This window comes from Pseudomonas sp. NPDC089401 (assembly GCF_044749485.1).
Taxonomy (GTDB): Bacteria; Pseudomonadota; Gammaproteobacteria; order Pseudomonadales; family Pseudomonadaceae; genus Aquipseudomonas.
Genome location: NZ_JBIVIA010000001.1, coordinates 775612 through 887059 on the forward strand (window position 1 = coordinate 775612; position 111448 = coordinate 887059).

Sequence of the window (111448 nt, forward strand, 5' to 3'; positions counted from 1 at the left end):
CTCGCCGTTGAGCCAGTGGCGAGCCAGCAGCATGTAGCCGATGCCCAGCACCAGCACCACCAGGCCGAACGGGGTGAAGCTGAAGAAGCTGAAGCCGGCACTGCCGTGACGAACCAGCTCGCTGTGCACCACCACGTTGGGCGGCGTGGCCACCAGGCTGAGCATGCCGCTGATCAGGCCGGCGAAGCTCAGCGGCATCATCAGGCGGCTGGGTGACAGCTTCAGGCGTGCGGCGATGCTCAGCACCACCGGGATGAAGATCGCCACCACGCCGGTGGAACTCATCACCGAGCCCAGCCCAGCCACCGACACCATCAGCAACACCAGCAGGCGGGCCTCGCTGTTGCCGGCCTTGTCGCTCATCCACTCGCCGATGCGGTAGGCGATGCCGGTGCGCACCAGGCCTTCGCCGATCACGAACAGTGCGGCGATCAGCACCACATTGGGGTCGCTGAAACCGGCCAGGGCCTGCTCCACGGTGAGAATGCCCGACAGCGGCAGGGCGAGGATCACCAGCAGCGCGACCACGTCCATGCGTGGGCGGTTGATGACGAAGAGGACGACGACGACAGCCAGCAGGCCGAGGACCCAGAGCAGTTCCTGGTTCATGGGGGAGGGGTGTTCCTTCACTCGAGGGGCACGAAAGACAGTAGCAGTCAGTCTGGCAGCTGGCGATGAAGGGGGTGTTGATGTGTTGCAGGGTTTGTGCGGATGGCGTACATGAAAAGGGCCGCGCAGGCGGCCCTTCGATCACTCAGTGGCGACGATGGTGGCGGTGCTTCTTGCTGCTGCGATCGTTGTCACCCAGGTGGTTGCCGAGGGCACCGCCGGCGGCGCCGCCCAGGCCTGCGCCAACGGTCGAGCCGGTCTTGCCGCCGACGGCACCGCCGAGCAGCGAACCACCGGCTGAGCCCAGGCCACCGCCGATGGCGGCTTCGGTGCGGTTGCCCTTGCGCGCACCTACGGCGCTACCGGCTGCGCCGCCGACGCCGGCACCAATGGCCGCGCCGGTGCGGCCGCCCAGTTGCTGGCCGACAACGTTGCCCAGCACACCACCCAGGCCACCGCCAATGGCGGCAGTGCCGTCACCGGCGAAAGCGCCTTGGCACAGCAGCAGGCCAAGGGCGAGGGAAGGTAGAGTCAGACGCATGATTTGAGCCTCAGAAGAATCGTCAGGTTAGGGTGCCGCACAGTTGGGCGGCGGGTCAGGGTTGCAAAGACGCTTCAGCGATCGTACCGGTCACCGCGCCATTGGCGGTCGTCGTCGCGATCATGCCGGTGGTGGTGTCGATGGCCACGGTCATCATCACGCCAGCCACGGTCGTCATCGCGGTAATGATGGTGATAGCAGCCCGAGAGCAGCAGCACGGTGGCGATAAGCGAAAGGCTTGCAAAGCGCGTCATCACGATATAGGTCCTTGATCCGCATAGGTTTACGGGACACTTCCTGAGACTGGGATCGATCCATTTGGTTTCCTCGACGGGCAAAAATTGTTTGACCAGCGATGAATGGCATGGCGCCTGGGCACGGTTGCTTGCCGGCCATTCACGGGTGATGCCTGCCAGTGCTAGAGTCGCCTTCTTTTTTTGCCCCGAGGATGGAACATGCGAGCAATTCTGCCGATGGCTGCGGCGCTGGTGTTGGTTGGTTGCGCGAGCGCAGCCATGGAGACGGCGCGTGGCGGCAAGCCGACGGCCCAGCTCGATTCGCGCAAGGCGCCGGAGCGGGTGGCGCAGTGCATCCAGTTCAGCTGGCAGAAGGAGGATGTGTTCGGCGACGACGCCAGTGGTTACCTGGAGCCGCGCAAGCAGGGTGGGCTGACGGTGTATACCCGCGAGGCGGAGTCGTTCGTCGATGTGTACCCCCAGGCGGGCGGTACGCGGGTGGATTACTACGCGCAGAAGAATGACGGCGTGGCCCTGCAGCGGCGGGCGGCGGCGGCGACCTGCCTGTAGCGGGCGCTCCCGCAGGCACACCATGCCAGGTAGGAGCGAGCGTTGCTCGCGATGGGGGCGCGCAGCGGCCCCAGGTTCTCAGCTTCGCAGCCAAGATTGCCGGGGCTGCGTTGCAGCCCATCGCGAGCAACGCTCGCTCCTACGGGGCAAACCCGAAGGCGGTGCAGGCCTTGTGGGAGCGGGATCTTCGAGGCGTCGAGCCCTCAGGCCCTGATCAAGACAGGAAACCGCCATCGACATTGAGCGCGGTGCCAGTGGTATAGCTGGACGCGTCGCTGGCCAGGTACAGCACCGCACCCGCCATTTCCTTCGGATCAGCCACGCGCTTGAGCGGGATCTGCTGCAGCGCGGTGTTGAGAATGGCGTCGTTCTTCACCAGCGCCGAGGCGAACTTGGTGTCGGTCAGGCCTGGCAGCAGGGCATTGCAGCGGATGCCGAACTGCGCGCATTCCTTGGCGAACACCTTGGTCATGTTGATCACCGCCGCCTTGGTCACCGAGTAGATGCCCTGGAAGTGCCCGGGCGAGACGCCGTTGATCGACGCCACGTTGATGATGCTGCCGCCACCGTGCTCGCGCATCAGCTTGCCGGCTTCCACCGACATGAAGAAATAGCCGCGAATGTTGACATCGACGGTCTTCTGGAACGCGTTCGGGTCGGTGTCCAGCACATTGCAGAACTGCGGGTTGGTGGCGGCGTTGTTGACCAGCACGTCGAGGCGCCCGAACTGCTCGCGGATGCCGGCGAACACCTGCTGGATCTGCTCCATTTCACCGATGTGGCAGGCCACCGCAGTGGCCTTGCCGCCGGCGGCGATGATCGCCTCGGCCACCTGCTGGCAGCCCTCGAGCTTGCGGCTGGAGACGATCACGTGGGCCCCCTGCTGGGCCAGCAGGTGGGCGATGGCTTCGCCGATGCCGCGGCTGGCGCCGGAGACGAAAGCGATCTTGCCATCGAGGTCGAACAGGTGGGTCTTGGACATGCTGTTTTCCTTGTTGTCTGGCATCAGAGCGGGGACTTGCCGATGACCTGCAGGCTCATCTGCTCCAGCAGCCGGTTCATGTGAATGAACTGGGCGAAGCGTTTGTCCTGGGTCTGGCCGTGGTAGAAGCGGTAGTAGATCTGCTGGACGATGCCGGCCAGGCGGAACAGGCCGTAGCAGTAGTAGTAGTCGAAGTTGTCCAGGCGGATGCCGGCGCGCTCGGCGTAGTAGTCGACGAACTGGCGGCGGGTGAGCATTCCCGGAGCATTGCTGGGCTGGCGGCGCATCAGTTGCACAGGCGCCGGGTCGCTGGCTTCGATCCAGTAGGCCAGGCTGTTGCCCAGGTCCATCAGCGGGTCGCCGATGGTGGCCATCTCCCAGTCCAGCACGCCGATGATGCGCATGGGGTTGTCGGCGTCGAGGATCACGTTGTCGAAGCGGTAGTCGTTGTGGATGATGCCCGGGCGTGGATGGTCGGCGGGCATCTTCTCGCGCAGCCAGGCAATGACCTTTTCCCAGCGCGGGGCGTCGGGGGTCAAGGCTTTTTCATAACGGCTGGTCCAGCCTTCGATCTGGCGCTGCACGTAGCCTTCCGGCTTGCCCAGGTCGGCCAGGCCGCAGGCGTCGTAGTCGACCTGGTGCAGCTCCACCAGGCGGTCGATGAAACTCTTGCACAGGGCTTCGCTGCGCCCGGCATCCAGGCCCAGCTCGGCCGGGATGTCCGAGCGCAGGATGATGCCCTCGACCCGCTCCATCACGTAGAACTCACCACCGATCAGCGCCGCGTCGGTGCAGTGCGCGTAGGCCTTGGGGCAGTACGGGAAACCCTTGTTGAGCTGGTTGAGGATGCGGAACTCGCGGCCCATGTCATGGGCCGACTTGGCCTTCTGGCCGAACGGCGGGCGGCGCAGCACGAAGTCGCGGCCCGGGTAGCTGACCAGGTAGGTGAGGTTCGACGCACCACCGGGAAACTGGCTGATCCGTGGCGTGCCGTCGAGGCCGGCGATGTTGGCCTTGAGGTAAGGATCGATGACGGCCGCGTCGAGTTCTTCGCCGGGGCGTACCTGGGTGGACTGGTCGGTGAGCGTCATGCGTTTTCCTTATGTTCTGGCGCAAGGACTATTGGCTAATCTAATGGCCTGCCGACGCTGGAACAAGCGTGCCAGGGGCCATATAGGCAAGGGTGTTGCCGGGCGATCACCGCTCCGAATGCCGGGCAAAAAAAAACCGAAGCCGTCAGGCTTCGGTTCTTTCGTCATGCGTGGTGCCCGCCACTCAGGAGGGGAACAGCTCGCTGAGTTTCATCGACAGCATCATGTCGCCTTCGACGCGCAGCTTGCCGCCCATGAACGCCTGCATGCCGTCGGTCTCACCGCTGACGATACCCTTGAGGGTTTCGCTGTCCATCACCAGGGTGCAGTTGGCATCCGGGTTTTCGCCTTCCTGCAGGTCGCAGGTGCCGTCCTTGACGATCAGGGCGTATTGCTTGCCTTCGTCGGTGATGTTGAAACCGAACACCAGGTCCAGGCCAGCGGCAGCGGACGGGTTGAACTTCTCTTGCATCTTTTTCACGGCATCAGCTACGGAGGTCATGGTGCATTCCTTATAGAGTGGTATTCACGTCCCCGCAGGGACACAACGGGCCGGGCTCAACGGTAGGTGATGAGCTCCGGCGCCCTCAACAGCTGCACATGGGCTTGGCTGTTGAAGGAAGCCAGTGCCACGTCGCGGCCGCGGAACTTCAGTTGGCTGAGCGACGTGTTGATGATCTGCCAGTTCAGCGCAAAGGCCTGGCTGGGGGTGATACGGGTGACCAGGTGGAGCAGGGCGGCAATGGTGCCGCCGGAGGTGAACACGGCGATGTTGCCGCCGCTGCCGGCGCTGTCGAGCAAGCGCTGCAGGCCGGCCTCGACCCGCGCGGTGAACGCCTGCCAGGTCTCCAGGCCGTCATCGGCATGCTCGCCGGCGTGCCAACGCTGCACCATCAGGGCGAACAGGCGCTGGAATTCGCTGCGGTTCTGCGCGCCGTTGCGCAGGATGTCGCGGGCGTGCGGCTCCTGTTCCAGCAGGGCCGGCAGCAGGGCGCGGATCACGCCGTCGGCATCGAACTCATTGAATGCGGCGTCGGTCTCAAGGGCCGGCACCGCGCAACCACCGCGTTGCATGGCATCGAGCGCTAGGCGCGCGGTGTCCTGCTGGCGGCGCAGGTCGCCGGCCACGCAGCGGTCCAGATGCAGGCCGAGCTGGCCCAGGTGTTCGCCCAGTGCCTGGCTCTGGCGAATGCCCACGGGCGAGAGGACGTCATAGTCGTCGGCGCCGAAGGAGGCTTGGCCATGTCGGATCAGGTAGAGGTTGCCCACGAGGGTGTCCGGCTTGAAGGTTGTTGCGAGGTTAGGATGCGGCACACGGGCTGTCAACGAAAAAACATACAAGCGTTTGAAAAGGTCGTTTGAACTGTGTTGCCAGCGTTTACCTCGGCTGGCGAGGGCGCGGGCGCACCGGTATGCTTGCAACAGTTACGCGCCGATCGGGCGCAGGTTATCAAGGAGTCAACGTGGAGTTTCTTGCAGAATACGCAAGCTTTCTCGCTAAAACCGCCACCCTGGTGATTGCCATCCTGGTGGTGTTGTCGGCCATCGCCGGTTTGCGCGGCAAGGGCCGACGCAAGGCCGGCGGCCAGTTGCAGGTCACCCGCCTCAATACCTTCTATAAGGAGTTGCGCGAGCGTCTGGAAAGCGGCCTGTTCGACAAGGCCGAGCTCAAGGCCCTGCGCAAGCAGCAGGCCAAGGCGGAAAAACAGCTGAAGAAGGGCAAGGTCGAAGAGAAGGGCCGGGTGTTCGTGCTCGACTTCGATGGCGACATCAAGGCCTCGGCCACCGAGAGCCTGCGCAACGAAATCACCGCGCTGCTGACCCTCGCCACCCCGCGTGACGAAGTGGTGCTGCGCCTCGAAAGCGGTGGCGGCCTGGTGCACAGCTATGGCCTGGCCGCCTCGCAGCTGGCGCGCATCCGCCAGGCCGGCATCCCGCTCACCGTGTGCATCGACAAGGTCGCGGCCAGCGGCGGCTACATGATGGCCTGCATCGGCGAGAAGATCATCAGCGCGCCGTTTGCCGTGCTCGGTTCGATCGGCGTGGTGGCGCAGTTGCCCAACGTCAACCGCCTGCTGAAGAAGCACGACATCGATTTCGAAGTGCTGACCGCCGGCGAGTACAAGCGCACCCTGACCGTGTTCGGCGAGAACACCGAGAAGGGCCGGGAGAAGTTCCAGGAAGACCTGGACATCACCCACCAGCTGTTCAAGGATTTCGTCACCCGCTACCGCCCGCAACTGCACATCGACGAAGTGGCCACCGGCGAAGTCTGGCTCGGCGTCGCGGCGCTGAACCGCAAACTGGTGGATGCGCTGCAGACCAGCGACGAGTACCTCAGCGACCGCGCCCGCCACGCCAACCTGTTCCACCTGCACTATGCCGAGCGCAAGAGCCTGCAGGAGCGAATCGGCATGGCCGCCAGCGGCACGGTGGAGAACACCTTGGTGGGTTTGTGGAGTAAACTCGGGCGCTTGCGCTAACACCTTGAACCCGTTGAAATTTTTTTTCGTTCAGGGGGTTGCAAGGTGAAAGGAATGCGGACATAATGGCGCCCATCGAAACGCAGCAAACTTTGAAAAAGGTTCAGCGTTTCAAGGGGATAGCAAGGCGAAAGCCGCTAGCTCCGAACTTTGAGGCCGAGTAGCAAAGTGGTTATGCTCCGGATTGCAAATCCGTCTACGCCGGTTCGATTCCGACCTCGGCCTCCACTATTCGAAAGCCCCGCAGATTAACGTCTGCGGGGTTTTTCTTTGTGGGTCGAAAAAGCCAAGAGTTCCGAAACAAATGGCATGGAGTTCCGAAACTTCAGCCTTTCGAGGGCTTGGCGAAGGCGCCGACGCGGCGGTAAACGCGCTCGGTGATTCCCTCTTTCGAGTGGCCCAGCAGCACGCTTGCATCGCTCAGATCGTTGATCTCCGACCGGATGTCGCGAGCTGGATCTGAGCGATTCGGCCTTAACTCAGGTATCTTGGCGGGCATCTGCCCACCGGTTGCGCAGCATCGGCCAACTGATGCGATTGCCTTGCTCATTGATGATGAAAAGCGGCGACAGGTGCTTGTTGGTTCTGCACATGATTCGCTCCAACAATTGACCGCTTGGGCTATCTCTAGGCTCAAGGGGCGCGGCGCAAGGTGCCGAGATTCGTGTCGTTAGATATCCCGCTCGACGCGCCTCCTTTACGGCGGGAGGCGGCAGTGTATGCGGTGGTTGCTGCCGGCTAAGCAGCCAAGAAGAGTATCGAAGCACTCGAAGAAGATGTGATCATTCTGCTGGCCAGCTGTTACGACATAAACATCTGGTGTGTGGATTCCAAAACGAAGTCCACCCGCTTTTGCTGGGGACTGGATATCAACGAAAAGCTCGATGGCATAAGAGGGAGTATTGGAGTCGAGCCAAGAGTCTCCTCAAGAACTAGCTGGTGGCGAACAGGGCGTCTCATGGTGCACAAGTCTAATCACATATAGCGAGAATTTGTTCGCATACCTGGCACCGAGCTGGTTTTTTATGATCGACTTTCTTCATCTGGGCCTGAATACAGAGCATCTAGTGGCACAATCTGTCTCGTCTTCGGAGCAATCATCTGTGCGGCCGCACCTTCGGTTGATGACCCGCTAGGAAGTGGGGGCCATGCTGAAGGTTGTTGCGGCGGATAGTGATGTGATCGGCAGTACGAAGGCCGTCGATGTAATTATTGATAAGGCCTGGCTGTGCGGTAAGAATCTCATTCTGCGTTTGAGATTCGCGACGCCACGGGCGGGTTGCTGTTTCGATCCGTAGGTTTCATCATTTGGCTGACCACTCAATCGAACTAGCCGCTCGCTGGCGTTTTTTGGTCGAAGCTGAACTATACACTGAGAGTGCGTGCTGACTCCGGCGCCGCTGCTGCTAGCCAGCGGTTGCGCGACGAAAGCGCCGAGTTCGCCGCTACCATCAGTTACTCCGGCACAGATACCGCTCTTATGTCCGAGGCCAAACAGCTGCCAGCGCCGCCCTGATGTTTGACGCTACGAATTGAGACTAGGCGCAAGCTTATATTGAGCAAAGATAGCTGGGAATATGTATGGATCTACATATAAAGCGTTGCATGATTGTCAGTCATTAGGCTATAAAATGCATGATTTTTATGGGAGCTTGGGGTCTAGGTGTTTCAGAAATACCACGTAGGCGTCAAACATTTCTCTGTATTGCTCCTGGTTTATTTCAAATTTTTGACCGAGTTTCCCGAGAGTTGTCTTTCTAATGAAGGTTTCATCAACGATACCGTAGTTGTGTATGCAGATATGACGAACTTGGAAGGCAAAATCAATTTTCTTTAAGTCTTCCTCTATTTCTGAGAAGTCATGGCCAGATTCTTTCAAGGTCGCTATCACTTCGTTGAATCGTTGATAGAAACCTCTCCCTTCGCCTTTTTTATAATTGAATTTTTCAAAGGTTTGCTTGAGAAACAACTCTATATCTGAGCAAAGTGAGATCACGCAGAGTTGAAATAAGCGCTCGTACACATTTCCGAACATCATTCGGTAGTCATACCATGTCTTTATTTTGCTACCCCAACCTAGTATTTCGCCTGGGAAATTAGTCTTCTGGTCGTTGCTAGCGGCAGTTATAGCATGCATAAATACTAAGTTGTTCGTTCTCTCTAGTGCGGTTTGGTAGTGCTCGCGCACGTGATTGCTTTTTAGGTCTTTAGGCTGCATTTTTCGTCCCAGTGTGATTTGCGCGTGCCATGCGCCGAAGATTGCGGTGCCGCCTTCGGCAACTACTGGCATGCGGAAGACCGATAGCCTGAAGGTGAAGGCACGCGCGTTACTAGTCGAGCGCAGGCAGCAGATCGGCTATGAGAATTAATTGTCTGCGGCAGATGCCGCCTGTCGTTAGCCGGCAGGTTCTTCGGAGGTATGGAGCGCTATGATGGCCTCTGCTTGAGCATTGGCGATGATACGCAGCGCTTCAGCTGGCTTCTCCTTAGCGAACAGGGTAAGCCAGTTTTCAAGTTCAGCCTGCTCGAACTTCATTTCCACCAGGAATGATCCAGACAGGGAGGCCTTTTCAATCTTGGCATGGGCGGAGAGAGCCTCATGCCAGAATATCGGGCCGGGGGAGAGGGCTTTGTAGCCCTTCTCATCGCTGGACACGGGCCTTAGGGAATGGTGATGCTGGGTAACCTCTCGCCCCCAGCCCCTCAGTATTAGCTTCATCTTTCCATCCATGCTTTGGTGATGGCGACATGCTACTGGTAAATCGCAAGTTTGGGCAAGTATTGGGGCGTGCGGGAATTTAGCGTACAGAAGTGCTCACCCAATAAGGGGGATTTGCTCGTTGAGAAAGCGCCATGCTGCAGAGGTGAAACACGACATGCCGAGAATAAAGCACAGCAGACCCAGTAGGCCGGCTCCCCATATTCCATAGTCCCATTTCTTAGAAAGCTCTGGCTCGTCTGGGTCCGGTCTGCCTTTTTTCCATTCTTCTAGCTGCCGCCTGACAATCTCGCCGAATAGATAATCGCGGCCAAGAAGAAGCGTGAGGGATGTTCCAAAGAGAATGATAGCAGCAGTTAGGAACGCCCATGCAAGTTGGACTGGCGCCACCGTAGAAGGTGGCAGCTCAACCTTAGCGGAAAAGAAATTTGCACATACAGCAAGCGCGCCACCGCTGAGCAGCAAAAGCGTCTTTAGAAGATCTTGGCCCCGGGCGACAACGGCAGCCTGTAAAACGTTGAATTGCTGAATTTGATTGTTGAGTTCTGCTGGGTCTTTCAGGCTCATCGCGATGAACTCCATTGGAAACCGATCGCATTTTAGCAGGTAAATCGAGGTCAAAATCGGTTCCAAAGCTAAAATAGCGACTCTTGTAGAGTAGGGCTGCAGCGAGGAAAATTTTACTTCGTTTTGGAGCTGATTCTCTAGTTGAAGGCGCATGAGTTGCAGATTCTTGGATCGGATTGCAAATCCATCTACGCCGGTTCGATTCCGACCTCGGCCTCCACCATTCGAAAGCCCCGCAGGTTAACATCTGCGGGGTTTTTCTTTGTGGGTCGAAAAATCTGCCAATACGGTCTTCAGCGGACGCTTGGGCATTGGCGCCGAGGCCTTCGGCGATGGTTGGCAATTCCTTGACTCAGAATTGCTCGAGCAGCCCGGGCAAGTAGCCCGGGCCGCTGATAGCGGTCGATGCGTGGGGGAGGGCTTTCCGGCTTGCTCAGGCGGGCTGATGAAAGGGCCGGAAATTCTGGCTGCGGCCTATGACCCAATGCGCAGGGCGCAAATGAACAATACCGATGTGGCTGCCGAGGGCCCGCAGCCTTACGCTCTGCCTGATTGCGCAGCCGCCTTTGGATGCCTGCGGCGTATTTTTTGCCAACCGACACGCAAGGCGTGTCGAGAGCGAGCAGCCCAGTAGACTGCCACGGGATACGCGAGGGTCGGCTTCGCATGCGGCCCTATTCGGCATTCGCGGACATCCTGCCTCATGAGCTTCTGGAAGTCCTGGGGCAGGCGAATGCCAAGTTTCACGCATTGCCGGACGGTAACGGAGATGTTTTTCTCTATGTACCGAAGCGCTGTTTCCCGGCCATGTGCAAAGCTCGGGATGTGTCGCTTCAGGCGCTCGAGCGAGGCCCTGTGAGCCCGGTACGCCCCCATGACATAGGCTTCATCCTGCACGCTTCGGGTCAGCGACCCGGGTCGGGCGCGCAAGAAATAAAGATCGTCCGTCGTTACAAAGGTATCCCTGCTGTTGAGGTATATCTCCATACTGAATTCGTGATCTTCATGGGCACGCCCTTCGAAGCTGACGTGGAAGCGGTCGCACACCTCACGCTTGAAAATGTAGTGCCAGGTGCCGCCGTGGTACTGGTCGCTGAGGATCAGGTCCTCGAAAAGCTCCAGGCCTCGCTTGAACTCACCTGTGCGCGGTGGTGCGGGCTTGCGCTTCTTCAATTGCATTTCACCCGGCCCGCCGACGAAATTGCGAATCGAGAAATAGAACAGCTCCAAGGCAGGATTGACCTGGAGGCGGGTGACGAAGTTGGACGTCATTTGAGGGCTGACTACATCGTCGGGATCGCAGAAGAGCACATAGTCGCCGGTGGCCAGCGAGAGGCCTTTCTTCCTGGCGGCCCCCACGCCCTGATTGGGCTGGTTCACGATCACCAATGGCGCGCGGTGGGCGTAGCGCTCGACGACAGACATCGTGCCATCGGTGGACCCGTCATTGACGATGATGATCTGCGCAAAGGGGATGGACTGGGCGAGCAGTGAATCGAGCGTATCTGCGATATAGGGTTCAACGTTGTAAGTGGGAATTACAACGGAGATCTGGGGGTACGATGCACCCGATGAAAATGGCGGATCGCGAGGTTCGTTATTCTGAAGAGCCATGAACGTTTCTACTTTCTTCCAGACAACAAAAACCGTGCTGATACGCAAGGTCTTCTGGACTGATTGGTGTGTTAGGCATAATGCTACCATCGAGGGAAGGATCTTGCTAAAGCTTCGATTCACACCTTGGTTCCACGCCTCGAAGCCCCCGCAGATGACAATCTGCGGGGGCTTCATGACCGGCCAACAATCAGCCGTGGCTCAGTGACAGTGCACTGATGATGCACACCGACCCCTCATCGGCCGGCGTCGCATCGGTGTAGTCGACCTGGTTGTACACCCCGCCATGAAACTCCAGCAGGCGGGTGTCCCAGCTGTCATCGAGCTGCAGGTCATCCGACGACCTGGAAACGCCGTTGCTGCGGGCCGTCACCTTGACTACGCCCTGGGACGTGGCATGGATGATCACCTCGAACGGGGTGCCCAACGGCACGCCCGTGAGCAGGGTGGTGTTCACCGGGTTTGTCTGGTTGTATGACTGGCGAAAGCCAAAGGTGATGTTGCCCTTGTTCCAGAACACCTTCACTGGTGGGCTGTCGTCGCCCCTGACGTGTATCTGGCTGATGACCACCTTCTGCGCCGCGTTGACCTTGGTCAGGGTCATCGTCTGGCGGTTCCAGTGGTCCGGGGCGCTGCCCAGGGTCCAGTTTCGTGACTCCGACCACTCGCAACGGGTTCTGTGGGTGCTTTTGCTCGATGCCCCTTTGGTCGGGGCAGAGAACTGGATCGAGCCATCGTCGAGTACCTTCACCACGCTGGGGAAGCGGGCGATGGCCTCGGCGCCGTTGAGCTCCAGCGCAACCGGGTTCGTTGAAGAGACTGCCACCGGGGTAGCGATCGTTAGATTGCTGATGTTTACGGTCATAAAGACTCCTGACGATAAAATCATTGGCCTGGCACGATTGCCTTCCAACCGTGATGCGGTTCCTCCGCATCCGGCTGTGCACTCATGAATGCACAGGCGGATGCTTTGGTTTCAGTCAGATAGCTGTATGGATATACAGTAAATGAGTGTGGGGATTTATCAACCCTGAAGGTCATGAAAGTTCGATGACCGGCCAGTGAATGGCCTGGCTTGCAGGCCTGCCGGTGTGAAGCCCGGCCCGGCAGATGTGCAGCCGCCAGCCAGCGGCGCGCGCAAAAAAAAGCCCGCCATGAAGGCGGGCAAGAGCGTTTTGAAGGGAGAGACTTGAGCCTGAGGTCGGTCGGTTAAGTCAGCATTAACCGCCAGCCATTGACCTCGATCGCCGATCCGCCTATACAGGCGCACCCAGATTCCAGGAGCCACCATGCGCGACGAAGACGACCTGCATGAACCCGAGCACGATCACCTGCTCGATCACGAATTCCTCTATGACGACTTCGAGGCCGAGGCCGATGCCCAGGGCGCCGAGGACGAGGTCGAGGAGGACGAGGAACTGCTGGACGACCTCGACGACGAAGAGCGCGACCACCCCGCCTGGCACGACGACCTGGACGACTGACTCAGGACTCAGCGCCCGTCGAGGGAGAACCGGCCGGGGCCGCTGACGGCCAGTGCGAGCAGGCCGCCGACGATGCTCAGGTTCTTGAAGAACTGGGTCATGTTGGCGGCGCGGGCAGGCTCGACCATGCTCCAGAACGGATGGCCCAGCAGTGCGGTACCGAGCACGAACAAGGCGAAAAGCAAAGCCAGCGGGCGGGTATAGAAGCCCAGGATCAAGACGATGGCGACGAAGAATTCCATGATCACGGCGACCGCTGCCGCGGCCATGGGCACGGGTGCGCCCAGCGAACTCATGTAGCCGACCGTGCCTTCGAAGCCGGTGAGCTTGGCCCAGCCGGAGAGCACGAACAGGATCATCAGCAACACGCGGGCGATCAGGAGGGTGAGGTCGCGTTGACCATCGAGCAGGGAATAGCGCATGGAGGCAGTACCTGATGAGCGGTGACAAGCTCCACTCTAGCAGGTGCTCCGGGGATTGCCGGGGGCAGCAAAAAGGCGCCGCATGGGCGCCTTTTCCAGGGAATTATGGTGCGAGTGGCGGGACTCGAACCCGCAAGGCTCACGCCGACAGATTTTAAGTCTGCTGTGTATACCAATTCCACCACACTCGCACGCTTGAAAGGGTCGTGTCGACCGGCGCACTTCTTGGCAGAAGGGCCTCGCAATCAAGCGCGCTTTATAACCCATTGTTATATTTGAGTCAACCGCAGCACCTATGATGAAAGGAGCGAAGGGGCATCGAATGGGCAATTGACACCTTGCTGTCATTACGCCACTGTTGCCCTTTCATTGGATCCAATGAGTGTCGAGCCATGGCCCATGCCGCTCCTCCCGCCGAGTCCGGACGCATCGTCCGCCCGCGGCTGATCTGGCGCCTGCTGTTGTGGAAGGTGTTGCTGCTGGGTGTGTTCCTGTACCTGAGCCTGCTGAGCCTGGGTGGTTACCTGCTGATGCTGGGTTTCGATGCCGGGCACCCGCAACCCCAGCGGCTGATGGCGCTGGCAGGGGGCGCAGGCATCGTGCTGGTGAGCCTCTGGCTGCTGAAAGTGGCCATGCCGCGACGGCTTGGCCCGACGCTGGTCGAGCCCGAACGCTGATCTTCCGTCATCACGCGCCTACGCGCTGTACGCGCCGTTGACTAGGCTCATTGGCATCTCTCCCGCTGTACCTGTGGAGTCTGCATGGTTTCAGCCAATTGCATCGCTCATCCTGTCATGCCCGCCAGCCGCTACGAGCAGCTGGTGCAATCGGTGGTGGACTACGCCATCTACATGCTCGACCCGAGCGGCCGGGTCGTGTCCTGGAACGCTGGCGCCGAGCGGATCAAGGGCTACCGTGCCGAGGAAGTGATCGGCCATCATTTTTCGCTGTTCTTCACCCCCGAGGATTGCGCTGACGGGCGTCCCGGGCGCTTGCTTCATCAGGCCCTGGAGCAGGGCGTGGCGCAGGATGAGGGGTGGCGCGTGCGCAAGGACGGTACCCGGTTCTGGGCCTTGGCCGCCCTCGATGTGATCCGTGACGAGCAGGGCGAGATCATCGGCCTGGCCAAGGTCACCCGTGACATCACCGACCGGCGCGAATCGGCGTTGCAGCTCGACGCCGTGCGTGCCCAGCTGTTCCAGGCGCAGAAGCTCGAAGCCCTGGGCCAGCTCACCGGCGGGCTGGCGCATGATTTCAACAACCTGCTGACCATCATCATCAGCTCGGCGCGGATGGCCCTGGGCAGCCCCGACCCGGCCCGGGTCCAGCGTATGCTCCAGCACATCCTCGATGCCGGCCAGCGGGGCACCGAGCTGACCCAGCAACTGCTGAGTTTTGCCCGGCATCGGCAGCTCGATGTGTCGCTCATTGCACCTTCCAGCCTGCTCACGGCCACCCGCGGGTTGCTCGAGCATGCGCTGCCGCGCGACATCACCTTGCTCGAGCGCATGCAGCCCGGCCTGCCGCTGATCGAGGTGGATGCCGGGCAGTTGCAGATGGTGCTGCTCAACCTGCTGTTCAATGCCCGCGATGCCATCGCTGAGTGTGGCACGATCCGCCTGGCGGTCGATGCGGTGGAGCTGGCGGGCGAAGTGGAAGGGTTGCACGGTACCTACGTGTGTTTCGAAGTGCAGGACAGCGGCGAGGGCATCGACCCGCAGGTGCTGCCACGCATCTTCGAGCCGTTTTTCACCACCAAGGCCTTTGGCCAGGGCACGGGGCTGGGGCTCAGCCAGGTGTACGGTTTCGCCAAGCAGAGCAACGGCGCGATCAGCGTGGACAGTACGCTGGGCCAGGGCACCTGCATGCGCTTGTACCTACCGGCGTATCAGCCCGAGGCAGGCATTCCATTCGACGGGTAAGCACCATGGTTCAGGCACTCAAACGGTTGGTCACGGGGATCGAAGGGCTCGATGTACTGCTCAAGGGCGGGCTGGTGGCGGGTGCGTCCTACATCATCCAGGGGCCGCCGGGTGCCGGCAAGACCATCCTCGCCAACCAGCTGGCCTGCGGCCATGTGCGCGACGGCGGCCGGGTGCTGGTGGCGACCCTGCTCAGCGAATCCCATGAGCGCCTGTTCCAGTACCTGGCGACCCTCGAGTTCTTCGACCCGGCGCTGGTCGGCGACCCGATCCAGTTCGTCAGCGCCTTCGACACGCTCGAGCAGGAAGGGCTCGAGGCGGTGGTCAAGCTGCTGCGCCAGGAAATCGCCCGGCAGCAAGCCAGCCTGCTGATCGTCGATGGCGTGCTCAATGCCCGGGTGCGGGCAGAAACGGCGCTGGACACCAAGAAGTTCGTTTCCGAGCTGCAGGGCCATGCGGCCTTCGCCGGCTGCACCGTGCTGTTGCTGACCAGTGCCCGGCTGGACGAAGGCAGCCCCGAGCACACCATGGTCGATGGCGTGATCGAGCTCGGCGAGCAGTTGCTGGGCAGCCGTGCGGTGCGCCATGTCCATTTGCGCAAGACACGGGGTAGCGGGGCTTTGTCGGGGCGCCACGAATGCCTGATCGATGAGGCGGGGATGCATGTCTATCCGCGCCTGGAGTCGCTGTACAGCCATCCCAGCCAGCCCGGTGCCGATCACTTCAGCCGCGTGAGCACGGGGGTGGCGACCCTGGATGGAATGCTCGACGGTGGCCTGGCCAGTGGCTCGGTCACGCTGCTGATGGGCCCCTCCGGCATTGGCAAGACCTCCCTGGGCCTGGCCTTCCTTGGCGCTGCCAGCGCCGAGGCGCCGGCCTTGCATTTCGGCTTTTACGAGACCCCTGCCAGGCTGCGCCAGAAGGCCGCTTCGCTGGGCTATGACTTTGCCGCGCTGGAGCGTGAGGGTGTGCTGCAGTTGTGCTGGCAGCCCACCACCGAGGGCCTGCTCGACCAGGTGGGCGCGCGCCTGCTGGCACAGGTCGAGGAGCAGGGCAGCAAACGCGTGCTGATCGACAGCCTCGGGGCGTTCAGCCGGCTGGCCATCGACCCGGCGCGGCTCAATGCGTTTTTCCGCGCCCTGACCGGTGAGCTGCGCGCACGGGATATCAGCGTCATGCTCACCTGGGAGATGCGCGATATCTTCGGCTCGGAAATCAGTGCGCCAGCCCCGGACCTGTCGAGCATCGTCGACAACCTCATGCTGATGCGCTTTGTCGAGCTGGATTCGCAATTGCGGCGCATGCTGTCGATCCTCAAGGTGCGCGACAGCCACCATGACCCGGCACTCCACGAACTGCAGATCGGGCCCCACGGCATCAGCCTGTGCAAGGCGTTCGAGGGCGCCTGCGGTGTGCTGTCGGGCACGCCGGTGCCGCAAGGAGGTGGGTGACGGGGCCGGGCGATGAACACTATCCTGATCGTCGATGACGAATACCTGATCGCCGACATCCTGGGCTTTGCCCTGGAAGACGAGGGCTTTCTGGTGGAAAAGGCGAGCAATGGGCGCAAGGCCCTGGAAGCGCTCAGGGAAAAACGTGTGGAGTTGGTGATTACCGACTACATGATGCCGGTGCTCAATGGTGAGGAACTGGTGCGGGCGATACGTGAGGAACTGGAACTACCCGACCTGCCGGTCATCCTCATGAGTGGAGCCCAGGCCAGCCAGGCGCGCCCGGAGCTGTTCGCCGCGGTGTTCGACAAGCCGTTCGACATGGACAGGATGATCGCCAAGGTGCGCGAGCTGCTCGGCACCTGAGGCTCAGGTTGCGGCGTGCGTCGGCCATTGGATCAAGCGCGTCCCTGCGGCTTGAAGCATGGAACTCAGTGTTGATCGTCGTGCTTTTCCGGCGCCGGGCTGCCGGCCTGGATACGCTTGAAGATCTCTTCACGGTGCACCTGGACATCCTTCGGTGCATCGATGCCAATCCTCACCTGCATCCCTTTTACGCCCAGAATGGTGACTTTGATGTCATCGTTGATGACGATGCTTTCGCCAACCTTACGGGTGAGTATCAGCATGTAGTTCTCCTTGGTGATAGGTAAATCCGCCAGGCCAGTTGCCGCAGCGTTGGGAGCTCGTCCCTCTTCCTTCTCATTAAAGACGCTTTCAGGGGATAGTAATTCCCTGGAAGATAAATTCTGCTTTATGTCTTTAGTTGCAGGTGCCGGGTGAAGCCTAGTCAGCGTGTCGGCGAAGGTGCTCGATGGCAAGGATAGGGGGCTTCGGCCCTTATGGGAAATTTCTGTGCGTGATGAGGTAAATAGCGCTGCTCAATTGTCGTTTGTTTGTTCCAGGGCCTGGAGAAACAGCAGCAGGGCGACTTCCTCCGGGTCCAGGCCCTTGCGCACCCGCCGCCCCGGCAAGTCGGCGAGCCGCCCTAGGGCATAGTGTTCGAAGACGGCAGGGTGGATGTAGCAGCGTCGGCACACCGCAGGGGTATTGCCGAGCCGGCCGGCAACTTGCTTGACAATGGCCGCGACCTGGCGCCGGGCCTCGCTTTCCGGCTCCCAGGCCAGCGGCCTGAGCAGGCTCAGCGCCAGGCTGCTGCCCGCCCAGGTGCGGTAGTCCTTGGCGGTGAAGTCGGCGCCGGTCAGTTGCTGGAGAAACGCGTTGACCTCGCTGGAACCCACGCTGTGCCGCTGGCCGTCTTCGTCCAGGTACTGGAACAGCGCCTGCCCGGGCAGTTCCATGCAGCGCTTGAGCAGGTTGGCCAGGCGCCGGTCATGCAGGGTGACATTGTGCTCCACGCCGCGCTTGCCTCGGAACTGGAAGCGAATGGTGCTGCCTTGAACCTTGACGTGGCGATTGCGCAGGGTGGTCAGGCCATAAGACTTGTTGTCGCGCAGGTAGCGTTGGTTGCCGATGCGGATCAGCGTGTGATCGAGCAGGCTGACGACCAGCGCCATGACCTTTTCCCGATCCAGGCCGGGGCGCGCCAGGTGCGCTTCCAACTGCGCGCGCAGTTTTGGCAGCGCCTGGGCGAAGGCCAGCATGCGCCCGTACTTGTGCTGGTCGCGCAGTTCTCGCCATTGGGCGTGATAGCGGTACTGCTTGCGGCCACGGGCATCGCGGCCGGTGGCTTGCAGGTGGCCCTGCGGGTCGGCGCAGATCCACACATCGGTGTAGGCCGGCGGGATCACCAGCGCGGCGATGCGCGCCAGGGTTTGCTCATCGCGCACGCGCTGGCCCTGGGCATCGAGGTAGATGAAGCGGTCGCGCCAGCGCCGCCGGCTCAGCCCCGGCTGGTTGTCGTCGACATAATGCAGGTTGGCGGGCAGGGGGCAGTCGAGCATCGGCGGCGGGCCTCGGTCAGGTCTCTGATCAATGGACCACAGCCGTTTGCAGGTTGCTCAGCCGAGCAGGGCCACCGACTTGATTTGCGCGATCAGTGCCTGGCCCGGGTGCAGGCCGAGCTGGTCGGCGGAGAACCGGGTGATACGTGCCAGCAGCGCATTGCCGCCAGCGTCCAGGCTGACCAGCACATGTGCCGGGTTGTCCGCCGGGCGTGTTTCGCGCACGCGCACCGGCAGGCGGTTGAGAATGCTCGAGCTGCTGTCGGCGTCCAGCGCCAGGCTGACATCGCGGGCCTGCACCTTGACGCGCAGGGTGCTGCCCATGCTGTGGGCCGGATGGGCGATGCGCAGCAGTGGTGCGTCGCTGCCGGGCAGGCGCAGGTCGAGCAGGTCGTAATGCGGGTCGTGGCCGACCACCAGGCCTTCGAACACCACGCCGGCATCCTCGCCCTGGGCCAGCGGCAGGTCCAGGCGCGCCAGGGTGGCGCCGATCGGCCCGCTGGCCATGGCCCTGCCTTGCTCCAGCAGCACCAGGTGATCGGCCAGCCGCGCCACTTCGTCCTGGGCATGGCTGACGTACACCAGGGGGATGTCCAGTTCGTCGTGCAAGCGCTCGAGGTAAGGCAGGATCTCGCGTTTGCGCGGCCCGTCGAGGGCAGCCAGCGGCTCGTCCATGAGCAGTAGCCGCGGGCTGCTGAGCAGCGCACGGGCGATGCCGACCCGCTGCGCCTCACCGCCCGACAACGTCGCCGGTTTGCGCGCGAGCAGGTGGCCGATGCCCAGCAGCTCGCTGGCCTGGTCGAGGCTGACCTTGCGCGCATCGGCTGCGATGCGCTTCCAGCCGAACTCCAGGTTGCCGCGCACCGACAGGTGGGGGAACAGGCTGGCCTCCTGGAACACATAACCTACCGGGCGCAGGTGCGGTGCCTGGAAGTAGCCGCGTGCGCTGTCTTCCCAGACCTCGCCATTGACCTCGATGTAGGCACTGGCGGCCCGCTCCAGCCCGGCCAGGCAACGCAGGCATGAGGTCTTGCCCGAGCCCGAGTGGCCGAACAGCGCGCTGATACCGCGCCCGGGCAATTGCAGGTCGACATCCAGGGTGAAGTCATCGCGCGCCAGCTTCAGGCGCGCCACGATCGAACCGCTCATTTTCAGCTCCAGCCAGCTTTGCTACGGCGCCCGGCATAGAGCAGGAGCAGCACCAGGAACGAGAACACCAGCATGGCACCGGCCAGCCAGTGGGCTTGGGAATACTCCATGGCCTCGACGTGATCGAAGATCTGCACCGAGACCACGCGGGTCTTGTCGGGGATGTTGCCACCGATCATCAGCACCACGCCGAATTCGCCCACGGTGTGGGCGAAACCGAGGATGCTGGCGGTGACGAAGCCGGGCCGGGCCAGTGGCAGCACCACATGGACGAAGGTGTCCCAGGGGCTGGCGCGCAGGGTCGCGGCGACTTCCAGCGGCCGCTGGCCGATGGCGCCGAAGGCGTTCTGCAGCGGCTGCACCACGAACGGCAGGGAATACACGGTCGAGCCGATCACCAGCCCGGTGAAGCTGAACACCACGGTGCCCAGGCCCAGCGCCTGGGTAGCCTGGCCGAGCCAGCCGTGCGGGCCGAGGGCGATCAGCAGGTAGAAGCCGATCACCGTCGGCGGCAGCACCAAGGGCAGCGCCACCAGCGCGCCGACCGGCCCGCGCAGCCACGAACGCGTGCGCGCCAGCCACAAGGCGATCGGCGTGCCGATGACCAGCAGGATCAGGGTGGTCAGGCTGGCCAGTTTGAGGGTCAGCCAGATTGCCCCCAGGTCACTGGCGTCCAGTGGCATCAGATTTCATAACCGTAGGACTTGATCACCGCAGCGGCTTTCGGGCCTTTCAGGTAGTCCACCAGGGCCTTGGCTGCTGGGTTGTCCTTGCCTTTGTTGAGGATGACCGCGTCCTGCAGGATCGGCTCGTGCAGGTTGGCCGGGACGATCCAGGCCGAACCGCTTTCGACCTTGCCATCCTTGTAGATCTGCGACAGGGCGACGAAGCCCAGTTCGGCGTTGCCGGTGGAGACGAACTGGAAGGCCTGGGTGATGTTCTGGCCTTCGACGATCTTGGCCTTGGTGGCTTCGGTCAGCTTCAGTTTGTCCAGTACCTGGGTGGCGGCCAGGCCGTAAGGCGCGGCTTTAGGGTTGGCGATGGACAGGTGCTGGAACTGGTTCTTCTTCAGGACTTCACCCTTGTCGTCCACGTAGCCTGGCTTGGCCGACCACAGGGCCAGGGTGCCGGTGGCGTAGGTGAAGCGCGAACCCGGGACGATTTCCTTTTCTTCTTCAAGCTTTTTCGGGGTGCTGTCGTCGGCGGCAAGGAACACTTCGAACGGCGCGCCGTTCTTGATCTGCGCGTAGAACTGCCCGGTGGCGCCGTAGGCGGCGACCAGCTTGTGGCCGGTGTCTTTCTCGAAATCCTTGGCGATGGCCTGGATCGGCGCGGTGAAGTTCGCGGCGACGGCGACCTGTACCTCGTCGGCCCAGGCGCTGTTGAGGGAGATCAGGCTGGCCAGGGTGGCGGCGGCGAGGTGGGACAGGCGAATACGCATGAAGACAGCTCCTGAGGGTGGTTATCGTTATGGTGGGAACTATATAGCGATAGGCCAGTTGTCGGGAAGGGGCTGCAAGCAAGGGGCCGCCGTACCTGCGGGAGCGGGTTTATCGAGGCGTCGAAACGCCGCGAAGAAGCCGACACCCATGGAAGCCTTAGCGGATAATCTGCGCCAACGCCTTCCCGGCCATCTCCCGGGTCAATTGCTCGGCCCCCACATGCCTGCCCAGGCGCAACGCCTGGCCCGCCCACAGGTTGCTGAAGTCGCTGTTCCCCTGCGGATCGGTGATCGCCCGCAGCGGCATCAGCGCGCCCCCCGCCAGCGGGAAGCGCGGAGCCAGTTCGCTCATCGGCCCCAGTTCACGCATGATGCGATTGTTGATACCCCGTGCCGGGCGCCCGGTGAACAGGTTGGTCAGCGCGGTGTCGCTGGCCGCTGCGCTGTCCAGCGCGCGACGATGGGCCGCTGACACCTTGGTTTCGGGGCAGAACAGGTAGGCCGTGCCGACCTGCACCGCGCTGGCGTCCAGGGCCAGCGCGGCCACCAGGCCGCGGTGGTCGGCGATGCCGCCGGCGGCGATCACCGGCAGGCGCACGGCATCGGCAATCTGCGGCACCAGGGCGAAGGTGCCGATCTGGCTGGTGATGTCGTCGCTGAGGAACATGCCGCGATGGCCGCCGGCCTCGTAGCCCATGGCGATGATCGCGTCGCAGCCGTGCTCCTCAAGCCACAGGGCTTCCTCGACCGTGGTCGCACTGGACAGCACCTTGGCCCCCGTTGCCTTGACCCGCTGCAGCAGCGCAGCTTCAGGCAGGCCGAAATGGAAACTGACCACCTCGGGGCGCATCTGCTCGACCAACTGGCAGCCCTGTTCATCGAACGGGGCACGATTGGAGACAGGCGTGGGCGCGTCGAAGTCGGCACCGAGCTCGTCGTAATACGGTTTGAGGGTCTGCTTCCAGCGGGCGTCGCGCTCGGCGTCGGGCGCAGGTGGGGTGTGGCAGAAGAAGTTGAGGTTCAGGCTGCGGTCCGGGCAGGCCGCGCGGAAGGCGGTGATCTCGTCGCGCACCTGCTCGCCGGTGAGCATGGCGCAGGGCAGGGCAGCGAGCCCGCCGGCCTTGGCCACGGCGATGGCCAGGGCCGAGCCGCTGGCACCGGCCATGGGTGCCTGGAGAATGGGCAACTCGATGCCCAGCAGATCGAGAAGACGACGGTCGGGCCAGTTGCTCATTCCTCACTCCTAGTCAGGGGCCGCCTTACAGCGCTTTGCTTACCTGGATGTCGCTGATCTTCTCGGCGTCGTCGCCGTGGATCTTGCGCAGGGCTTCCAGCGCCTGCTCCTGGGAGGCATCGGCCATCACGGCGAAGTCCCAGCGGCGTTCGCCGTCGAGTTTGTACTTGATGACGTATTTGATGTTCTGGGTCATGGCGGTCTTTATCTGAGTTTCGACGATGAACGGCGGATGATCTTGATCTTGTGGCTCAAGGTTGGCTTGCGCGTTACCGAAATCGGCCGTGTGGTTACGGTATCGATGGTGATGTTCCAGAAGCCGGTGCTGGGCACGGTGATCTTGGCCGGGAAGTCAACGAACTGGCCGCCGTGGTAGGTGTGCCGGCCGCCATTCTTGAAGCTGCGGAAGTTGGCGTCGTTCATCAGGCGGATGTTACAGCGCTGGGAGCATTCGATGACGACGATGTCGTCCTCGTTCAGGTGCTCGCGCTGGTGTACGAATTTCATGGGTTGCTCCGCAAGGATTGGTTCTGCAAAGCCGAACGATATCACGATGTGGCCATGCCCTGCCGCGCCAGTCGGGAGAGGGGCGGATAAATCTGCCAGATCACGGAGCAAAAACGCCTCGCCGTTGTCGTAAACATTCCTGAAAGCAGAGGTGCTGCAAATGAAGTGCATGGTGGTGGCGATGGCCCTGGTGTTGGGAGGGTGTGTGAGCGTCTCGGAACTCGAGCAGTCGCACGAAACCCTCGATGTGATTTCAGGCAAGACGCCACGCGAGTACGCCGATTGCGTCAAGGCACAACTGGCCGACAGCCGCGACCCGCTGACCGAGGAAGCACGCGGCGACGGCCTGCGCCTGATCGTGCCGCAGAAGCTCACCGCTGGCGCCGGCCCGGCAGCCCTGGTCGACATTGCCAAGCGTGGCAGTGGCAGCAGCATCAAACTGCACGAACGCCTGAACAACTTCCCGATGCGCCTGGGCGATGTGCGCACGGCCGCGACGAAATGCATTTCCGGCGATTGACCCTGTGCCGAGCGCGTCTAGGGCTGCTTGCGGACCAGCCTGAAGCGCTGCATGCCGGCCACCCGTGGAGGGCCGGATGACACGGATTTCACGAACTTTTCGGAACTATCTACACTGAGATATCTCTATGATGGCAGCGGTCGCCTCGGGCAGGCATTGTAAGCTGAATGCCGCCTGATTAGACTGCGCCGAATTCCACAGGCCTCGCCTATGTTTAAGGATGTTTATGATCAAGAAATGCTTGTTCCCGGCAGCCGGTTACGGCACTCGCTTCCTGCCTGCTACCAAAGCCATGCCCAAGGAAATGCTGCCGGTGGTCAACAAGCCACTGATCCAGTATGGCGTTGAAGAAGCATTGGATGCTGGTCTGAACGAGATTTCCATCGTCACCGGCCGCGGCAAGCGCGCGCTGGAAGACCACTTCGACATCAGCTACGAGCTGGAAAACCAGATCAAGGGCACCGACAAGGAAAAGTACCTGGTCGGCATCCGTCGCCTGCTTGACGAGTGCTCGTTCTCCTACACCCGCCAGACCGAAATGAAAGGCCTGGGCCACGCCATCCTGACCGGCCGCCCGCTGATCGGTGACGAGCCGTTCGCCGTGGTGCTGGCCGACGACCTGTGCGTCAACCTCGAAGGCGAAGGCGTGCTCGCGCAGATGGTCGCGCTGTACAAGAAGTACCGCTGCTCGATCGTTGCCATCCAGGAAGTCGATCCGCAGGAAACCAACAAGTACGGCGTCATCGCCGGTGAAGAGATCAAGGATGGCATCTTCCGTGTCGACGCCATGGTCGAGAAGCCCAAGCCGGAAGACGCACCTTCCAACCTGGCGATCATCGGTCGCTACATCCTGACCCCGGACATCTTCGAGAAGATCGAACAGACCGAGCCAGGCAAGGGTGGCGAGATCCAGATCACCGACGCACTGATGAAGCAGGCTGCCGAAGGCAACGTGATCGCCTACAAGTTCAAGGGCCAGCGTTTCGACTGCGGTGGCGCCGAGGGCTACATCGAGGCGACCAACTTCTGCTTCGAGCACTTCTACAAGGCCGGCAAGGCGTACTGATACGCCGATGCGGGTTCAAGGAGCCACCCTTCGGGGTGGCTTTTTTGTTTGCGGCGGCCAACGGCGTTATGCTGGGCGCCAGCCAAGGAGACTGAATACATGGCCTACGATTTTGATCTGTTCGTGATTGGCGCCGGTTCCGGCGGTGTGCGTGCGGCGCGCTTCGCTGCGGGCTTCGGCGCAAAAGTGGCAGTGGCCGAGAGTCGCTACCTGGGCGGCACCTGCGTCAACGTCGGCTGCGTGCCGAAAAAACTGCTGGTGTACGGTGCCCACGTCGCCGATGAACTCGAGCAGGCCGCCGGCTTCGGCTGGACCCTGGAAGAGGGCCACTTCGACTGGGGCACCCTGATCGCCAACAAAAACCGTGAGATCGAGCGCCTCAACGGCATCTATCGCAACCTGCTGGTCAACAGTGGCGTGACCTTGCTGCAGGGCCACGCGCGCATCACCGGCGCCAACGAGGTGGAAGTGGACGGCCAGCGCTACAGCGCGGAGCACATCCTCATCGCCACCGGCGGCTGGCCGCAGGTGCCGGACATCCCGGGCAAGGAGCTGGCGATCACCTCCAACGAGGCGTTCTACCTCAAAGACCTGCCGCGTCGGGTGCTGGTGGTGGGTGGCGGTTACATCGCGGTGGAGTTCGCCGGCATCTTCCAGGGCCTGGGCGCCGACACCACCTTGCTCTACCGTGGCGACCTGTTCCTGCGCGGTTTCGACGGCTCGGTGCGCACCCACCTGAAGGAAGAGCTGGAAAAGCGCGGCCTGGACCTGCAGTTCAACGCCGATATCCAGCGCATCGACAAGCTCGAGGATGGCAGCCTCAAGGCCACCCTCAAGGACGGACGCGAGCTGGTTGCCGACTGCGTGTTCTACGCCACCGGCCGCCGCCCGATGCTCGACAACCTGGGCCTGGAAAACACCGGTGTGGAGCTGGACCCACGTGGCTATATCCGCGTCGACGAACAGTACCAGACCACTGCGCCGTCGATCCTCGCCATTGGTGACGTGATCGGCCGCGTGCAGCTGACCCCGGTCGCCCTGGCCGAAGGCATGGCCGTGGCACGGCGCCTGTTCAAGCCCGAACAGTACCGCCCGGTGGATTACCAGAACATTCCCACCGCCGTGTTCAGCCAACCACCGATCGGCACCGTCGGCCTGACCGAGGAGCAGGCGCTGGAGGCCGGGCACAAGGTGCAGATCTTCGAGAGCCGCTTCCGCGCCATGAAGCTGACCCTCACCGACATCCAGGAAAAGACCCTGATGAAGCTGGTGGTCGATGCCGAGACCGACAAGGTCCTGGGCTGCCACATGGTCGGGCCGGACGCCGGCGAGATCATCCAGGGCCTGGGCGTCGCGCTGAAGGCCGGTGCGACCAAGCAGCAGTTCGACGAGACCATCGGCGTGCATCCGACGGCCGCCGAAGAGTTCGTTACCCTGCGCACGGTCACCCGCTGATGCCAGGGCCCCATCGCCGCTTGCCGGCGATGGGGCCTCTCAGCCCATTCCCTTCTATTAATCATCCCCGGTTATAGCCAAAACCAATCAGCAGCATGAGCTTTGCCAATGAGCCTTCCTGGCGACCAGCGGTTAGGATTCTCTCCATCAACTGATTCCAACCCCATGAAGGAGCGTCTCTCATGCCAATCATCAACAGCCAGGTCAAACCGTTCAACGCCACCGCCTACCACAAGGGCGAGTTCGTTCAGGTCAGCGAAGCCGACCTGAAAGGCAAGTGGTCCGTCGTGTTCTTCTACCCGGCCGACTTCACCTTCGTCTGCCCGACCGAACTGGGCGACCTCGCCGACAACTACGCCGAGTTCCAGAAGCTGGGCGTGGAAATCTACGGCGTGTCGACCGACACCCACTTCACCCACAAAGCCTGGCACGACACCTCGGACACCATCGGCAAGATCCAGTACCCGCTGATCGGTGACCCGACCCACGTCATCTCGCGCAACTTCGACGTGCTGATCGAAGAAGCCGGCCTGGCCGATCGCGGTACCTTCGTGATCAACCCGGAAGGCCAGATCAAGATCGTCGAACTGAACGACGGTGGTGTAGGCCGCGATGCTGCCGAGCTGCTGCGCAAGGTCAAGGCCGCCCAGTACGTTGCCGCTCACCCAGGCGAAGTCTGCCCGGCCAAGTGGAAAGAAGGCGAAGCCACCCTGGCGCCATCCCTGGACCTGGTCGGCAAGATCTAAGCCGATGTCCACCCTGCGGGCGGTAGACAGCCGCCAAAGCTGAAGTAACTACCGCCCCGTAAAAGCGCCCGGGCGACCTCGCCTGGGCGTTTTTGTATCCGAGTTTTGAAAAAGGAATCGCCCGTATGTTGGACGCCACGCTTAAATCGCAACTGAAAACCTACCTGGAGCGGGTCACCCAGCCGATCGAGATCGTTGCCTCCCTCGACGACGGCGCGAAGTCCCGCGAATTGCACGACCTGCTGGTGGAAATCGCCGGCCTGTCGAACCTCATTACCTTCAGCGCGGACGGCAGCGACGCCCGTCGCCCTTCGTTCTCGCTGAACCGCCCGGGAGCCGACATCAGCCTGCGCTTCGCCGGTATCCCCATGGGCCACGAATTCACCTCCCTGGTGCTGGCGTTGCTGCAAGTCGGCGGCCATCCCTCGAAGGCCAGTGCCGAAGTGATCGAGCAGATCCAGGCGCTGGAAGGCGAATTCACCTTCGAAACCTATTTCTCGCTGTCGTGCCAGAACTGCCCGGACGTGGTCCAGGCGCTGAACCTGATGGCGGTGCTCAACCCCAACGTGCGCCACGTGGCCATCGACGGCGCGCTGTTCCAGGATGAAGTGGAAGCGCGCAAGGTCATGGCGGTGCCGAGCATCTACCTGAACGGCGAAGTGTTCGGCCAGGGCCGCATGGGCCTGGAAGAGATCCTCGGCAAGATCGACACCGGTGCCGGCGCCCGCCAGGCCGAGAAGATCAACGCCAAGGACGCCTTCGACGTGCTGGTGGTCGGCGGTGGCCCAGCCGGCGCGGCAGCGGCCATCTATGCTGCGCGCAAAGGCATCCGCACCGGTGTTGCCGCCGAGCGCTTCGGTGGCCAGGTCCTCGACACCCTGGCCATCGAGAACTTCATCTCGGTGCAGGAGACCGAAGGGCCGAAGCTGGCCACGGCGCTGGAAGAGCACGTCAAGCAGTACGACGTCGACATCATGAACCTGCAGCGCGGCGAAGCGCTGATCCCGGCCACCGACGGCGGCCTGCACGAAGTGCGCCTGGCCGGCGGCGCCTCGCTCAAGGCCAAGACCGTGATCCTCGCCACCGGCGCCCGCTGGCGCGAAATGAACGTGCCGGGCGAGCAGCAATACCGCGCCCGCGGCGTGGCCTACTGCCCGCACTGCGACGGCCCGCTGTTCAAGGGCAAGCGTGTGGCGGTGATCGGGGGTGGCAACTCTGGCGTGGAGGCGGCCATCGACCTGGCCGGTATCGTCGCCCAGGTGACGCTGATCGAGTTCGACAGCCAGCTGCGTGCCGATGCGGTGCTGCAGCGCAAGCTGCACAGCCTGGCGAACGTCAAGGTGATCACCAGCGCGTTGACCACCGAGGTGGTGGGCAATGGCGAGAAGGTCACCGGCCTGCGCTACAAGGATCGCACCACCGATGAGGTGCACGACCTGGCGCTGGAAGGCATCTTCGTGCAGATCGGCCTGCTGCCGAACACCGATTGGCTCAAAGGCACTGTCGAGCTGTCGCCGCGTGGCGAGATCATCGTCGACGCCAAGGGCCAGACCAGCGTGCCGGGCGTGTTTGCCGCGGGTGACGTGACCACGGTGCCGTACAAGCAGATCGTGATTGCAGTGGGCGAGGGGGCCAAGGCTTCGCTGGCGGCCTTCGATCACCTGATCCGTACCTCGGCACCGGCGTAAGCCTGTACCGGCCCTTTCGCGGCTGAAGCCGCTCCTCACAGTCGAGGCCTGCGCTGAACCTGTGGGAGCGGCTTTAGCCGCGAAAGGGCCAGTACCAGCAGAGCAAAACCCGAGGGTGTCTATGCTTACTGCAGACACCTTCAGGAGCTTCACCATGACGCTGATCAGCCGCGAACCCTGGTGGCTAGTCCCCCCAAAGCCCGGGCAGACCGAACAGGACCTGCACTGGGGCTACCTCGAGATCTACGAAGGCGGCCGCACCGTGTTCGTCGACCAGCGCCCCAGCGACCGTGAACTGGCCGAGCGCAAGAGCTGCCGCCACTTCCCCGAAGCCGAGCCTTAGCCGGCTCAGCCTTCCAGTTCGGCCAGGCGCGCTTCCAGCGCCGCGATCCGTGCTTCCAGGGCTTCGATCCGTTCTTCCGAAACGCTGGCGCTGCTGCTGCGTGCGCCGCCTTCCTGCTGGCGCGCCGCCAGGATCGCCTCGATTTCCGCCGGGTCGCCCAGGGCATGGGTGTAGCGGTCTTCGCGCTGCCCGGCCTGGCGCGGCAGGTGCAGGGCCAGGTCGCGGGAGATCAGACGCTCCAGCTGATGCTGGATCTGCTCGGTGTCGTCGAAGTCGTGCAGGCGGTTGCTGCGGGTCAGCAGCTCGCTGAGGGTCTGCGGGCCACGCAGGAACAGCAGGCCCATCAACACCAGTTGCGCCGGTACCAACTCCAGGGCCTTGTCCACCCGCTGTTCCCAGCGGTCGGCGCGGCTGCCCATCTGCAGGCGGGTCATGCCCTGGCTTTCAAGGTTGCGCAAGGCCTGGCCGACCTGGCCCTGGGTGAGGTTCATCACCGGTTCCCGGCTGGTTTTCTGGTTGCAGGCCAGCAGCAGGGCATTGAGGGTCAGCGGGTAGCTCTCCGGGCTGGTGGCCTGCTTTTCGATCAGCGAGCCGAGAATGCGGATCTCGATGCTGGTGAGGCGGCCTTCGCCTGCGCTTTGGTGTTCTGACATGGCCCTGTCTCATGGCTGGGGGAAGGCCACTAGCGTAGGTAATGCCGCGGTGTAAGGCAATGTGGGAGCGGGTTCACCCGCTTCCACAGGCGGCCACGACGAGCTTAAACGCTACGTCGCGCCTCGGCCTCGCATGCCGCCGCGGTGAACAGCACGTCGGTCGAAGAGTTCAGCGCGGTCTCCGCCGAATCCTGCAGCACGCCAATGATGAAGCCCACCGCCACCACCTGCATGGCAATCTCGCTGGGAATGCCGAACAGGCTGCACGCCAGCGGAATCAGCAGCAGCGAGCCACCCGCCACCCCCGACGCGCCGCAGGCGCAGACCGCTGCGACCACGCTCAGCAGCACCGCGGTCGGCAGGTCCACCGGGATGCCCAGGGTATGCACCGCCGCCAGGGTCAGCACGGTGATGGTGATCGCCGCGCCTGCCATGTTGATGGTCGCACCCAGCGGGATCGACACCGAATAGGTGTCCTCATGCAGCCCCAGGCGCTCGGACAGCGCCAGGTTGACCGGGATATTGGCCGCCGAGCTGCGGGTGAAGAACGCCGTGATGCCGCTTTCGCGCAGGCACAAGAGGGTCAGCGGGAACGGGTTGCGGCGGATCTTCCAGAACACGATCAGCGGGTTCATCACCAGCGCCACGAACAGCATGCAGCCGATCAGCACGGCCAGCAGGTGCAGGTAGCCGAGCAAGGCGTCCAGGCCCGCCTGCGCCAGGGTCGAGCCGACCAGGCCGAAGATGCCCAGCGGGGCGAAGCGGATCACCACGCGCACCAGCAGGGTCACGCCGTTGGAGAGGTCGTCGACCACCGTGCGGGTGGTCTCGCTGGCATGGCGCAAGGCCACGCCCAGGCCGATGGCCCAGGTCAGTACGCCGATGAAGTTGGCATTGACCAGGGCGCTGACCGGATTGTCGACCGCGCTCAGCAGCAGGTTCTGCATCACCTCGGTGATGCCGCCCGGGGCGCTCAGGGAGGCTTCGCTCGTGCTCAGCGCCAGAGGCGAGGGGAACAGCATGCTGGCGCCCACCGCCACCACGGCGGCGCCGAAGGTGCTCAGCAGGTACAGCCAGAGGATCGGGCGGATGTGGGTCTGCTGGCCCTGGCGGTGGTTGGCGATCGACGCCATCACCAGGACGAACACCAGCACCGGTGCCACGGCTTTCAGGGCGCTGACGAACACCTTGCCGAGGAAGCCCAGGTCACCGGCGATGGCCGGCGCGAGCAGGGCCAGGGCGATGCCGGCGACCAGGCCGATGATGATCTGGGTCACCAGGCTGGTGCGGTTGAGGAGGCGGAAAACGGGTGTCATGTGCAGCGGGGTCTCGGAATCGTGAAAGGGCGCGACTCTAGCACATTCAGGCCCGGCCCCCGTGGCAGCGGGTTCACCCGCGAAACAGCACCGCGCTCACCAATGGAACAACTCCCGCCGCGCGCCCTCGGTAATGGCCACGATCCCCGGATGCTTGACCTTGCGCTCCACCGAGATGGCATAGAACGATTCCTGCACCGCGTCGGTCTGCCCGATCAGTTCCACCCCATACTGGCGGCACACTTCCTCGGCAATCACGCTCGGCGCCACGAAGATACCGCTGCCCGACTGCCCGAATGCCTGCATCAAGGCGCTGTCATCGAACTCACCGACGATCTGCGGCTGCACCTGTTGCTCGCCCAGCCAGCGCAACAGGCGGCTGCGTACCACGGTTTCCGCGCCGGGGATCAGCAGCGGCGCATCCTGCAGGCAGGCGGGGAACGGCCCGGCATGGCGCCGCGCCAGGGCAGGAGTGGCGAAGAAACTCAGGCCGCATTCGCCAAGCTTCTGGCTGTAGCCCTTGATGTCCAGGTGGCTGGGCATCGGGCTGTCGGATATAACCAGGTCCAGGCGCTGGATCGCCAGGTCCGCCAGCAGGCGTTCGAGCTTGTCTTCGCGGCAATTGATGCGCAGCACCTCGTCCAGCGCCATGGTCGGTGCCAGCAAGCGGTAGACGATCGACTTGGGCACCACGTCGGCCACCCCCACGCGGAACAGGATCTGCTCCTGGGGGCCGGCGCGCAGCATGGCCTCCAGCTCGCCGCCGAGCTGGAACATCTGCTCGGCGTAGACCAGTGCCTGGCGGCCGGTCTCGGTCAGTTCCAGCTGCCGGCCCACTCGTTGGAACAGCTCCAGGCCGTAGGTCTGCTCGAACAGGCTGATCTGCCCGCTGATGGTCTGCGGCGTGAGGTTCAACTGCTCGCTGGCGCGGGCGATACTGCCGGTCTTGGCCACGGCCCAGAAGTAGTGCAATTGCCGGTAGTTGAGCACGAGGATCGTTCCGATTCGAAAAAACCGAAGTATACCCGTTGGAAATACGAATTTTCCGGATGTTTCGGCGTCTTTAGAATGCGACCCCATCAGGCGCATCGCGCGCCGCCGGGATTCTTCAAGCGAGGACACCATGCTGCAACTCAAATCCATCGGCACGCCATTGGTGCTGACCCTGGCCCTGTTCGGCCTGGCCGGCTGCGACCAGGCCGAGAAATCCGCCCAGCAGATGCTCGACCAGGCGGCGAAATCGGCCAAGCAGGCCATCGACGACACCAACCAGGCCGCCCAGCAGGCCTTGAGCGATGCCATGGGCCAGGAAGGCCACAAACCGAAAGACCCTGAAAAGAAAGCCCACAGCCAGGAAATCTGACCCCTAACCGCCGTTGCAGGATCGACCAATGGAATACTTGCTGGAACTCGCCGCTAGCCCTACCGCCTGGGTTGCCCTGGCCACCCTGGTGGCCATGGAGATCGTGCTCGGTATCGACAACCTGATCTTCATCTCCATCCTCACCAACAAACTGCCGCTGGAGTACCGTTCGAAGGCGCGGCGCATCGGCATCAGCATGGCCCTGGTCATGCGCCTGGCGCTGCTCAGCACGGTGGCCTGGATCGTCCAGTTGACCGACCCGGTGTTCGAGGTGTTCGGCAACGCCTTCTCGTGGAAGGACGTGATCCTCATCGCCGGTGGCCTGTTCCTGCTGTGGAAGGCGACCAAGGAGATCCACGAAAACGTCGATCCCCACGGCGCCAAGGAAGAAGCCAAGGTGTCCTCGACCGTCACCCTGGGCTTCGCTGCGGCGATCTTCCAGATCCTGTTGCTGGACATCGTTTTTTCGGTCGACAGCATCATCACCGCGGTGGGCATGACCGAGCACCTGCCGATCATGATCATTGCCGTGATCTCGGCGGTGATCGTGATGATGGTGGCGGCCGACCCGCTGGCCAACTTCATCAATGACAACCCGACGGTGGTCATGCTGGCCCTGGGCTTCCTGATCATGATCGGCATGACGCTGATCGCCGAAGGGTTTGGCGCCCATGTACCGAAGGGGTATGTGTACGCGGCGATGGCATTCTCGACGGTGATCGAGATCCTCAACATCCTGGCCCGCCGGGCGCGCCTCAAGCGCGAAGCGGCAGAAGGCTGATCTCGACAAGCCGGGGCGCCCTGCGCCCCATTTCGCGGGTAAACCCGCTCCCACGGGGATTGCGCCAGGTTCAAAACCAGTGCGGTACCTGTGGGAGCGGGTTTACCCGCGAATGGGCCAATGTGGATTCAAAGGGGTCAATGCACCCCGGCATGCCGCCGCGCCCGGTGCGCGGGCTGCACCTTGGCCGGCAGGTGATGGTGTTGCGAATGGCGCCGCACGATACGCAGTACGCCCCACAGCATGGCGGCCGCGACGGCCAGCCACATGCCCAGCAGCATCAGGATTGCCATAGTCAGGCTCATGTGTGCCTCCTTCTCTTGGGCCGCCTTCGGCGCGCCCTCCAGACACAGCTTTAGTCTAGCTCCCCGTCCGTGACGTTCCATTGACTTCTGTTCCAAGGCTCAAGCCATTTGGTTGCAAAGCCAGCGTGGGCTATACCCGCGCCGCGCAGCATCCTATGATCGGCCCCAGAGCCGGGCGCTGCCTGCCTGGCACCGGAACAAGCGAGTGTCCATGGAGCACCCATCCTTCAACAACGCCCCACGGCGGCTGCTGGCGGCCTGCCTGGTGGTCGCCGGCCTGGTGGTCGCCGGCCTGGCAGGTTGTGCCGGCGCGCCGCCTGCCAGCCTCAAGGGCCTGCCGCAGCGGGTCGAGATCAGCAGCGTGCCGTTCTACCGCGGCAACGCCAACCACAGCGCTTCGATGGCCCTGGCTGCGCTGCTGTCGCAACAGGGCGCACCGATCACGCCGGGCCTGCTGGACAAGCCCTTGAACCTGCCCAAGGGCGCCGAGGCGCTGGAAACCGGCATCCCTCGGGTGGCGCGTGAATATGGCATGGTGGTCTACCCGCTGGACAAGCACCTGGACGCCTTGCTGGCCCAGGTCGCCGGCGGCAACCCGGTGCTGCTGCGCTACCAGGAAGGTTCGGCGTGGTGGAGCGAGCCGCGCTATGCGGTGCTGATCGGCTATGACCGCTACAAGCAGCGCGTGCTGCTGCGTTCGGGCATGCATCGGCGGCAGCTGATGGCCTTCGATGACTTTGCTTCGGCGTGGGCGAAGGAGGGGAGCTGGGCAGTGCTGGTGCAGCCACCGCGGCAGTTGCCGGCGCAGGTGGATCGGCAGCGCTGGTTGCAGGCGGCCGATGAACTGGCCAGGGCAGGGCAGGAGATTGCAGCGAAGCAGGCCGTGAACAGCCTGAACAAATAGCTTCGACAGTACCGGCCTCTTCGCGGCTGAAGCCGCTCCCACAGGGATTGCATCAGGTTCAAAACCAGTGCGTTACCTGTAGGAGCGGCTTTAGCCGCGAAGAGGCCAGGCCTGCTTACATCAGAAGCCCAGGCGATCGCGCAGGCTGTAGTACCAGGCACCCAGGGCGCTGAACGGCACGCGCAGCATCTGCCCACCCGGGAACGGGTAGTGCGGCAGGCCGGCGAAGGCGTCGAAACGCTCGGCCTGGCCACGCAGGGCCTCGGCCAGCACCTTGCCCGCCAGGTGGGTGTAGGTCACGCCGTGACCCGAGCAACCCTGGGAGTAGTAGATGTTGTCGCCGATACGGCCAACCTGCGGCAGGCGCGACAGGGTCAGCAGGAAGTTGCCGGTCCAGGCGAAGTCGATCTTGACGTTCTTCAGCTGCGGGAACGCCTTGAGCATCTTCGGGCGGATGATCGCTTCGATGTTGGCCGGGTCACGGGCGCCGTACACCACGCCGCCGCCGAAGATCAGGCGCTTGTCGCCGGTCAGGCGGTAGTAGTCCAGCAGGTAGTTGCAGTCTTCCACGCAGTAGTCCTGCGGCAGCAGGGTGCGCGCCAGTTCGTCGCCCAGCGGCTCGGTGGTGATCACCTGGGTGCCGCATGGCATCGACTTGGCGGCCAGTTCCGGTACCAGGTTGCCCAGGTAGGCGTTGCCGGCAACGATGATGAACTTGGCGCGGACCTTGCCCTGCGGGGTGTGCACCACCGGGTTGGCGCCACGTTCGATGCGCACGGCCGGGGTCTGCTCATAGATGATGCCGCCCAGCGACTCGACCGCGGCGGCTTCGCCCAGGGCCAGGTTCAGCGGGTGGATATGGCCGCCGCTCATGTCCAGCATGCCGCCGACATAGCTGTCGCAGGCGACCACTTCACGGATGCGCTTCTGGTCCATCAGCTCCAGCTGGGTGTGGCCGAAGCGTTCCCACAGGCGCTTTTGCGACTCCAGGTGGCCCATCTGCTTGGAGGTCAGCGCGGCGAACACGCCGCCGTCCTTCAGGTCGCACTGGATGTTGTACTTGGCCACGCGCTCGCGGATGATGCGCCCGCCTTCGAAGGCCATCTTGCCCAGCAGCTGGGCTTCTTTAGGGCCGACGGTGCGTTCGATGACATCGATGTCGCGGCTGTAGCTGTTGACGATCTGGCCGCCGTTGCGGCCCGAGGCGCCGAAACCGACCTTGGCCGCTTCGACGATGCTCACCTTGAAGCCGTTCTCCAGCAGGAACAGCGCGCTGGACAGGCCGGTGTAGCCGGCGCCGATGATGCATACATCGGTCTCCACCTCACCCTGCAGCGCCGGACGTGGCGGCACCGGGTTGGCCGAGGCGGCGTAGTAGGACTGGGGGTAGGGGGTGTTAGCCATGCTGCAGGAACCTCGTGTTTTATATTTTTAACGAATGTACCGATGCTATCAATAATAATAAACACCCGCTAGTCGTCCGGTGAAAATCCTTTACTGCCCCGCGGCCGGCCCTTCTCTATAAAGAGTTTAAGATTCAGTGAGTTAGCGCGAAAAAAAGTGTTGACAGGGTTTCTGGATTGGGTAGAATGCGCCCCACACGACAGGCACATAGCTCAGTTGGTTAGAGCACCACCTTGACATGGTGGGGGTCGTTGGTTCGAGTCCAATTGTGCCTACCAAACAAAGTCCCGGCTTCCGGGCATCGAAAAGGGCGACCCGCAAGGGTTGCCCTTTTTGCATTATGGATCACTGCCCGCGCTCGGCAGCGGGCGCCCGCAGGTTTCTGAAAGTTTTTGATTTTTTTGAAAAAAACGCTTTACAGGTACGCATTCGATCACTAATATGCGCACCACACGACAGGCACATAGCTCAGTTGGTTAGAGCACCACCTTGACATGGTGGGGGTCGTTGGTTCGAGTCCAATTGTGCCTACCAAACAAAGTCCCGGTTTTCCGGGCATCAAGAAGGGCGGCCCGCAAGGGTCGCCCTTCTTGCATTCCTGCGTATTGGTTGCGAACCGCTCCACGAAGCAGCGTGTAACCTTTGGTCGCGGGCGATGCCGTGGGCCGCCATGCTAGAATCCGCCCCTTCGAATCTGGAGGTAAACGCGTGCGCAAACTGGCAGTGGTAGTGGCAGTGCTGGCCCTGGCGGGCTGTGACAACGAGGTCGAGGGTGTGCACAAGCAGGTTGCCGAGCACCTGCACAACCCCAAGACCGCCAAGTTCGGCAACGTGCGGATCGACACCAAGGGCACCATCTGCGGCCAGGTGCGCGGCAAGGACGACGCCGGGCAGTACGAAGCCTACCGCAGTTATGTGGCCATCAAGGGCGCTGACGGCCAGTACCAGATCATCGTCGACGACAATGGCAACGACCTGCGCATCCGTGAGCAGTGCGGCGGCGCCGACCTGCAGCGCCGTGCCGAGGCCCTGGCCGACCAGCCGGCCCCGGAAGGTTGGGATGTCGAAGTGATCCAGGGCGCCAACATGGGCGCATTGAGCGACATGACCGCACGCCTGATCGAAAAGGGCATCCCCTCGTCGGTGGAATACCGCGAAGGCAAGCCGGTGGTGCTGATGGGGCCGTTCCCGAGCAAGGCCGAGGCCGAGGCGCGCAAGGCCGAGGTCATGGCCAAGCTGGGCACCGACTCGGTGGTCATCCAGCACGGCGCCCAACGCTGACAGGCGATCTGTTATCTGTAGCCTTCCCCGGCTATGCTTGGCCTGAGACTAGCCAGAACGGGAGGGCCTCATGTCTACGCTGGAGCGGGCCATTGCCGTGGCCGCCAGGGCACATGAAGGGCAATGTGACAAGGGTGGGGCGGCGTACATCCTCCACCCGTTGCGGGTGATGATGCGGGTCAGCACGCTGGAGCAGCGCATAGTCGCGGTGCTGCACGACGTGATCGAAGACACGCCGTTGACCCTTGCCGACCTGGCCCGTGAGGGCTTCCCGCTGAAAATCCTCGCCGCCTTGCTGGCGCTGAGCCGGAACAAGGGCGAGCGCTACGAAGACTTCGTCGTGCGCCTGGGGGGCGACCCGCTGGCGCGCACGGTCAAGCTGGCGGATCTCGCCGACAACAGCGACCTTTCCCGCATCCCGTGCCCCAGCCCTGCCGACCTGGCGCGACTGGCCCGTTACCGTGAGGCCAGCGCTTATCTGCAGGCGTTGCCCTGAGGTGTGATCAGTCTTCTTTCGGTACGGTCCAGAAAATCTGCACGCCGCCATCGTCGCGGTGGGCGAGGGTGACGTTGTCGTTTTCGGCGATTTCCTCGAGCAGGGTTTCCCAGTCGTCCGGCGATTCGTGTTCCAGGCGGAAGATCAGCGCGGCGCGGCTGCGCTGGGCGAGGGGGTTGTTGATGATCTTCTGGATGCGCAGGCCCAGTTGCTGGTAGCTGCTTGCGGTTGCTTCGGCGGTGTTGGCCACGGAGGCGGTTCCTTGTTGTGCTGTATGTGCGTACAGTATTTCACCGCCATCGATTTCGCAACAGGGCGCCCGCGCAAAGGCATCAAATCGTGCGGTGGCAGGGCGCTAATCCCAGCTCGGCAGCGGTTCCGGGCGCGCTTCGCGCAAGCGTTCGAAGCTCGCGGTGGTGCCGCGGTGGCAGGCGAAGCGCAGGTCCATGCTCACCCGCGTGACCTCGCAATGGTTGTGCACCGTGCCATGCGCCAGGTAGCCCCCGTCGAAGACCAACGCTTCGCCATAGCGCAGCGGCACCGGGGTGAAGTCGCCCCGCCCGTAGCCGGTCTCGACATGCATCGTGCAGCCGTGCTCGACATCCACGAACGGTACCCAGACGGTCAGCTGGTCGCTGCGCCGGGTGACCTGGGCATCGCAGTGCCAGGCGCTGACACTGCAGGTATGCGCCAGGTGCACCCGCCACTTGGGCTGGTTGGCGTAGGCGATCCTGCCGCCGAACGCGGCGGCAATCACGTTGCGGGCGAAGCCGTGGTAGGCCTGGTACAGCCTGCAGTCCTCGGCCAGGCCCGTCATGCGCTCGCGCAGGCGCAGGTTGGCCTGGTAGCCGGCGCGTTCGTCACCGCGCCACTGCGCTCGCCCGGCCTGCTCCCGATGCAGCAGGGCCAGGTCGGGCACGGCAAAGATGTCCTGGGCGACAATCCGCTGGAACGGGAAGGCCTCGGTGTCATACACCACCTTGGCCATCCACACCCCCACGGGCCCGCCAGCGCGCTGGTGACGGAACAGGTCCATGGCCCGCGGCGCCTAGCGCAGCACGGCGTGCAGCTGGCGATTCATCACCGCCGTGCTGAACGCGTACTTTTGCCACTTCTGCCAGAGCATCAGCCCCCCGGCGTCCTGGCTGGCCGTGGCGCACAGCTGGTAGAGCCATGCCCAGCCCTGTGCCGACAACCCCTGCGCGGCCCAGGGGTTGACCGCCGGCAACTGCTGCGCACCTTGCCGCGCGCCGATGCAGTTGACCTTGCCGTTGGCGGGCAGGCCAAGGCTGCCGAACAGCACCGCGTCGAGGGTGATCGGGTCCCAGAGCAACTCCAGCGTGCCACTGGCCGCCAGCGCCGGGCCGCCGCTCCAGCTCAGGCGTTGCTCGCTGAAGCGGCTGTGCGCCACGGCCTGGCCATTCACCAGCAGGCCTTGGGCGGACCAGTCGAGGCTGATGGCCGGGCTGTCGGCGAGCGGGTTGTGCAACACGTAGCGGCCCCAGTAGGGGTCGGCAAGCGAGGCCAGGCGCCGATAGCGATGGCCCAGTTGTGGCGCTGCCCCCAGCGCCTCCAGGTCGAAGCGCAGGTCATCGACGCACAGCGACCAGCCGCTGATGCTCAGCCCGCTGCCGAGCGGTTGGCCATTGAGCCGGGCCACCACCTGCTGCGCCTGCACGGCAATCTGCAGGCTGTCGCCCGAGGGGTTGCGGTGCTCACCGACCAGGTGCACTGGCATCAACCCGCCAGGGGGCAGGGCGTCGGCGATCAGTGCATGTGCGGCCGGGAGCGGGTCCTGCTCGCTCCAGATCGCGCCGATCAGCCGGCGCTTGCGCCCGGGGCCCAGGTCGCTGCGCAGGAAGCCGTTGTGCCGATTGCCGCTGGCTGCGGCCCATTTCAGGATGCCTTTCTCGTAGCGTGCGTGGTGCACCGCCTGGCCATCGACGTAAAGCAGGCACTGCTCAGGCTTGCCCTGATCGCCGATGAGCACGATCAGGCGCTGCGCCGCGGCACTGAAGTAGACCCCGGTCCAGGGCAAGCTGTCGTGGCGGTTTAGCAGGACGATGTCCTGCGCCAGGCTGGCCACCTCGAACGCCCAGCCCTGAAAGCGCGCGACCTGTTCCAGGTGCTGGCTGCCGCTGCGCCTGTCGCAAGCCAGGCAAGCCTTGCGCACTTCGCCGGCCAGGCGTTTGCTGCGCAGCATCTGCACCAGGAATGCCTTGTTGTTGGAGTCCTTGGCGAACACGCCTTTGGCGGCGATCTGCATGGCACCGGGGTCGCCGCTGGCCAGCAGGCGTTTCTCGCGCCCGCTGAGACCCGGGAACGCTTCGCTGTGGACAGTGCCGGCCGGGTCGGCGGCAAAGCGCTGGCGCAGGCCGATGTCGTTTTTCAGCGCCAGGATGAAATGGCTGGCAGGCGTGGAGGCCTGCCAGTGATAGTCCGGCGGCACCGTGAAGTTGGCGAACTGGCGGATCGCCGCCAGTTCGCGCGGGCCGTAGCGGTCGACTTCGCGTTGCGCCTGGGTGGGGGTCTTGAGGATTTCGTGGTCCTTGAGCAGGCCCAGGCGGATGGCCATCTCCCGGTTGCTCGGTCGGCTGACCTTGGGGGCGATATAGAAGGTCGAGATCCCGGTGAAGCGCACTTGCACCTGCGGGTCGTGCAGCGTGCTCAGCGGGAAGTGCTCGATGACCGGCGCAACCCCGGGGTAGCGCGAGGCGATGTAATGGGTGATGGGGTAGTCGTCGCCGTAATGCTGCTGCAGGTACTGCACCAGGATCGAGAAGTTCTCGTTCAGGTAGCCTTCGCGGCGAAAGCCCATTTCGCCGATCAGCCCGACTTGCCACAGCACCACGTGCAGGCTGGTGTCCGGTGCCCGGTCACGCACCAGCATGTCGGTGGCCTCGTGGGTCTGCAGGCCGGGGTGGCAAGGGTCGATGCCCAGGTCGGCACACAGGCAGTCGAGGGCGCAGATGCCGGCGCGCATCACCGCCGGGTAGCCTTCACGGCGGGCGATGGCGATCGCCCGGTGGGTCGACAGCACGAAGATCCCCGGGTGGCCGTAGAACACCGCCACCACGTGCTCGCCCTGGCGCACCGGGTGCAGCATTGCTTCGCTCATCTGCATGTAGGTGTGGTAGCGCACCTTGTTGTCGTCGTAGAGCACGTACAGGTCGAAGGCGTCCGGGCGCAGGTGCTTGAGCCAGACCGTGGTGGCCGGGTCGGCGACGCAGTAGAAGACCTTGTCGGCGGCCTTGAGCAGGGCCTCGTCGCCGACACTGAAGCCCATGGTCTCGATGCCCGAGCCGATGATGGTCAGCTGCCCGGCTGTCGGCTTGCTGGCCGCGGGTGTTTCCGAGGCCTGCGGCTGGCGGGCGATGTCCCGGGCCAGGGCCTCCCAGGCCTGGGCGTGAGCCTGCTTGTCGGCGTAGGCGGGTGCGCTTTCAGGCGACGTTGCGGTGGATCGAATCATGCGGAACTCCTCGCCGAAGGCTTAGCCGGCAACCCGATTGAGGTATTTGAGCGCGACACTGCAACCGACCTTGATCGGCAGCACCTGGCCCTTGTAGGTGTAGCCGCCGAGCAGCAGGTAGGCCTGGTCGGCGCTGGCGCAGGCGGCCATCTGGCCGACCAGTGCGTTCTCGTCGTCGCTCGACCAGCGCCAGGCCTGTTGCGCCTTGTCGGCGGGGGCATTGGCGGTCATTAGCACGGTGGCGATGTTCATCTGCTGGGTGGTGTTGTCCGGCTCGGCTTCCTTGACGTACTGGGCGAAGGTGGCCCAGCGCGTCTGCACCGGGTTGGCCTCGTTGAGCATGCTGTTGACCAGCAGGCCGACGCCGGTCGATTGCTGCGGCGCCAGCGAGGCCAGGTACTGCTCGGAGGAGCCCTTCCAGGCGTTGAGCAACTGCCCGGCGGTCTGGAAGGCAAGCATGATGGTGAGGTTCTCGACCAGGGCCGGGAAGCCCTTGGTCATGATCCAGTTGCCGACCTTGTTGACCAGGCCTTGGACCATCCCTGGCTCGACATTGACATCGGTGTCGATGTCCACGTCGACGTCGGTGTCGGTCACATCCACGTTGTCGACCACGTTGTCGGTGTCGATGTCGATATCGATGTCCACGTCGATGTCCACCACCAGCACGTCGATGTCGATATCGATGTCGATATCCACGTCGATGTCCACGTCCACATCGATGTCCACGTCGATGTCGATATCCACATCGACATCCACGTCGACGTCGACGTTGATCGGGTCCACCGGGTCGCCGACATCGCCCAGCGGGTTGGCGTTCTCGCCTATCGACTGCAGGCGCTGGGACACGTTCTGGTACAGCTTCTGGGCGTTCTGCCCCAGCCATTTCAAGCCGCTGGCCGCGCCTTGCAGCACGTGCACGGCCATGTCCACGGTCATGGCGATCTGAACGGCTTCGAAGGCGATGAAGGCCATGTCGTAGGCCGCCACCCACCAGGGAATGTTCGGCTGCTGGTAGGGCTGGGCGATGAACACCTTGCCGTCACGGGTGCCGGACCAGCACATCGCCAGCTGCTCGGGCTTGCCTTCCCAGCTGAGGTCGCGCAGGGTGCCGGTGGTGATCAGCCCGGTGCTCTTGCTGGCGCCGCTGGAGCTGAGCTGCTGGTTGTACAGGGCGAGGGCGGTGCTGGCGCCGAGGGTGTCGGTGAAGGTGGCGCTGCCGTTGTGGATCAGCACGGTGCCGACCGTGGTTTGCGGCAGCACCAGTTGCCCGCCGTCGGTGGTCGGCTCGTAGCAGTAGTAGGTACCGTTCCAGGCGTACAGCGAGTTGCCGGCCCAGAACGCAACGATGTTGAAGGCGTCGTAGTCGGCGCCTTTGTAAGGGCTGTTGGCGAGCAGTGCCGAAACCTGCTGGTCAAGGGTGAGCATGTTCGCCGGGTCGGTCACCAGCTCGCTGAACTGCAGCGCCAGCGGTGCATAGGGCTGGCTGACGTAGCTCTGGTAGAAGGCCCAGGCGGCGGTGGTCGAGGCCAGGTCGTCGGCGGTGACGGTGGTGCTGAAGTTCTCATGGACCAGGTCCGGGACGAACAGCTGCACCGGGAAGTCATCGCTCTGCCGGGCCATGACCAGCCGCGGGAGCAGCTCCGGGCTGGGGATCTGCGCGGTCTGCCCGGGGGCGACGGTGCCCAGTTGCTTGTACACCGGGTAGTAGTCGGCCGGGTTGGTGCTCGGCGGGTCGCCGACGGGTTGCGACATCGTGTCGTAGACAACCAGGGTGAAGTCCAGCTGGTTGACCACGCTGATCAGGGTATCGGTCATGGCGGCGCTTCCGTGTGTGCGGCCGGCTACCCGGCGGGTGGCCGGCCTCAGTGGCTGAGGGGGCGGGTCAGAGCTCCACGGGTTCGAGGTGTTCGTCGAACTCGCCGTCCTTGACGTCGTCTTTGGTCGATTCGATTTCTTCGTTCAGCCTCTGCGAGTCCTCTACCGCGAGTTGATCCTCGTCGAGTTGGCGCTTGAGTTCGTTGTCCATTTTCTGGGCATTGGTCTCGATCGACTCGCCAATGGTCGTGTGCGCGTCATTCACCGCTGCAGTGGCTTCGGCCAGTGCACTCTGCATTTCCTCCGGAGTGAAGGCATCGTTCAGGTCGTCCCGGGCCTTGGCGAGTCTGGTAGCCGCGTCGTTGAGCGACTGGGTGTCGGAGATGCGTGCCAGGTCTTCAATCTGGCCCAGCTGCGTGTCGATGGTGTCGTTAAGGCCCGCACGCTGCAGGTCCGACAGATCGCTCACCAGTTCGGCGCGCAGTTCCTCGATGGTCGGGCCGAGGTCCTGGGGCTGCGGCACGTTGACCGGGTCCTGCGGGCCGAAGCGTTCGGCCATCTTGTCGAAGAATTCCTTCTGGTTGGCCTCCAGGCGGTCGGTGAATTCCTGGAGCTTCTGCTCCTGGGTTTTCGGCACCTCGCCGTTCCATTTGTCCCTGATGTACTTGCCCAGGGCGACGACCTTGCTGCCAACCCATTCGGCGGCCATCAGCACGCCGACGATGAAGGCGGCCGATTGCAGGAACTGGTAGAAACTCTTCGGGTGGAACAGTGCATACCATTCGTTGCTGTCGTCGTTGGCCGGCAGCTTGAAGTTCAGCCCGAGCACCGTGACGCCGCCGATGCTGCCGTGCAGGATCGGCAGCACCTGGGTGTCGTCGGTGTTGCCGCTGAACTGGCTTTTCACCGTGAACAGCCCTTTGAAACACAGGGTCGGCACATCATCGGTGAGGCTCGAGACGAACTGGCCGTCGCTGTAGAACAGCGGGGTGACCTTGTTGCTGCTGTCGGTGAAGGCCAGGGTATAGCCGCCGGAGTGGTCGGTGGGGTCGGCGGGCAGCGGCGGGTTGCTCTTGCGCACCAGGGTCAGGCTGCCGAGCAGGCTTGGCGAGGCACTGCTGCTGTCGCTGCTGGCGGTGCCGGGGGCATACAGGTAGTAGGTGTAGCTGGCCATGCTCTGCGCCCAGCCGAAGGGGAAGGCGCTGAGGTAGGTCTGGGCGGTGGTCACGCTGACCACGTCGAGGTCCTTGAACTGCGAGGTGCTGGCGAAGAACGCGCTCATCGTCGAGTCGATGCCCTGGTTCGAGGTGCTGTTGGCGGCGCTCTGCGCGGCCGCCGCGTAGTTCTGTGCCAGGCTCGAGGACGGGTAGGCCGAGATGGTCTGGATGAACGTGAAGGCGTTGGTCAGGGTGGCGGCATCCTGCGCCGTCACGGTCAGCGGCTGGGGTGGCTTGCCGACGGTCATCACCGTGGCGTTGCACACCGGGTAAAGGTTGGCCGGGCGCGAATAGAGCAGGTCGAAGATCACCTGCCCGGCGGCGCCGACCAGTACCACGTCGGCGGTCGTGGTACTGGCGATGGTGCTGGCGCCCGAACTGGTCTTGAGCAGGCTCAGGGTCTGGTTGTAGACCTGCTGGGCGCTGGCGTCGTCGTCGCTGTAGGCGCTGACCACGGCCAGGGCGTCGCCGCTCTGGTTGGTCACGGTGAGGGCGGGGGCGGTGGTGGCGGATTTTTCGGCAGCAGTCATGGCAGATCTCCTTTCCTTGGACATGCGCGGGGGGGATGAAGCGGCAGCTGAGGAAAGGAAGTGTAGTGTGGCGATTTGCCAGCGATGTGCGCGGCTCAGACTGATGGGCAATTAATGCGCTGCTGTTTATCGCCGGGTCTGGATGCGCTCACTAACCCCGGCGCGGCGTCTGACTTAGACCGAAATAAGTCGAAATATTTGTGCACAACACAGTCTTCCTGTTTGTGTGCTGAGCTGTACGCATGCGACAATTTGTCTTTTCGCAATCCAGAAAGGACGTAAACGTGGTGAACGGTGTAAATCCGGGTCGCTTGGGACGCGCATGGCTCGCGACTCTCGGCACGATAATTTTGTTGGCGGGCCTCTATTTCATCGGTGGCGGCGGATGGTTGGCCTGGTTGGGTGGAAGCTGGTACTTCCTGATTACTGGCCTCATGCTGGTTGCAGCCGGTGGGCTCATCGTCCGTCGCCGCTCGCTGGGTGTGCTGCTCATCGCGGTTGCGGTGCTCTATACCGTCGTCTGGGCGCTGTGGGACGTGGGCTTGCAGTTCTGGCCGCTGCTATCTCGCGTGCTGGCATTCGCAATGATTGGTGCTGCGGTAGCATTCTCCGTACCGCTGTTCACTCGCTCGCGCAAGGCTCGTATCACAGGCGTGGCCTTGGGCGCTGCGGCGTCGGTAGGGGTTGTAATCACTGCCGTCAGCGCATTTGAGCCAAAGAATGTCATCCGTGACGCTGAGTCGGTTGCCGCCGCGAATGATGTACCTGTCGAAAAAGGCGACAAAGAACCCGGTGATTGGAAAGCATGGGCCGGTGATACCCATGGTTCCCGCTTCTCGCGTGTAGGCGATATCACTCCGGCAAACGTCAAGGACCTGAAGGTTGCCTGGACTGCTCACACAGGTGAGGCTGTCGTACCTGGTCTGGGCGACGCTGAGGACCAGAACACACCGCTGCAAATCGGTGACAGCCTGTATGTCTGCACCACCTACAGCACTGTGATTTCCTACGACATCGACACCGGTAAGGAAAACTGGCGATTCGCGGCGGGCAAAGGTAACTCCACCTATCAGCGCTGCCGCGGCATGGCCTATTTCGATGCCACCACGGCCAAGAAAGTGGCTGACGTGCCAGGCGTGGCCGTTGATGCAACGCTGGACGCCTCGGTGAGCCCACAACGCCTGATCTTCCCGACCGGTGACGGTCGCCTGATGGCCATCGATGCGCACACCGGCAAGCCGGTGGCCAACTTTGGCGATAATGGCGCCGTTGATCTCAAGGCCGGCATGGGTGAAGTCAAGCCAGGCTACTACCAGCAATCCTCGACTCCGCTATTGGCGGGTAACCTGGTTATCGTCGGCGGTCGAGTGATCGACAACTTTGAAACCGGTGAACCGCCAGGGGTGGTTCGCGCCTTCGATGCCGTTACCGGTACGCTGGTGTGGGCATGGGATCCGGGCAACCCTGAGGTGACGCGCGAGCCGTTGTCGCCAGAAGGCTACACCCGCGGTACCCCTAACGTGTGGGTGGCAGCGTCCTATGATGCCGAGCTGGGCATGGTCTACCTGCCAACTGGCAACGCCACCCCTGATTTCTGGGCAGGTTTCCGTACCGAAGCTGACGACAAGTACGGCTCTTCCATCGTTGCCGTCAACGTCGCCACCGGCCGCCCTGTGTGGTCGTTCCAGACCGTGCACCACGACATCTGGGATTTCGACGTCACCGGCCAACCGCTGATCTACGACATCCCCAACGATGACGGCTCGGTCGCCAAGGCGGTATCGGTGACTTCGAAAACCGGCATGATCTACCTGCTGGATCGCACCAACGGCAAACCGCTGGCTGACATCGAAGAGCGCCCGGTGCCGCAAGGCAATCTGCCCGGCGAGCGTTATTCGCCAACCCAGCCGTACTCCGTGGGCATGCCGAACATCGGCAACGAAGTGCTCAAGGAGTCGGACATGTGGGGTGCCACGCCGTTCGACCAGCTGATGTGCCGGATCATCTTCAAGTCCAGTCGCTACGACGGCGTATTTACCCCGCCGGGTGAAGACTGGGCGATCCAATACCCAGGTTCGCTGGGTGGCATGAACTGGGGCGGCGCGTCGGTGGACCCGACTACCCACCTGATGTTCGTAAACGACCTGCGCCTCGGCCTGCACTACAACATGGTACCGGCCAAGGACATCCCGCCGGGCACTGGCAGCAGTGAAGGCATGGGCATCATCGTGCAGAAGGGCACGCCGTTCGGGACCTGGCGCGAGCGCTTCATGTCGCCGCTGGGTGTGCCATGCCAGGCACCGCCTTTCGGTACGCTGTCGGCTATCAACCTCAAGACCAGGAAGCTGGTATGGCAAGTACCGGTCGGCACGGTACAGGACACCGGCCCACTCAACATCGCTACCGGTTTGAAACTGCCTCTGGGCATGCCGACGCTCGGCCCGTCGCTGGCAACCAAGTCCGGCCTGCTGTTCTTCGCCGGTACCCAGGACTTCTACCTGCGAGCCTTCAATAGCCGCACAGGTGAAGAGGTGTGGAAGTCTCGTCTACCAGCGGGTAGCCAGAGTGGCCCGATCACCTATCGTTCGGAGAAGACCGGTAAGCAGTATGTGGTCATTTTCGCTGGCGGTTCGCCGCACTCCGATACCCGCAGTGACAGTGTGATTGCGTATACACTGCCATAAGCTGACGCTGCAAGCTGTATACGGCCCAGTTCATAAGCCTGTGACCTGGGCCGTTTTTTTGTCTCGACATAGAGTGGGTGTACATGCCTTACATGGATAACGTGATTGCCTTCACGTTGGCAGCGACGGTGCTGACGCTGACGCCAGGCCTGGATACGGCGCTGGTACTCAGAACCGCAACGGTCGAGGGGCGGGCGCAGGCCCTGCGCGCCGCGTTGGGGATCAATGCCGGTTGCATGCTGTGGGGGGCGGCCGTGGCCTTCGGACTGGGGGCGCTGCTTGCAGTCTCGGAGTTTGCCTACAGCGTGCTGAAGTTCGGCGGTGCAGCCTATCTCCTGTACCTGGGCTTGGGCATGCTGTTGCGCCCGCGCCGTTCCTTGGCGGGAGACGCGCTACAGAACGTGTCGGCGTCCAATTGGTTCGTGAAGGGGCTGCTGGGCAACGCACTCAATCCGAAGGTGGGCATCTTCTACGTATCGTTTCTTCCGCAGTTCATCCCTCAGGGAGAGCCTCTGGTTGCGTGGACCTTCGGCTTGGTAGGGATTCATGTCCTGCTCGGTCTTGTGTGGTCTCTGGTGTTGATCATGGCGACACAGTCGTTTGGCAAGGTGTTGCGCCGTGACGCGGTGATCAGCTGGATGGATCGCACGACCGGGATCATCTTCATGGCATTCGCTGCCAAGTTGGCTTTCAGCCGTAACTGAATTGGCAGGCATATGGCACCCAGTCTCCCGGGTGCCTCCCTCGTTTATTCACGCCACTGCTTGAGCGCCGGTTATCTCTACCAGCGAGCCGCACATGAAGGCTGCTTCGTCAGATGCCAGGAAAGCTACCAGCGCTGCGACTTCCTCGGGCTTGCCAATCCTGCCCAGCGGAACCATCCGGTCGAGATCGGCGATGGTTCGCCCTGAACGTAGCACGCCCGCTTCAAGCATGGGCGTGTGGATTTCACCCGGGCATACGGCATTGACCCGAATGTTGTGTGGGGCGTAATCGCGGGCAAGATTTTGAGTAAACGAAGCTACAGCGGCCTTGGTGACGTTATAGGCGATGTGCCCAGGGGCAGGGTGGAGGCCCCATTGAGACGCTGTGTTGACGATCGCGCCAGAGCCCGCTTCCATCATCACTGGCAAAACTGCACGACACAGGTGGAACATCGAATCGACGTTGACCGCGAAGCTGGCGTGCCAGTCGTCCTCACTCAGTGCGAGCAGGTTGCCGCGACGATTGATGCCTGCGTTATTGACGAGCACGTCTATCCGTCCCAGCTGCTCGACCACTTCGCTGACCAGCCGGCGGCAGGCTTCACCTTGAGCGATATCAGCTGCCAGGGCGATGGCCTTGTGCCCTTCAGCGCGAAGGCCCTGCGCCAGCTCTTCTGCGGCTTTGCAATTGACATCGCTGACTACCACGCAGGCGCCTTCACCCGCGAACCGCTTGGCAATGGAGGAACCGATACCGCCAGCTGCTCCGGTGACGATTACGACTTTGTTTTCGAATCTGTTCATTGAACGCCTGACCTCACCGATTGTTGTTGTAGAGAGGGATGGAACTCGCAACTTGATATCATGTGTGCAGCTTTGCATGCAACAAGACAAGTGGTTGAAACCAGCCAGCGCTACGATTGCGGGTTGCGCAGCGTGCAGCGAATACAGGTCGATAGCGTGGGAACGGCGGGCAGAAGGGCAATGCAGTGCTGCGGCTCTATCCGCGTTTCAGGAAGAGCCGCATCAGCAGTTGATTTGACCGGTCGTTAACCGACCGACATGCGGGCGGTGAGGTTCTGTTGCATGTAGTCCAGGAAGCGGCGCTGGAACAACATGGTGTGTTCATGAGCTGCGGCCTCGGCGGCGTCGGCATCCCGGGCTGCGATTGCCTCGATCATCTCGTCATGGTCGCGGCCCAGGCGGTGAGCGCTTGCAGAGCTGACGACGTGATCAAAGTGCAGATGCAGGAGCCGTTGCCCCTCACCGAGAAGGCGCTCGTAGTAGGTGATGAAATAGGGGTTGCGACCCGCATGGGCGATCGCCATATGGAAGGCTTTGTTCAGTTCCGACATGGCCTGGAAGTCGCCTGTGGTAACCGCCTTCAGGTAGGCCGCATCCGCATCTCGGATAGCTTGCAGGTCTTCCGGCCGGTGCTGGGTTGCCGCGAGGCGGGTTACAGCACGCTGGATCAGGTCGAGAGCGGAAACATAATTCGGAAACTCTTCGATCTCGAACGGTGTCACCAGCGTCGTACGGTTGGGCAAGATGACGACCAGACCCTCAGTGATCAGTCGCGCCAACGCATCACGTACGGGGGAACGGGATAGCCCGAACTGCGCAGCAAGGGACACCTCGTCAAGCTGTACACCAGGCTTGAGCTTGAGCGTCAGAATCTGCTTGCGAAGCTCTTCATAAATGTACCGTCCACTGTGCCTGCGAGGGCCGCTTTCGGTGTCGTTATCTTTTGCCATCATCAGGTCTCGGTTGGTCTGTCCCGTATCATACAGGTCAGGCCTGGATAATTTTCAGTCTCTGCGGACTTTGTGTGCCCCTAGCATGGGGGCGGGAGTATCAAGCGTCAAACAGTGGCCATCCATGTGATTGAAGCGTACATCCATGGGAGATGTGGCGCCCCGATCAACACCGTCTGATACAACCTGGAGACCTTTCTGATCCGATGAAGCAGAAGTGCTCGGTGTAACCCGAGCACAGGCAAACATGAGATCACTGATTCAAACCGGCTCCCCAGGTATCACTGAGCATGAAGCCTCCTGCAAGTGGATCGTCGGGATCGACCCCCAACTGTTGCAGGCCGTAAATCCATGCCCGACCGGTTACCCGCGGTAAGACCGCAGGCTTGCCGGCTACTTCAGCGTGGCCCAGCAGGGCGACCTGGAACTGGCCACCGATGGTCGACTGGGATACCAGATGGTCCCCTGGTCGTACCAGGCCACGGGCAGCCAGGGTGGCGAGATTAGCTGAGCTACCGGTGCCGCAGGGCGATCGATCAACTCGCCCTGGTGGCAGCGTGGTGCAGGTCTGATAGGTGCGATCGTCCAGGCGGTTGCGGAACATCACGTATGCCACTTCGTTGACCGAGGGCAGCAGCGGGTGCTGGATATCCAGCTGGCGGTTGATCACATCCTTCAGTGCAACACCGGCATCGGCCAAGGCACGGGCATTTTCCGGCGCGATCGACAGACCGGTCTGTTCGACATCGATCAAGGCGTAGAAGACGCCGCCGAAGGCGACATCGATATTGATCGTGCCGAACTGCTCGGTCTCGATCGCCAGGTCCAGGTGCTCGACGAAGGCCGGTACCATGTCCAGCGACACGCTCAGGCAACGGCCGTCCGCGCATTGAGCGCGGGCAGTGACCAGGCCGGCCGGAGTGTCCAGCACCACGGTGGTTTCCGGCTCCTGCATAGGCACCATGCCCAGTTCGAGCAATGCAGTGACCACGCAGATGCAGTTGCTGCCCGACATCGGGTGGGCCTTGTCGGCTTGCAGCACGATGAACCCGGCGTGGGCTTGCGGCCTTGTCGGCGGCAGCAGCAGGTTGACCGACATCTGCAGGCAACCACGTGGCTCCAGTGTCACCAGGCGACGCAGGCTGTCGTCGACTTCGTTGATGTAGTTCATCTTGTCGAGCATGGTGGCACCCGGGACGCCAATGACGCCCCCGGTGATGACCTTGCCGATCTCGCCTTCGCAGTGCACTTCAGCCAGCTGAAGCGTCTGTTTCCAACGCATGGCTATACCCTCACTTGATGTACCAGCCCCAAGGCTGTTCGCTGTCGTAGCGGGTGATCTGCTTGGTTTCCAGGTAGTTGTTCAGGCCCCATTCACCCAGCTCGCGGCCGATGCCGCTGGTTTTGTAGCCGCCCCAGGGCGCCTCGGTGAAGGTCGGCTGCGAGCAGTTGATCCAGACGATACCCGCGCGGAACTTGCGGGCGACACGCTCGCAGCGCTCCAGGTTTTTGGACATGACCGCTGCACCCAGGCCGAAGCGCGAGTTGTTGGCCGACTTGACCGCTTCCTCTTCAGTGTCGAACGGGCGGATGCACACCACGGGGGCGAAGATCTCTTCAGTCCAGATCCAGCTGTCTTCCGGCACATCGGCGAACACGGTCGGTTGCAGGTAGAAGCCCTTGTCCAAGTGTGCCGGACGTTCGCCACCGCACACCAGACGTGCGCCTTCTTCCAGGCCGCGCGAGATGGCTTTCAGAGTACCTTCGTATTGGCTGCGGTTGACCAGCGGGCCGAGCAGCACGCCTTCTTCCATGCCGTTGCCGATCTTGATCTTGCGGGTTTCCTCGGCCAGGCGCTTGAGCAGCGGCTCGTAGGCCGAACGCTCGACCAGCACGCGGGAGGTTGCCGAGCAGACTTCACCTTTGTTCCAGAAGATGCCGAACATGATCCACTCGACGGCCTTCTCGATGTCGCTGTCGGCGAAGATCACGAAGGGCGACTTGCCACCCAGCTCCAGGGTCACGTTCTTGATGTCCTGGGCGGCGGCTTGCATGATGCGGCTGCCCACCGGCACGCTGCCGGTGAAGGCCAGCTTGTCCACGCCTGGGTGCGCGGTCAGCGCTGCGCCGACCTTTGAGCCTGGGCCGGTGACGATGTTCAGCACACCGGCAGGCAGGCCGGCTTCATCGGCGATGCGCGCCAGTTCCAGCGCGGTCAGCGAGGTTTGCTCGGCGGGTTTGAGGATGATGCTGCAACCTGCCGCCAGTGCCGGGGCGATCTTCCACGAAGCCATCAGCATCGGGAAGTTCCACGGTACGATGGCCCCGGCAACGCCAATCGGCTCCTTGCGGGCGATCGAGCTGAAACGGTCATCGGACAGGGACACGTCTTTTTCGCGATTGCGGTCCAGCTCTTCGGCCAGGTAAGCGTAGTAGTCGAAGCAGCCGGCGGTATCGCCGATATCCCACATGGCTTCCGGGAACGGCTTGCCGTTGTCGCGCACTTCGAGGGTCGCCAACTCTTCCTGGCGGGCACGGATGCCATCGGCGATCTTGCGCAGGTAGGCGCCGCGTTCGGCACCGCTCAGGCGCGGCCATGGGCCCTCGTCGAAGGCGGCACGGGCAGCCTTCACGGCAACATCGATATCCTCGGCGCAACCGGATGCGACGGTCGCGATCAGGCTTTCATCGCTCGGGTCGAAGGATTCGAAGCTGCCGCCATTGATCGGGCTGACCCATTGGCCATTGATGTAGAACTGCTCGTAACGGTTCATGCTGTACCTCCAATAAGGGCGAAGCGACGGGCGCTGAATGCGGTCAGACTTTGTGCAGGTGTGCGGTGTGCGACCAGGTCGGCGACCAGGCGGCCGGTGGTGGCGCCGAGGGTCAAGCCGAGCTGGCCGTGGCCGAAGGCCATGATCACGTTGTTCAGGCGCGGCGAGCGGTCGATGACCGGCTTGGTGTCCGGCAGGAACGGCCGGTAGCCGACACCGAACTCCATCCCCTGGGTGTTGAGTTGCGGCAGCACGCGGCGGGCCTTTTCCATGATGATTTCGGCGCGCTTGAAGTTCGGCTCGGCGCCTGGGGCGGCGAACTCGATGGTGCCGCCGATTTGCAGGCCGCGGGTCATTGGGGCGAAGCAGAAACCGCCGTCGGCGTAGATGACCGAGTGGCGGATTTCCACCTCAGGCCGGGGCAGCACTGCCTGGTAACCGGCGATGCCGGCCAGTGGTACGTTCACCCCGAGGCTGTCGAAGAAGGGGCGGGCACCGGTACCGGCGGCGACCACCACGTGATCAGCCGGCAGGCGTGTGCCATCGGCCAGGGTCACACCGCTGGCGCGGTCATGGTTCTCGTCGATCCTCACGGCGCTCTGGCGCACGCGCGTGCCGCCCTGGCTGATGAAGCTTGCAGTAAGCGCGGCGATGAACCCTTCGGTGTCGTTGACGGCGCGCCAGTCAGGGAACAGCAGGCCATGCTGGAACTTGCCGGCCAATGCCGGCTCCAGGTCGCCAATTGCCGCGCCATCGAGTTCTTCGGATTTGAAGCCCAGCTGTTTGCGCAGCTCCAGGTGCGGACGTTCGTGGGCCAGGCCGGCGGGCGAGCCGAATACTTCGAGGATCGGCCGGTCACCCAGCAACGTCTTGTCCGGGCAGGCATCGAGCAGCGGTGCGTAATCCTGATAGACGTGCTGGGTCAGGCGGGCCATGTCCTGGGCGATTTCATTTATCTTCGATGAGCGGGCGCAGGCCAGGAAACGCAGGAACCACGGCAGGATGCCCGGCAATGCGCTTGGGCGCAGGGCCAGGGGGCCTTTCTGGTCAAGCAGCCAACCCGGGATCTTCATCAGAATGCCCGGCTTGGACAATGGGATGACTTCACTGACCGCCATCTGACCGCAACTCCACTTGGCGGTACTGTCGCCCGGTGCGGCGGGGTCGATGAGCGTGACCTTGTGGCCTTCGCGCTGCAGGTAAAGCGCGCAGCAGACTCCGACGATACCGCCGCCGATGACTACGGCGTTCTGCGATGACGATTGTGGGGTGTTCATGGGTCTGTCTCGTATCAAGAGAGGGTGCGAGGGGGCCGCGTGGCGGCCCCGTGTAGCATTACTGCTGGGTTGCTTCGAACGCCTTGCGGAACTCGGCTTTTTCTTCATCGGTCAGTGGCAGCAGCGGGGCGCGGGCATTGCCGACCTTGAAGCCGGCCAGCTCTGCGCCGTACTTGACCTTCTGCACGAACTTGCCGCTTTCCAGGTTGGCCATGGCCGGGAACAGGCTGCGCATGATCTGCTGGGCGCCACGGATGTCGCCGCTGGTGAACGCCTTGTGGAAGGCCACGACCTTCTCCGGGAAGATGTTGGCCGGGCCGCAGATCCAGCTGTCGGCGCCCCACAGGTAGAAGTCCAGGGCCTGGTCGTCGGAACCGCAGGACAGCTGGATGCCTTTGTATTTTTCACCGATTTCGATGGCGCGCAACAGGTTGCCGCTGCTTTCCTTGATGCCGATCACGCGTGGGTGCTCATGCAGTGCAGCGATAACGTCCAGGCCAACTTCGACGTTGGTGCGCACGGGGTAGTTGTAGAGCACCACGTTGATTTCAGGGAAGGTCTCGAGGATGGTGTTGTAGTGCGCCAGCAACTCTTCCTGGGACGGCAGGGCGTAGTAGGGCGGGGCGATCAGCAGGTTGGTGTAGCCGGCATCGACGGTCTGCTTGATCTGCTCCAGCACTTCGCGGGTGCAAGAGCCGTTGGCGCCGGCGATCAGGGTGCCTCGGTCACCGACCACTTCTTTGACGGTGGCCAGGATCTGGCGGCGCTCTTCGTTGGTCAGTGCGTAGTATTCGCCCGTGGAGCCCAGCGGAACGAAACCACTGACGCCAACGTTGAGCTGATGCTCGAGGATCGAGGCCAGGGTGTCGTGGTCGACTTTGCCAGCGGCGTCGAATGGGGTAACCAAGGCAGGCAGGATGCCGTTCAGTTTCATGATGACTCTCCGAGTGGTTATTTCAGTAATCAAGACCGGTCAGGTCGCTTCAATAGGCGTAGCGGCGCAGCAGGCGCCCTTCGACCACACCGACCAGGCGGGTCAGCGGGAAGGCCACGAGGAAATAGATCACCGCGACCGCCGAGAGAAACTCGACCGGGCGCGCGGTGCTGTTGGAAATGTTCTGTCCGACGAACATCAGGTCGGCGACGCCTACCGAGGAGATCAGCGCGCTCTCCTTGAACAGGCTGACCACGTTCGACAGCAGCGGTGGCACGGCGCGCAGCAAGGCCTGCGGGAAGATCACGTAAAGCACCTTGACCTTCGAGCTCAGGCCTAGCGCGGTGCAGGCGTCATGCTGCTCGCTGGCGATGGACTTGAGGGCGCCGCGGAAGGTCTCGCTGGTGATCGCGCCCATGAACAGCGTCAGCGCGATCAGCACCGACACATACGGCGGGATGTCCAGCCCGAATACCACCGGGAAGCAGAAGAACACCCAGAACAGCTGGATCAGCAGCGGCGTGCCGCGGAAAAACTCCACGTACAGGGTCAGTGGCAGGCGCAGCAGCGGTGTCTTCACTTGGCGCAGCATGCTGACCACGAAGCCCAGCAGGCTGCCCAGCAGGGCACAGGCGCCGGTGAACGCCAAGGTCAGCAGCAGGCCTTTGAGCAGCACTGGCCAGTACGCCAGAACAACCGAGAAATCGAGTGGCATGGCTATCTCCTCAGCGCTGGCCGGCCAGTTCCTGACGCCGCTCGAACCACTGCACCAGTTGCGCAATTGGCAGCGACAGGGCGAAGTAGACAAGGGCGATCAGGGTGTAGGTTTCCAGTGGGCGATAGGCTTCGGTGGCGAGGCTTTTGCCCACGTACATCAGGTCGGCGACGGCCACGATGGCCACCAGCGCGCTTTGTTGCAGGGTGCCGATGCCATTGGTGATCAGCACGGGCAGGGCGCTGCGCAGGGACTGCGGCAGGATCACGTAGAGCGTCCTTTGCCAACTTTTCAGGCCTAGCGCGATCGAGGCATCCAGGTGTTCGCGCGGCACCGCCTGGACACCGGCCCGGTAGGCCTCGGCGTTGAATGCCGTAAGGTTCAGGCCCAGCGCCAGGAAGCCCATGGCGATCGGGTCGATGAACACGTCGAACAGCATCGGCACGCAATAGAAGAACCAGACGATCTGCAGCAGCGCCGGGGTGCAGCGGAAGAACTCGATGAACAGCTGGGCCGGCCAGCGCACGAAGAACCAGCGGCTCAGGGTCATCAGGCACAGCAGGAAGCCGCAGGTCAGGCCGATCAGGTTGGAGACCAGGGCCAGTTCCAGCGTTACCTTGAGTCCGTCCAGCAGTGCCGGCAGGCTGCCGTTCAGAAAATGGAAGTCGAATTGGTAGTTCATGGCAGTGCCCTCACTCGAAATGCACGACCTTTTCCAGGAACTCGCGGGTGCGAGCCTCCTTGGGCTGGGTGAAGATCTGCTCGGGATGGCCCTGCTCGACCACTTTGCCGTTGGCGCAGAACACCACGCGCGTGGCGATGTGGCGGGCGAAGTGCATGTCGTGGGTGACAATGATCATCGCCATCTTCTGCTCGGCCAGCTGCATCATCACGTTCTGCACTTCGATGACCATTTCCGGGTCCAGCGCCGACGTGACTTCATCGAACAGCATCAGGCGCGGCTCGAGCATCAATGCCCGGGCGATTGCCACGCGCTGCTTCTGGCCGCCGGACAACTGGCTCGGATAGGCGTGCAGCTTGCTTTCCAGGCCCAGGCGGGCGAGGTAGGCGCGGGCTTTTTCGGTGGCCTCGGCCTTGCCCAGGCCATGCACCTTCACCGGGGCCAGGATCAGGTTGCCGAGCACGGAAAGGTGCGGGAACAGGGTGTAGTGCTGGAACACCATGCCAATCTGTTTGTGCAGGGTTTCGTCGAGGGGTTTGCCGTGTTTGCGGCTGCCGTCGATGTACGGCTTGCCCTGGAACTGAATGCTGCCGCCCTGGATGCCCTCCAGGCCCATCAGCACACGCAGCAGTGAGCTTTTGCCGCTGCCGGACGGCCCGATGATCACCAGGCGGTCATCGGCACGCATGTCCAGGTTCATGCCATCCATGACCACCAGCTCTTCGGAATAGGCTTTGCGCACGCCTTTAAGCTGGATGAAAGAGCCGCCCTGAGGGAAATTCGAGTTGAGCGAAGCCTGTGGCTGCGAGGCCACCAAATGAGGACTGGTCATCAGTGTCGTCTCCGCGAGGGCGCCCGTGGTCAGGGCCCTCGGCATGTCGGCAAGAGTTACTGGGCTTTCTGGCCCGCAAGGATTTCGGCAGAGGCTTTGTCCACCAGCTTGTCGATCTCACCCGCCTCGCGGCGTTGGGTCAGGTAGGCATCGAGTCGAGCGATGTCCTCGGGGGGCGTCTGCAGGGCAAGGGCGAAGGAAACACCCTGCTTGGCCAGTGCCGGCTGCGGAAGCACTTCATGGGTCCAGTCGTTGGCCATGGCGAACAGATGGTTGGTGTCGTTGGCGTCGGCAAGAATGTCTGCGCGCTTGGACATCAGTGCCATACGGGTTTCATCGGAGCCTGGCAGGCGCATCAGTGTCGCGTTCTTGATTGCCGCGGAGACTGCCTTGTCCGCGGCGGTGCCGGAGATCACGGCAATCGTCACGCCCGGCTTGTCGTAGTCGGCCAGATTGTTACCGAGGCCTGCGAACTTTGGGTTCTTCTTGTTGACCAGCAACGAGATCTGGTAGTCCGTGGCCGGCACCGAGAACGCCACGGCCTTGGCGCGCTCGGGCGTCTTGTTCAGCGCCATGGCCATGTCCCATTTACCGCTCTGCACACCGGCCACCTGGTTATCCCAGCTGGTGTCGACGAACTGCGCTTTCACCTTCAGCACGTTCTCGGCGAAGTCGCGGCAGAGGTCGACGAAGTAGCCGCTGTACCGACCGGACGACGGATCGCGCATCACATAGGGGGCGGCTACCGCTGCGCCGCAGCGAAGTACCCCAGCCTTCTGCACGCTCTGCCACGTTTGTTCCTCGGCGTGCGCGGCGGGCTGGATCAGGAGCGTCACCGCTGTGGTTATGCAGGCGAGGCTGCCACCGACTTTGCTGGAAAAGGACCGTGCCATGTTGAATCTCTCCGGTGATTTGTTCTTGTAGGCAGAAGAGTAAGCGGACGAATCGTTGTTTTATTCTGAGTGCCGCGCTGTGTGCAGCAGTGCATTCAGGCTATTGCGGTTATGCGGAGCGTGTCAACACGCTGCACATAATTTTTTGGAGCAAAAGCGCCCCCGCTCACGATGTTTTCGTGAGTGGGGGGCGTAGTCAGCGCGGAGAGGTTCGAGTGTCAGGCGGGGGTGTTGCCGAGGTGCAAGGTGTCCAGGAAGCGCTCGAGGATGAGGTTTTGTCTGCGCCCCTTGCGCGTGGCAATGGCGATCTTGGCATCGAAGTACAGCCGGTCGGGGTCGAGGGGCGCCATCAGCCCTTTCTCAACCCATGTGGCGGCGTAATGGTCTGGCAGAAAGCCGATATAGCTGCCCGTCAGGATCAGAAAAGCGATGCCTTCGCGGTCCGTCGCAGACGCTGCGAAGTTGAGTAACTGGTGCAGGCCGATGGCCTCGGCCGTCATGCGGTAGGTGGGAACGACGGCATCGGCCAGTGCCAGATCTTCGTCGCTGACGTGGGAAAGCTTGGCGAACAGCGGATGCTCATGGCTGCAATACAGGTTGGAACGTTCTTCGTAGAGCAGGCTGTAATCCAGGCCAGACAGGGGCGAAATCAATGGCACGGCGCCGGCGTGCAGGTGCCCGTCCAGCAGGCCGCGCTCGATTTCTCCAGGGGTGCTCATGCTCAGGTTGATCCGCACCCCGCTGCCTTCGGCGCGTACTGCCTTGAGCGCGTGGGTGATGCGCATCTTCGGTTGCGTCACCAGGTTGTTGACGATACCCAGGTTGAGGTCGCCGCGCAGATGCTGGTGCATCTGATTGACTTCGCTCCTGAAGCCTTCGATGGCAACCAGCACGGTTTCACTGGCGCGCAACACTTCGCGCCCCTGATCCGTCAGGGCGAAGCCGGCCCGGCCGCGTTGGCAGAGCCGCATTCCCAGGCGCTTTTCCAGGTCGCCCATGTGCAGGCTGATCGCCGAGCGGGTGATGCCCAAGGCGCTCTCGGCACCCGAGAAACTGCCGCATTCGGCCACGGTCTTGAAGACTCGCAAGAGCCTCAAATCAAAATCACTGATTTGCTGTAGCGGTATTTTTTTTGTCATGCGTGAGCAATCCGGTAACTGAGCGAAAGAAAATATAGATTTAACGTATGTAAGGTTCCGGCACAAGCTAGTAACCAGGCGGCGCAACCCGTCCACCCCTACAACGAACAGACCGCTTGGCAACAAGCGTGAGGAAACAAGATGGCCACTATCAAGCACCTGATCCACGGTGAACACGTTGCTGACGATGCGCGCACCACTGACGTTTTCAACCCGGCCACCGGTCAGGCGATCCGTAAGCTGGGTCTGGCCAGTCGCGTAACGGTGCAAAAGGCTATCGATTCTGCCCAGGCAGCGTTTCCTGCCTGGCGCAACACGCCGCCGGCCAAGCGCGCGCAAGTGATGTTCCGCTTCAAGCAATTGCTGGAGGCGAATGAGCAGCGTATCGCTCAATTGATCAGCGAAGAGCATGGCAAGACCATCGAAGACGCGGTGGGTGAACTCAAGCGTGGCATCGAGAACGTCGAATTCGCCTCCGCGGCCCCAGAAATTCTCAAGGGCGAGTACAGCCGCAACGTCGGCCCGAACATCGATGCATGGTCCGACCTTCAGCCCATCGGTGTAGTCGCTGGCATCACCCCGTTCAACTTCCCGGCCATGGTGCCGCTGTGGATGTACCCACTGGCCATCGCTTGCGGTAACTGCTTCATCCTCAAACCGTCCGAGCGCGACCCAAGCTCCACCCTGCTGATTGCCGAGCTGCTGCATGAAGCCGGTCTGCCCAAGGGCGTGCTGAACGTTGTGCACGGTGACAAGGAAGCAGTCGACGCGCTCATCGAAGCACCGCAAGTCAAAGCCCTGAGCTTCGTCGGCTCCACTCCGATCGCCGAGTACATCTATGCCGAAGGTACCAGGCGCGGCAAGCGTGTTCAGGCCCTGGGTGGTGCCAAGAACCATGCGGTGCTGATGCCGGACGCTGAGCTGGACAACGCGGTCAGCGCGCTGATGGGTGCGGCATACGGCTCGTGCGGCGAACGCTGCATGGCGATCTCTGTGGCTGTGTGTGTGGGCGACCAGGTAGCTGACGCGCTGATCGCCAAGCTGGAGCCTCAGATCAAGGCACTCAAAATTGGTGCCGGCACCACCTGCGGCCTGGACATGGGCCCGCTGGTCACCGCTGCTGCGCGCGATAAAGTCGTGGGTTACATCGATGATGGTGTGGCTGCTGGTGCCAAAGTCGTCGTAGACGGTCGAGGCTTCAGGGTGGCGGGTAACGAAGATGGCTATTTTGTCGGTGGTACCTTGTTCGACCGCGTGACTCCAGAGATGCGTATCTACAAGGAAGAAATCTTCGGCCCGGTGCTGTGCATCGTGCGGGTGAACAGCCTGGAAGACGCGATCAAACTGATCAACGATCACGAGTACGGCAACGGCACCTGCATCTTCACCCGTGACGGCGAGTCTGCACGCCTGTTCTGCGACGAGATCGAAGTGGGCATGGTTGGCGTCAACGTACCGCTGCCGGTACCGGTGAGCTACCACAGCTTCGGTGGCTGGAAGCGCTCGCTGTTCGGCGACCTGCACGCCTACGGTCCGGACGGTGTGCGTTTCTACACCCGCAAGAAGGCCATCACCCAGCGCTGGCCGAAGCGCACCAGCCACGAAGCTGCGCAATTCGCGTTCCCCAGCAACAGCTGACGCATGACGTGTTCGAGTGGCAGCGCCGTCGTCTGTTCTGACGGAGAAAGCCGATGGCGCTGTCGCTCAACCCCCGTAGCGCTTCTACGGGACCCCGGTAGAGGCCGGGATTGATTCTCACCCTTTGTCAAAAGCCTTGGCTGGAGACCTCGCCGCCACCACGCTGGCGGCTTTTCTTTGTCAGGCTGATCAATTAGAGGTCGCTGCGCATCATGGCAATCACCAACGAATACGTTAAAGGTCTGGACCGCGAATATGTATTCCACTCGTGGTCGACGCAAGGTTCACTCAACCCCCTGGTGATCGCAGGCGGGGAGGGGTGCACGGTATGGGACCACGACGGCAAGCGCTACCTGGACTTCTCCAGCCAGTTGGTCAACACCAACCTGGGTCATCAGCACCCTGCGGTCATCGCAGCCATCCAGGCGCAGGCCGCCACGCTGACCACCGTCGCTCCGGCCACTGCCAACCTGGCCCGCGGCGAGGCCGCCAAACGCATCATCGAGCAGGCACCTGCCGGCTTCAGGAAAGTCTTCTTCACCAACGGCGGCGCCGACGCCAACGAGAACGCCATGCGCATGGCGCGGCTGTTCACTGGGCGTGACAAAGTGCTGTCCGCCTACCGGTCGTATCATGGCAATACCGGCTCGGCGATCGTCGCTACCGGTGACCCTCGCCGGGTGCCGAATGAATATGCCCGTGGCCATGTCCACTTTTTCACCCCTTATCTGTATCGCAGCGAGTTCAGTGCACAGACCGAGGCCGAAGAGACCGCGCGTGCACTGCGTCACTTGCGCCGTGTGATCGAGGCGGAAGGTGCGAATTCGATTGCAGCCATTCTGCTGGAAAGCCTGCCCGGCACTGCGGGTATCTTGATGCCGTCCGCCGAGTACATGCAGGGTGTTCGAGCGCTGGCGACCGAGTTCGGCATCATGCTGATCCTCGACGAGGTGATGTCGGGCTTCGGCAGGACCGGCAAGTGGTTCGCCCTGGAGCACTATGCGGTAGTGCCTGACCTGATCACCTTCGCCAAGGGGGTCAACTCGGGCTATGTGCCTGTCGGCGGTGTGGTGATCTCGGAGCAGATCTCCAGCTACTTCGATACCCACTTCTTCCCAGGCGGCCTGACCTACTCCGGGCACCCGCTGGCCATGGCCTCGATCGTTGCGTCCATTGACGCCATGCGCGAGGAGCAAGTGGTCGAGAACGCCTTGCACATCGGCACCAACGTCCTGGGCCCGCGCCTGCGCGAGCTGCAACAGCGTCACCCCGCAATCGGCGAAGTCCGCGGTGCCGGCGTATTCTGGGCACTTGAACTGGTTAGCGACCAACACAGCCGTGCACCGCTGGCTGCCGACAGAATGCAGGCAATCAAGGCCAGATTGCTGGAGCAAGGTCTGCTGCCATTCGTGGTCGAGAACCGCATTCACGTGGTGCCGCCATGTATTGTCAGCGCTGAGGAGATCGAGGCTGGCGTTGCCATTCTCGATGAAGTGCTGGGGGCGATTCTGGGCTGAGGTTTCAGGCTGACAGGGCGTGGGGTGCGGTGTTCGCCTTGAAATGTTCAGCGCCTATCAGATCGAGCGCAGACGATGTCACGGTGAACGTCTCTGGCATAATCGGCGATCAACCCAGGAATGGAATGCCATGAATCCGTACATTCAAGAAGTCATCGACCTGCACGTACTGATCGAGGCGCTGTTCGCCAGAGGGGAGGGCCAGGTTGGGGCGATGATCGAGCGCTTCACAGCGGACTTCTCCATGGTCACGCCGACCGGTTTGCAGGTTGGTCTGCAGGATGTGGCAACCCTGTTCGCAACGCGTGCAGGTGGCCAGCCAGGGCTGACCATCGAACTCACCGAACTGGAAACCCTGGCACAGTGGCCGGAGGGGGCGGTGATCCGCTACCGGGAGACACATCGGCTGCCCGGCCAGGAGGCCAGGACACGGATCTCGACCGCACTGTTCAGCCTCCAGGGCGGTTGTGTGCTGTGGCGCCATCTGCATGAAACCTGGGCGGCGTGATTTACTCGCTAGCGGCTGCTGTCGCCCCATAGCAGACATTGGGTTGGTAGCCGTCACTACCTATCACCAGCAAGCGAAATGCTGACTCTGTGGGAGCGGGCTTGCCCGCGAACACCGGCACAGCCGGTGCCACCCACCGCGGTGCCTGCTTCGCGGGCAAGCCCGCTCCCACAAGATTGCTATTGGGCTCAACGGCAGCTTTGGGTCGAGAGCTGCCGGTCGCGAGTGACCGCTTTCGACCCATAGCGACCAGTCGCGCAGGACGGTTCCAGCGTCACACCACAAGGGTGATCACATCAAACTATCAGTTGCAACCCGATTGAAATTCTTTGTGGAAAGCAGGCTCAGTTCGCCTTTCAATATTCCCAACGCAACGTGGCGGTCACGCTGCGCGGCTCCCCATAAAGGTCACTGTAAACACTGGTACTGGCGTAATACTTCCTGTCGAACAGATTGTTGACATTGACGGTACCGGTGAAGTGGTCGTCGAAGCGGTAGCGTGCCAGCAGATCAACCAAGGCATAGCTACCTTGACTGGCCTCCAGGGTTGTATCTGGAATTACTTCGGTGTTGCCATAACTGGTTGCGCTTTCCCAGCGAATACCGCCGCCCAGGGTCAAGCGATTGAGGTCACCGGTCAGGTCATAGGTGGTGAACAGTTTGAAGGAGTTTTTTGGAAAGCCGACGTTGACGTCGACACCGTCAGGGTAATACGTGTTGACGTGGCTGTAAGACGCCTGCATCTGCCACCCTGAGAGTATTTCCCCCGCCACTTCCAACTCGAGCCCTTTGATTTTCACATCCGCTGGCTGCACCAGGGTGGCGAACGAGTTGGGGTCGGTCAGGCCCGAGTCAACAGGATAATTACTGATCTTGGATTCGAACAGAGCGGCAGTCAGATTGAGCCTGCCGTCGTAATACTCACCTTTCGCACCCACTTCATAGCTGTCGCCTTCAGTAGGATTCATGAAGGTACCTTGGACAGTCTTGCTAGATTGTGGCTTGAAGATGCTGGTGTAGCTGGCGTAGATCGAGTGATGCTCGTTCAGGTCATAGACGATGCCGGCGTAGGGCGTAAGCTCACCGTTCTCTCGTTTCTTGCCATCACCCGGCGCATAGTCGATGGGGTCACCGTAGTAGGTTACCGACTGATCCAGCTTGAAGTAGCTCAGGCGCGTGCCGAGGATTACCGACAAATCATCGGTGGGTTTCAGGCGGACAGTACTGTAGGCGGCGTATTGGCGCTGGCTGTATTTGACATCGCCCTGGCGGTCGAGCGGCGGTTTGTCGATATCGCCACGCCATTCGAAAACATTAGGGATCGCCGGATCCCAGCCACTCCCGCTGCGGTCATACCACAGCGGATAGGCTCCGGTGTTACTGCGGTAGCGCATGGCACTGACCCCGACTACCAATTCGTGCTCGCGCCCCAATAGGTTGAAGGGGCCGGTTATATAGGCGTCCAGCGAGTTCTGTTCGGGCTTGCTCGGCCACTTTGCCATGAACAGTCCGGTACCGGCGCCAGTCTGTTGGTTGGGGTAGCCGAAACTGCTGAACCAGCCGTACTCGATATCATTGTCGTCACGGACATTGGTGACCGCGACCTTGGCCAGCCAGTTGTTGTCGAAGCGGTGCTCGTAGGTGCCGAATATCGAGGTGCGCTGGCGGTCGGCATGGCTCCAGTCCGCTGCGGAGTTGAACGAACGCTTGAAGTCGGTGCGTTGACCATTGCTGTAGAACGCTGGGAAGCCGAAGTATCCGCACGCGTCACAATTGCGCACCTGATAGTCGATACCGAAGCTCACGGTATCGCGCTCGCTCAGGTCCGCCTCGATGATGCCGTATGCCACCTGGCGCTCGGTGCTCAGGCGGTCGGTGAAGGAATTGGCGGTCTGGTAGGCACCGACCAGGCGCCCACGCACGGTACCGTTTTCCACCAGCGGGCCAGAAACGTCGACCTCGGTGCGGTAATTGTCCCAAGAGCCGACACTGCCCTGGACCGAGGCGGCGAACTCGCGTGTTGGCCGCTTGCGCACCATGTTGATGGTGGCTGAAGGTTGGCCAGTACCGCTGAGCAGGCCGGTGGAGCCGCGCACGATCTCGACCCGATCGTAGACCGCCATGTCGTTCGACTGGCTGCTCATGGAGGGCTCGAATACCGTGGGAATGCCGTCGACCTGGAACGTTTCGACCTTCATGCCACGCGAGAAGATACCGACTTCATCGTCCGATGCATTGCTCTTTTTCTTGTAGAGCACGCCAGGCGCCTGGGTCAGCACATCCTCCAGGCTCACCAGGTCCTGATCACGAATCCGTTGACTGGTCACCACACTAACCGACTGTGGTGTTTCGCGGATCGATAGGGGCAGCTTGGTTGCGGTCCGGGTAGCCCCAGTGGTGTAGGAGCCGGTGCCTTCCGTGGTGTCACCCAGGCCGTTGGCATTGACGTTGGTGGCGCCCAGTTGCAACGCGTCACTGTCTGCCGTTTTTTCCGTCAACAGGTAGTTGTCTCCAGTCCTGAGCGCCTCCAGCCTGGTGCCTTGGAGCAGCACTGCGAAACCCTGGTCCACGCTGTAGCGGCCTTGCAGGCCGGCGGTATGATGACCATCGGTCAATGCGGTTCCGAACGACAGGACGACCCCTGCATCGCGTGCAAACTGGTTCAATGCCGCGCCGAGCGGGCCTGGCGCAATCCGGTAAGCCTGAAGCGCTTGTTCTGCCCAGGCCTGGCTGGTCTTGTCGGTGAGCGGCTGGATGAAGCCGGCCTGGATTACGACTGCTGCACCCAATAAAAGCCTGGGCAATGTGCGTGGTGAGGTATTGGCGAGTGGGGTGAGGCGTGGCATGTCTGCTCCTTCAAGTGCCCTTGGCAGGCTGTTTGAAGGAGAAGCACGGACGAGTTTTGAAAATCGACAATGGCGGCGCAACTTTTTTCAGGCTTTACGAAAAGCGAACCCAGTAGCGGGTGCGGGTTTCCATTCTCAGCTTCAGCGCCTGGCCGATGACAAGGAGCGTGCGCTCGATATCGTCCAAAGGGAATACACCGGAAACGCGCACGCCGGCCACCGCATCGCTGCATCGTATGAAACCTGTCCGATAGCGCTCCAGTTCACGCAAAGTCCGGTCAAGTCGCCAGCCATCCACAACCAGAAGGCCATGGCTCCATTCGCTTTCACTTAGATCAGCGGGCTGTGGTGAAAGCAGTTGCGTGTTATCAAAGTCCAGGCGCATGCCAGCCTGGACGGTGGTTGCCTGGCTGAAGTTCTCATTACGCACAGCCACCGCATGCTCCAGCACTGTTAGCCGAGTGCGGTCGTTGAAAAGACGGACATTGAAACGGGTACCCAAGGCTTGCATGTCACCGTGCGAACTGCGCACATGCAGAGGCCGGGAATCGGCTGCGGTTTCTACGAGGATTTCACCCGCGTACAACACAATGAGCCGACGTTCTGCGTCGTAGCGAATGTCTGCGGCGGAGGCCGTATTGAGATGAAGTCGAGTATCGTCGGCAAGGGTGAGACTGCGACGCTCACCCACGCGGGTGCGCAGGTCTGCAAACCACTCCGGCGACTGCATATAACCACCGCCAATAACGGTTGCCGTTCCCAAGCCAAGCATCAACCCTTTCAGCAGCGCACGCCGCCCCATACTCCTGGCGTCTTCGCTCAGCGTTTGCCGAGCCAGCGCTGCGGGTACGCTTTGCAAGCGGCAATGTAAACGCTCTACCCGCGACCACGCCCACTGATGCAGAGGGTCAAGCCTGAGCCAGTCTTCCTGCTGACGACGTATGAATGGGCACTCTGGCGATTCACCTAATCTGGCATGCCATTGTGCGGCGGCGCGCAAGGCCAAGTGCCGGTCGGACAAACTCATGCCTCTGAGTCCAGCTCGAAAAAGAGACAGCGCTCAGTCGCCTTGGCAATGTATTTGGTGACAGAGCTAACCGAAACATTCAAGCGTTCAGCGACCTCTCTGTAGCTGAGGCCGTCCAACTGAACGAAGAAGAACGCTTGCCGTACCTTGATGCCCAGGCCATCGAGCATTGCGTCCAGTTGCATCAGTGTTTCCAGGACAATCAGACGGTGCTCGGGCGAACACGCCTGAGATGTCGGCTCGTTGGCCAGGTACTCCAGATACGTTTGCTCCAACTGGCGGCGACGGAGTTGATCGATCATCAACCGCTTGGCCACGGTCGCAAGATAACTCCGGGGCTCCTGAGGAATGCAGGTCAGCGCACCGCTTATCAAACGTACGAAGGTGTCGTGAGTGAGGTCTGCTGCACGCTCGTTATCACCCAGACGCCTGCGTATCCATCCCATCAGCCACTGACTGTGATCACGGTAAAGGCTGTGAATGCCGTCGCCAATCGACGCAGGCGGTTGCGGCCCGTTCGACATCCTTGACTCCTCGCGATCACTAATGCAGATAAGAATTGATCGCGATTGTAAACAGCCTATGAAATTTTGGAAACAACAAACGATTTCTTGAGGGTCCGCTATGGGTTGAAAGCGGGCGAGGAAGGCTGGCGGCAGATGTTGCCCAGGCCCGGTCTATTTGGAGCGTGGCGTCAAGATGGCCAACGCAGCCGCCACGATGAAGAGCGCTGGCACATCACCTGCCAAGTGCCCCATTTGCCCCGGCTGGGTGGCTGCCTGGATGGCCATTACGCCTCCGTGTACGACACTGGACCATACGGTGAACCAGATCAGGCTCAGATTGGCCAATGGATCACGCGAAGCTAGGATCAAGAACACACCAAGTGTGCCGTAGATGCCAACGATCATCAGCGGGTAGTCCGAGTGCCCCACGTGCCAGGCCCAACCTGAGGGCCAGAACAACATGAGTGGGTAAAGCGCAAGGCATGCGATGCCAGCCAAAACCAAGACGACGCGCAAGTATCTAAGACGATCGATGACGGTCATGGTGGATTCCTGTACGGCAATGCCTGCTTTGCTCAAGCGGTTCCGGTAGTAAACCAAGCGTAGCTATTCAGTGGCTGTCGATCCGTCTACCGACTGCATCTGTCCGAGCCAGCACGGCGCACAGACAGCATATGAGACCTTGATCAGGGCGATACTCAGCGTGAATGGCAAAGAGAGTCTAGACTAGCCGCCGCCTCTACCTCATGGACGATGATATGGCATTCGAAGCGCTGCCCGTATTACTGGGCTATCTGTGGCGTATCATTCCGATAATAGGACTGTTTGGCGTCTGGCTTTGCAGTACTCCTCGTACCCAAATCACTGTGCGCATGCTCATCCTGATCTTCGCGTTCGTTTGCATGCGGGACATGATGACCCCTTGCGAATTGCGGGTCGTTGGCGGGGAGCCGCCCCTGCGCTTTCACGCGAATCCCTGGGTATTGGCGTTCCTTGGAATAAGCTCAGCAGCAATGATTGCCATGCTCGCGCATTTTCTGCCTATATGTTGGCAACTGGTGATTGGATTCAAGGGTAACCGCACGACGGGAATAACCATGGGCATAGGCGCAGGGCTGCTCATCGGTCTGCCAATAAGATCCTACCTGGCAGTGGGAGGCGGTCGAGGTATGACCGTCGCCATCCGACCCGAAGCTGCCGTTGAGCCCGACCACCATCCATTGTGGGAGCGGGTTTACCCGCGAACACCGGCACAGCCGGTGCCATCCACCGCGGCGCCTGCTTCGCGGCGGTTCGACGTCTCGATAAACCCGCTCCCACAGGGTGCGCGTAGCGCTCACGATATCGTTTCTTTTTCAACGGCTGCTATGGGTCGATAGCAGTCAGTAGCTGACGGCGGCCAGCGGCCCAGGGTGCACCCTCACCATAACAAAACTTCATAAGTCAGATAGACCCGAACATTGTCGCGATCACTGGCGTAGCTGCTTCGTGATGTAGCATGCCGCAGCTCGGCGCCCACCCCCTTGAAAACGCCATCCTGAATCACATACCTCAGCTGGCTATCAGTCTCATGCTCCCTGGCATCCATCCCACGATAATCACCACCACTGCCCTTATAGTACCGTGTCATGAAGGCCAGGCCAGGCACACCGACGCTGGCGAAATCGAAGTCGTAGCGCAGCATCCACGTGCGCTCACCGGGCTGGATGAATTTCCCGATGCTGGCGTTACTGAAGGAGTACACCGTACTCACGCTCACGTATGGCAGAGCGGTGCTGCCATTGACTTTCTGATACCCGAAACCGAGTGAATGCCCTGCTTGGCGATAGGTGAACAGCCCGCTGAACATGTCGGCATCCACTGCGCCATTGCTGGCACTTCCTGCATCATCGCTGACGAAGTACCTGAGATCACTCGTCGAGGTTCCTTTCCCGACAGGGGCCGTGTAAACCAAACCGTAGAATTGCTGCCGGTAGAAGTCGCGGAGCTCACCGTAGTAGGTGCTCATGCTGAGCTGCTTGCTGAGGTCGTAGCGCAACCCGGCGAAGTCGAAGTCGGTGCCTTCGCTCCCCGTGTAGCCTTGCGGAAAGATATCGACGCTATCGGTAGAGTTCCGCGCCTTGAGCTTGTCCAGATGACCTGCGTGGGCGTATAGCCGATCAATGCCGGTGTACTCGACTTGGGTGCCTTTAAACGTCTGAGGCAAGAGGCGCCCATCGTTGTAAACAAGCACTGGGATCTTGGGCAACAATGTACCTGTGCTGAGCAACGTATCTTGCCAGCGAAGCTTGGCAGTGATCCCAAGGCTGGAGTATTCGCTGGCAGCCCGGCCATCATCATGAACAGGGAGAAGCCCCGTCCCTGCGTGAGCCCGGCTTGAATCCAAGCGTATTCCTGAAAGGCCCAATGCCTCCATCCCGAACCCGACCGTACCCTCGGTAAAACCCGATTGTGCTTTGAGAATGAAACCCTGGGCCCATTCCCTTCGGTCATTGCCGCCATCGCGATAGTTGTCGTTGAAGTAGTAATTGCGAAGTTGCAAACGGGCTTGGGAGTCTTTGAAGAATTCGGCAACTGCCAAATCGGGGACGAGGCTGGTCATTGCACCCGCGCAAGCGAGGGTGCTCGTGCTCAAAAGCATGCGCATTGGAAGTCTCTGCTAGGTGTTGTAATTGTGGGCAGATTGGCAATCGAACACTTGTAAGGCGCCAGTCACAACATCGGTAAAGACTGGACTCGACGTGTTCGTGCGGCGGACACTACCGTCCTGTGAATCAAGTCACAACGTTATGAGTGATGCGCATTACCCTATGCGCACGCTCCGGGTCACATCGTTGGGAGCAGGAAGTGAACCTCAAGCAACTCGAAGCGTTTCAAGCCATCATGGCGACCGGCTCCACTATCGGAGCAGCTACCCGGATGGATCTATCCCAGTCAGCTGTCAGCCGGCTTCTGACACAGCTGGAAGATCACTTGGGTTTCTCGCTTTTCCTGCGTCGAAAAGGTCGATTGATGGCCACGCCCGAGGCGGAAGAATTGCTTGGCCAGGTCTCCACGCTTGTCGACAACCTCCAGCGTGTGCAGCGTCTGGCAGACGAACTCAGGGTGGGGCGCTCCCGACGCAGCTTGCTGCGGGTGGCGGTACCGACCAGCATGACTCATCACCTGCTACCCAACATCGTGGCCGAGTTTCTTCGTGAACGGGAAGACGTCGTAGTTGAGATCCTTACCGGAGGCTACGACACCTTGGAGCGTGCTGTTCTGGACCGCAGCGCAGACTTCGCGTTTGTCCGCTTGCCTGCAGAGCTTCCAGATTTCGAGGTACAACCGGTGCTGGAGACCGAGGGCGTCTGCGTGATGCCTGAGGGGCATCCTTTGGCAGAACTGTCCGAGGTCACTGTTGATCATCTTCGAGAGGTCCCCCTGGTGCTGTTGGGGCGGCAACGCAATCTTCGCTCGGAACTGGACCAGCGTTTTCGCGAGGCGCGTGTGACCCCGCAGGTGCGGGTCGAAGTTCACTCTGTCAGTGCAGCCTGTGCATTCGTTGCAGAGGGTATGGGCGTCTCGATCATCAACGGATTGCTGGCCCGAGACACGGGGGGGCTTGCGCTTTTGATCAGGCCTCTTCGACCCATGCTGGCGTACCGGTTCGGTTTGATTTTCCGCAAAGATCAACCCCGATCCCGACTGGTCGAGGCGTTCGCACAGCACATGAGCGAGCGACTCAGAGCGATCTCGAATGACAGATAACGCATAGGGCAACCCGGATCATTCATAAGATTGAGCGATCACGATGGGTTGTTCTAGTGTGCCGCCATAACGCCTGGGCACCCCAAGAACAACAATCGAGAATGCGCACTATGAACCGTTCCCACGCTCCGTCGGCTATAGCCGAAAAGGCTGATGAGGCTTCACCTTCCAGCCCCGTTTCCAGCAAAGCTTCCAGACAGCTCAACCCTGCATTGATTCTGCTGAGCATCGTTTTCATGGCGCTCGCATTCACCTACTTTGTTGACTCCGGCCAGTTTGAGCGCAAGGACATTGCGGTTGTCCCTGGTTCATACCAGACGCTACAAAAGGACTCCGGCTTCGCTCAGTTGTTCTCTGTGGAACCACGCGTTGCGAATGCAGAGGTAGCACGGCCTGTTTCCCTGGTGGAAGCCTTCATGGCGATTCCGCAAGGCATCGAGAAACGTGCCGGGCTTATTTTCATGGTGTTGTTCATTGGCGGGATGTTCGGTGTGCTGAACAAGGCTGGCGCTATCGACGCAGGCCTTGAGAGGATCCTGGGCCTGACGAAGGGCAACATCTACGTTCTGGTTCCCTGCCTGATGCTGGTGTTCTCTGCCGGGAGCACTTTCATGGGCCTGGCGAAGGAATTCATCCTGATCGTGCCGCTGATGGTTGCGATGGCCAACAGGCTTGGCCTTCCCAACATCATCGGTTTGGCGATAGTCGCCATATCCGTCAAGGTCGGCTACCTCGGTTCGATTACCAACCCCGTGGCATTGGCAGTTGCTCAGCCTCTGGTTGGCGTGCCCATGTTCAGCGGCCTCGACATGCGGGTGGTGACGTACCTGACCTTCCTGGTGGTCGGTATCGCTTTCGTGCTGTTCAGCATTCGCCGCCACGGCTTCGATAGCACAGCCCAGTTTGACTTCAGGCAATCACGCCTTCACCCGCGTCACGCTGCCAATCTCATCCTCCTGGCACTCGGTGTGGGATTTCTGGTGTATGCCTCGAACCAGTGGCATTGGAAGTATCCAGAGCTCTCCGCGTACTACCTGGCCTTGAGCATGGTATTCACTGTCGTTGCTGGCATCGGCGCCAGCGAGGCTGCCGGCGCCTTCGTCGATGGCATGAAAAAGGTGTTGATGGCCGGGGTGCTGATCGGCCTTGCTACTGCGGTGGAAATCATCCTGAGCACGGGCCAGGTGCTCGACACTATCGTCAACCACCTTTCGGAACTGGTCGGCGAACACGGGCCGCTAGTCTCGGCCTTCGGCATGTTCTTCGCGCAGCTAGGCCTGGATGTGCTGATCCCTTCCACATCGGGTCAAGCCGCTGTGACCATGCCGATTTTCGGCCCGCTTGGCCAACTGTCTGGCGTCACCCCGCAAACCACGGTGTACGCCTTCCTGCTGGGGAATGGACTGACCAACCTCATTACGCCTACCTCCAGCGGTTTGCTGGTTTTGCTGGCAACGGCCCAGGTGGGCTGGGGGCAGTGGGCGCGCTTTATCTGGCCACTCTTCCTTGTCTTCACCGCGATTGCGCTGGTACTGCTCAGCATCGCTGTCTTCGTCGGTTACTAATCCAGGGGCTGCCCCGGCAGCCCGGCAATTCAGAGTCGCAAACATGCATGCTATGAAAAACCTGATGGTGCCGATGCGCGATGGCGTTCGGCTGGCCACGGATATCTACCTGCCCGACGCCACGATCACGCCGCTTCCGGTGATCATTGAACGCACGCCATACAACAAATCCATGCCTTCCCGTTCGGAGAAGCGTCTCGACGGACACCATCTCGGTCGAGAGGAGATGGCCGCTGCGTTTGCCGCCAAGGGTTTCGTGACGGTGTTCCAGGATTGCCGTGGGAGATATGGATCTGAGGGTGACTTCGTCAAATACGTCAACGAAGCTGAGGACGGCTACGACACGCTTGCCTGGCTGGTAGAACAGCCCTGGTGCAATGGCCGAGTCGGCAGCATGGGGCTCTCCTACGCTGCACATACTCAGTTGGCCATGGCCTGCCTCAACCCACCAGGTCTCTGCACGATGGTGCTCGACTCGGGTGGTTTCGCCAACGCTTTCCAATGCGGCATTCGCCAAGGCGGCGCATTTGAACTCAAGCAGGCCACCTGGGCCTACAAGCAGGCCAAGGAAAGCCCGGCAGCAAAGGCCGACCCGCTCTTGCGAACATCGCTCGAGAAGGAAGACATACATGCGTGGTTCGCCAACATGCCCTGGCACGCCGGGCACTCTCCCTTGCGTCATGCCCCCGAGTACGAGGATTACCTGCTCGATCAATGGCGACGCGGTAGCTACGACGCTTATTGGACGCAATTGGGTATCTGCGCCGATCACTATCGCGCCAGCATCCCCGATATCCCAGTCCTCCACATGTCCAGCTGGTACGACGCCTACGTCAGTTCCACGCTGGAAAACTTTCATGCTTTCACCCTCCACGGTAGCGCGCCCCAGCGCTTGATCATGGGGCCATGGCTTCACGGCGACAGGAATATCACCCACAGCGGTGACGCCGAGTACGGATTGACAGCCGCATTCGATGGCCATGTAGAGGACGACTGGTTGGCTTGCCGCTTGCAGTGGTTTGAAACCCACCTGCTTCAATCAGCCTCGGCCCTGCGTTCGTCTCAACAGGTGCAGGTGTTCATCATGGGAGGCGGGTCGGGTCGCAGGGACGAGAACCTGCGAATCGACCATGGCGGAGAGTGGATGACGGCCAACCATTGGCCGTTGCCCGGTAGCGAGCAAAGGGTGCTGTACCTCCACGCTGACGGCGCTCTGCGAGAGGCTTTGCCTGCAACACCCGCCAAGCAGAGCTATCTGGCAGATCCCCTGAGCCCGGTGCCAACCATCGGTGGGGCGCTTACTTCAGGTGCTCCTGTATTTGCCGGTGGTGCATACGACCAACGCGAGTCGCCCCGTTTCTTTGGCGCCCGAGGTGATAACCGCCCATTGCATGCAAGGGCTGATGTGCTCAGCTTTGAAACCGAGCCCCTGACGTCTGACCTTGTGGTTGCCGGTAGCATCGAGTTCGAGCTCTGGGTGGAGACAGATGGCCTCGACACCGACTTCACCGCAAAGCTCGTTGACGTGTACCCGCCGAGCATTGATTACCCGGGCGGCTTCGCCATGAACATCACAGACGGCATCATCCGTGTCCGGTACCGCGAGTCCTGGAGTGAACCTTCACCCACCGTGCCTGGGCAGTGCTTCAAGGTATCGATCACGCCATTCGCCACCTGCAATCGCTTCAAGGAAGGTCATCGCCTTCGCATTGATATTGCGAGCAGCAATTTCCCCCGCTTCGATGTGAACCCAAATAGCGGTGAGCCTGAAGGGCTGGCTGCAAACAAGCGGGTAGCTCGGAATACGGTTCATATGAGCAGCGACAAGCCTTCACATGTCACCCTGACCGTGCTCCCCCCCTGGCGATTTCGAGCGAGCTAGCCCCTCAGCCAAGTCGATGGCAGAGGTAGGCCTGGGTCTGGTAGGGAAACGCGATGCTTGCCTGACCCCGCAGCGCCGGATGCGTCTGGATCAGTTCGCGCAGTTGCTGGGTAACCTCGGCCTTCTCTGCAGGCGGCAGGCTGGCGATGAAGCTGACCGACAGAAAACGATCCATGATCACCGTTTCGGCACTGCCGACGTGGGTGTGGTCGAAGCTTGTCGGTTCGGGCGCTGTGAAGCCTGAGCCATCGAACGCATCGCGCCATTGGCCGGTATGAAAGCGCGGTGTGTCGCCCTCGTAAGGTGTGATGATCCGGGTAATCGCCGCGACCCAATCGACCGATTCGTCCCGTACGTTCCACACCAGCCCCAGGCGCCCGCCAGGCGTGAGCACTCGATGGATCTGCGCCAGTGCCTGGGCGTCTGCGAACCAATGGAAGGCCTGGGCGCACAGCACCACGTCAGCGCTGGCAGCGGACAGGGGCATTGCCTGGGCGGTTCCGGCAAGCACCTCGATGCCGGGCACACTCTTGGCGAATTCCTGGCGCATTGCATCGATGGGCTCGACGGCAATCAGCCGGTCAGTCAGCGGCTGCAGCAGGCGGGTGAACTTGCCAGTGCCGGCGCCGAGGTCGATCACGCGTGTTTGCCGGTCGATCATCAGCGTCTGCTGCAGCCAGCTGGACAAGGCTACAGGGTAGGTTGGCCGGCCCTGGGTGTAGGTCTGGGCCTGGCGGGAGAAGCCGGTCTGGGCGGCGTCATGGACGGGAGGCATGCGAGGTGGCTCCTGACAGGGTTGGTGATGGGCGAATTGTAGAGGCCGTGGGCTGGGGTGAAGATGAACAAATGCCTTTCAGGCTCGCTGGAGGTTGCTATCGACCCGGAGCAGACACTGGGTTGGCAATCGCCACTACCTGTCACCAGCAAGCGAAACGCTGACTCTGTGGGAGCGGGCTTGCCCGCGAACACCGGCACAGCCGGTGCCATCCACTGTGATGTCGTCTTCGCGGGCAAGCCCGCTCCCACAAGACTCCTATTGGACTCAACGGTAGCTCCGGGTCGAGAGCTGCCGGTCGCGAGTGACCGCTTTCGACCCGATGCCACCGACCAAACGCCGCTTGCATACTATCCACGACTTCTGTGGCCGCGGTCGGGCTTATGAGCCCCCAACAAAATCCACCGTTGGTCCCGGCGGAACCAACGGTCAATCCTGACGAATCAATCAAACAGCACAATGGAAAAGAGGGTTGACGGTCATTCAGGCAGCGGAGCCCGTGCTTTGGGCTGCGCCGTGGAGGGGTGCGAAACTTTGCGCGCGTTCAGCAGCCCCAGGCAGATGATCAGGATCGTCAGCAGCCCCGTTGCGGTGATTTCCGGGCGATAGGCCGGGATGAAGAACATGCTGATCAACGCGCCACTGATGAACACGATCACCAGCCAGGTCAGCCAGGGGAACAGCCACATGCGCAACTCCAGCGTCTTGCCGGCAGCCAGCAACTTCTTGCGCAGGCACAACTGGGAAATGGCAATCACCAGGTAGACCAGCAATGCCACCGCCCCTGAGGTCGAAAGCAGGAACTTGAACACGTTCTCAGGCGCGAAATAGTTGATGAAGGTCGCCACCACGCCGAGGGCCGTGGTGCAGGCCACGGCGGCGAGCGGCACTTTCGCCGGGTTGACGCGCTTGAGGAAGCGCGGCGCATCGCCGCGTTGCGCCAGCGAGTAGAGCATCCGCGAACCGGTGTAGACCTGGGAGTTCATGCAGCTGGCGACGGCCAGCAACACCACCACATCGATGATCAGCTTGGCATTGGGAATCCGCATGATCTCCAGTGCACGCTGGAACGAACCCACTTGAGGCAGGCGTGGGTCGTTCCACGGGACGATGGACAGGATCATCACGATCGAGAGCAGGTAGAAGACGCAGATGCGCCACACCACCGAGTGGGTCGCGCGGGTGATCTGCCGGGCAGGGTTCTTCGATTCGGCGGCCGCGATGGTCACCACCTCCGCCCCGATGAAGCTGAACATCGTGGTCAGCATCGCCCCGACGATCGCGCCCAGGCCATTCGGCGCAAAGCCGCCGTGCAGCGCCATCAATTGGCCCATACCGCTGACCTCGCGCTCGGGCAGCAGGCCCATGAGCGCCGCGCCGCACAGGGCGATGAAACCGATGATGGCGACGATTTTCACCAGGCCGAACCAGAACTCGAACTCGCCGTATCGGGCGACACTGAAGAAGTTGGAGCAGGTCAGCAGCAGGATCAGTGCCGAAGCGATGATCCAGGTGTCCACGGCCGGTAGCCAGGCATTGATGATGTTCGCCGCGGCAATCGCCTCCAGCGGAATGGCCAGCACCCAGAACCACCAGTACAGCCAGCCGATGCTGAACCCGGCCCAGCGGCCGATCGCGCGGTCCGCGTAGGTGGAAAACGAGCCCGTATCCGGGGACGCCACCGCCATTTCACCCAGCATCCGCATCACCAGCACGACCAGTGCCCCGGTGAAGAGATAGGCCAGGAGTGCGGCAGGGCCTGCCTTGGCGATGGCATGGCCGGAGAAAACGAACAGGCCGGCGCCGATGACCCCGGCAATCGACAACATGGTGACGTGACGCTGCTTCAAGCCAGGTGCAAGTGAGGTGTTGGACATGGATAGACTCGTTAATTGTTATTGGAGCGTTCTGATCCGTAAACGGACAAAGCCTGCGCGCCGTGCCGCAAGGCCGGGGTGCAACGAGCAGTTGCCTGCAGGCTAGCGCGGCGCCTCGGCAGGCAGCGCCAGCGCGTCCCGGTCCTGGCCGAGCATTTCGCACAACGCCTCGACGATGAGCTGATGGTCCTGGCGGTCGGGAAGGCCTGAGACGGTGATGGAGCCGATCACCCCTGCACCTTGCACGGCCAGCGGAAAGCCACCGCCGACACTCGCGTAGTCCGCTGGCGAGAGGTAGTAGCGTTGGCTGATGTCGAGGTTTTCCAGGGCCAGTTGATGCTTGATCCGGTAGGAGCTGCGCAGGAAGCGCTGCACGGTATTGGCCTTGCGCCTGACCCAGTCATGGTTGTCGGACGTGATGCCGGGGCGAGCGGCGAAAAACAACGGTCGGTCGAAACGCCTCACGTCGATCACCAGCGGCCAGTCATTCGCCGTCGCCCAGCCGTGGAGCAGGGTGCCGAGTTGCCACGCGATCTCTTCATCGAAACGCGGAAACTGAAGGATTTCTTCCTGCCGAATCAAAAGCGCCAGTTCGTCTTTCAGATTCATGTCGATCTCCTGTTCGCCGGCCGTCTGCGGCCAAGGCATCACTGTTCCTTACAGCTTGAGTGGAAAGGTTTGGTGAGTTAAATACATTTTTTCTCACGCTAAGATGCTGGATTGCTTTCGCATGCAGACATCCTGCCCGCCGCGCCCCGAGCGCTATGGTTTCCCGCAAATAGCTACTTTCCTGACCCTTGGTTCAAGGCCGTGAAAGGACATTGACAGTGTCTATCATAATTTCTATTTTGAATGCAGTCATGCACACAAAAACGCATGCAGCTGTGCGCCGTACCTTCCTGCCAAAAACAACGATTATCAGTGAGGTCCCACATGTCTCTTCCAATCCCGTCTTCCCTCAAAGCGCTGGTGCTGGGCGTTGGTCTTTGCGGCGCTTTGCTGGGCCAAGCGGCGGCCCAGGCCGCTGAAAATTCGATTTGGCAAGACGTGCAGAAAGCCGGTGTGTTGCGCTGCGGCGCTGCGGTGGCTGCGCCCTATGTGATGCGCGATGCCAAGACCGGGGACTACAGCGGCTATTTCGTCGACCTGTGCCGTGACTTCGGCGAACGGGTGTTGAAGGTCAAGGTGGCGTTCGTCGACACCAACTGGGACAACCTGGTGGCCGGCCTGCAGAGCAACAAGTGGGACCTGGCCATGGCCCTGAACCAGACCCCCGAACGGGCGCTGGCGGTGTCTTTCACGGTGCCTGCGACCGACTACCAGGTCTCGTTGCTGGCGAACAAGGACAACCCCAAGCTGATCGAACTCAAGGACGACATCGCTGCCCTCGACAAGCCGGACATCACCTTCGCTGTGATGTCAGGCACCGCACAGGACAAAGCCATCTCTGCGGCGGTGCACAATGGCAAGATCATGCGCCTGCCCGGCATGGACGAGGCGCGTCTGGCCGTCATGTCCAAGCGCGCCGACGTACTGGTCGATGCCAGCGACACCAATCACCTCTTCGCGCTGGCGAACCCCGGCTGGGCCCGGGAGATCCTGCCCAAGCCAGCGCTGGCCAAGCAGGGCGTGTCCTTCGGCGTGCGTCGCGATATCTCCGCGGCAGACCTCGAGGTACTGAACATCTACCTGCGGCAACGCCGCGACACCGGCGAGATCCAGCAACTGGTGGACAGGGCGTCGGTCCAGGCCAATTCGGCGAAATAACGTATTTCAGGGCCGTCCCGGCGAGCGGGGGCGGCCTGCGACGTTTTCAACAATGCAAGGTGAATACAGATGAGCGACCCAACACGTCCCCTGGCGGGGCAAACCGTTCTGGTAACCGGGGCCTCCGGCGGCATCGGCGCAGCGATTGTCGAGCGCCTGGCTGCCGAAGGTGCGCGTCCGGTGATTCACTACAGCCGCGATGCACAAGGTGCGCAACAGCTACTGGAGCGCATCGGAGGGCAAGGCTGGATCGTGCAGGGTGACCTGAGCCAGGAGGCGGGCCCTGAGCAATTGTGGCGCGCGGCACTGGAGCTCTGTGGTGGCAGAATCGATGGGCTGGTGAACAATGCCGGCATTCGTACCGAAATTGCCCTGGACGCACCATCCACTCAATGGCGCGAAGCATGGCGCCGTGAATTCCAGGTCAATTTCTTCGCCGCTGCCGACCTCTGCCGTGAGGCGGTTGCGCATTACCGCAGCCACGGCGGCGGGCGCATCATCAACATGGCCAGCCGTGCGGCGCAACGCGGCTATGCTGCCGATGCCCTGCCTTATGGTTCGAGCAAGGCGGCGCTGATCAACCTGACCAAATCGCTGGCGCGCAGCGTGGCAGGCGAGGGCGTGGTGGCGGTGGCGATCGCACCGGGCTGGGTGCGCACCGACATGGCCGAGCAATTCGTCGCCCAGCACGGCGAGGCTGCTGCGCTTGCCGATATCCCTGTCGGGCGCATGGCCAGCCCGGCGGAAATCGCCGAACTGGTCGCCTTCACCCTGCGTCCCTCGCAGGCGTCGCTCAATGGCGCCACCCTGGACGTCAATGGCGGTAGCTACATCCGCTGAGGCCTCAGCGGGGCCGCCAGGCGGCCCCGTCTGGTTCAGCCGGGTTGCGAGGCGTAGGCCGCGTAAGCCGAGGTCACCAGCCAGCCGCAATCCACCGGCAGGATCGCCCCGGTGATCGCAGAGGCACCCTTCGAGCAGAGAAAGTGGATGGTTTCGGCCACCTCCGCCGGGTCGACGAAGCGGCGCAGGGCCGACTTGTCGATCACCGCCGCCGGGTCGCGCTCGCCGCTGTCGATCCGCGCCTGCATGGCCGGCGTCAGGGTATAGCCCGGCGCCACGGCATTCACCCGCACACCGTGCGGCCCCCACTGCGCCGCCATCACCTGGGTCAGCATGTGCAGCCCGGCCTTGCCGACGGCATAGCCGATCTGCGCCGAGGGCCGGAAGCTGGTCAGCGAGCACAGGTTGATGATGCTGCCGGCGCCCACCTCGCACATCGGCCGGGCCAGTGCCCTGGAAACCAGCAACGTGCCGCGTACGTTGACGTTCTGCAGGCGGTCGTACTCCTCGATATCCAGGTCGAACAGGTGCACCGCGTTCTGCAGCAACCCCCCTGAGTTGACCAGCACCTGCGGCACGCCATGGGTGTCGAGCACCTGCCTGCAGAACGCCTCGACCTGCGCTTGCGAGGCGACGTCGAGCCGCTGCGCGTATACCGCCGCGCCGGCATCGCGCAGTTCGCCCGCCAGGCGTTCGGCGCGCTCGAGGTTGATGTCGCCGATCACCACGGTATGGCCTGGTTCACGGGCAAAACGACGCACGGCTGCCTCGCCGATGCCGCTCGCTCCGCCGGTGACCACGATGACTGATTGTTGTTCGGACATGTGCGCCTCGATGGGAATTGTTGATTGTCTGGATGGCCGAGAACATCAGTCTGAAAGTGTCATGCATTGTCGATCTGATGTCGACATTACTGTTGTTCACTCCGTCATCGTTGTCAATCCATGGGAAGCATAGGGGCAGATTGGAAATTTTAAATTCATGTAAATCATGCAGATAAGTAAGCATTGGATTTATGGGAATGAAAAATCGTTGACAGATGTCGGCAAAGGGTCGACAAAATAATCGGGCGAAGAGGAGGGGTTTACCGGCACGGCGACAGGGCTGAAACGTCGCGGCCGGCACCCTGTGCGGCTGCACGGGGTGAGCAGGGAAGAGAGAAGAAACCGAAGCGATGCGTCAACGACACTGCCTTGAAACTGTGTGGTTTCCCAATTCGAATAATAGAGAGGCTATGAAATGTTCCAGGTCCCTTCGAAATGGCTCAAAGCGCTGGCCGCCGTCTCACTGCTGGTGGCTGTTCCCGCTGCTTCGGCGCTGGCCGCCGACGCTTCCGACAGCTGGAAGGCTGTGCGCGAGGCCGGTGTGCTGCGCTGCGGTGCGGCCACCTCGCCACCCTACGTAATGCGCGACCCCAGGACCGGCGACTACTCGGGCCTGTTCCCCGAGCTGTGCAAGCAGTTCGGTGAGCAGGTGCTCAAGGTCAAGGTGCAGTTCGTCGACACCAGCTGGGACAACATCGTCGCCGGGCTGCAATCCGAGAAGTGGGACCTTTCCCTGGCGCTCAACGATACCCCCGAGCGGCGCAAGGCCATCACGTTCTCCAAGCCGGCGATCGGCTACAGCGTCAACTTCGCCTACAGCGGCAGGAACCCGAAACTCGCCGGGGGCGTCAACAGCATGGCCGATGTCGACAAGCCCGGCATCAACGTCGCGGTGATGTCGGGCACGGCCCAGGACAAGGCCGTGTCGGCGGTGCTCAAACAGGCCAGGATCGTGCGCCTGCCGGGCTTCGATGAAACCCGCCTGTCGCTGATGTCCAAGCGCGCCGATTTCCTCGCCGACGACAGCATGACCAACACCTTGCTGACCTCGGCCCATCCGGACTGGGCCAAGACCTTCACGCCCACACCGAAGCTCGCCGAGCAGGGCATCAACCTGGGGCTGAACAAGAACACGCCGGCTGCGGACATCGCCGTGCTGGATGCCTTCATCGAGGCGAAGATCAGCTCGGGCGAAATGGACAAGCTGACCCAGCAGGCGGTGGACGTGTCGCTGGCCGCCAGCAACTGATCCCTGCGGCGCCTGCACACGCCGTGCAGGCGCCGTCCTTCCTGTCACCCACTGAACCGAGGAAGCCCATGGCTCGTTCCCTCTACACCTGCATCGAAGGCCACACCGGCGGCATGCCGGTGCGCATGGTGATCAGCGGCGCACCCGCGCTGCAAGGCGCCGACATGAATGCGCGGCGGCTGTACTTCGTCGAGCACTACGACTGGCTGCGCCGCGCCCTGATGCTCGAACCCAAGGGCCACCCGAACATGTCGGGCACGCTGTTCTATCCGCCGTTGTCGGCAAACGCCGACTTCAGCCTGCTGTTCATCGAAACCTCGGGCTGCCTGCCGATGTGCGGCCATGCCACCGTGGGGTCGGTGACCTTCGCCATCGAGGCCGGGCTGGTCGAGCCCAGGACGCCGGGCGTGGTGGTGATCGATGTCCCGGCCGGGCAGGTGACCGCCCGCTATGAATTCGACGGCGAGCGGGTGACCGGCGTGCGCTTCACCAATGTCGCCTCGTTCCTGTTGCACAAGGACCTGAAGGTGAGCATTCCCGCGCTCGGCGAGCTGAGCCTGGACGTCGCCTACGGCGGCAACTTCTACCCGATTGTCGAGGTCCAGCCGAACTTCCCCGGTGCCGAGCACTTCAGCCCGGGGCAACTGCTGGAGATGGGGCGGCAAGTGCGCGACCAGGTCAACCTGGCAGTGGAAGTGGTGCATCCCGACTTCCCGCTGATCCGTGGCGTCAAGCACTGCATGTGGACCGGGGCTGCGCAGGCCGAAGGCGCCCATGGCCGCGGTGTGGTGATTGCCGGTGACCAGATCATCGACCGTTCGCCCTGCGGTACCGGCACGTCGGCCAGGGTCGCCCAGCGCCATGCCCGCGGCCTGCTCGAAGTGGGGCAGCCGTATCGCCATGAAAGCATCATCGGCAGCAGCTTCATTGGCCGCGTCGAGGCCGAAACCGCCTTGGGCTCAGGCTTGCCGGCGGTGTTCCCGAGTATCGAGGGGCGTGCCTGGGTCACCGGCCGCAGCGAGCATTACGTGGACGATTCCGACCCGTACGCCACCGGCTTCAGCCTCGACGACTTCCAGCCGTAGCGCAGGGGCTGGAGTCGCGGGGAGAGGGGTTGTAACCTGTCTGGCAGCCTGTACGCCATGGTGTCGGCACTTTGTCGACACCAGGGCGGTGCGGTATAGTGCGTCTTTGCAGTCAGGCCGACACGTGTTGCCTGCCCTCTAGGAACCCGGATCATGGCCAAAGTAACCGAACCGCAAGCTCAGAAAGCAACCGGCGCCTCGCGCGTCTACGCCGTGCTGCGCGATGAAATCCTCACCATGAAGCTCGCCCCGGGCACGCCGCTGGATGAAATAGGCCTGTCCGAACGCTTCGACCTGTCGCGCTCGCCGATCCGCGAGGCGTTGGTGCGCCTGTCAGGCGACGGCCTGGTGTCGATCCTGCCGAACCGCAGCACCATCGTCTCGCAGATGGATTTTCGCCGCATTCCCGAATTTCTCGATGCCCTCGACCTGCTGCAGCGGGTGACCACCCGGCTGGCGGCCCTGCACCGCTCGCCCCTGGAGCTGGCCGACATCCGCACCGCGCAGAAGGCCTATGAAAAGGCGATTGCCAACTGCGTCAAGACCGGCACCAGCCAGGCGATGATCGAGAAGAACTACGACTTCCACATGGCCATCGCCAGGGGCGGGCACAATGTGTACTTCGCCGACCTGTACCGGCGTCTGCTGGAGGAGGGCAGGCGCATGCTGCACCTGCACTTCGAGTTCCAGACCCTCGACGAGCACATGACGGCCGAGGAGATCGGCCGGGATCACGCGGCAATCGTCGATGCCATCGCGGCAAAGGATGCCGACCTGGCCGAAGAGCTGGCGCACCAGCATGCGGCCCAGTTCAAGGGCAGGTTCATGCAGTTCCTCGACCGCAACATCACCGCCAGCATGCCGCTCAACTACCCGCAGGCCTAAGCCCCGCAATCACGGGCCGTGTAGGAGCGGCCTTGTGTCGCGAAAGGGCTGCGCAGCAGCCCCAGGATTTCAGCACTCATGCAGAGATTGCCGGGGCCGCTGCGCGGCCCTTTCGCGACACAAGGCCGCTCCTACACGGCCGGTGTCCGCGGGGCAACGCCGGTGCCATCCCTCAATCAGCCGGCTTCACCACCGAGTTCATGACCCCCCCGACCGCCCAATCCGAGCGGTCATACTCGCTGATGATCACCTGGATGTGTTCTTCCGGGCATCGCGCGATTCTCGACGTCTCCCGTGTCAGCGCTGCTGCCAGCTCGTTCTTCTGCTCCTGCGACCTGCCACTGAGCAGTTCCACTCTCACTATCGGCATCTGAAGACCCTCGTTTCTGATCGGTTACGTGGCTGATTTTCAGCGTTCTTGAAGTCGACTAAATGTCGACATCATGCTGTTCCTGATCTGTTTTCCTGTCAATAACCGCCCCGATCAATGTGTCGTTTTTGATTTTTTGAAAATTATTAATCCATAAAAATCAATCAGCTAACTTTTAGTTCATACGTTTTTGCGACAAGCACGGTTGACACTTGTCGGCATTAGGTCGACAAAATATACGCAGACGAAATGGCACGCGGCAGGCAAGAACGGCCCGCTAGTTCGGATTCAGCCGAACCCCTCTGCCTGTCGAGATTTCGCGATACGACATACCGCGCACTCACTGAACGGATGGACTGAATATGGCAAGCGCACGCATTGGCGTTGATATCGGTGGCACGTTCACCGACCTGGTTCTGCTCGATGACGAAGGTCAGGTCACCTTCACCAAGGTTTCGTCCACCCCCGCTGCACCCGAGGAGGCCGTGCTGACCGGTGTTGCACGCATCCTGGAGCAAGCCGGGCTTGCCACCAGCGACGTCACCGAGGTGCTGCATGGCACCACCGTCGGCTCCAACACCATGTTGCAGAAGGTCGGCGCGAAGTGCGGCCTGATCACCACCAAGGGGTTCCGCGACGTGCTTGAGATCGGCCGGGTCCGTACCCCCACCATGTTCGACCTGTCCTGGGACAAGCCGGTGCCGCTGGTCGAGCGCCGCTACCGCTACGAGATCGACGAGCGTGTGCTGGCCAGCGGCGAAGTGCTGCGTGCCACCCCGCTCGATGAAGTGCTGCAGGCCGGCCGCTTCTTCCAGCGCGAAGGGGTCGAGTCGGTCGCCATCTGCTTCATCAACGCGTACAAGAACAAGGCCAACGAAGCCGCAGCCCTGGAAGCGTTCCAGCAACACTTTCCGGACATCAGCGTCACCGCGTCGATCTCCGTGCTGCCTGAAATGCGCGAGTACGAGCGCACCTCCACCACCGTGGTCAACGCCTACGTGCTGCCGGCCCTGCGCACCTACCTGCAACGCCTGGAGTCGGGCCTCAAGCGCATCGGCGTGAAGGCGCCGCTGCTGGTGAGCAACTCCAACGGCGGCCTGTCCAGCGCCAGCATCGCCCAGGACACCCCGGTGTTCTTCATCTCCTCCGGCCGTTCGGCCGGTGTGGTCGGCGCCGGCCGCCTCGGCCAGGCCCGCAACGACAAGGACCTGGTGGTGTTCGACATGGGCGGCACCACCGCTTCGGCCTCGCTGATCCACAACGGCGAACTGGCCCGCACCAATGAGTACGAGTTCCGCGCTGGCATCTCCACGCCGAGCCGCTTCATCAAGGCCGGCGGCTACATGATGCGCGTACCGACCATCGACGTGGCGGAGGTCGGCAGTGGCGCAGGCTCCATCGCCTGGCTCGATGCCGGTGGCCTGCTCAACGTCGGCCCGGTGTCTGCAGGTGCCTTCCCAGGCCCGGTGTGCTACGGCATCGGCGGCGAAAAACCTACCGTGACCGACGCCAACGCAATTCTCGGCTTCCTGCCGCAGAGCCTGGCCAGCGGTACCATGCAACTCAACATCGGTGCGGCCCGCGATGCGGTCGAGACCTTGCTGGCCGGCCCGCTGGGCATCAGCGTCGAGGAGGCCGCAGTGGGCATCCGCGAGGTGGTCAACGTCAACATGGCGCGCACCATCAAGGCGGTGACCGTCGAGCGCGGCGTCGACCCGCGTGACTTCACCCTGACCGCTTTCGGCGGCTCTGGCCCGGTGCATGCCTGCGACCTGGCCCGCGCCCTGGACATGAAGCGCGTGGTGTTCCCGGCCGCGCCGGGCGTGTTCACCGCCATGGGCATGCTGGCCGGTGCGGTGGAGCGTTACTTCGTGCACCCGTCGCTGCAGCAGCTCGACAACCTGGACCTGGCCGTGCTGGAGCAGCAAGTCGCCAAGATGCGCGCCCAGGCCCAGGAGGCCCTGGCCGCCGAAGGCTACAGCGCCGACCGCATCGAGTACGTCTTCGACCTCGACATGCGTTTCCGTGGCCAGGACTACGAACTGCCGGTGCGCGTGCCGGCCAAGCTCGACGAGTCGGCCCGCGCGCAACTGCGCAGCGACTTCCTGGCCGCCTACACCGCGATGTACGGCTATGCCTCCAAGGACTCCATCGAGTGCGCCAGCCTGCGCCTGCTGGCACGTGGCGTCGCGACCAAGACCCTCGACTTCAATGACCTGCGCACCCGCAAGGGCACGGTCCAGGCCGCCGAAGCGAGCACCCGCAAGGTGTACTTCGATCGCCAGAGCGGCTGGGTCGATACCCCCATCCTGCCGCGTGCGGCGTTGACCGGCGAGGTCGTCGGCCCGGTGATCCTCGAAAGCACCGACACCACCATCGTCATTCCCCCTCGCTGGCGCGCCACCGTCGACTCGATCGGCAGCGTAATCGCCACCCTGGCCTGATCTCTGAGGAATAGCCATGACACAACGTAACGTTGACCCCATCACGTTTGCCGTCGTCAAGAATGCGCTGGACACCATCGTCGACGATATGGCCTTCGCGGTGATGCGCACCGCGCGCTCGCCGATCATCCGCGACGTGCTCGACTACTCGGTGACCATGTGCGACGCCGCCGGGCGCATCCTGGCCCAGGCCAAGACCGTGGCCCTGCACCTGGGCGCGGTGCCTGACGCAATCGATGTGATCATTGCCAAGTACGCCGACAATGTCGCGCCGGGCGATGTGATCATCCTCAACGACCCCTATGAAGGCGGCATGCACCTGCCGGACATCTTCATGTTCAAGCCGATCTTCTTCAAGGATCGCCTGCAGGGCTTCTCGGTGGTGATCGCCCACCACTGCGACGTCGGTGGCCGGGTGCCGGGCTCCAACGCCGCCGACTCCACCGAGATCTACCAGGAAGGCCTGCGTATTCCGCCGACCAAGCTGTACACGGCCGGTGTAGAGAACGAGACGCTGTTCGAAATCATCAAGAAGAACGTGCGCCTGCCCGACCTGGTGCTGGGCGACCTGGGCGCGCAGCTGGCCACCTGCAACATCGGCGAGCGTGAACTGGTGCGGCTGTTCGACCGCTACGGCGAACAGGGCCTGCGCGACTACTTCGACGAACTGCTCGACTACGGCGAGCGCCTGACCCGCAAGGCCATCGAAGCCTGGCCGGACGGTACCTACGCGTTCCTCGACCACATCGACAACGACGGTTTCAGCGAAACGCCGATCCCGATCCAGTGCGCCGTCACGGTCAAGGGCGATCGCCTGTCGGTGGACTTCGCCGGCTCATCGAAACAGGTGCGCGGCGCGATCAACTCGACCCTGTCGTTCGTCAAGTCGGCCACCTACCTGAGCATCCGTTGCGCGCTGGATGCCGATGTGCCGAACAATGCCGGGGTCTACCGCTGCATCGACATCACCGCGCCGCAAGGCTCGATCCTCAACCCGGACATGCCGGCCCCGGTGGCCGCCCGGGCCCTGACCGGCTACCGGGTGGTGGACTGCGTACTGGGCGCGGTGGCGCAGATCGCGCCGAAGAAGGTGATGGCGGCAGGCGAGGGCGGCAACACCGTGATCGCCCTCAGTGGCTACGTCGAGAATTCCATCGAGCCGTACATCCTGGTCGACATGATCAACGGCGCCTGGGGCGGCCGGCACAACAAGGACGGCATCGAAGGGGTCACCAACCCGTCGCAGAACATGTCGAACATGCCGATCGAAACCCTCGAGGCGCGCTACCCGATCGTCATGGAAGCCTACGGCTTCGCCACCGACTCCGGCGGCGCCGGCGAGTACCGCGGTGGCCTGGGCCTGGTCCGCGAGTACCGCATCCTCTCCGAGGAAGTCGTTGCGCAGATCCGCTCCGACCGCGCCGTGCATGCCCCCTACGGCTTGTTCGGCGGCAAGCCCGGCGCCTGTTCGGCCAACTACCTGCGGGTCAACAACGAACTGCAGCCGCTGCCGAGCAAGTTCACCATGAACCTGGGCCGTGACGCGATCATCCGCCACGAGCAGGCCGGTGGTGGCGGCTATGGCGACCCGCTCAAGCGCCGCTTCGAGCTGATCGAGCAGGACCTGGCCAACGGCAAGATCACCCAGGCCTATGCCGAGCGCCATCACGGCGTGGTGTTCGCCAACGGCAAGCTGGACCGGGCGCATTCCCAGGCACGCTGACAGCCTCTCGGACCGGGCGTGGCAGGCCGCTGCCGCGCCCATTCAACGCCAACACACCGCGCAAGCAAGGGTGGGCAAATGACACAGACACTGAAGCAACGACTGGCCGCGCTGGGGCATGAGTACCCCGGTGCGCCCAAGCCCGGCGCCAACTTCGCCGCGACCCGCCAGGTCGGCAACCTGCTGTACGTCTCGGGGCAAGTGCCGGTTGCCGCTGGCGTCGACCGCTATGTCGGGCAACTGGGCGGCGACCTCTCGCTGGAGCAAGGCCAGGCGGCCGCAGCGCTGTGCGCGCTGAACATCCTGGTGCAGGTGGACCGCTTCGTGGCGGGCGACTTTGCCAAGGTGGCCGGTTGCGTGCGGCTCGGCGGTTTCGTCAACGCGGTCCCCGGCTTCGCCGACCATCCCAAGGTGCTCAACGGCGCCTCGGATTTGATCATCGGCGTGCTCGGCGAAGCCGGCCGGCATGCCCGTGCGGCGGTCGGCTGCAGCTCGCTGCCGCGCAACGTCGCCGTGGAAGTGGAGGCGATCTTCGAACTGGCCAGCGCTGCCGGGCAAGCGCAGTGAGGGGCGGCCCCTGTGCTGCACAGGGGCCTTCGAAGAACAACAACAAGACGCTGCGCCGCGAGGAAATTCCCATGTTCTCAACGGAAATCAAAGCTGTGACGACCTCTGCTCCTACCGCCCAGGGGGTGACCCCGCTGCCGGCCACTGGCGACTTCGTGCAGCTGCGCGATGTGTACAAAGCGTATGGCGAAAGCCTGGTGGTCATGGATGGCCTGAACCTGGACATGCGCGCCGATGACCGCCTGGTGATCATCGGCCCCAGCGGCAGCGGCAAAAGCACCTTGCTGCGGGTGATGATGGGCCTGGATGACATCCAGCGCGGGCAGATCAGCTTCCAGGGCCAGCCCTACATCAGCGGCGCCGGCAAGGGCCGCGCGCGTATCGACAGCCAGCTGCAGAAGCAGATCGGCATGGTCTTCCAGCACTACACGCTGTTCCCCCACCTGTCGGTGCTCAGCAACCTGATCCTGGCGCCGGTGAAGATCGCCGGGCTGTCCAAGGCCGAAGCCACCGAGCGTGCCCGCAAGTACCTGGCGCGCCTGGGTCTGGAAAGCAAGCTCAATGCTTACCCCTGCCAGCTGTCCGGTGGCCAGAAGCAGCGGGTGGCGATTGCCCGGGCGTTGATGCTCGAACCCAAGCTGATGCTGTTCGACGAGGTGACCTCGGCGCTGGACCCGGAAATGGTCATCGAAGTGCAGAACGTGATGCTGCAGCTGGCCGAACAGAAGATGGCGATGATCATCGTCACCCACGACATGCACTTTGCCCGCGACATCGCCACCCGCGTGGTGTTCTGCGCCAACGGCAAGGTGGTCGAACAGGGGCCGCCGGCGCAGCTGTTCAAGTCGCCGAAGCAGCCGCGGACCCGGGAATTCCTGGAGAAAGTCCTTCACCTGGAGTGAGACAGGCCATGCACTACCAATTCGATTTCGCGTTCCTGCAGCACAGCATCGGGGTGTTGTTCGAAGGGTTGAAGGTGACCCTGCAGCTCGCCCTGGCCGCCAACCTGATGGGCCTGGTGCTGGGCTTTCTCCTGTGCCTGCTGGTGATGAGCCGTTGGGCCATCCTGCGCTGGCCGGCGCAGCTGTTCATCGAGTTCTTCCGCTGCACCCCGGCGTTGCTGCAGATCGTCTGGTTCTTCTACTGCATCCCGATGATGGTCGACGTGTTCATCGACCCGCTGCTCATGGGCATCCTGGCCCTGGGCCTGAACCTCACCGCGTTCAACGCCGAGGCCTATCGGGCCGGGGTGCAGGCGGTGCCGCGCGAGCACCTGGATGCCTGCACGGCGCTGGGCCTCAGGCCGTTCCACCGGACCTTCTACGTGGTGCTGCCGCAGGCGCTGCGCTCGGCCCTGCCGGTGCTGCTGACCAACGGCATCGGTTCGCTGCAACAGAGCGCGCTGGTGGCGATCGTCGCCATTTCCGACTTGATGTACGTGGCCAAGGGCCTGGCGACCGATGCCTATCGCCCGCTGGAAACCTACTCGGTGGTGGCGCTGGTGTACTTCGCGCTGTCGCTGCCGATCTCGAAACTGGCCCACCTGATCGAGCGTCGCCAGGACGCCGCGATGCAGCGCTGAGGGAGGGGAAACCATGGACCTGAATTTTTCCGCGGTACTGCCGTTCTGGAACGTGCTGCTCGAAGGCCTGGCCCTGACGGTGGCCTTCACCTTCGGCTGTGCGCTGCTGGGCAGCCTGATCGGCTTCATCCTCAGCCTGCTGAAACTGTCCCCTTCGCGCTGGGTCAGCTGGCCGGTGACCCTGTACGTCGAGTTCTTCCGCGGAACGCCGCTGCTGATCCAGCTGTTCTGGATCTTCTTCTGCCTGCCGGTGGTGTTCCGCCTGGCGATCCCGGCCTACGCCTCGGTGGCCCTCGCGCTGACCCTGTTCATGGCGGCGATCACCTGCGAGACGTTCCGCGGCGCGCTGAAGTCGATTGCCAGCGAGCAGCACGATGCCTGCGTGGCGTTGGGCCTGAACCGCTCGGTGAAGACGCTGTACGTGATCTTCCCGCAGACCTTGCTGCGCGCCGTACCGCCGCTGCTGTCGAACGTGGTCAGCCTGTTCAAGGAGAGTGCATTGATCTCCTCGGTGGGCGTGGCCGACCTGATGTTCGTCGGCCAGAACATCTCCAACAGCACGGCGCGGCCGATCGAGTTCCTCACGGTCACCGGGCTGATCTACTTCGCCATCGCTTTCCCGCTGACGCGCCTGGTCGGGCTGGTCGAGCAGCGCCTGTTGCGCCGTTACGCCTACTGATCATGTCGTTGACCGACCTCTTTCGCTGCATGGGAGTGCTTGAGTTGAATACTGGATTACCTTCGCAAGACGTCGGAACAGGCGCAGCCGTGGTGGTGGGTGGCGGCATCGTCGGCATCTGCTGCGCGTTGTCGCTGCAGCGCGATGGCCACCGGGTGACGCTGGTGGACCCGGCCGCACCGGGTGACAGCACCGCCAAATGGAGCTGCGGGCAGATCTCCCTGGGCGAGATCATTGCGCTGTCCAAGCCGGGCATCCTGCGCAAGATCCCGGGCTGGCTGCTCGACCAGAGCGGGCCGCTGGCCCTGCGCCCGGCCGCGTTGCCTGGGCTGCTGCCCTGGTTCCTGCGCTTTGTCGGCAATGCCCGGCATGAGCGGATCGTGGAGATCGCCACGGCCATGGCCTCGCTGACCCATCATGTGCTGGCCGACTACGGCCGTCTGCTCGATGGCCTGGACGATCAGAACTTGATCATTCAACGCCCGGTGCTGCAGGTGTTCGACAGCAAGGCCGGCGTGGAACATGAGCGCGGCCACAACGAGATCCGCCGCGCGCTGGGCTTCAACAGCCAGGTGCTGGGCGGCGCCGAGATCGGCGACCTGGAGCCGGTGCTGGCGGGCAAGTTCGAGCACGGCATCCTGTTGCCCCAGTGGCGCTTCGTCAGTGACACCGAAGGCTTCATGGTGGCGCTCACCGAGCGTTTCGTCGCCCAGGGCGGGCGCCGGGTGCGGGGCAAGGTGGCGCGCCTGGACGAGGCGGGCGGGCGCGCCAGCGGGGTGACCCTGGACAGCGGCGAACGCCTCCCCGCCGAGCACCTGGTGGTCGCGGCGGGGGCAGGGGCCAGGGCGTTCTTCGCGCAACTGGGGGTAAGCGTGCCGCTGCAGCCGGTGGCCGGCTACCAGGCGCTGGTGCGTGACGCAGGCGTGTCGTTCAACCATTCGGTGATCTACGGCGACGGTGGCTTCTGCTTCACCCCCATGAGCCGCGGCTTGCAGATCGGCGGCACCATCGAGTTCGCCGGCAACAGCCCCAAGCCGAACTTCAGGCGTGCGCAGATCATCCTCGACAAGGCCCGGCGCCTGCTGCCGCAGCTGCACACCGACAACGTCGAGTTCGGTGTCGGCTACCGGCCGCTGCTGCCCGACACCAAGCCGATCATCGACCGCTGCCGGCGCCTGCCGAACGTGTTCATGGCGGTCGGCCACGGCCAGCTGGGGTTGACCCTGGGCGCGACCACTGGCCGCCTGATCGCGGACCTGGTCGCCGGCCGCAGCGCGGCAGTGGACCTCAGCCCGTTCAGTGCCTACCGCTTTGGCGGCGACCCGTCCCAAGGCAACCCCGAGCACAAACGCTTCAGCGAAAACCTTCAGAGGTAGAACACCATGCGTTGGAAAAAATCGCTTCAGGTCGTCGGGGTGCATTGCGAAGGCGAGATCGGCAAGGTCATCACCGGTGGTGTGCTGGATATCCCCGGCAAGACCCTGCTCGACAAGATGAACTACATCAACGAGGTCGACGACAGCCTGCGCAAGCTGGTGGTGCTCGAACCCCGTGGTTGCCTGCAGATGTCGGTCAACCTGCTGCTGGCGCCGACCCACCCGGACGCCCATGCCGGCTTCATCGTGCTGCAGGCCGACAAGGCCCACCCGATGTCGGGCAGCAATTCGATCTGCGTGGTGACCACGCTGCTGGAGATGGGCATGGTGCCGATGCAGGAGCCGGAAACGACCGTGGTCCTCGATACCCCGGCCGGGCTGGTGACCGCGCGGGCCACCTGCAAGGACGGGCGCTGCCTGAGTGTGTCGCTGGACATGGTGCCGGCCTTCGTCGAGCAACTGGATGTCGAGGTCGAGACCGCCGAACACGGCGTGATCCGGGCCGACCTGGCCTTCGGCGGGGTGTTCTACGCGCTGGTGGATGTCGAGCAGACCGGCCTGACCATCGAGCCGCGCCACGCCCGTCAGCTGGCCGACCTGGGCGTGGCCCTTCGCGACCAGATCAACCGCCAGTGCCGCGTGCAGCATCCGCTGTACCCGCAGATCGACAAGGTGGCCTACGTGATGTTCCGTCACCGCGTCAGCGACAGCGCCTACCAGACCTGCACCACCTTGCCGCCAGGCCGGGTCGACCGCTCGCCCTGTGGCACCGGCAGTTCGGCCAACCTCGCCACCTTGGCCGCCCGAGGCCTCGTCGAAACCGGCAGCCAGCTGACCTCGCACTCGATCATCGGCAGCGAGTTCAAGGTTCAGATGCGCGGCACCAGCGAGGTGGCCGGCAGGCCGGCGGTGCTGCCGCGCGTGGAGGGCCGCGCCTGGATCTACAGCATCGAGCAGCATGGCGTCGATCCGGACGACCCGCTGGCGGGCGGCTTCATGCTCAGCGATACCTGGGGCGAAGGCTTCCCCGCGCCCTGAGTTGAGCCGCGCACTTCAGGCTGCCCTGGCCTGAGGTGGCGCCAGCGTCTTCATCACCACTTTTCAAGGAGTCTTCAATGACTACTGGGCACACTCGCGTCTTTTTCATGGTGGCAGACCCGATCGAACAGGTGCGCACGCCGGAAATCTTCAACAAGGTCCTGCCGCTGTGCGGCGTCGATGCGGTGATGGTGCCGCTGCAGGTGGCCCCCGAACACCTGGTCGATACCGTGCGCGCGCTGTTCCGCTCCAACACCACGGCCGGCATGGTGCTGTCGATCCCGCACAAGACCTGCGCCGCCGGGCTGGTGGACAAGCGCAGCAAGATCGCCGCCACCGCCAATGCGGTGAACGCCATCCGGCGTAATGCCGACGGCAGCTTGGAAGGGGCGCTGTTCGACGGCCTGGGCTTCGTCAAGTCGCTGGACCGCTACCGCATGCCCTACGAGGGCAAGCGCGTGCTGATCATTGGTGCCGGCGGCGCCGGCTCGGCCATCGCCACTTCCCTGGCCGCAGGTGGCCCGGCGCAGATTTCGGTGTACGACCCCGATACCGCCAAGGCCCGCCAGGTGACCGAGGCAATCCGCGAGCATTTCGCGGTGGCGGCCGAGGCCACCGGCAGCAACGACCCGGCCGGTTTCGACCTGGTGATCAATGCCTCGCCGCTGGGCCTGAAGCGCGACGACCCGCTGCCGGTGCCCGTGGCTGCGCTGCAGCCCGGCACGCAAGTCTGCGACATCCTCATGAAGAACCAGCCGACGCCGTTGCTGCAGGCGTCCATCGAGCAGGGCCTGCAGGTACAGCCCGGCTTCGACATGTTGATTCTGCAAACGCCGCTGTTCTTCGACTTCTTCGGCCTCGAACACGTGGCGAATCATTTGCGCCGCGACGATTCGGCCGTGCGCGAGATGCTGTTTCCCAAAGAACTTCACCGCTTGGTCGAACCGGCCTGACTCAGGAATTGAAATGAACAAGATTCGTAATTTCCGGGAATTGCTTCAAGTCGGCGACAGCCGCTCGCGCCAGATCGTGCTGGAGATCGCCGACCAGACACTCACGCGCCTGGACGGGTACCAGCGTATCCGCAGCATCATGCGGCTGGAGGGCGATGTGCTGCATGTGGGGTCGCGTAGCTGGGACTTGCGGCACAAGCGCAACATCTACCTGTTCGGCGCCGGCAAGGCCTGCAACCACATGGCCATGGCCGTCGACCATGTGCTGGGCGATCGGCTCACCCGTGGCATCGCCATCGTCAAGATCCACGAGGCCAGCGACCGCTTCGGCAAGACCGACGTCTACGTGGGCGGTCATCCGCTGCCCAACGAGGAGGGCTACCGCGCCTCGCGGGAGATCATCCGCATCGTCGAGCAGGCGAGCAAGGATGACCTGTTCATCGCCGTCATCAGCGGTGGCAGCTCGGCGCTGATGTCCTGCCCACGCGACGGCATCAGCCTGCAGGATGAGATCGACGCCACCGACATCATGCTCAAGTCGGGGGCTGGCATCTATGAGATCAACGCAGTGCGCCGGCATATCTCCGCGCTCAATGGCGGCATGCTCGCCAAGCGCATTCAGGACATCGGCGCCGAACTGATCGGCATCGGCATCAGCGATGCGGTCGGCACGCCCGCCACCGGCGATATCGGTGAGCCGTACCAGGCCTACAAGAGCACCCCGATCGGGCCCGATGCCACGACGCTGGAAGATGCCAGGGCGACCCTGGTCAATTTCGACCTGGCCGACAAGCTGCCTCGCAGCATCGTCGACTACCTGAACACCGTGGGGCCGGAAGGGGAGACGCCCAAGGCCTTCCCAGGCAACACCTACTACCTGCTCAACACCCTGCCGGACTCGTGCATCTACGCCAAGCAGACGTGTGAGGCGATGGGCATTCCGGCCCTGATCGTGTCGTCGTTCCTGGAAGGCGAAAGCCGTGATGCCGGCACCTTCATGGCCGCGATGGCGCGGGAAATCCAGGCCTACGGCAACCCGATCAAGCCGCCTTGCGTGCTGCTGAGCTCAGGCGAAGTCACCACGCAGATTCTCGACAGCTCGGTGATCAAGGGCCATGGCGGGCCTGGCCAGGAGATGGCCGTCGGCTTCGCCATCGCGGCGGCCAAGGCGCCTGGTGCCTGCCTGCTGTCCATCGACAGCGAAGGCACCGACGGCACCACCCAGGTCGCCGGCGGCCTCAGCGATTCGCAGAGCCTCGCCGCGGCCCGGGCACAGGGCATCAACCTGTACCAGGCCCTGCGCGAGCACAGCACCTTCGAGGCGCTCGAGGCCATCAAAGGCGCCATTTTCACCGGCAACACCGGCACCAACCTGTGCGACCTCAACATCGTCTACGTGCCTGCCCTGGGGGGTGAATGACATGGCTGACAAGATCGTTTCGGTAACCGCCCAGCAGATCATCGACTGCAAATGCCGGCCGGCGGTGGAAGTGGAGATCCGCACCGAAAGTGGCGCCGTGGGCCGCGGTGCGGCGCCCACCGGGACCTCCGTCGGCATGCACGAGGCCTTCGTGCTGCGCGATGGCGACTGCTCGTCGTACCGCGGCCTGAGTGTGCACAAGGCCGTGGATGCAGTGGCCAAGGTGATCGCCCCGGCCATCATCGGCCTGGACGTCAACGACCAGCGCACGATCGACCAGGTGATGATCAACCTGGACGGCACTGCGGACAAACACGTGCTGGGCGGCAACGCGATCTACTCCACCTCGATCGCCGCGTTTCGCGCGGCGGCGGACGCCAAGCGCATTCCGCTGTACAACCATATCGCCGGTGGCGCGATCGGCACCGTGCCGGTGCCCTGTTTCAACGTGGTCAATGGCGGCAAGTACAGCGACTTCACCCAGTCGTTCAACGAGTTCCTGATCGTCCCTTACAAGACCGCCAGCATCGACCATGCGGTGGAGATGGCCGTCGATGTGTTCCTGGCGCTCAACGACGTGCTCACCGAGTACCTGGGGCATAAACCGGCCGTGGCCAGTTCCTATGGCTACGCCGCGCCTTCGGACGACCCTGAGGTGGTGTTGCGCCTGATGCGCCAGGCCATCGAGCGCACCCCGCACCGTGGCGCGATCGCCTTTGCCCTGGATTGCGCATCGAGCGAGTTCCATGACAAGGCAACCGGCACCTACCTGCTGAAGGGGCAACGGGTCACGGCGGCCGAGTTGATCGACTACACCCGCCAGCTGACCGAACAGTTCGATTTTGTCTTCATCGAAGACCTGCTGGACGAGAATGACTGGGACGGTTACCAACGCGCCAAGCGCGAACTGGTGCGCACCTTGATTCTGGGTGACGACCTCACGGTGACCAACCTGGGCTTCCTGCAAAAGGCCTACGACCTGCAAGCAGTCGACGGTTTCATTCTCAAGCCCAACCAGGTCGGCACCATCAGCGAAGCGCTGGACGCTTACCGCTTCGCCGCCCAGCACGGAATGATCGCGGTGCCGTCCGGGCGCTCCGGCGGTGTGGTCGACGATGTGGTGATGGACCTCTCGGTCGGCCTGCAGGTGCCGTTTCAGAAGAACGGCGCACCGCGCTCGGGCGAGCGCATCGAAAAGCTCAATTTCCTCATGCGGGCCAGTGCGCGCAGCGAAGGCTGTCGCCTGTACGACATCCAGCCGCTGTTGCGCTTCTGACCGATCACTCCTTCCTGGCTAGCGAGAACACACCATGTATCCGAAGATCGATTTCACCTACCTGTCCGAAGCCGACATGATCGCGGCCGGCGTGCTGGATGCCGAGCGTTGCGTGGCTGTCTGCGAAGAAACCTTCAGCCTGCTGGGCAAGGGCGACTACCTGATGGGTGGCGCCAACCACAACAGCCACGGCCTGAATATCGTGTTCCCCAAGCAAAGCCGCTTCCCCAACATGCCGCTGGCCGGCCCTGACCGCCGCTTCGCGGCCATGCCGGGTTACCTGGGCGGTCGCTTCGATGTGTGCGGCAACAAATGGTACGGCTCCAACCACGCGAACATGGAAAAAGGCCTGCCGCGCTCGGTGCTGACCATGATGCTCAACGACAAGGACACCGGCGCACCCCTGGCGCTGATGTCGGCCAACCTGCTCAGCGCCGCGCGCACCGGCGCCGTGCCGGGGGTAGGCGCCAGGCACCTGGCCAACCCCGACAGCAAGCGCCTGGCCGTGGTCGGCTGCGGGCCGATCAACAAGGCCTGCTTCTCGGCGATCATCACCCAGACCAAGGCCGTGGAGGAGGTGGTGTGTTTCGACCTGTTCCTGGAAAAGGCCAACGAGTTTGCCGCCTGGGTGACTGAAACCCATGGCATCAGCGCCCGCGGCACGGACGATACCGAGACCGGTTTTCGCGATGCCGATGTCATCACCGTGGCGGCTTCGCGGCTCAAGCCGTTGTACTTCAAGGATGAGTGGATCAAGGCCGGCGCCACCGTACTGGTGTCCGGGCCGGTCAACACCGACGAGTCGTTCCTTACCAGTGCGCGCATCGTCTACGACCACACGCCGCTGCACGAGGCCTACGTGGAAGATGCCATCGGTTCCGGCAACAAGGACGGTTATTACAGTGGCGTGATCGGTGGCCCGCTGTATCGCCTGATCGACGCCGGCAAGCTGCCTGCGCTCAGCGACTCCACCGGCCTGGGCGACATCGTCAACGGCAACAAGGCCGGCCGTGGCCAGGCATCCGACCGGGTAATGTTCATCGCCTGCGGCATGGCGGTGTTCGATATCAGCTGGGGCTACGAAGTGCTGCAGACCGCCAACGGCAAAGGCATCGGCGCCAGGCTCAACCTCTGGGACGCACCGCACCAGGGATGACCAGGCCAGCGCTGCGGCACCTGCACCGGACTTGAACAGCAAAAAGGACAGCCTCGAATGAATCAGCAGCTGGATCTATCACGTTTTGCCATCAACCAGATCACCACGCCGTCCTGGTCGATGCCCCAGGCCATCGATGGCTATGCCCGTGAAGGCGTGACCGGCATTGCCGTGTGGCGGCACTTCATGGACGACTACGGGGTCGCCGAAACGGCCCGCCACCTGAAGGACGCCGGCATGTGGGTCGCCTCGTTGTGCACCAGCGCCTGGTTCAACGACGCAGCTTCGGCGGGCGGTATCGCCAAGGGCCTGGAGGCCAACCGCAAGATCCTCGACCAGGCCGCGCGGATCGGCGCCCCTTGCGTGGTCATGGTCGTCGGTGCCATGCCCGACGGCGAGAAGGACCTCGCCGGGCACCGAGCGCGGGTTCGCGATGCCTTGGGCGAGCTGGCGCCGTACGCACGCGAGGTCGGGGTGAAACTGGGCCTGGAACCGCTGCACCCGATGTACGCGGGCAGCCGCAGCGTGTTGAACCGCATGCAGGATGCCAATGACCTGTGCGACTGGCTGGGCGATGCCGCCAGCATCGTCGCCGATGCCTACCACTGCTGGTGGGACCCCGACTTCGAGGACCAGCTGCGGCGTACAGGCCAGCAGCGCTTGAGCACCTTCCACCTGTGCGACTGGCTGGCCGAAACTCGCAACCTCAGGGACCGCGGCATGGTAGGCGAGGGGGTGATCGATTTCGCCCGGCTGCGCAGCGTGCTCGACGAGATCGGCTACGACGGCCCGTTCGAGCTCGAGCTGTTCTCGGAGCTGGACTGGTGGCGGCGTGCGCCAGAGGAAACCGTGCGCATCGGCATCCAGCGCTGCGCGCCTTTCGTTGGTCCGCGTGTTCGGTAGTTGTCGAGGAGAACGCCTGACCGGGGGCGGCAGCCTGGTCAGAGCGCCTTTGGGCGGGGCGCTCGGCGACTTTGGCGTAAGGCTGAAGATGCTGGGTTGCCCACGTTCATCGGCTGGCCGCGCTCTGCAGGCAGATGCCCTTGCCGCGGTAGGTCCTGATTTCGAATGCCGACTTCAACGCGGTGAGAACGCTGCGCAGGTAGTGCACCTGAACTTCAATGATCTTGGTGCCGGGGTCGAAGTCATAACCCCAGATGCGCTTGTAGATGGTTTGACGGCTGACGACCTGTCCTGCGTTTTCCAGCAGCAGTTGCAGCAGCCGGCAGGGCGTCGCTTTCAACGCGCGGTTGGCATCGCCGCAGAACACTTCGTTTGCAGGCACGTTCAATGACAGGAGCTGGCCACAGGTCGAGCGAATGGCCACGACCTGAGCATGGTTGATTGGAACGCTGTTCACCCGGAAACCGCACGCTCTGCTGGACTCAAGAAGCGGAATGCTAGCTTGTGTGCAGAGATGAATGCAACGTACCGTTTGGTTAGTCGATGGGCTGCAGAAGCCGGCGCACGGGAGCGCACCGGCTTGCCGAAATGGCCTGTCAGTACTCCCAGAAAATCCGCTGCAGTTCCTTGCTATCCTGGGTCTTGGTCATCGCCACCATCGCCAGAATCCGGGCCTTTTGCGGGTTCAGATCATGCGCCACGACCCAGTCGTACTTGTCGTCCGGTTGCTCGGCATTACGCAGTACGAAGCCGCCCTGGTTGACGTGCGAGGAGCGAATGATCTGCACGCCGTTCTTGTGCAGCTCCTGCAATGCCGGCACTACCCGCGACGACACCGAGCCATTGCCGGTGCCGGCGTGGATGATCGCCTTGGCGCCGCTTTGCGCCAGCGCCTTGTAGGCGGTATCGCTGACGTTGCCGTAGCTGTAGGCGATGTCCACCTGGGGCAGGGCGCTGATCTGCTTGATGTCGAACTCCGACTGGGTGGTGTGGCGCTTGGCCGGCAGGCGGAACCAGTACGACTTGCCTTCCACCACCATGCCCATCGGGCCCCAGGCGCTCTTGAAGGCTTCGGTCTTGATGTTCACCGACTTGCTCACATCGCGCCCCGACTGGATCTCGTCGTTCATGGTCACCAGCACGCCCTTGCCGCGCGACTGCTTGTCGCTGGCCACGGCCACGGCGTTGTACAGGTTGAGCATGCCGTCGGCGGACATGGCGGTGCCCGGGCGCATCGAGCCGACCACCACGATCGGCTTGTCGGTCTTCTCCACCAGGTTGAGGAAGTAGGCGGTTTCTTCCAGGGTGTCGGTGCCGTGGGTGATGACGATGCCATCCACGTCGTTGCTGTCGGCCAGTTCGGCGACGCGCTTGGCGAGCTTGAGCAGGTCGTCGTTGGTGATGCTCTCGGAGGCGATCTGCATCACCTGCTCGCCGCGCACGTTGGCCAGGTCGGCCAGTTCCGGCACGCCGGCGATCAGCTTGTCGACGCCGAGCTTGGCGGCCTGGTAGGTGGCGCTGTTGGCGGCGCTGGCGCCGGCGCCGGCAATGGTGCCGCCGGTGGCGAGGATGACCACGTTGGCCAGCTTCTGCTGGGTTTCGGCTTCCTTGGCAGAGACGCTGGCGGGCAGGATCAGAAACAGCGCCAGGGCGCTGGGAGCGAAAGTCTTCAGTGCAGCATTCATGATTATTGTTCTCTCTCTTCCTAATGAGATGGTTGCTGTATCGCGCCAACAGCCAGGCAGATTTCGTACCAGCCTTGCCCGGTCTGTGGTAGGAGCGGCCTTGTGTCGCGAAAGGGCTGCGCAGCGGCCCCGGCGATTACTGCTGCGAAGCTGAAAACCCGGGGGCGCTTCGCCCCCCTTTCGCGACACAAGGCCGCTCCTACTGGGCATTCCATTCGGAACCTCGAACAAGCATAGGAAAAGGTGTTCGGTTTTTCGGTTTTTTTCTGGATAATCAAGATGACCCTAGCCAGCGAAACGGATTTGACAAAACCAGGTCTTGTTCCCATAGTTAGTCAACGCAAACGTTTGCGATCCGATAAAAACACAAGATTCGGAGTCATTTCCCATGAAGCTGCCGTTCCCCGGTCGTCTGCTGGCACTCGCCATCGTCTCCTCGCTGTCCCTCGCCCTGCCACTGTCGGCCGCCCACGCCGAAGACAAGCCCAAGGTCGCCCTGGTCATGAAATCCCTGGCCAACGAATTCTTCCGCACCATGGAAGACGGCGCCAAGGACTACCAGAAAGGCCACGCCAACGAATTCGACCTGGTCGCCAACGGCATCAAGAACGAAACCGACACCGGCGAGCAGATCCGCATCGTCGAGCAGATGGTCAACTCGGGCGCCAAGGCCCTGGTGATTGCCCCGGCCGACTCCAAGGCACTGGTCTCGGCGGTGAAGAAGGCCATGGACCAGGGCGTGATCGTCATCAACATCGACAACCGCCTCGACCCCGACACGCTGAAAAGCAAAGGCATCAGCGTGCCCTTCGTAGGGCCTGACAACCGCAAGGGCGCGCGCCTGGTCGGCGACTACCTGGCCGAGCAGAAGCTCAAGGCCGGCGACCAGGTCGGCATCATCGAAGGCGTGCCGACCACCACCAACGCCCAGCAGCGTACCGCCGGCTTCAAGGACGCCATGGACGCCGCGCAGATGAAGATCGTCTCGGTGCAGTCCGGCAACTGGGAGATCGACAAGGGCAACGCCGTCGCCGCCTCGATGCTCAACGAATACCCCGACCTCAAGGCCCTGCTGGCCGGCAACGACAGCATGGCCCTGGGCGCGGTCTCGGCCGTGCGCGCCGCCGGCAAGGCCGGCCAGGTGCAAGTGGTCGGCTACGACAACATCAATGCCATCAAGCCGATGCTCGCCGACGGCCGTGTGCTTGCCACCCTCGACCAGGCGGCCAGCGAGCAGGCGGTGTTCGGCATCCAGGCGGCGCTTAAGATGCTCAAGGGCGAGAAGCCGGACGTCGACGCCGACAACGTCATCCAGACCCCAGTCAAACTGATCACCAAGCCCTGACCTAGCAGGAGTACTGGCCATGTCGGTATCGGCCAATGAAGTGGTGCTCGACGCCAGCGGCCTGGGCAAAAGCTACGCCCAGCCCGTGCTCGGCGACGTCGACCTGACCCTGCGCGCCGGCGAAGTGCTGGCGCTGACCGGGGAGAACGGCGCCGGCAAGAGCACCTTGTCCAAGCTCATCAGCGGCCTGGAAACCCCCACCACCGGGCACATGACCTACCGCGGCCAGCCCTACGCCCCGGCCAGCCGCAGCGAGGCCGAGCGCCTCGGCGTGCGCATGGTGATGCAGGAACTGAACCTGCTGCCGACCCTGACCGTGGCCGAGAACCTGTTCCTCGACAACCTGCCCAGCCGCTTCGGCTGGATCAGCCACAAGCGCCTGCGCCAGCTGGCCACGGCGGCCATGGCCCAGGTCGGTCTCGATGCCATCGACCCGGACACCCCGGTCGGCGAACTGGGCATCGGCCACCAGCAGATGGTCGAGATCGCCCGCAACCTGATCGGCGACTGCCATGTGCTGATCTTCGACGAACCCACGGCCATGCTCACCGCCCGCGAGGTGGAGCTGCTGTTCACCCAGATCGAACGCCTGCGCGCCCGTGGCGTGGCCATCGTCTACATCTCCCACCGCCTCGAAGAACTGCAGCGCGTGGCCCAGCGCATCGTCGTGCTGCGCGACGGCAAGCGGGTGTGTGACGAGCCCATCCAGCGCTACGGCAGCGCCGAGCTGGTCAACCTGATGGTCGGCCGCGAGCTGGGCGAGCATATCGACCTGGGCCGGCGCACGATCGGCGCGCCGCTGCTCAAGGTCGACAACCTGAGCCGCGGCGACAAGGTCCGTGACGTGTCGTTGCAGGTCAGGGCAGGGGAGATCTTCGGCATCTCCGGCCTGATCGGCGCCGGGCGCACCGAGCTGCTGCGGCTGATCTACGGCGCCGACCGCGCCGACAGCGGCAGTATCGCCATCGGCCAGCCGCTGCAGGTGGTGACCATCGACTCGCCCAGGGCCGCGGTAAAGGCGGGCATCGCCCTGATCACCGAGGACCGCAAGGGCGAAGGCCTGCTGCTGTCGCAATCGATCAGTGCCAACATCGCCCTCGGCAACCTGGGCGCCGTGTCCCGCGCCGGGGTACTCGACCGCGAGGCGGAAAAGGCCCTCGCCGAGCGGCAGATCAGCGCCATGCGCATCCGCAGCGCCAGCCCCGCCCAGGCGGTCGGCGAGCTGTCCGGTGGCAACCAGCAGAAGGTGGTGATCGGCCGCTGGCTGGAACGCGATTGCCAGGTGCTGCTGTTCGACGAGCCGACCCGCGGCATCGACGTCGGCGCCAAGTTCGACATCTACGGCCTGCTGGCGGAGCTGGCGCGCCAGGGCAAGGCCCTGGTGGTGGTGTCCAGCGACCTGCGCGAGCTGATGCTGATCTGCGACCGCATCGCCGTGCTCTCCGCCGGCCGCCTGATCGACACCTTCGAACGCGATGACTGGAGCCAGGACCAACTGCTGGCCGCCGCCTTCGCCGGATACCAGAAACGTGATGCCCTGCTGCACGATGCAGCACCCAGGATGGACGCATGAAAACCACACCCCTCGACACCCCCGGCGCCACCCCCGCGCGCCGCAGCGGCACCTACTTCGGCCTGGGCACCTACCTGGGCCTGGCCGGCGCCTTGCTGGCGATGATCGTGCTGTTCTCGTTGCTCAGCAGCCACTTCTGGTCGTACGCCACGTTCAGCACCCTGGCCAACCAGATCCCCGACCTGATGGTGCTGGCGGTGGGCATGACCTTCATCCTGATCATCGGCGGCATCGACCTGTCGGTGGGCTCGGTGCTGGCCCTGGCGGCGTCCACGGTCAGCGTGGCGATCCTCGGCTGGGGCTGGGGCGTGCTGCCGGCGGCCTTGCTCGGCATGGCCATCGCCGCCCTGGCGGGCAGCGTCACCGGTGCGGTGACCGTGGCCTGGCGCATCCCCTCGTTCATCGTCTCGCTCGGCGTGCTGGAGATGGCCCGCGGCCTGGCCTACCAGTTCACCGACTCGCGCACCGCCTACATCGGCGATGCCTACGCCTGGTTCTCCAACCCGGTCGCCTTCGGCATCTCGCCGGCGTTCCTGATCGCCCTGCTGGTGATCGTGGTCGCCCAGCTGGTGCTGACCCGCACCGTGTTCGGCCGCTACCTGATCGGCATCGGCACCAACGAAGAAGCCGTGCGCCTGGCCGGCATCGACCCGCGCCCCTACAAGGTGCTGGTGTTCGCCCTGATGGGCGTGCTCGCAGGCCTCGCCGCGCTGTTCCAGATCTCGCGCCTGGAGGCCGCCGACCCCAACGCCGGCTCCGGCCTGGAGCTGCAGGTGATCGCCGCCGTGGTGATCGGCGGCACCAGCCTGATGGGCGGGCGCGGCTCGGTGATCAGCACCTTCTTCGGTGTGCTGATCATTTCCGTGCTGGCCGCAGGCCTGGCGCAGATCGGCGCGTCGGAACCGACCAAACGCATCATCACCGGGGCGGTCATCGTCATCGCCGTGGTGCTCGACACTTATCGCAGCCGGCGTGCAGGCCGGCGGAACTGAACCCATGGCAACCATCAAAGACGTCGCGGCACTCGCGGGCATTTCCTACACCACGGTGTCCCATGTACTGAACAAGACCCGCCCGGTCAGCGAGCAGGTAAGGCTCAAGGTCGAGGCGGCGATCGTCGAGCTCGACTACGTGCCCAGCGCCGTGGCCCGTTCGCTCAAGGCGCGCAGCACGGCGACCATCGGCCTGCTGGTGCCCAACAGCGTCAACCCCTATTTCGCCGAGCTGGCCCGGGGCATCGAGGATGCCTGCGAGCGCAACGGCTACTGCGTGATCCTGTGCAACTCCGACGACAACCCGCAAAAGCAGCGCAGCTACCTGCGCGTGCTGCTGGAAAAACGCATCGACGGCCTGGTGGTGGCCTCGGTGGGAGAGGATGCCGACCTGCTGCAGAGCCTGGCCTGCGTGCGCACGCCGATGGTCATCGTCGACCGCGAGCTGGAGGGCGTGGACGCCGACCTGGTGCGCATCGACCACGAGCAGGGCGCCTACCTGGCGACCCGCCACCTGCTGGAGCTGGGGCACCAGGACATCGCCTGCATCGGCGGCCCGGCCGAAACCGGTGTCAGCCAGCTGCGCCTGAACGGCTTTCGCCGCGCCATGGCCGAGGCCGGCGTGGCGGTGCTCGACAACCGCGTGCTGCATTGCGACTTCACCAGCCCGGGTGGCCACGCGGCGGCGGCGCAACTGCTCGAAGGCGACCGGCCGACGGCGATCTTCGCCGGCAACGACATGATCGGCTTCGGCGTGCTGCGCGCCGCGGCGGAACGCAATATCAACGTGCCGGGCGAGCTGTCGGTGATCGGCTTCGACGACATCGAGCTGAGCCGCTACGTGTACCCGCCGCTGACCACGGTCGGCCAGTCGATCCGCGAGCTGGGCGAGAACGCCGCCGCGCTGCTGCTCTCGCGCATCGCCAGGCCGAGCCGCGAGGGCGCCGAGCAGCGCATCGTCGCCCCGCGCATCGTGCTGCGCGAATCCACCGGGCCGCGCCCGGACCTGTTCAATGATTACCGCTAAGGAATCGCAATGAGTGCCAAGGTAGTGGTGGTCGGTAGCCTCAACATGGACCTGGTGGCCCGCGCCGAGCGGCTGCCACGGGCCGGCGAGACACTGGCCGGCGAAAGCTTCTTCACCGTGCCCGGCGGCAAGGGGGCCAACCAGGCGGTGGCCGTGGCGCGCCTGGGCGGCAGCGTGGCGATGGTCGGCAACGTCGGCGATGACGCCTATGGCGAGCAATTGCGCCGGGCCCTGGAAACGGAGGGCATCGATTGCCAGGCGGTGGGCGTGTGCCCGGGGGTGTCCAGTGGCGTGGCGCTGATCACCGTGGACGCCGCCAGCCAGAACTGCATCGTCATCATCCCCGGTGGCAATGGCTTGCTGACGCCGGAGTCGGTACAGCGCTTCGATGCCTTGTTGCAGGCGGCCGAAGTGATCATCTGCCAGCTCGAGGTGCCGCAAGAAACCGTGGCCTGGACCCTGGCCCGCGGGCACGCGCTGGGCAAGCGGGTGATCCTCAACCCGGCACCGGCCACTGGCCCGCTGCCGCCGGCCTGGTTCGCCCATATCGACTACCTCACCCCCAACGAAAGCGAGGCCGAGGCGCTGACCGGCGAGCCGGTCAACGACCTCGACAGCGCCCGCCGCGCCGGTGAGCGCCTGCTGCAACTGGGGGCGGGCAAGGTGATCGTCACCCTCGGTGCCCAGGGCGCCTTGTTCGTCAGCCGCGACGGCAGCCAGCATTTCCCTGCGCCGGTGGTGCAGCCGCTGGACACCACGGCGGCGGGCGATACCTTCATCGGCGGGTTCGCCGCGGCGCTGGTGCAGGGCAAGGGGGAGGGCGAGGCGATCGCCTTTGGCCAGCGTGCGGCGGCCTTGTCCGTCACCCGCGCCGGCGCCCAGCCGTCGATCCCCTACCTGGCGGAGTTGGCCCCATGAAGAAGACCGCGCTGCTCAATGTCGCCCTGTCGCGGACCATTGCCGGGATGGGCCATGGCGACATCCTGGTGATCGGCGATGCCGGGTTGCCGGTGCCGCCGGGGGTGGAACTGATCGACCTGGCGCTGACCCAGGGGATCCCGGATTTTGCCAGCGTGCTGCGCGCGGTGTTGAGCGAGTTGCAGGTGGAGCGGCATGTGCTGGCTGAAGAGATGCAGAAGGTCGTGCCGCCGGCGCTGGTCGAGATCGAGCGCCTCAAAGGCAAGCTGGGCAAGCGCGAGTGGCAGAGCCATGAAGACTTCAAGGTGCTCTCGCGCAGTGCCCGGGCGATTGTCCGCACCGGCGAATGTCAGCCCTACAGCAACATCGCCCTGATCTCCGGCGTGACCTTCTGACAGGCAAGACACTGAACTCGAAGGCATCTCAGATCCCCTGTGGGAGCGGGTTTATCGAGGCGTCGAACCGCCGCGAAGCAGGCGCCGCGTTGGATGGCACGGGCTTTGCCCGTGTTCGCGGGTAAACCCGCTCCCACATTGGGCTGCGGCGGAGTTCAAAATCTGTGTACCCAGGCAACAGGAGTGCCCCATGCTCAAACCCCTGCTACAAGGACTCACCCTCATGGCCGCAGCCGCCACCACCACCCTCCAGGCCGCCCCGCGCGAGCTGATCATCGACACCGACCCCGGTGCCGACGACGTGGTCGCGCTGTTCCTGGCCATGGCCTCGCCGGATGAATTGAACATCCGCGCCATCACCACCGTTGCCGGCAACGTGCGCCTGGAAAAGACCTCGCGCAACGCCCGCCTGGCCCGCGAATGGGCCGGCCGCGAAGACATCCCGGTGTATGCCGGGGCAGGGCGCCCATTGGTACGCGCGCCGATCTACGCCGCCGAGGTACACGGCGAGGAGGGCTTGACCGGCGTCCAGGTGCACGAGCCGAAAAAGCCGCTGGCCGAAGGCAATGCCGTGCAGTACCTGGTCGACACCCTCGCCAGCGCCAAGCCCCACAGCATCACCGTCGCCATGCTCGGCCCGCAGACCAACCTGGCCCTGGCGCTCATCCAGCGCCCGGACATCGCCCAGGGCATCAAGGAAGTGGTGGTCATGGGCGGCGCCCACTTCAATGGCGGCAACATCACCCCGGCGGCGGAGTTCAACCTCTACGCCGACCCCCATGCCGCCGAGGTGGTGCTGGCCAGCGGCGTGCAGCTGACCTACCTGCCGCTGGACGTCACCCACAAGGTCCTCACCAGCGACGCGCGCATGCGCCAGCTGGCCGCCGTGAACACCCACGCCAGCCAGCGCGTGGTGGATATTCTCGAGGCCTACGTGAAGCACGACATGGAGGTGTACGGCATGCCCGGCGGCCCGGTGCACGATGCCAGCGTCATGGCCTACCTGCTCAAGCCCGAGCTGTTCAGCGGCCGGCGCATCCACATGACGGTCGACAGCCGCGAAGGCCCGACCTTCGGCCAGACCGTCGCCGACTGGTACGGCGTGCTCAAGCAGCCGGCCAACGTGCTGTGGATCAACGAGGGCGACGCCCAGGGCTTTTTCGACCTGCTCAGCGCGCGCCTGGCTCGATTGCCATAGCCGCGTGCGGCGCGTAGCGTTCGAACACCTGGTCGATGAAGCTGCGTGCTGCCTCGCTGCCGCGGTCGCGCACCAGCAGGTCGATGGCGATCAGCAGCAACTCTTCGGGGGTGCCGGGGCTGTAGGCGCTCTGGCCTTCGGCCCATTTGACCTTGATGTCGGCGTCGATGCTGTGGCTGCTCATGAGAGGGTCTCGCTGGTGCCCGGGGCGGAGGGGCGAACACCGGTTCCTGGTGTTCGAAGAAGGCACTGTGCCTTCACTTCTTAAAGTAAATCATGACTTTGCACCGGGCACCAAGCAGCTTGTCGGCGTTGCGGTAAAATCCAGTCACGATTGCCTTTTCGCCCGACACGGGGCAATCAGGCAGACTCGTGCGGTTTTGCAACGAATTCATGACTGAACTGTCCGAAGAGGCAGTTCCCCGATCGATTTAGGAGGCTTCATGTTCCGTACCCGTGCTTACCTGGCAACCCTGGCGGTGGCTGCCGTGCTGGCTGGCTGCAGCACCGGCGGTGATGCTGCCGGTGGCAAGGCCTCGGCCGTGCCGGCTGGCAACGATGGCCGTTGCGAGGCCAGCGGTGCCGATTTCGCCATCGGCAAGCAGGGCAGCGCCGAGTTGCTGGAGCAGGCGCGCAAGGCCAGTGGCTCGCAGATGGCGCGCATCCTCAAGCCGCACGACGTGGTCACCCTGGAATACCGCTCCGAGCGTTTGAACCTGAACGTGGACGAGCAAGGTGTGGTGACCCGCGTCAACTGCGGTTGATGTGTAAGCCTGTGCCGGCCCTTTCGCGCAGGCCTCAAGGCTCCCGCAGACCTCTGTGGGAGCGGGTTCACCCGCGAAGAGGCCGGATCAGGCCAACAAAAAAACCATAAAAAAACCCGCCACAAGGGCGGGTTTTTTTACAGCCTATCCGAATTACTCCGGACGAACCTGTGCAGCCTGCATGCCCTTCTGGCCTTTTTCGGCTACGAAGGTAACAGCCTGGCCTTCTTTCAGGCTCTTGAAGCCGTCGGATTCGATGGCTTTGAAGTGTACGAACAGGTCGTCGCCGCCGCCTGCTGGGGTGATGAAGCCGTAGCCTTTCTCATCATTGAACCATTTGACGGTGCCGTTTTGGCGATTGGACATGGGGTGAATCTCCAGACATTTAATTTTTCAGTGGTGCAATGTGGCCGAGGCTACGCAGCACGGGCTACATCATAGTCTAATTCTGCGCGTGTAGCGCCTTTTACCTTCGCAGGATGTTGATCGGTGGCAAATAATGCGTGGATCAGCCCCTGCGCAGGTGTCATTTCGGCTTGCAGGCGGCCTGTACGACACTCTGTGCCTTCTGCATCAGCTTGGCGTCGACGCCGTCCTTGCTGTCCAGGTCAGCGATCTCCTTATCGGTGAAATTCTTTTTGATGGCCTGCGCACCGCAGTCGCAGTGCTTTTTCGCGGTTGCGGCGTCTACGCCCTGGCCGGCGGCCACCTGCGTGCACTGGGTCATGTAGCCGGCCTCCTTCCCGGGTGGGAAGTTGCCAGCGTTCGCGGCCAGGGGCAGCAGCAGGGCGCCAGCGGCCGCCAGGGCCAGTAGGGACGGTACTCGCATAACCAGTTACTCCTTGGGTTAAGGTCTCATCAAGAGTAGGTTGCTTCCCAAGGTCTGATCGGAAATTTTCCGTGTAAGTTCACCGCAGCGGCGTAATTTCCAAATATTTCTACGGGCCCTGCAACCCGCGTGCTAGCATGCTCGGCTCGCGTCTCGGCAGTTGCCGGGCGTTTTTTCTTTCCAGTCACTCTGGTTCGTCCCTCGCAAGCCGAAAGGCTTCTGCCACTGTGAGGCAGGCTTCTTCTATTAAGGAAGGCAGGGCGGATCTTGTACTGGCTCATCCCAACCCACGTGACCTTTGGTAGGGGTCACCACTAGGAGAGGAGGCGCCATGCCCGTTATTACTCTTCCCGATGGCAGTCAACGTTCGTTTGATCACGCCGTATCCGTCGCCGACGTCGCCGCCTCGATTGGCGCAGGCCTGGCCAAGGCCACCCTGGCCGGCAAGGTCGACGGCAAGCTGGTCGACGCCTGCGACCTGATCCACAACGACGCCACCCTGCAGATCATCACCCCTAAAGATGAAGAGGGACTGGAGATCATCCGTCACTCGTGCGCCCACCTGATCGGCCACGCGGTGAAACAGCTGTACCCGACCGCCAAGATGGTGATCGGCCCGGTGATCGACGAAGGCTTCTATTACGACATCGCCTACGAGCGCCCCTTCACCCCTGACGACCTCGCGGCCATCGAAAAGCGCATGCAGCAGCTGATCGAGAAGGACTACGACGTCATCAAGAAGATGACCCCGCGCGCCGAAGTCATCGATGTGTTCCAGACCCGTGGCGAAGACTACAAGCTGCGCCTGGTCGAAGACATGCCGGACGAGCAGGCCATGGGCCTGTACTACCACGAAGAATACGTCGACATGTGCCGTGGCCCGCACGTGCCGAACACTCGTTTCCTCAAGGCATTCAAGCTGACCAAGCTGTCCGGCGCCTACTGGCGCGGCGATGCCAAGAACGAGCAGCTGCAACGCGTGTACGGCACCGCCTGGGCCGACAAGAAGCAGCTGGCCGCCTACATCCAGCGCATCGAAGAAGCCGAGAAACGCGACCACCGCAAGATCGGCAAGCAGCTCGACCTCTTCCACCTCCAGGAAGAAGCCCCGGGCATGGTGTTCTGGCACGCCAACGGCTGGACCGTGTACCAGGTGCTCGAGCAGTACATGCGCCAGGTCCAGCGTGAAAACGGCTACTCGGAAATCAAGACCCCGCAGGTCGTCGACCGCATCCTCTGGGAACGTTCCGGCCACTGGTCCAACTACGCCGAGAACATGTTCACCACTTCGTCGGAAAGCCGCGACTACGCGGTAAAACCGATGAACTGCCCGTGCCACGTGCAGGTGTTCAACCAAGGGCTGAAGTCGTACCGCGACCTGCCGCTGCGCCTGGCCGAGTTCGGTGCCTGCCACCGCAACGAGCCGTCCGGCGCCCTGCACGGCATCATGCGCGTGCGTGGCTTCGTGCAGGACGACGCGCACATCTTCTGCACCGAAGAACAGGTGAAGAAAGAGGCCGCCGACTTCATCAAGCTGACCCTGGACGTGTACAAGGACTTCGGTTTCAGCGACATCGCCATGAAACTGTCGACCCGTCCGGCCAAGCGTGTCGGTTCCGAAGAGCTGTGGGACCGTGCCGAAGGCGCACTGGCCGACGCCCTGAACGAATCGGGCCTGGAGTGGGAATACCAGCCGGGCGAGGGCGCGTTCTACGGTCCGAAGATCGAGTTCACCCTGCGCGACTGCCTCGGCCGTAACTGGCAGTGCGGTACCCTGCAGTACGACCCGAACCTGCCAGAGCGTCTGGATGCCAGCTATATCGCCGAAGATAACAGCCGTGTCCGCCCAGTCATGCTGCACCGCGCCATCCTCGGCTCGTTCGAACGCTTCATCGGCATGCTGATCGAGCACTACGCCGGCGTGTTCCCGGCGTGGCTGGCACCGACCCAGGCGGTGATCATGAACATCACCGACAAGCAGGCCGATTTCGCCCTCGAGGTGGAAAAAGCTCTGAACGGTAGCGG

The 111448-nt window shown here is 62.8% G+C and carries 112 protein-coding genes and 4 tRNA genes (2 of these 116 running past the window's edge); 57 read left to right on the forward strand and 59 right to left on the reverse strand.

All coding sequences use genetic code 11. The features are described from left to right. From ACIP21_RS03535 to ACIP21_RS03545, 3 genes are all read right to left on the reverse strand, one after another. Nucleotides 1-609: the start of an SLC13 family permease gene (locus tag ACIP21_RS03535; protein ID WP_400684011.1), read on the reverse strand. It extends 1221 nt beyond the left edge of the window; the window shows 609 of its 1830 coding nt (coding positions 1-609); the start codon lies at nt 607-609; its stop codon lies off the left edge, out of view. Nucleotides 610-754: 145 nt separating this feature from the next. Then, nucleotides 755-1150 carry a glycine zipper domain-containing protein gene (locus tag ACIP21_RS03540; RefSeq protein ID WP_400684013.1) on the reverse strand — a complete coding sequence of 132 codons (396 nt, stop codon included), beginning with the start codon at nt 1148-1150 and terminating at the stop codon, nt 755-757. A gap of 74 nt (nt 1151-1224) precedes the next feature. Further along, a complete protein-coding gene (locus tag ACIP21_RS03545; RefSeq protein ID WP_400684015.1) occupies nt 1225-1404 on the reverse strand; it encodes a hypothetical protein in 180 nt (59 codons plus the stop codon). A gap of 201 nt (nt 1405-1605) precedes the next feature. Between ACIP21_RS03545 and ACIP21_RS03550 the strand changes: the two genes are divergently transcribed. After that, a complete protein-coding gene (locus ACIP21_RS03550; protein ID WP_400684018.1) occupies nt 1606-1956 on the forward strand; it encodes a hypothetical protein in 351 nt (116 codons plus the stop codon). Between the two features lie 214 nt (nt 1957-2170). Here ACIP21_RS03550 and ACIP21_RS03555 read toward each other — a convergent pair whose 3' ends face one another. The 4 genes from ACIP21_RS03555 to ACIP21_RS03570 all read right to left on the reverse strand — a co-directional run bounded on the left by ACIP21_RS03555 (nt 2171) and on the right by ACIP21_RS03570 (nt 5298). Continuing rightward, on the reverse strand, nt 2171-2938 hold the full coding sequence (locus ACIP21_RS03555; RefSeq protein WP_400684020.1) for an SDR family oxidoreductase: 768 nt from the start codon (nt 2936-2938) through the stop codon (nt 2171-2173). A 23-nt stretch (nt 2939-2961) separates the two neighbouring features. Then, nucleotides 2962-4029, reverse strand: a complete 1068-nt coding sequence (locus tag ACIP21_RS03560; RefSeq protein ID WP_400684023.1) for a phosphotransferase family protein — start codon at nt 4027-4029, stop codon at nt 2962-2964. 184 nt (nt 4030-4213) lie between these two features. After that, the gene (locus ACIP21_RS03565; protein ID WP_016487959.1) at nt 4214-4531 is read right to left on the reverse strand and encodes an SCP2 sterol-binding domain-containing protein; all 318 of its coding nucleotides are present in this window, start codon (nt 4529-4531) and stop codon (nt 4214-4216) included. A 56-nt stretch (nt 4532-4587) separates the two neighbouring features. After that, a complete protein-coding gene (locus ACIP21_RS03570; RefSeq protein ID WP_400684025.1) occupies nt 4588-5298 on the reverse strand; it encodes a histidine phosphatase family protein in 711 nt (236 codons plus the stop codon). A gap of 194 nt (nt 5299-5492) precedes the next feature. Here ACIP21_RS03570 and sohB point away from each other — a divergent pair, with 194 nt between their 5' ends. Together sohB and ACIP21_RS03580 are read left to right on the forward strand one after the other, a co-directional pair. Next, a complete protein-coding gene (sohB, locus tag ACIP21_RS03575) occupies nt 5493-6512 on the forward strand; it encodes a protease SohB (protein WP_400684027.1) in 1020 nt (339 codons plus the stop codon). Nucleotides 6513-6666: 154 nt separating this feature from the next. Beyond that, nucleotides 6667-6740: transfer RNA gene (locus ACIP21_RS03580), tRNA-Cys, on the forward strand. 97 nt (nt 6741-6837) lie between these two features. On the opposite strand, the gene ACIP21_RS03585 is transcribed toward ACIP21_RS03580, so the two are convergent. Further along, nucleotides 6838-7011, reverse strand: a complete 174-nt coding sequence (locus tag ACIP21_RS03585; RefSeq protein ID WP_400684030.1) for a hypothetical protein — start codon at nt 7009-7011, stop codon at nt 6838-6840. Between the two features lie 649 nt (nt 7012-7660). On the opposite strand from ACIP21_RS03585, the gene ACIP21_RS03590 reads away from it, so the two are divergent. Then, complete coding sequence (locus ACIP21_RS03590; RefSeq protein ID WP_400684032.1) at nt 7661-7810, forward strand: hypothetical protein; 150 nt, start codon at nt 7661-7663, stop codon at nt 7808-7810. A gap of 344 nt (nt 7811-8154) precedes the next feature. Here ACIP21_RS03590 and ACIP21_RS03595 read toward each other — a convergent pair whose 3' ends face one another. The 5 genes from ACIP21_RS03595 to ACIP21_RS03615 form a co-directional block, all read right to left on the reverse strand. After that, nucleotides 8155-8802 (reverse strand): hypothetical protein, encoded by a 648-nt coding sequence (locus ACIP21_RS03595; RefSeq protein ID WP_400684034.1) that lies wholly within the window; start codon nt 8800-8802, stop codon nt 8155-8157. 105 nt (nt 8803-8907) lie between these two features. Beyond that, the gene (locus ACIP21_RS03600; protein WP_400684036.1) at nt 8908-9231 is read right to left on the reverse strand and encodes a hypothetical protein; all 324 of its coding nucleotides are present in this window, start codon (nt 9229-9231) and stop codon (nt 8908-8910) included. A 96-nt stretch (nt 9232-9327) separates the two neighbouring features. After that, nucleotides 9328-9951, reverse strand: coding sequence for a hypothetical protein (locus ACIP21_RS03605; RefSeq protein WP_400684038.1), 624 nt, complete (start codon nt 9949-9951; stop codon nt 9328-9330). A 384-nt stretch (nt 9952-10335) separates the two neighbouring features. Continuing rightward, complete coding sequence (locus ACIP21_RS03610) at nt 10336-11460, reverse strand: glycosyltransferase family 2 protein (protein ID WP_400684039.1); 1125 nt, start codon at nt 11458-11460, stop codon at nt 10336-10338. 142 nt (nt 11461-11602) lie between these two features. Further along, nucleotides 11603-12277 (reverse strand): polysaccharide lyase family 7 protein, encoded by a 675-nt coding sequence (locus ACIP21_RS03615; protein ID WP_400684042.1) that lies wholly within the window; start codon nt 12275-12277, stop codon nt 11603-11605. 424 nt (nt 12278-12701) lie between these two features. Between ACIP21_RS03615 and ACIP21_RS03620 the strand changes: the two genes are divergently transcribed. Then, nucleotides 12702-12896: a hypothetical protein gene (locus ACIP21_RS03620; RefSeq protein ID WP_400684043.1), complete on the forward strand. Its 195-nt coding sequence runs from the start codon at nt 12702-12704 to the stop codon at nt 12894-12896. An 8-nt stretch (nt 12897-12904) separates the two neighbouring features. Here the strand turns inward: ACIP21_RS03620 and ACIP21_RS03625 are convergent, their stop codons facing one another. Then, a complete protein-coding gene (locus ACIP21_RS03625) occupies nt 12905-13318 on the reverse strand; it encodes a DoxX family protein (protein WP_400684045.1) in 414 nt (137 codons plus the stop codon). Between the two features lie 106 nt (nt 13319-13424). Further along, a tRNA-Leu gene (locus tag ACIP21_RS03630) sits at nt 13425-13509 on the reverse strand. Nucleotides 13510-13710: 201 nt separating this feature from the next. Between ACIP21_RS03630 and ACIP21_RS03635 the strand changes: the two genes are divergently transcribed. From ACIP21_RS03635 to ACIP21_RS03650, 4 genes are all read left to right on the forward strand, one after another. Beyond that, nucleotides 13711-13995: a hypothetical protein gene (locus ACIP21_RS03635; RefSeq protein WP_400684047.1), complete on the forward strand. Its 285-nt coding sequence runs from the start codon at nt 13711-13713 to the stop codon at nt 13993-13995. Nucleotides 13996-14079: 84 nt separating this feature from the next. Next, the gene (locus ACIP21_RS03640; RefSeq protein ID WP_400684048.1) at nt 14080-15240 is read left to right on the forward strand and encodes a nitrogen regulation protein NR(II); all 1161 of its coding nucleotides are present in this window, start codon (nt 14080-14082) and stop codon (nt 15238-15240) included. A gap of 5 nt (nt 15241-15245) precedes the next feature. Then, nucleotides 15246-16691 (forward strand): ATPase domain-containing protein, encoded by a 1446-nt coding sequence (locus ACIP21_RS03645; RefSeq protein WP_400684050.1) that lies wholly within the window; start codon nt 15246-15248, stop codon nt 16689-16691. Nucleotides 16692-16703: 12 nt separating this feature from the next. Then, on the forward strand, nt 16704-17057 hold the full coding sequence (locus ACIP21_RS03650; RefSeq protein WP_400684052.1) for a response regulator: 354 nt from the start codon (nt 16704-16706) through the stop codon (nt 17055-17057). Between the two features lie 65 nt (nt 17058-17122). Here ACIP21_RS03650 and csrA read toward each other — a convergent pair whose 3' ends face one another. The 8 genes from csrA to ACIP21_RS03690 form a co-directional block, all read right to left on the reverse strand. Beyond that, nucleotides 17123-17320 (reverse strand): carbon storage regulator CsrA, encoded by a 198-nt coding sequence (gene csrA, locus ACIP21_RS03655; RefSeq protein WP_012315047.1) that lies wholly within the window; start codon nt 17318-17320, stop codon nt 17123-17125. Nucleotides 17321-17572: 252 nt separating this feature from the next. Next, entirely contained in the window at nt 17573-18595 is a 1023-nt protein-coding gene (locus ACIP21_RS03660) for a DNA topoisomerase IB (protein WP_400684054.1), read from the reverse strand. A gap of 57 nt (nt 18596-18652) precedes the next feature. Continuing rightward, a complete protein-coding gene (gene modC, locus ACIP21_RS03665; protein ID WP_400684056.1) occupies nt 18653-19744 on the reverse strand; it encodes a molybdenum ABC transporter ATP-binding protein in 1092 nt (363 codons plus the stop codon). Between the two features lie 2 nt (nt 19745-19746). Beyond that, nucleotides 19747-20427 (reverse strand): molybdate ABC transporter permease subunit, encoded by a 681-nt coding sequence (gene modB / locus ACIP21_RS03670; RefSeq protein ID WP_400684058.1) that lies wholly within the window; start codon nt 20425-20427, stop codon nt 19747-19749. After that, nucleotides 20427-21185 carry a molybdate ABC transporter substrate-binding protein gene (gene modA / locus ACIP21_RS03675; RefSeq protein ID WP_400684060.1) on the reverse strand — a complete coding sequence of 253 codons (759 nt, stop codon included), beginning with the start codon at nt 21183-21185 and terminating at the stop codon, nt 20427-20429. Before modA ends, modB begins: the two co-directional genes overlap by 1 nt. A 157-nt stretch (nt 21186-21342) precedes the next feature. Continuing rightward, the gene (locus tag ACIP21_RS03680) at nt 21343-22419 is read right to left on the reverse strand and encodes an NAD(P)H-dependent flavin oxidoreductase (protein ID WP_400684061.1); all 1077 of its coding nucleotides are present in this window, start codon (nt 22417-22419) and stop codon (nt 21343-21345) included. A 25-nt stretch (nt 22420-22444) separates the two neighbouring features. After that, nucleotides 22445-22615 (reverse strand): hypothetical protein, encoded by a 171-nt coding sequence (locus ACIP21_RS03685; RefSeq protein WP_400684063.1) that lies wholly within the window; start codon nt 22613-22615, stop codon nt 22445-22447. Between the two features lie 8 nt (nt 22616-22623). Beyond that, nucleotides 22624-22926: a DUF1883 domain-containing protein gene (locus ACIP21_RS03690; protein ID WP_016487931.1), complete on the reverse strand. Its 303-nt coding sequence runs from the start codon at nt 22924-22926 to the stop codon at nt 22624-22626. A gap of 160 nt (nt 22927-23086) precedes the next feature. On the opposite strand from ACIP21_RS03690, the gene ACIP21_RS03695 reads away from it, so the two are divergent. The 6 genes from ACIP21_RS03695 to ACIP21_RS03720 all read left to right on the forward strand — a co-directional run bounded on the left by ACIP21_RS03695 (nt 23087) and on the right by ACIP21_RS03720 (nt 28744). Continuing rightward, nucleotides 23087-23446, forward strand: coding sequence for a hypothetical protein (locus ACIP21_RS03695; protein WP_400684065.1), 360 nt, complete (start codon nt 23087-23089; stop codon nt 23444-23446). Between the two features lie 226 nt (nt 23447-23672). Further along, nucleotides 23673-24512, forward strand: a complete 840-nt coding sequence (gene galU / locus ACIP21_RS03700; RefSeq protein WP_400684067.1) for a UTP--glucose-1-phosphate uridylyltransferase GalU — start codon at nt 23673-23675, stop codon at nt 24510-24512. A gap of 99 nt (nt 24513-24611) precedes the next feature. Next, on the forward strand, nt 24612-25967 hold the full coding sequence (gorA, locus tag ACIP21_RS03705; protein WP_400684069.1) for a glutathione-disulfide reductase: 1356 nt from the start codon (nt 24612-24614) through the stop codon (nt 25965-25967). A 182-nt stretch (nt 25968-26149) separates the two neighbouring features. Next, nucleotides 26150-26713: an alkyl hydroperoxide reductase subunit C gene (ahpC, locus tag ACIP21_RS03710; protein ID WP_004375926.1), complete on the forward strand. Its 564-nt coding sequence runs from the start codon at nt 26150-26152 to the stop codon at nt 26711-26713. Between the two features lie 125 nt (nt 26714-26838). Further along, nucleotides 26839-28401: an alkyl hydroperoxide reductase subunit F gene (ahpF, locus tag ACIP21_RS03715; protein ID WP_400684072.1), complete on the forward strand. Its 1563-nt coding sequence runs from the start codon at nt 26839-26841 to the stop codon at nt 28399-28401. Nucleotides 28402-28555: 154 nt separating this feature from the next. Continuing rightward, entirely contained in the window at nt 28556-28744 is a 189-nt protein-coding gene (locus ACIP21_RS03720; RefSeq protein ID WP_400684074.1) for a hypothetical protein, read from the forward strand. A gap of 5 nt (nt 28745-28749) precedes the next feature. Here the strand turns inward: ACIP21_RS03720 and ACIP21_RS03725 are convergent, their stop codons facing one another. From ACIP21_RS03725 to nhaR, 3 genes are all read right to left on the reverse strand, one after another. Next, nucleotides 28750-29397 carry a YceH family protein gene (locus ACIP21_RS03725; RefSeq protein ID WP_400684076.1) on the reverse strand — a complete coding sequence of 216 codons (648 nt, stop codon included), beginning with the start codon at nt 29395-29397 and terminating at the stop codon, nt 28750-28752. Nucleotides 29398-29501: 104 nt separating this feature from the next. Beyond that, a complete protein-coding gene (sstT, locus tag ACIP21_RS03730; RefSeq protein ID WP_400684079.1) occupies nt 29502-30713 on the reverse strand; it encodes a serine/threonine transporter SstT in 1212 nt (403 codons plus the stop codon). A 96-nt stretch (nt 30714-30809) separates the two neighbouring features. Beyond that, nucleotides 30810-31703 (reverse strand): transcriptional activator NhaR, encoded by an 894-nt coding sequence (gene nhaR, locus ACIP21_RS03735; protein ID WP_400684082.1) that lies wholly within the window; start codon nt 31701-31703, stop codon nt 30810-30812. Between the two features lie 133 nt (nt 31704-31836). Between nhaR and ACIP21_RS03740 the strand changes: the two genes are divergently transcribed. Next, the gene (locus ACIP21_RS03740) at nt 31837-32076 is read left to right on the forward strand and encodes a hypothetical protein (protein ID WP_400684085.1); all 240 of its coding nucleotides are present in this window, start codon (nt 31837-31839) and stop codon (nt 32074-32076) included. A gap of 28 nt (nt 32077-32104) precedes the next feature. Beyond that, nucleotides 32105-32857 carry a TerC family protein gene (locus tag ACIP21_RS03745; RefSeq protein WP_400684087.1) on the forward strand — a complete coding sequence of 251 codons (753 nt, stop codon included), beginning with the start codon at nt 32105-32107 and terminating at the stop codon, nt 32855-32857. A gap of 137 nt (nt 32858-32994) precedes the next feature. Here the strand turns inward: ACIP21_RS03745 and ACIP21_RS03750 are convergent, their stop codons facing one another. Further along, nucleotides 32995-33162 (reverse strand): hypothetical protein, encoded by a 168-nt coding sequence (locus tag ACIP21_RS03750; protein WP_400684089.1) that lies wholly within the window; start codon nt 33160-33162, stop codon nt 32995-32997. A gap of 211 nt (nt 33163-33373) precedes the next feature. On the opposite strand from ACIP21_RS03750, the gene ACIP21_RS03755 reads away from it, so the two are divergent. Then, on the forward strand, nt 33374-34066 hold the full coding sequence (locus tag ACIP21_RS03755; protein ID WP_400684092.1) for a peptidase C39 family protein: 693 nt from the start codon (nt 33374-33376) through the stop codon (nt 34064-34066). Between the two features lie 120 nt (nt 34067-34186). Here ACIP21_RS03755 and ACIP21_RS03760 read toward each other — a convergent pair whose 3' ends face one another. Next, nucleotides 34187-35470 carry an NAD(P)/FAD-dependent oxidoreductase gene (locus ACIP21_RS03760; RefSeq protein ID WP_400684095.1) on the reverse strand — a complete coding sequence of 428 codons (1284 nt, stop codon included), beginning with the start codon at nt 35468-35470 and terminating at the stop codon, nt 34187-34189. Nucleotides 35471-35671: 201 nt separating this feature from the next. Between ACIP21_RS03760 and ACIP21_RS03765 the strand changes: the two genes are divergently transcribed. The 4 genes from ACIP21_RS03765 to ACIP21_RS03780 all read left to right on the forward strand — a co-directional run bounded on the left by ACIP21_RS03765 (nt 35672) and on the right by ACIP21_RS03780 (nt 37247). Further along, nucleotides 35672-35748 (forward strand) — tRNA-Val (locus ACIP21_RS03765). A gap of 179 nt (nt 35749-35927) precedes the next feature. Then, nucleotides 35928-36004, forward strand: a tRNA-Val gene (locus ACIP21_RS03770). Between the two features lie 174 nt (nt 36005-36178). Continuing rightward, nucleotides 36179-36751, forward strand: coding sequence for an SPOR domain-containing protein (locus ACIP21_RS03775; RefSeq protein WP_400684098.1), 573 nt, complete (start codon nt 36179-36181; stop codon nt 36749-36751). A gap of 70 nt (nt 36752-36821) precedes the next feature. Beyond that, nucleotides 36822-37247: a GTP pyrophosphokinase gene (locus ACIP21_RS03780; RefSeq protein ID WP_400684101.1), complete on the forward strand. Its 426-nt coding sequence runs from the start codon at nt 36822-36824 to the stop codon at nt 37245-37247. 7 nt (nt 37248-37254) lie between these two features. On the opposite strand, the gene ACIP21_RS03785 is transcribed toward ACIP21_RS03780, so the two are convergent. From ACIP21_RS03785 to ACIP21_RS03805, 5 genes are all read right to left on the reverse strand, one after another. Further along, complete coding sequence (locus ACIP21_RS03785) at nt 37255-37497, reverse strand: DUF1654 domain-containing protein (RefSeq protein ID WP_054884963.1); 243 nt, start codon at nt 37495-37497, stop codon at nt 37255-37257. 105 nt (nt 37498-37602) lie between these two features. After that, on the reverse strand, nt 37603-38283 hold the full coding sequence (locus ACIP21_RS03790; RefSeq protein ID WP_400684104.1) for a hypothetical protein: 681 nt from the start codon (nt 38281-38283) through the stop codon (nt 37603-37605). 12 nt (nt 38284-38295) lie between these two features. Beyond that, nucleotides 38296-40716 carry an SAM-dependent methyltransferase gene (locus ACIP21_RS03795; protein WP_400684107.1) on the reverse strand — a complete coding sequence of 807 codons (2421 nt, stop codon included), beginning with the start codon at nt 40714-40716 and terminating at the stop codon, nt 38296-38298. 21 nt (nt 40717-40737) lie between these two features. Continuing rightward, nucleotides 40738-42534, reverse strand: a complete 1797-nt coding sequence (locus ACIP21_RS03800; protein WP_400684110.1) for a hypothetical protein — start codon at nt 42532-42534, stop codon at nt 40738-40740. Nucleotides 42535-42601: 67 nt separating this feature from the next. Then, the gene (locus ACIP21_RS03805) at nt 42602-44281 is read right to left on the reverse strand and encodes a hypothetical protein (protein ID WP_400684113.1); all 1680 of its coding nucleotides are present in this window, start codon (nt 44279-44281) and stop codon (nt 42602-42604) included. A 242-nt stretch (nt 44282-44523) separates the two neighbouring features. Here ACIP21_RS03805 and ACIP21_RS03810 point away from each other — a divergent pair, with 242 nt between their 5' ends. Together ACIP21_RS03810 and ACIP21_RS03815 are read left to right on the forward strand one after the other, a co-directional pair. After that, complete coding sequence (locus ACIP21_RS03810; RefSeq protein ID WP_400684115.1) at nt 44524-46965, forward strand: membrane-bound PQQ-dependent dehydrogenase, glucose/quinate/shikimate family; 2442 nt, start codon at nt 44524-44526, stop codon at nt 46963-46965. A gap of 83 nt (nt 46966-47048) precedes the next feature. Beyond that, nucleotides 47049-47669, forward strand: coding sequence for a LysE family translocator (locus ACIP21_RS03815; protein ID WP_400684117.1), 621 nt, complete (start codon nt 47049-47051; stop codon nt 47667-47669). Between the two features lie 48 nt (nt 47670-47717). Here ACIP21_RS03815 and ACIP21_RS03820 read toward each other — a convergent pair whose 3' ends face one another. The 11 genes from ACIP21_RS03820 to ACIP21_RS03870 all read right to left on the reverse strand — a co-directional run bounded on the left by ACIP21_RS03820 (nt 47718) and on the right by ACIP21_RS03870 (nt 58669). Further along, a complete protein-coding gene (locus tag ACIP21_RS03820; RefSeq protein ID WP_400684118.1) occupies nt 47718-48473 on the reverse strand; it encodes an SDR family NAD(P)-dependent oxidoreductase in 756 nt (251 codons plus the stop codon). Between the two features lie 245 nt (nt 48474-48718). Then, nucleotides 48719-49426: a GntR family transcriptional regulator gene (locus ACIP21_RS03825; RefSeq protein WP_100851664.1), complete on the reverse strand. Its 708-nt coding sequence runs from the start codon at nt 49424-49426 to the stop codon at nt 48719-48721. A 250-nt stretch (nt 49427-49676) separates the two neighbouring features. Then, nucleotides 49677-50705: a proline racemase family protein gene (locus tag ACIP21_RS03830; protein WP_400684120.1), complete on the reverse strand. Its 1029-nt coding sequence runs from the start codon at nt 50703-50705 to the stop codon at nt 49677-49679. A 10-nt stretch (nt 50706-50715) separates the two neighbouring features. After that, the gene (locus tag ACIP21_RS03835) at nt 50716-52197 is read right to left on the reverse strand and encodes an aldehyde dehydrogenase family protein (RefSeq protein ID WP_400684122.1); all 1482 of its coding nucleotides are present in this window, start codon (nt 52195-52197) and stop codon (nt 50716-50718) included. Then, a complete protein-coding gene (locus ACIP21_RS03840; protein ID WP_400684124.1) occupies nt 52194-53474 on the reverse strand; it encodes an NAD(P)/FAD-dependent oxidoreductase in 1281 nt (426 codons plus the stop codon). Before ACIP21_RS03840 ends, ACIP21_RS03835 begins: the two co-directional genes overlap by 4 nt. 58 nt (nt 53475-53532) lie before the next feature. Further along, nucleotides 53533-54408, reverse strand: a complete 876-nt coding sequence (gene dapA / locus ACIP21_RS03845) for a 4-hydroxy-tetrahydrodipicolinate synthase (protein ID WP_400684126.1) — start codon at nt 54406-54408, stop codon at nt 53533-53535. A gap of 49 nt (nt 54409-54457) precedes the next feature. Then, nucleotides 54458-55123, reverse strand: coding sequence for an amino acid ABC transporter permease (locus ACIP21_RS03850; RefSeq protein ID WP_400684128.1), 666 nt, complete (start codon nt 55121-55123; stop codon nt 54458-54460). Between the two features lie 10 nt (nt 55124-55133). Next, nucleotides 55134-55805, reverse strand: a complete 672-nt coding sequence (locus tag ACIP21_RS03855; RefSeq protein WP_400684131.1) for an amino acid ABC transporter permease — start codon at nt 55803-55805, stop codon at nt 55134-55136. Between the two features lie 10 nt (nt 55806-55815). Then, nucleotides 55816-56637 carry an amino acid ABC transporter ATP-binding protein gene (locus ACIP21_RS03860; protein WP_400684133.1) on the reverse strand — a complete coding sequence of 274 codons (822 nt, stop codon included), beginning with the start codon at nt 56635-56637 and terminating at the stop codon, nt 55816-55818. 56 nt (nt 56638-56693) lie between these two features. Next, entirely contained in the window at nt 56694-57530 is an 837-nt protein-coding gene (locus ACIP21_RS03865; RefSeq protein WP_400684136.1) for a substrate-binding periplasmic protein, read from the reverse strand. 218 nt (nt 57531-57748) lie between these two features. Then, nucleotides 57749-58669, reverse strand: coding sequence for a LysR family transcriptional regulator (locus tag ACIP21_RS03870; protein WP_400684300.1), 921 nt, complete (start codon nt 58667-58669; stop codon nt 57749-57751). Between the two features lie 141 nt (nt 58670-58810). Here ACIP21_RS03870 and ACIP21_RS03875 point away from each other — a divergent pair, with 141 nt between their 5' ends. The 3 genes from ACIP21_RS03875 to ACIP21_RS03885 all read left to right on the forward strand — a co-directional run bounded on the left by ACIP21_RS03875 (nt 58811) and on the right by ACIP21_RS03885 (nt 62332). Then, complete coding sequence (locus ACIP21_RS03875) at nt 58811-60307, forward strand: CoA-acylating methylmalonate-semialdehyde dehydrogenase (protein ID WP_400684138.1); 1497 nt, start codon at nt 58811-58813, stop codon at nt 60305-60307. Nucleotides 60308-60519: 212 nt separating this feature from the next. Continuing rightward, complete coding sequence (locus tag ACIP21_RS03880) at nt 60520-61824, forward strand: aspartate aminotransferase family protein (RefSeq protein ID WP_400684141.1); 1305 nt, start codon at nt 60520-60522, stop codon at nt 61822-61824. Between the two features lie 43 nt (nt 61825-61867). Then, nucleotides 61868-62332, forward strand: coding sequence for a DUF4440 domain-containing protein (locus ACIP21_RS03885; protein WP_400684144.1), 465 nt, complete (start codon nt 61868-61870; stop codon nt 62330-62332). A 356-nt stretch (nt 62333-62688) separates the two neighbouring features. Here the strand turns inward: ACIP21_RS03885 and ACIP21_RS03890 are convergent, their stop codons facing one another. From ACIP21_RS03890 to ACIP21_RS03910, 5 genes are all read right to left on the reverse strand, one after another. Continuing rightward, nucleotides 62689-65178, reverse strand: coding sequence for a TonB-dependent siderophore receptor (locus tag ACIP21_RS03890; protein WP_400684146.1), 2490 nt, complete (start codon nt 65176-65178; stop codon nt 62689-62691). 94 nt (nt 65179-65272) lie between these two features. Beyond that, the gene (locus tag ACIP21_RS03895) at nt 65273-66205 is read right to left on the reverse strand and encodes a FecR domain-containing protein (RefSeq protein WP_400684149.1); all 933 of its coding nucleotides are present in this window, start codon (nt 66203-66205) and stop codon (nt 65273-65275) included. After that, the gene (locus ACIP21_RS03900; RefSeq protein WP_400684152.1) at nt 66202-66729 is read right to left on the reverse strand and encodes a sigma-70 family RNA polymerase sigma factor; all 528 of its coding nucleotides are present in this window, start codon (nt 66727-66729) and stop codon (nt 66202-66204) included. Before ACIP21_RS03900 ends, ACIP21_RS03895 begins: the two co-directional genes overlap by 4 nt. Before the next feature lie 153 nt (nt 66730-66882). Then, complete coding sequence (locus tag ACIP21_RS03905) at nt 66883-67254, reverse strand: DUF6632 domain-containing protein (RefSeq protein WP_400684154.1); 372 nt, start codon at nt 67252-67254, stop codon at nt 66883-66885. Between the two features lie 877 nt (nt 67255-68131). Next, nucleotides 68132-69358 (reverse strand): OprD family porin, encoded by a 1227-nt coding sequence (locus ACIP21_RS03910; RefSeq protein ID WP_400684157.1) that lies wholly within the window; start codon nt 69356-69358, stop codon nt 68132-68134. 200 nt (nt 69359-69558) lie between these two features. Here ACIP21_RS03910 and ACIP21_RS03915 point away from each other — a divergent pair, with 200 nt between their 5' ends. The 3 genes from ACIP21_RS03915 (at nt 69559) to ACIP21_RS03925 (ending at nt 73908) form a co-directional block, all read left to right on the forward strand. Continuing rightward, complete coding sequence (locus ACIP21_RS03915) at nt 69559-70461, forward strand: LysR family transcriptional regulator (RefSeq protein WP_400684159.1); 903 nt, start codon at nt 69559-69561, stop codon at nt 70459-70461. Between the two features lie 110 nt (nt 70462-70571). Further along, a complete protein-coding gene (locus ACIP21_RS03920) occupies nt 70572-72026 on the forward strand; it encodes a YfcC family protein (RefSeq protein WP_400684161.1) in 1455 nt (484 codons plus the stop codon). A gap of 43 nt (nt 72027-72069) precedes the next feature. Beyond that, the gene (locus tag ACIP21_RS03925) at nt 72070-73908 is read left to right on the forward strand and encodes a CocE/NonD family hydrolase (protein WP_400684164.1); all 1839 of its coding nucleotides are present in this window, start codon (nt 72070-72072) and stop codon (nt 73906-73908) included. Between the two features lie 4 nt (nt 73909-73912). On the opposite strand, the gene ACIP21_RS03930 is transcribed toward ACIP21_RS03925, so the two are convergent. From ACIP21_RS03930 to ACIP21_RS03940, 3 genes are all read right to left on the reverse strand, one after another. Continuing rightward, nucleotides 73913-74683, reverse strand: a complete 771-nt coding sequence (locus ACIP21_RS03930) for a class I SAM-dependent methyltransferase (RefSeq protein ID WP_400684166.1) — start codon at nt 74681-74683, stop codon at nt 73913-73915. Between the two features lie 479 nt (nt 74684-75162). Continuing rightward, complete coding sequence (gabP, locus tag ACIP21_RS03935; protein WP_400684168.1) at nt 75163-76560, reverse strand: GABA permease; 1398 nt, start codon at nt 76558-76560, stop codon at nt 75163-75165. Between the two features lie 102 nt (nt 76561-76662). After that, complete coding sequence (locus ACIP21_RS03940; protein WP_400684171.1) at nt 76663-77208, reverse strand: heme-degrading domain-containing protein; 546 nt, start codon at nt 77206-77208, stop codon at nt 76663-76665. A 285-nt stretch (nt 77209-77493) separates the two neighbouring features. Between ACIP21_RS03940 and ACIP21_RS03945 the strand changes: the two genes are divergently transcribed. Beyond that, complete coding sequence (locus tag ACIP21_RS03945) at nt 77494-78327, forward strand: transporter substrate-binding domain-containing protein (protein ID WP_400684174.1); 834 nt, start codon at nt 77494-77496, stop codon at nt 78325-78327. 69 nt (nt 78328-78396) lie between these two features. Further along, nucleotides 78397-79167, forward strand: a complete 771-nt coding sequence (locus ACIP21_RS03950) for an SDR family NAD(P)-dependent oxidoreductase (protein WP_400684175.1) — start codon at nt 78397-78399, stop codon at nt 79165-79167. 35 nt (nt 79168-79202) lie between these two features. Here ACIP21_RS03950 and ACIP21_RS03955 read toward each other — a convergent pair whose 3' ends face one another. Continuing rightward, entirely contained in the window at nt 79203-79991 is a 789-nt protein-coding gene (locus tag ACIP21_RS03955) for an SDR family NAD(P)-dependent oxidoreductase (RefSeq protein ID WP_400684178.1), read from the reverse strand. Nucleotides 79992-80406: 415 nt separating this feature from the next. Here ACIP21_RS03955 and ACIP21_RS03960 point away from each other — a divergent pair, with 415 nt between their 5' ends. The 3 genes from ACIP21_RS03960 to ACIP21_RS03970 all read left to right on the forward strand — a co-directional run bounded on the left by ACIP21_RS03960 (nt 80407) and on the right by ACIP21_RS03970 (nt 83210). Further along, nucleotides 80407-81240, forward strand: a complete 834-nt coding sequence (locus tag ACIP21_RS03960) for a substrate-binding periplasmic protein (protein ID WP_400684181.1) — start codon at nt 80407-80409, stop codon at nt 81238-81240. Nucleotides 81241-81308: 68 nt separating this feature from the next. Next, nucleotides 81309-82325 (forward strand): 4-hydroxyproline epimerase, encoded by a 1017-nt coding sequence (locus ACIP21_RS03965; protein ID WP_400684182.1) that lies wholly within the window; start codon nt 81309-81311, stop codon nt 82323-82325. A 153-nt stretch (nt 82326-82478) separates the two neighbouring features. Continuing rightward, the gene (locus tag ACIP21_RS03970) at nt 82479-83210 is read left to right on the forward strand and encodes a GntR family transcriptional regulator (protein ID WP_400684185.1); all 732 of its coding nucleotides are present in this window, start codon (nt 82479-82481) and stop codon (nt 83208-83210) included. Nucleotides 83211-83382: 172 nt separating this feature from the next. On the opposite strand, the gene ACIP21_RS03975 is transcribed toward ACIP21_RS03970, so the two are convergent. Next, on the reverse strand, nt 83383-83580 hold the full coding sequence (locus ACIP21_RS03975) for a 2-hydroxymuconate tautomerase (protein WP_400684188.1): 198 nt from the start codon (nt 83578-83580) through the stop codon (nt 83383-83385). Between the two features lie 362 nt (nt 83581-83942). Here ACIP21_RS03975 and ACIP21_RS03980 point away from each other — a divergent pair, with 362 nt between their 5' ends. The 13 genes from ACIP21_RS03980 to ACIP21_RS04040 all read left to right on the forward strand — a co-directional run bounded on the left by ACIP21_RS03980 (nt 83943) and on the right by ACIP21_RS04040 (nt 98697). Continuing rightward, complete coding sequence (locus ACIP21_RS03980; protein ID WP_400684190.1) at nt 83943-86024, forward strand: hydantoinase/oxoprolinase family protein; 2082 nt, start codon at nt 83943-83945, stop codon at nt 86022-86024. A gap of 16 nt (nt 86025-86040) precedes the next feature. Further along, complete coding sequence (locus ACIP21_RS03985; RefSeq protein ID WP_400684193.1) at nt 86041-87747, forward strand: hydantoinase B/oxoprolinase family protein; 1707 nt, start codon at nt 86041-86043, stop codon at nt 87745-87747. Nucleotides 87748-87825: 78 nt separating this feature from the next. Then, the gene (locus tag ACIP21_RS03990; protein WP_400684195.1) at nt 87826-88314 is read left to right on the forward strand and encodes a RidA family protein; all 489 of its coding nucleotides are present in this window, start codon (nt 87826-87828) and stop codon (nt 88312-88314) included. Nucleotides 88315-88385: 71 nt separating this feature from the next. Then, nucleotides 88386-89216 (forward strand): amino acid ABC transporter ATP-binding protein, encoded by an 831-nt coding sequence (locus tag ACIP21_RS03995; RefSeq protein WP_400684197.1) that lies wholly within the window; start codon nt 88386-88388, stop codon nt 89214-89216. A gap of 8 nt (nt 89217-89224) precedes the next feature. Next, nucleotides 89225-89896, forward strand: coding sequence for an amino acid ABC transporter permease (locus tag ACIP21_RS04000; RefSeq protein ID WP_400684200.1), 672 nt, complete (start codon nt 89225-89227; stop codon nt 89894-89896). A 13-nt stretch (nt 89897-89909) separates the two neighbouring features. Then, on the forward strand, nt 89910-90575 hold the full coding sequence (locus ACIP21_RS04005) for an amino acid ABC transporter permease (RefSeq protein ID WP_400684203.1): 666 nt from the start codon (nt 89910-89912) through the stop codon (nt 90573-90575). Nucleotides 90576-90619: 44 nt separating this feature from the next. Continuing rightward, on the forward strand, nt 90620-91951 hold the full coding sequence (locus ACIP21_RS04010; RefSeq protein ID WP_400684205.1) for an NAD(P)/FAD-dependent oxidoreductase: 1332 nt from the start codon (nt 90620-90622) through the stop codon (nt 91949-91951). Between the two features lie 6 nt (nt 91952-91957). After that, entirely contained in the window at nt 91958-92989 is a 1032-nt protein-coding gene (locus tag ACIP21_RS04015; RefSeq protein WP_400684207.1) for a proline racemase family protein, read from the forward strand. A gap of 77 nt (nt 92990-93066) precedes the next feature. Continuing rightward, nucleotides 93067-93942 carry a shikimate dehydrogenase family protein gene (locus ACIP21_RS04020; protein ID WP_400684209.1) on the forward strand — a complete coding sequence of 292 codons (876 nt, stop codon included), beginning with the start codon at nt 93067-93069 and terminating at the stop codon, nt 93940-93942. Nucleotides 93943-93955: 13 nt separating this feature from the next. Further along, on the forward strand, nt 93956-95362 hold the full coding sequence (locus ACIP21_RS04025) for a glycerate kinase (RefSeq protein WP_400684211.1): 1407 nt from the start codon (nt 93956-93958) through the stop codon (nt 95360-95362). A 1-nt stretch (nt 95363) separates the two neighbouring features. Next, a complete protein-coding gene (locus ACIP21_RS04030) occupies nt 95364-96638 on the forward strand; it encodes a phosphopyruvate hydratase (RefSeq protein ID WP_400684213.1) in 1275 nt (424 codons plus the stop codon). A gap of 34 nt (nt 96639-96672) precedes the next feature. Continuing rightward, on the forward strand, nt 96673-97794 hold the full coding sequence (locus ACIP21_RS04035) for a tyramine oxidase subunit B (protein WP_400684215.1): 1122 nt from the start codon (nt 96673-96675) through the stop codon (nt 97792-97794). 57 nt (nt 97795-97851) lie between these two features. Next, nucleotides 97852-98697, forward strand: coding sequence for a sugar phosphate isomerase/epimerase family protein (locus tag ACIP21_RS04040; RefSeq protein ID WP_400684216.1), 846 nt, complete (start codon nt 97852-97854; stop codon nt 98695-98697). 106 nt (nt 98698-98803) lie between these two features. Here ACIP21_RS04040 and ACIP21_RS04045 read toward each other — a convergent pair whose 3' ends face one another. Then, nucleotides 98804-99121 (reverse strand): winged helix-turn-helix domain-containing protein, encoded by a 318-nt coding sequence (locus ACIP21_RS04045; protein WP_400684217.1) that lies wholly within the window; start codon nt 99119-99121, stop codon nt 98804-98806. Between the two features lie 172 nt (nt 99122-99293). Then, nucleotides 99294-100382 carry an asparaginase gene (locus ACIP21_RS04050; RefSeq protein WP_400684218.1) on the reverse strand — a complete coding sequence of 363 codons (1089 nt, stop codon included), beginning with the start codon at nt 100380-100382 and terminating at the stop codon, nt 99294-99296. Nucleotides 100383-100770: 388 nt separating this feature from the next. On the opposite strand from ACIP21_RS04050, the gene ACIP21_RS04055 reads away from it, so the two are divergent. The 7 genes from ACIP21_RS04055 (at nt 100771) to ACIP21_RS04085 (ending at nt 107830) form a co-directional block, all read left to right on the forward strand. Continuing rightward, nucleotides 100771-101727 carry a sugar ABC transporter substrate-binding protein gene (locus ACIP21_RS04055; RefSeq protein WP_400684220.1) on the forward strand — a complete coding sequence of 319 codons (957 nt, stop codon included), beginning with the start codon at nt 100771-100773 and terminating at the stop codon, nt 101725-101727. 19 nt (nt 101728-101746) lie between these two features. Beyond that, nucleotides 101747-103300: a sugar ABC transporter ATP-binding protein gene (locus tag ACIP21_RS04060; RefSeq protein WP_400684221.1), complete on the forward strand. Its 1554-nt coding sequence runs from the start codon at nt 101747-101749 to the stop codon at nt 103298-103300. After that, entirely contained in the window at nt 103297-104292 is a 996-nt protein-coding gene (locus ACIP21_RS04065) for an ABC transporter permease (protein ID WP_400684223.1), read from the forward strand. The genes ACIP21_RS04060 and ACIP21_RS04065 overlap by 4 nt, the downstream gene beginning before the upstream one ends. A 4-nt stretch (nt 104293-104296) precedes the next feature. After that, on the forward strand, nt 104297-105319 hold the full coding sequence (locus ACIP21_RS04070; RefSeq protein ID WP_400684225.1) for a LacI family DNA-binding transcriptional regulator: 1023 nt from the start codon (nt 104297-104299) through the stop codon (nt 105317-105319). Nucleotides 105320-105328: 9 nt separating this feature from the next. Then, complete coding sequence (gene rbsK, locus ACIP21_RS04075) at nt 105329-106237, forward strand: ribokinase (RefSeq protein ID WP_400684228.1); 909 nt, start codon at nt 105329-105331, stop codon at nt 106235-106237. Then, nucleotides 106234-106632, forward strand: a complete 399-nt coding sequence (rbsD, locus tag ACIP21_RS04080; protein WP_400684230.1) for a D-ribose pyranase — start codon at nt 106234-106236, stop codon at nt 106630-106632. The genes rbsK and rbsD overlap by 4 nt, the downstream gene beginning before the upstream one ends. Nucleotides 106633-106822: 190 nt before the next feature. Further along, on the forward strand, nt 106823-107830 hold the full coding sequence (locus ACIP21_RS04085; protein WP_400684232.1) for a nucleoside hydrolase: 1008 nt from the start codon (nt 106823-106825) through the stop codon (nt 107828-107830). On the opposite strand, the gene ACIP21_RS04090 is transcribed toward ACIP21_RS04085, so the two are convergent. Next, nucleotides 107802-108014: a hypothetical protein gene (locus ACIP21_RS04090; protein ID WP_400684234.1), complete on the reverse strand. Its 213-nt coding sequence runs from the start codon at nt 108012-108014 to the stop codon at nt 107802-107804. The genes ACIP21_RS04085 and ACIP21_RS04090 overlap by 29 nt on opposite strands. Before the next feature lie 259 nt (nt 108015-108273). Here ACIP21_RS04090 and ACIP21_RS04095 point away from each other — a divergent pair, with 259 nt between their 5' ends. Beyond that, the gene (locus tag ACIP21_RS04095) at nt 108274-108594 is read left to right on the forward strand and encodes an I78 family peptidase inhibitor (RefSeq protein ID WP_400684236.1); all 321 of its coding nucleotides are present in this window, start codon (nt 108274-108276) and stop codon (nt 108592-108594) included. A gap of 153 nt (nt 108595-108747) precedes the next feature. Here the strand turns inward: ACIP21_RS04095 and ACIP21_RS04100 are convergent, their stop codons facing one another. After that, entirely contained in the window at nt 108748-108960 is a 213-nt protein-coding gene (locus ACIP21_RS04100; RefSeq protein WP_011533204.1) for a cold-shock protein, read from the reverse strand. Nucleotides 108961-109120: 160 nt separating this feature from the next. After that, nucleotides 109121-109423, reverse strand: coding sequence for a hypothetical protein (locus ACIP21_RS04105; RefSeq protein ID WP_400684239.1), 303 nt, complete (start codon nt 109421-109423; stop codon nt 109121-109123). Between the two features lie 331 nt (nt 109424-109754). Between ACIP21_RS04105 and thrS the strand changes: the two genes are divergently transcribed. After that, nucleotides 109755-111448, forward strand: the 5' portion of a protein-coding gene (gene thrS / locus ACIP21_RS04110; RefSeq protein ID WP_400684241.1) for a threonine--tRNA ligase. Its footprint extends 229 nt past the window's final position; 1694 of the gene's 1923 nt are visible here — the first part of the coding sequence; its start codon is at nt 109755-109757; its stop codon lies beyond the right edge, outside the window.

Bases quoted from the DNA above. Each gene is read 5' to 3' on its own strand.
- ACIP21_RS03605 (WP_400684038.1), bottom strand. From the start codon at position 9,951: ATGCGCCTTCAACTAGAGAATCAGCTCCAAAACGAAGTAAAATTTTCC.
- ACIP21_RS03635 (WP_400684047.1), top strand. From the start codon at position 13,711: ATGGCCCATGCCGCTCCTCCCGCCGAGTCCGGACGCATCGTCCGCCCG.
- ACIP21_RS03590 (WP_400684032.1), top strand. From the start codon at position 7,661: ATGCTGAAGGTTGTTGCGGCGGATAGTGATGTGATCGGCAGTACGAAG.
- ACIP21_RS03620 (WP_400684043.1), top strand. From the start codon at position 12,702: ATGCGCGACGAAGACGACCTGCATGAACCCGAGCACGATCACCTGCTC.
- ahpF (WP_400684072.1), top strand. From the start codon at position 26,839: ATGTTGGACGCCACGCTTAAATCGCAACTGAAAACCTACCTGGAGCGG.
- ACIP21_RS03795 (WP_400684107.1), bottom strand. From the start codon at position 40,716: ATGATTCGATCCACCGCAACGTCGCCTGAAAGCGCACCCGCCTACGCC.
- ACIP21_RS03745 (WP_400684087.1), top strand. From the start codon at position 32,105: ATGGAATACTTGCTGGAACTCGCCGCTAGCCCTACCGCCTGGGTTGCC.
- ACIP21_RS04030 (WP_400684213.1), top strand. From the start codon at position 95,364: ATGGCTGACAAGATCGTTTCGGTAACCGCCCAGCAGATCATCGACTGC.
- dapA (WP_400684126.1), bottom strand. From the start codon at position 54,408: ATGAAACTGAACGGCATCCTGCCTGCCTTGGTTACCCCATTCGACGCC.
- modC (WP_400684056.1), bottom strand. From the start codon at position 19,744: ATGAGCGGTTCGATCGTGGCGCGCCTGAAGCTGGCGCGCGATGACTTC.
- ACIP21_RS03615 (WP_400684042.1), bottom strand. From the start codon at position 12,277: ATGACCGTAAACATCAGCAATCTAACGATCGCTACCCCGGTGGCAGTC.
- ACIP21_RS03645 (WP_400684050.1), top strand. From the start codon at position 15,246: ATGGTTCAGGCACTCAAACGGTTGGTCACGGGGATCGAAGGGCTCGAT.
- ACIP21_RS03690 (WP_016487931.1), bottom strand. From the start codon at position 22,926: ATGAAATTCGTACACCAGCGCGAGCACCTGAACGAGGACGACATCGTC.
- ACIP21_RS03800 (WP_400684110.1), bottom strand. From the start codon at position 42,534: ATGACCGATACCCTGATCAGCGTGGTCAACCAGCTGGACTTCACCCTG.
- ACIP21_RS04035 (WP_400684215.1), top strand. From the start codon at position 96,673: ATGTATCCGAAGATCGATTTCACCTACCTGTCCGAAGCCGACATGATC.
- ACIP21_RS03830 (WP_400684120.1), bottom strand. From the start codon at position 50,705: ATGCGTTGGAAACAGACGCTTCAGCTGGCTGAAGTGCACTGCGAAGGC.
- ACIP21_RS03850 (WP_400684128.1), bottom strand. From the start codon at position 55,123: ATGCCACTCGATTTCTCGGTTGTTCTGGCGTACTGGCCAGTGCTGCTC.
- ACIP21_RS03950 (WP_400684175.1), top strand. From the start codon at position 78,397: ATGAGCGACCCAACACGTCCCCTGGCGGGGCAAACCGTTCTGGTAACC.
- ACIP21_RS03750 (WP_400684089.1), bottom strand. From the start codon at position 33,162: ATGAGCCTGACTATGGCAATCCTGATGCTGCTGGGCATGTGGCTGGCC.
- ACIP21_RS03905 (WP_400684154.1), bottom strand. From the start codon at position 67,254: ATGACCGTCATCGATCGTCTTAGATACTTGCGCGTCGTCTTGGTTTTG.
- ACIP21_RS04060 (WP_400684221.1), top strand. From the start codon at position 101,747: ATGTCGGTATCGGCCAATGAAGTGGTGCTCGACGCCAGCGGCCTGGGC.
- ACIP21_RS04015 (WP_400684207.1), top strand. From the start codon at position 91,958: ATGCGTTGGAAAAAATCGCTTCAGGTCGTCGGGGTGCATTGCGAAGGC.
- ACIP21_RS04005 (WP_400684203.1), top strand. From the start codon at position 89,910: ATGGACCTGAATTTTTCCGCGGTACTGCCGTTCTGGAACGTGCTGCTC.
- modB (WP_400684058.1), bottom strand. From the start codon at position 20,427: ATGCCACTGGACGCCAGTGACCTGGGGGCAATCTGGCTGACCCTCAAA.
- ACIP21_RS03870 (WP_400684300.1), bottom strand. From the start codon at position 58,669: ATGACAAAAAAAATACCGCTACAGCAAATCAGTGATTTTGATTTGAGG.
- rbsD (WP_400684230.1), top strand. From the start codon at position 106,234: ATGAAGAAGACCGCGCTGCTCAATGTCGCCCTGTCGCGGACCATTGCC.
- ACIP21_RS03625 (WP_400684045.1), bottom strand. From the start codon at position 13,318: ATGCGCTATTCCCTGCTCGATGGTCAACGCGACCTCACCCTCCTGATC.
- ACIP21_RS03895 (WP_400684149.1), bottom strand. From the start codon at position 66,205: ATGAGTTTGTCCGACCGGCACTTGGCCTTGCGCGCCGCCGCACAATGG.
- ACIP21_RS03685 (WP_400684063.1), bottom strand. From the start codon at position 22,615: ATGACCCAGAACATCAAATACGTCATCAAGTACAAACTCGACGGCGAA.
- ACIP21_RS04040 (WP_400684216.1), top strand. From the start codon at position 97,852: ATGAATCAGCAGCTGGATCTATCACGTTTTGCCATCAACCAGATCACC.
- ACIP21_RS03875 (WP_400684138.1), top strand. From the start codon at position 58,811: ATGGCCACTATCAAGCACCTGATCCACGGTGAACACGTTGCTGACGAT.
- ACIP21_RS03855 (WP_400684131.1), bottom strand. From the start codon at position 55,805: ATGAACTACCAATTCGACTTCCATTTTCTGAACGGCAGCCTGCCGGCA.
- ACIP21_RS03555 (WP_400684020.1), bottom strand. From the start codon at position 2,938: ATGTCCAAGACCCACCTGTTCGACCTCGATGGCAAGATCGCTTTCGTC.
- ACIP21_RS03860 (WP_400684133.1), bottom strand. From the start codon at position 56,637: ATGACCAGTCCTCATTTGGTGGCCTCGCAGCCACAGGCTTCGCTCAAC.
- ACIP21_RS03930 (WP_400684166.1), bottom strand. From the start codon at position 74,683: ATGCCTCCCGTCCATGACGCCGCCCAGACCGGCTTCTCCCGCCAGGCC.
- ACIP21_RS03900 (WP_400684152.1), bottom strand. From the start codon at position 66,729: ATGTCGAACGGGCCGCAACCGCCTGCGTCGATTGGCGACGGCATTCAC.
- ACIP21_RS03790 (WP_400684104.1), bottom strand. From the start codon at position 38,283: ATGGACCTGTTCCGTCACCAGCGCGCTGGCGGGCCCGTGGGGGTGTGG.
- sstT (WP_400684079.1), bottom strand. From the start codon at position 30,713: ATGACACCCGTTTTCCGCCTCCTCAACCGCACCAGCCTGGTGACCCAG.
- ACIP21_RS04100 (WP_011533204.1), bottom strand. From the start codon at position 108,960: ATGTCCAATCGCCAAAACGGCACCGTCAAATGGTTCAATGATGAGAAA.
- ACIP21_RS03595 (WP_400684034.1), bottom strand. From the start codon at position 8,802: ATGCCAGTAGTTGCCGAAGGCGGCACCGCAATCTTCGGCGCATGGCAC.
- gabP (WP_400684168.1), bottom strand. From the start codon at position 76,560: ATGTCCAACACCTCACTTGCACCTGGCTTGAAGCAGCGTCACGTCACC.
- ACIP21_RS03920 (WP_400684161.1), top strand. From the start codon at position 70,572: ATGAACCGTTCCCACGCTCCGTCGGCTATAGCCGAAAAGGCTGATGAG.
- csrA (WP_012315047.1), bottom strand. From the start codon at position 17,320: ATGCTGATACTCACCCGTAAGGTTGGCGAAAGCATCGTCATCAACGAT.
- ACIP21_RS03970 (WP_400684185.1), top strand. From the start codon at position 82,479: ATGGCCAAAGTAACCGAACCGCAAGCTCAGAAAGCAACCGGCGCCTCG.
- ACIP21_RS03925 (WP_400684164.1), top strand. From the start codon at position 72,070: ATGCATGCTATGAAAAACCTGATGGTGCCGATGCGCGATGGCGTTCGG.
- ACIP21_RS03980 (WP_400684190.1), top strand. From the start codon at position 83,943: ATGGCAAGCGCACGCATTGGCGTTGATATCGGTGGCACGTTCACCGAC.
- ACIP21_RS03995 (WP_400684197.1), top strand. From the start codon at position 88,386: ATGTTCTCAACGGAAATCAAAGCTGTGACGACCTCTGCTCCTACCGCC.
- ACIP21_RS03805 (WP_400684113.1), bottom strand. From the start codon at position 44,281: ATGACTGCTGCCGAAAAATCCGCCACCACCGCCCCCGCCCTCACCGTG.
- ACIP21_RS03540 (WP_400684013.1), bottom strand. From the start codon at position 1,150: ATGCGTCTGACTCTACCTTCCCTCGCCCTTGGCCTGCTGCTGTGCCAA.
- ACIP21_RS03740 (WP_400684085.1), top strand. From the start codon at position 31,837: ATGCTGCAACTCAAATCCATCGGCACGCCATTGGTGCTGACCCTGGCC.
- ACIP21_RS03960 (WP_400684181.1), top strand. From the start codon at position 80,407: ATGTTCCAGGTCCCTTCGAAATGGCTCAAAGCGCTGGCCGCCGTCTCA.
- ACIP21_RS03695 (WP_400684065.1), top strand. From the start codon at position 23,087: ATGAAGTGCATGGTGGTGGCGATGGCCCTGGTGTTGGGAGGGTGTGTG.
- ACIP21_RS03660 (WP_400684054.1), bottom strand. From the start codon at position 18,595: ATGCTCGACTGCCCCCTGCCCGCCAACCTGCATTATGTCGACGACAAC.
- ACIP21_RS03585 (WP_400684030.1), bottom strand. From the start codon at position 7,011: ATGCCCGCCAAGATACCTGAGTTAAGGCCGAATCGCTCAGATCCAGCT.
- ACIP21_RS04095 (WP_400684236.1), top strand. From the start codon at position 108,274: ATGTTCCGTACCCGTGCTTACCTGGCAACCCTGGCGGTGGCTGCCGTG.
- ACIP21_RS03725 (WP_400684076.1), bottom strand. From the start codon at position 29,397: ATGTCAGAACACCAAAGCGCAGGCGAAGGCCGCCTCACCAGCATCGAG.
- ACIP21_RS03975 (WP_400684188.1), bottom strand. From the start codon at position 83,580: ATGCCGATAGTGAGAGTGGAACTGCTCAGTGGCAGGTCGCAGGAGCAG.
- ACIP21_RS03545 (WP_400684015.1), bottom strand. From the start codon at position 1,404: ATGACGCGCTTTGCAAGCCTTTCGCTTATCGCCACCGTGCTGCTGCTC.
- ACIP21_RS03955 (WP_400684178.1), bottom strand. From the start codon at position 79,991: ATGTCCGAACAACAATCAGTCATCGTGGTCACCGGCGGAGCGAGCGGC.
- ACIP21_RS03550 (WP_400684018.1), top strand. From the start codon at position 1,606: ATGCGAGCAATTCTGCCGATGGCTGCGGCGCTGGTGTTGGTTGGTTGC.
- ACIP21_RS03680 (WP_400684061.1), bottom strand. From the start codon at position 22,419: ATGAGCAACTGGCCCGACCGTCGTCTTCTCGATCTGCTGGGCATCGAG.
- ACIP21_RS03990 (WP_400684195.1), top strand. From the start codon at position 87,826: ATGACACAGACACTGAAGCAACGACTGGCCGCGCTGGGGCATGAGTAC.
- ACIP21_RS03840 (WP_400684124.1), bottom strand. From the start codon at position 53,474: ATGAACACCCCACAATCGTCATCGCAGAACGCCGTAGTCATCGGCGGC.
- ACIP21_RS04070 (WP_400684225.1), top strand. From the start codon at position 104,297: ATGGCAACCATCAAAGACGTCGCGGCACTCGCGGGCATTTCCTACACC.
- ACIP21_RS03910 (WP_400684157.1), bottom strand. From the start codon at position 69,358: ATGCGCATGCTTTTGAGCACGAGCACCCTCGCTTGCGCGGGTGCAATG.
- ACIP21_RS04000 (WP_400684200.1), top strand. From the start codon at position 89,225: ATGCACTACCAATTCGATTTCGCGTTCCTGCAGCACAGCATCGGGGTG.
- ACIP21_RS04020 (WP_400684209.1), top strand. From the start codon at position 93,067: ATGACTACTGGGCACACTCGCGTCTTTTTCATGGTGGCAGACCCGATC.
- ACIP21_RS03865 (WP_400684136.1), bottom strand. From the start codon at position 57,530: ATGGCACGGTCCTTTTCCAGCAAAGTCGGTGGCAGCCTCGCCTGCATA.
- rbsK (WP_400684228.1), top strand. From the start codon at position 105,329: ATGAGTGCCAAGGTAGTGGTGGTCGGTAGCCTCAACATGGACCTGGTG.
- ACIP21_RS03940 (WP_400684171.1), bottom strand. From the start codon at position 77,208: ATGCCTTGGCCGCAGACGGCCGGCGAACAGGAGATCGACATGAATCTG.
- modA (WP_400684060.1), bottom strand. From the start codon at position 21,185: ATGCGTATTCGCCTGTCCCACCTCGCCGCCGCCACCCTGGCCAGCCTG.
- ACIP21_RS03985 (WP_400684193.1), top strand. From the start codon at position 86,041: ATGACACAACGTAACGTTGACCCCATCACGTTTGCCGTCGTCAAGAAT.
- ACIP21_RS04025 (WP_400684211.1), top strand. From the start codon at position 93,956: ATGAACAAGATTCGTAATTTCCGGGAATTGCTTCAAGTCGGCGACAGC.
- galU (WP_400684067.1), top strand. From the start codon at position 23,673: ATGATCAAGAAATGCTTGTTCCCGGCAGCCGGTTACGGCACTCGCTTC.
- ACIP21_RS03835 (WP_400684122.1), bottom strand. From the start codon at position 52,197: ATGAACCGTTACGAGCAGTTCTACATCAATGGCCAATGGGTCAGCCCG.
- ACIP21_RS03945 (WP_400684174.1), top strand. From the start codon at position 77,494: ATGTCTCTTCCAATCCCGTCTTCCCTCAAAGCGCTGGTGCTGGGCGTT.
- ACIP21_RS03815 (WP_400684117.1), top strand. From the start codon at position 47,049: ATGCCTTACATGGATAACGTGATTGCCTTCACGTTGGCAGCGACGGTG.
- ACIP21_RS03650 (WP_400684052.1), top strand. From the start codon at position 16,704: ATGAACACTATCCTGATCGTCGATGACGAATACCTGATCGCCGACATC.
- ACIP21_RS03825 (WP_100851664.1), bottom strand. From the start codon at position 49,426: ATGATGGCAAAAGATAACGACACCGAAAGCGGCCCTCGCAGGCACAGT.
- ACIP21_RS03720 (WP_400684074.1), top strand. From the start codon at position 28,556: ATGACGCTGATCAGCCGCGAACCCTGGTGGCTAGTCCCCCCAAAGCCC.
- ACIP21_RS04065 (WP_400684223.1), top strand. From the start codon at position 103,297: ATGAAAACCACACCCCTCGACACCCCCGGCGCCACCCCCGCGCGCCGC.
- ACIP21_RS04085 (WP_400684232.1), top strand. From the start codon at position 106,823: ATGCTCAAACCCCTGCTACAAGGACTCACCCTCATGGCCGCAGCCGCC.
- ACIP21_RS03760 (WP_400684095.1), bottom strand. From the start codon at position 35,470: ATGGCTAACACCCCCTACCCCCAGTCCTACTACGCCGCCTCGGCCAAC.
- ACIP21_RS03890 (WP_400684146.1), bottom strand. From the start codon at position 65,178: ATGCCACGCCTCACCCCACTCGCCAATACCTCACCACGCACATTGCCC.
- ACIP21_RS04105 (WP_400684239.1), bottom strand. From the start codon at position 109,423: ATGCGAGTACCGTCCCTACTGGCCCTGGCGGCCGCTGGCGCCCTGCTG.
- ACIP21_RS03820 (WP_400684118.1), bottom strand. From the start codon at position 48,473: ATGAACAGATTCGAAAACAAAGTCGTAATCGTCACCGGAGCAGCTGGC.
- ACIP21_RS03755 (WP_400684092.1), top strand. From the start codon at position 33,374: ATGGAGCACCCATCCTTCAACAACGCCCCACGGCGGCTGCTGGCGGCC.
- ACIP21_RS04050 (WP_400684218.1), bottom strand. From the start codon at position 100,382: ATGAATGCTGCACTGAAGACTTTCGCTCCCAGCGCCCTGGCGCTGTTT.
- ACIP21_RS04055 (WP_400684220.1), top strand. From the start codon at position 100,771: ATGAAGCTGCCGTTCCCCGGTCGTCTGCTGGCACTCGCCATCGTCTCC.
- ACIP21_RS04090 (WP_400684234.1), bottom strand. From the start codon at position 108,014: ATGAGCAGCCACAGCATCGACGCCGACATCAAGGTCAAATGGGCCGAA.
- ACIP21_RS03810 (WP_400684115.1), top strand. From the start codon at position 44,524: ATGCGACAATTTGTCTTTTCGCAATCCAGAAAGGACGTAAACGTGGTG.
- gorA (WP_400684069.1), top strand. From the start codon at position 24,612: ATGGCCTACGATTTTGATCTGTTCGTGATTGGCGCCGGTTCCGGCGGT.
- ACIP21_RS03885 (WP_400684144.1), top strand. From the start codon at position 61,868: ATGTTCAGCGCCTATCAGATCGAGCGCAGACGATGTCACGGTGAACGT.
- ahpC (WP_004375926.1), top strand. From the start codon at position 26,150: ATGCCAATCATCAACAGCCAGGTCAAACCGTTCAACGCCACCGCCTAC.
- ACIP21_RS03565 (WP_016487959.1), bottom strand. From the start codon at position 4,531: ATGACCTCCGTAGCTGATGCCGTGAAAAAGATGCAAGAGAAGTTCAAC.
- ACIP21_RS03780 (WP_400684101.1), top strand. From the start codon at position 36,822: ATGTCTACGCTGGAGCGGGCCATTGCCGTGGCCGCCAGGGCACATGAA.
- ACIP21_RS03640 (WP_400684048.1), top strand. From the start codon at position 14,080: ATGGTTTCAGCCAATTGCATCGCTCATCCTGTCATGCCCGCCAGCCGC.
- ACIP21_RS03880 (WP_400684141.1), top strand. From the start codon at position 60,520: ATGGCAATCACCAACGAATACGTTAAAGGTCTGGACCGCGAATATGTA.
- ACIP21_RS03965 (WP_400684182.1), top strand. From the start codon at position 81,309: ATGGCTCGTTCCCTCTACACCTGCATCGAAGGCCACACCGGCGGCATG.
- ACIP21_RS03560 (WP_400684023.1), bottom strand. From the start codon at position 4,029: ATGACGCTCACCGACCAGTCCACCCAGGTACGCCCCGGCGAAGAACTC.
- ACIP21_RS03600 (WP_400684036.1), bottom strand. From the start codon at position 9,231: ATGAAGCTAATACTGAGGGGCTGGGGGCGAGAGGTTACCCAGCATCAC.